Raw genomic sequence first — 115,343 nt, 5'->3', positions numbered from 1 at the left:
CAGGAGCAAGTTGCGGTCTGGCGCTGGTAGTCCGGATGGATACCCTGTTTCATGATGTGTAACCTCAGGTCGCTGTGCACCGCCACCTGATCACTTGCCAGGCACCGTACACGGGTTTTGGATTGAACCGGTCATTCCGCCGTTTCCGACGGAAGGCCACACATTTTACCAGTCATCTGCCGCAAGACCAAACTTTGTGCCGTTTATTGCGGGCAACACTCTGTAGACTGCGTGCCACGGCATATCCCCGTTTTACTGAACGCCTCATATCACCTCATATCCGGATACCTTGCGTGCCTGACACTACCGACAAGACTGCGACTCACCTGCCGGGACGTGTGCTGGGCATCGCGATTCCCGGCCCGCTGCGCGATCTGTTCGACTACCTGCCATCCCGCCAGCCGCCACGCCACGGCTGGCAGGTGGGCCTGCGCGTGCGCGTCGAATTCGGGCGTCGCCAGCTGGTCGGGGTGATCGCCGAGCTGCGCAGCGACTCAAGTTTTCCCATCGACAAGCTCAAGCCTGTCAGCGAAGTCATCGATGACGAACCACTGCCGGCCGACTGGTTGTGGATATGTCAGTTTACCGCGCGCTATTACCAGCACTCGCTCGGCGACACCTTCGCCCAGGCGATGCCCTCGCTGCTGCGTCAGGGGCGCGCCCTGGAGGCGCGTACCCGTGAGCGTTGGACGCTGACCGACAAGGGCCGCGCCACCGAGCCGGCAAGCCTGGGGCGAGCCACCCGCCAGATCGCGTTGCTGGAGCTGCTCGCTCAGCATCGTCATGGCCTGGTGCACAGCGCCATCACCGCCCAGGGCTTCACCCGCCAGCAGCTGGAGACCCTGCGCGGTCGCGGCTACATCGAATCCCGTGAGGAGCCGGTGACTGGCGCCACGCCGGAGCAGGCCAACAAGGGCGTGCTCGCCGAACCCGGCCTAGCCCTCAATGATGAGCAGGGTCGCGCCCTCTCGCGTCTGCATGAAGGCCTGAGCCGCTTCTCGCCCACGCTGCTGGAGGGCGTGACCGGTTCCGGCAAGACCGAGGTCTACCTGCAATTGATCGAGGCGGTGCTGGACCGCGGCGGCCAGGCGTTGGTGCTGGTGCCCGAGATCGGCCTGACCCCCCAGACGCTGGAGCGCTTCCGCAGACGCTTTCGCGTGCCGCAGGTGATGCTGCACTCCGGCGTCAGTGATGGTGAACGCCTCGATGGCTTCGAAGCCGCCCGCAGCGGTCGCGCGCGCATCGTGATCGGTACCCGCTCCGCCATCTTCACGCCGATGGCCAGACTCGGCGTGATCATCGTCGACGAGGAGCACGACGGCTCCTTCAAGCAACAGGACGGCCTGCGCTATCACGCCCGCGATCTGGCGCTGGTGCGCGGCAAGCAGGAAGGCATACCCGTGGTGCTCGGCAGCGCCACACCGTCTCTGGAAAGCCTGCGCCATGCCCGCGAAGGGCGCTTCACGCATCTGCACCTGCATCAACGTGCCGGTCGCAGCCAGCCGGCCCGGCTGCACCCCGTCGACCTGCGCGGCCGCATGACGCTGGGCGGCCTCTCGACCCAGAGTCTGGAGGCGATCGAGAAGCGCCTCGCCCAGGGCGATCAGGTGCTGGTGTTCATCAATCGGCGTGGCTTCGCGCCGACCCTGACCTGCCATGCCTGCGGCTGGATCGCCGAATGCGACAACTGCGATGCCCGCATGACCCTGCATCGCCATCCGCCCCAGCTGACCTGCCACCACTGCGAGCGCACCCGCCCGCTGCCGGATGCCTGCCCGGCCTGTGGCAGCGGGGATGTTCGCCCGCAGGGCGCGGGCACCGAGCGCACCGAAGAGCTGCTCGGCGAGAAATTCCCCGACGTGCCGGTGCTGCGCATCGACCGCGACAGCACCCAGCGCAAGGATGCCATGAGCGAGGCGCTGGCGGTGATCCGGCGTGGCGAGCCCTGCCTGCTGGTCGGCACCCAGATGCTGGCCAAGGGCCACCACTTCCCCCACGTCACCCTGGTGGTGGTGGTCAACGCCGACAGCGGCCTCTATGCCGCCGACTTTCGCGCACTTGAGCAGTCCGCGCAGCTGCTGGTGCAGGTCGCGGGGCGCGCCGGACGCGCCGAGCGCCCCGGTGAGGTATTGATCCAGACCCGCCACCCGGAAGACCCCAACCTGCTGACGCTGATTCAGGCCGGCTACCCGCAGCTGGCGGGGGAATTGCTCGAGGAGCGCCGCATCGCCCAGCTGCCACCGTTCAGCCATCTGGCGCTGCTGCGCGCCGAGGCCACTGACCAGCAGCAGGTCGAGCAGTGGCTGTTGAAGGTCGGTGGCGCCCTGCGCCAGCACCTCGAGGCTGCCAATCTCAAGGTGGATTGCCTCGGTCCGGTACCCGCACCGATGGAGCGCCGCCAGAATCGCTATCACGCCCAATTGCTGTTGCGCTGTGCGAAACGCGGCCCATTGCATGAAGCGGCGGCCTGGCTGGTGACGCTCTGCGAGCAGGACCGCGACGCACGCCGCCTGCGCTGGTCGCTGGATGTCGATCCCATCGGCATGGCCTGAGTGATACGCAAGCGGCGTGACAGCCCTTCACGCCGCTTGCGATGAACTGACCACTATCCCTCCAGGGCGCGGAATGCGGCGCGATTGATCACGACGGTTTATGCAAGCCGCAGGATCGGTGATAATGCCCGCCATCGTGCAGCGACATCCGCACTCCCCCATTGCCCGCAGGCCTGATGCCTGCAACCGCCTGCTGTATGGCACGCGGTGCGACCCGAGCCGTGAAGAGACCGATATTCCATGAAAGAGACGATCATCGAACTGCTGGGCCAGGCCCTGGAAACCCTCAAGGCCGACGGCACCCTGCCCGCCGACGCCAGCCCGCAGATCAAGGTCGACCCGACCAAGGACAAGAGCCACGGCGACTACGCCAGCAACCTGGCGATGATGACGTCCAAGGCTGCCGGCATGAAGCCGCGCGATCTGGCCGAGAAGCTGATCGCGGCGCTGCCGGCCTCCGATGCCGTCTCCAAGGTCGAGATCGCCGGGCCCGGCTTCCTGAACTTCTTCGCTGATACCGGTGCGGTAGCCGACATCGTGCGTCGCGTCTTCAGTGAAAGCGACAGCTTCGGTCACAGCGACGTGGGTGCCGGCGAGAAGGTGCAGGTCGAATTCGTCTCCGCCAACCCGACCGGCCCGCTGCACGTCGGTCACGGCCGCGGTGCCGCGGTCGGCGACGTGCTGTGCCGCCTGCTGGCCGCCACCGGCCACGACGTCACGCGCGAGTTCTACTACAACGACGCCGGCGCCCAGATCAACAATCTGGCGCTCTCCGTCCAGGCGCGCGCCAAGGGCCTGGGCCCGGACGATGCCAGCTGGCCGGCCGATGGCTATCGCGGTGACTACATCAGCGAACTGGCCGCCTCCTACATGGCCGGCGACACCGTCGAAGCCGATGGCAAGCAGGTGACCGGCGCCGCGAACCCCGATGACCTGGAGGCCATCCGCGTCTTCGCCGTCGCCTACCTGCGCCACGAGCAGGATCTCGATCTCAAGGCCTTCGGCGTCGAATTCGATGTCTACTTCCTCGAGTCCTCGCTCTACAGCGACGGCAAGGTCGAGGAGACCGTCAAGCGCCTGGTCGACAACGGCTACACCTATGAAGACGACGGTGCCCTGTGGCTGCGCACCACCGACTTCGGTGATGACAAGGACCGCGTGATGCGCAAGCGTGACGGCGGTTACACCTACTTCCTGCCCGACGTCGCCTACCACCTCGACAAGTGGCAGCGTGGCTTCACCCAGGTCATCAACGAGCAGGGCGCCGATCACCACTCCACCGTGACCCGCGTGCGTGCCGGTCTGCAGGCTCTGCAGGCGGACATCCCCAAGGGCTGGCCGGACTACGTGCTGCACCAGATGGTCACCGTGATGCGCTCCGGCGAGGAAGTGAAGCTGTCCAAGCGTGCCGGCAGCTACGTGACCCTGCGCGACCTGATCGAGGAAGTCGGCCGCGACGCGACCCGCTACTTCCTGGCCGCACGTCGCGCCGACTCCCAGCTGACCTTCGACATCGACCTGGCGCGCTCCCAGTCCAATGACAACCCGGTCTACTACATCCAGTACGCTCATGCCCGCGTGCACAGCGTGCTGCGCAAGGCCAGCCGCGAAGAGAAGCCCTTCGACGAAGCCCTGGCCATGGCGCAGCTCACCCTGCTGACCAGCGACCAGGAAAAGGCCGTGATGAATCGCATGGCGCAGTTCCCGGACGTCGTCGCCCACGCCGCCAAGGTGCGTGAGCCGCAGCAGGTCGCCCAGTACCTGCAGGACCTCTCCTCCGACTTCCACACCTGCTACAACGCGGTGAAAGTGATGGTCGAGGACGACGCGACCCGCAATGCGCGCATGGCGCTGGGTCTGGCGACCGCTCAGGTCATCCGCAACGGCCTGGCCCTGCTGGGTGTCAGCGCTCCCGAGGAGATGTAAGCCATGGCTGCTCGCCGCCCCGCCAACAAGAAGCCCGCCTCCCGCCAGGGGGCGAGCCCCCGTCGGCAACCCGCTGCCAGCCAGAGTCGTGGTCTGCCCGGCTGGCTATGGGGCATCATCGGTCTGATCGCCGGCTTCGCTCTCGCGCAGTACTTCGAGAAACAGGCCCCGCGTCTGCCGGTCGCGGCCATCGTGCCCAAGGCCAACACGCAGCAGAACGGACAGCAGAACGGGCAGCAGGCCGCCAAACAGGGCAACCAGCAGCAGAAGGAAGCCCCCGAAGAGTCCGCCGGCAACATGCCGACCTTCGAGTTCTACACCCTGCTGCCGGAAACCGAGGTGATCGCGCCCAAGGTGGATGAGTACAAGTCCACGCCGCGTCCGGGCAGCGCCGAGAGCACCAAGAAGTCCGAGGCCTCGCTGACCAACTACATGTTGCAGGCCGCGTCCTTCCGCGAGATGAGCGATGCCAAGAAGCTGGCCGGCAAGCTCAAGGACCTTGGCCTGCTGGCCAAGGTCAGTGACGTCAACGCCTCCGGCGGCACCGTCTGGCACCGGGTGCAGGTCGGTCCCTACAAGGACACCCGCGAGCTCAATCGCGCCCAGGACCTGATGAACACCCAGGGCATCGAGCCCTTGTTGATCAAGCTGCAGTAAGCCAGGCGTGAGCCTTGCGACAGACGGGCCCGCTCATTTTTGAGCGGGCCCGTTGCATGAGGGCACAGACCAGGGCCGATCGCAGTCAACGCTGAGTCGCCGATGACTTGAAACCCGTATCGGCGCCCCCATCTACAGCATTCCGGTGAGATATCAGGCCCGCGTGCCGCCCATCAGGCGGTGCAGGATCGCGGCAAGCAGTGGCAAGCGCCAGGCTGACGATCACCACCCGTTTTACGCGACGAGGCCACGGCCTCGTCTGCCCAGAAATGCCATGCCCGGCCCCGTTCACCTTATTCCAATCGCCGGCATGCTCTCTCAGGAGTTATCCATGACCACGATCGTCTCCGTGCGTCGCAACGGCCAGGTCGCCCTGGCTGGTGACGGCCAGGTGTCCCTTGGCAACACTGTCATGAAAGGCAACGCCGCCAAGGTGCGTCGTCTGTATCGCAATCAGGTACTGGCCGGTTTCGCCGGTGGTACCGCCGATGCCTTCACGCTGTTCGAACGCTTCGAAGCGCAGCTCGAGAAGTATCAGGGCCAGCTGGTGAAGTCCGCCGTGGAGCTTGCCAAGGAGTGGCGCTCAGACCGCGCTCTGCGCAAGCTGGAGGCCATGCTGGTGGTCGCCGACAAGCACGCCTCCTTGATCATCACCGGCAACGGTGACGTGGTCGAGCCCGAGCACGGCGTGCTGGCCATCGGCTCCGGCGGCAACTACGCCGAGGCCGCTGCCCGCGCCCTGATCGAGAATACCGAGCTTTCCGCCCGCGAGATCACCGAGAAGTCCATCTCCATCGCGGCCGATATCTGCGTCTTCACCAACCACAATGCCATCATCGAGGAGCTGTCCTGAGATGTCCCAGATGACCCCGAAGGAAATCGTCAACGCCCTCGATCAGCACATCGTCGGCCAGCCTGAAGCCAAGCGCGCCGTGGCGGTTGCCATGCGCAACCGCTGGCGCCGCATGCAGCTCGATGACGATCTGCGCCCGGAAGTCACGCCGAAGAACATCCTGATGATCGGCCCGACCGGTGTCGGCAAGACCGAGATCGCCCGTCGTCTGGCCAAGCTGGCCGGCGCGCCCTTCCTCAAGATCGAGGCGACCAAGTTCACCGAGGTCGGCTATGTCGGCCGTGACGTGGAATCCATCATCCGCGACCTGGTCGAGGTCGCGATGAAGCTGGTGCGTGAAGACGCCATGAAGGAAGTGCGCGACAAGGCCGAAGATGCCGCCGAAGAGCGCATCCTCGACGCCCTGCTGCCGCGTGTGCGTGGCGAAGAATACGACGCTGCCGCCAACAACAGCAGCACGCGCCAGATGTTCCGCAAGAAGCTGCGCGAAGGTCAGCTGGATGACAAGGAAATCGACATCGAACTGAGCCCGGCCAGCCAGAGTCTCGATTTCGCCACCCCGCCGGGGATGGAAGAGATGACCAGCCAGCTGCAGTCCATGTTCTCCAACATGGGCAAGCAGCAGAAAGAGAGCCGTCGCATCACCGTCAAGGAAGCGCTCAAGCTGGTTCACGAGGAAGAAGCGGCCAGAATGGTCAGCGATGAAGACCTCAAGAGCCGTGCCATCGAGGCCGTCGAACAGAACGGCATCGTCTTCCTCGACGAGATCGACAAGGTCGCCAAGCGCGGCGAATCCGGCAGTGGCGGCGATGTGTCCCGCGAAGGCGTGCAGCGCGATCTGCTGCCGCTGATCGAGGGTTCCACCGTGTCCACCAAGCACGGCATGGTCAAGACCGACCACATCCTGTTCATCGCCTCCGGTGCCTTCCACCTCTCCAAGCCGTCGGACATGATTCCGGAGCTGCAGGGCCGTCTGCCGATCCGTGTCGAGCTCAACGCCCTGACGCCGGAAGACTTCAAGCGCATCCTGACCGAGCCCTCCGCCGCCCTGATCCGTCAGTACAAGGCATTGCTGGCGACCGAAGGCGTCGAGCTGAGCTTCGCGGATGACGCCATCGAGCGCATCGCCCAGATCGCCTATCAGGTCAACGAAGGCACCGAGAACATCGGCGCCCGTCGTCTGCACACCGTGATGGAGCGTCTGCTGGAAGAGATCTCCTACGAGGGTGGCGATCAGCCCGGCGAACTCAAGGTCGATGCCGCCTACGTCGATGCCCGCCTGGGTGATCTGGCGCGTGATGAAGACCTGTCGCGCTACATCCTCTGACGACACGCTCACGCGCCTGACAGCCCCTCATGGAAGCCAGTCCCGTTCCTGAGGGGACTTCTGACGCCCGATCCGGCTTGGCCCGGATCGGGCGTCAGTGCATCATGCGCACAAGACACATCGACCGGCCAAGCGCCGTGCTCGACGCCTATCTGCCTTCGCCATGCCGCCCTGCGCCGCCGCGCGGCATGCAAGCCCGAGGATGCCCCGATGAGCCACGACACTCCCAAGGACGCCGCCGCGTCCCACGACGCTGATACCAGCGTCCAGCAGCGCGACTACCGCCTCAACGAGCGCCATGCCCGTGATGGCGAAGAGGCCCCGGTGCCGACGCGCGTGCACTACCACAAGTCAGAGCGCGAACTGGAACTGGGCTACGCCGATGGCCAGAGCTTCCGCCTGAGCACCGAATTCCTGCGCGTGATGTCGCCGTCGGCGGAAGTGCGTGGCCACGGTGTCGGCCAGGAAACCCTGCAGGTCGGCATGCGCTATGTCGGGCTGACCAACATCACCCAGAGCGGCCGCTACGCGCTGAAGCTGCACTTCGATGATGGCCATGACAGCGGCCTGTATACCTGGGAATACCTGTGGGAACTGGCCAATCGCCGCGACGCCATGTGGGCCTACTACCTGCGTCAGCTGGAAGAGGCCGGCGCCTCGCGCGAACCACTGGGCATTCCGCTCAACCAGCTGTAAGCCACTGATGCCACTGGGCGCGGCAAGATGTCCGAGTCGACGTCTTGCCAAAAGACAGCCCGCTGGCCAGCGGTTACAATCGAGCCACTGCGAAAGCTCACCATATTGTGCTGACGTCGCCACGGCGGCGTCACAACAGGGGAAGTCATGGACAAGCGTACGACTCACTTCGGTTATCAGGAAGTTGCCGTGGACGAGAAGGCAGGCCGCGTCGCGGATGTCTTCCACAGTGTCGCCGCCAAGTACGACGTGATGAATGACCTGATGTCGTTCGGCATCCACCGTCTGTGGAAGCGCATCACCCTGGAGCGTGCCGGCGCCCGCCCCGGCCAGTCGGTGCTGGACATCGCCGGCGGCACCGGTGACCTGACGCTGAAGTTCTCGCGTCTGGTCGGCCCGAAAGGCCGCGTGGTGCTCGCCGACATCAATGCCTCGATGCTCAACGTCGGCCGCGACAAGCTGCTCGACCGTGGCGTCGGCGGCAACGTCGAATACGTGCAGGCCAATGCCGAAGCCCTGCCCTTCCCGGACAACACCTTCGACATCATCACCATCGCCTTCGGGCTGCGCAACGTCACCGACCAGGCCAAGGCCCTGCGCTCCATGCAGCGCATCCTCAAGCCGGGTGGCCGCCTGCTGGTGCTGGAATTCTCCAAGCCGGTCAATCCGCTGCTCTCCACCGCCTATGACCAGTACAGCTTCCGGCTGCTGCCCAAGATGGGCGAGATGGTCGCCGGCGACGCCGACTCCTACCGCTACCTGGCCGAGTCCATCCGCATGCACCCCGACCAGAAGACGTTGGCCGGCATGATGGAAGAGGCCGGTCTCGAGCGCGTCGAGTACACCAACCTGACGGGCGGCATCGTCGCGTTGCACCGCGGTATCAAGCTCTGAGGCTGTCATGGCATTGCTGACCCCCCTGCTGTTGGCGACCGCTGAGCGGACGCTGAATCAGCTGCTTGCTCGCGACCCGGCCTCGACGTCGCGCCTGAATGCACTGGCAGGCCGACGCCTGCTGGTGCGTGTCGAACGCCCCGCCTTTGACCTGCTGGTGCACTTCGACCTGCAGGGCCTGCACCTGTTGCGCCTGCCCCAGGCCAACGAGAGCGATGGCGATGTGGTGGTGGAGCTCGACATGGAGACCGCCGCCGCCCTGCTGTCGGGTGAATCCATCGAGCGCCTGATGTTCGAGGGCCGCCTCGCCGTGCGTGGCCGTATCCATCTGCTGGAGAGCGCCCGTGACCTGGTGATGGACCTCGACCTGGACTGGGAAGGCGCGCTCAGTGAGTGGTTCGGCGAAGCCCCCGGCCATAGCCTGGCCAGCGGCCTGCGCAGCCTCGGGCGTTTCGGGCTGATCAGCCGCCGTGAGCTGGAGCTGGACCTGCGCGAGTACCTCACCGAGGAGGCGCGCTGGCTGCCCGGACAGGCGCAGATGCGTGTCGCCCGCGACGAGCTGACCGAGCTGACCCAGTGCCTGGATCGCACCGAAGCGCGGCTGGCGCGGCTGCGCCGTCATCTCGAGGCCGCCACCTCCCATCAACCTGCCGAGCGGGAGTGCCAGCCGTCGTGAGACTCTATCGCCTGCTGAGCATCCTGTGGGTCATCGCCCGCTACCGCCTCGACGACCTGGTGCCACCGGGACGCGTGCCGGCCCTGCTGCGCCCGCTGCTCAAGCTGTCGCCGCTGCGTCTGTTCCCCATCGGCAGACGCACGCGTGGCGAGCGTCTGCGTCTGGCGCTCGAGGCATTGGGCCCGATCTTCATCAAGTTCGGCCAGATGCTCTCGACGCGCCGCGACCTGCTGCCGCCGGACATCGCCGACGAACTCAAGCGCCTGCAGGATCAGGTACCCCCGTTCGAGAACCAGGTCGCGCGGGAGCTGGTCGAGCAGGAACTCGAGATGTCGGTCGAGGAAGCCTTCGCCGAATTCGAGGCCCAGCCTCTGGCCTCCGCCTCCATCGCCCAGGTACATGCCGCACGCCTGCACGATGGCTCGGACGTGGTGGTCAAGGTCATCCGCCCGCGCATCGAGGAAGTGATGCGCAAGGACATCGGCCTGCTCTACATGTTCGCGCGCCTGTTGATGAAGGTCTCGCCGGAAGCCCGTCGCCTGCGCCCGGTCGAGGTCGTCGCCGACTACGAGGCGACGCTGTTCGACGAGCTCGACATGCACAAGGAGGCCGCCAACACCTCCCAGCTCAAGCGCAACTTCCTCGACTCGCCGCTGCTCTACGTCCCGGCCATCCACTGGCCACTGACGCGCCGCCGCGTGATGGTGCAGGAACGCATCCGCGGCATTCCGGTCGCCGATATCGAGGAGCTGACCGCGCAGGGCACCGACCTCAGGAAGCTGGCCGAACGCGGCGTGGAGATCTTCTTCACCCAGGTATTCCGCGACAACTTCTTCCACGCCGACATGCACCCCGGCAATATCTTCGTCTCGCGCGAGAACCCGCACGACCCGCAGTTCATCGCCATCGACTGCGGCATCGTCGGCAGCCTGACCCGCGAGGACCAGGACTATCTGGCCCGCAACCTGCTGGCCTTCTTCCGCCAGGATTACTACGAGGTCGCGGCGCTGCACATCGAGTCCGGCTGGGTCGGCGAAGGCACGCGCGCCAACGAGTTTGCCGCGGCCATCCGCGCCGTCTGCGAGCCGATTCTCGAGAAGCCGCTCAAGGACATCAGCTTCGGCCAGGTCCTGCTGGGGCTGTTCCAGACCGCGCGCCGCTTCAACATGGAAGTCCAGCCGCAGCTGGTGTTGCTGCAGAAGACCCTGCTCAACATCGAGGGCCTCGGCCGCCAGCTGTATCCGGACCTGGACCTGTGGGCCACCGCCCGCCCCTATCTGGAGCGCTGGATGAAGGAGCGCGCCGGTCCCAAGGCGTTCTGGGCCGAGATGGTCAAGCAGGCACCGGAGCTGTCGCATCAGCTGCCACAGCTGCCGGCGATGGCCTTCCAGGCCATGGAGCGCATCGAGGACGAGCATCGCGCCCGTCAACGCCAGACAGAAGCCATCACCACGCTGCGCGACCGGGTCAATCACGCCTCCAGCACCAGCTGGCGGCTGCGTGCGGGCCTGCTGCTGGTGGCCGGCGCGTTCGGTTGGCAGCCCCTGATGGCCTGGGCGGAGACCCAGCCCGTGGCGGTACTGGTGGGCGCAGGACTGGGAATCGTGTTATTGCTGTGGCGCTAGCCGCAGGCAGACATGATGGCCTGACTGGCCCGGCGCGCAACGACACTTGCCGCCCCATGGGACGCAGTGCAATATGAATGACATATAACACTTGCATCCTGAGTCGCCTGCCCACGCCGTGCCGTTTGCCGTGCAAGGTGTGCCGTCAGCGCAGAACTCGATGACTTAACGCAAGACCCAAGCTTTCAGGAATGATGATTCATGAGTGATATTCTCAACCGTCTGTCAGTGGTACTGGCAGAACGGCGCGACGCTGACCCGACCTCCTCCTATGTCGCGAGCCTGCATCACAAGGGCCTCAACAAGGTACTGGAGAAGATTGGCGAAGAGGCGACCGAAACCGTACTGGCCGCCAAGGATTTCGCTCACGACGACGTGGACTCGCAGCGTGCCGTGATCGGTGAGACCGCTGACCTGTGGTTCCATTCACTGGTCATGCTGTCGCACCTGGGGCTGGATCATCAGGAAGTGCTGGATGAGCTGGCACGCCGCTTCGGTGTTTCCGGCCATGATGAAAAGGCCGCTCGCGGCCAGTGAAGGACCCGTATTCTTCCGGCGCAAGTCGGCTTTCCGGCAGCGGTGCCAGCACCCTGCAAGTCTCAAGGCCCAATGACCCGGTGTCAGCGGCCCAAATGGAGAATTTCCCATGTTAGGTGGCATCAGTATCTGGCAGCTTCTCATCGTGCTCGGCATCATCATCCTGATCTTCGGGACCAAGAAGCTGCGCAACGTCGGCTCTGATCTCGGCGGTGCCGTGAAGGGCTTCAAGGGCGCGATGAAGGAAGAAGAGAAGAAGAGCGACGAGCCGACTGCCCAGCAGAAGGTCGCGCATGAGGAAAAGCGTGGCGACACCATCGATGTCGAGGCCGAGAGCCGCGATACCGCTGACAAGCGCTCGTAACCCGCATGTTCGATATCGGCTTTTTTGAACTGGCATTGATCGCGCTGCTGGCGCTGATCGTGCTCGGCCCGGAGCGTCTGCCCCGGGCCGCCCGCACTGCGGGTCTGTGGCTGGGACGCATCAAGCGCAGTGTCTCGGGCATTCAGCAGGAAATCAGTGCCCAGCTGGAAGCCGAGGAACTGCGTCAGACGCTCAACGAGCAGAAGAAGCAGCTCGATGAGACGCTCGCTCATGCGCGCAACGAGGCACGCGATGTCGAGCGCGGCATCACCGAGTCCAGCACGTCCCGCGATGCAGGCGCCTCCGACGCCGAGACCAGCCCCCGCCCTGCCGAGAATGGTGCGCCGGCCACCGAGCCGAGCACTGCTTCCGACACCCGTGAATCACGAGAGCCACGTTCCTGATGAGTGATCCACATGCCTCACCGTCAGGTGGTCAGGGCGACGCCGCACATGCGCCGCTCATCGAGCACCTGATCGAGCTACGCTCGCGCTTGCTGCGCGCCACCCTGGTGGTGCTGGTGGTATTCGCCGCGCTGTACGGCTTCTCCAACCAGATCTACCTGTATGTCGCCGAACCGCTGATGGCATTGCTGCCACCGGGTTCGCAGATGATCGCCACCGAAGTGGCCTCGCCCTTCCTGGCGCCCTTCAAGCTGACATTGGTGGTGGCGCTGTTCCTGGCGATTCCCGCCGTGCTCTATCAGGCCTGGGCGTTCATCGCGCCGGGCCTCTATGAGAACGAGAAGGCGTTGGCCCTGCCGCTGCTGGCCTCCAGCATCCTGCTGTTCTATGCCGGTGCGGCCTTCGCCTACTACGTGGTGTTCCCGCTGCTGTTCCAGTTCTTCACCACCACGGGCCCCGAGAACGTGGCGATCATGACGGACATCAATCAGTACCTGAATTTTGTCCTCAAGCTGTTCTTCGCCTTCGGGGTCGCCTTCGAGATTCCCATCGCCACCTTCCTGCTGATCTGGACCGGCGCGACCACGGTGGAGGCACTGAGCAAGAAGCGCCCCTATATCGTGATCGCCTGCTTCGTGGTCGGCATGCTGCTGACACCGCCGGACGTGATCTCGCAGTCGCTGCTGGCGATCCCGATGTGGCTGCTGTTCGAGGTTGGCATTCTGGCCTCGCGCCTCTTCAAGCGCCGGCGTGCGGCCTCAGACGATGAGGCATCGCAGGAAGCGCCCTGAACGTGGCTGCCTGCAATCGGGCATCAGAATCAGAGCATCAAAACAGAAAGCCCCGCCGGGTCACCGGCGGGGCTTTCTGTTTCTGGGGGCTTTGTGTTTCCAGGGAACTTGCTCACACCAGCCACGCGCTATCACGCCAGACGCACAGGCGTGTCGAGATCAGTCCTGCTCGGCGGCGCGCGCCTTGTCGTCCTCGATCCAGCTATCGATGCGCTCGACCAGCTTGAAGATGCCCTGGGCCGCTTCGCTGATGCGCTCCGCCAGCAGGTAGGCCGGGGTGGTGACGACACGGTTGGCGGCGTCGACGACGATGTCCGTCACCTCACAGCTCTTGTGCAGGCCGCCCTGGGCGCTGATCGCCCCGGAGACGCTGGCGTCGTTGCCGATGGTGACCGAGATGCCTTCCCCCAGCAGCTTGGGCACCATCACCGGCGCGATGCACATCACGCCGATCGGCTTGCCGGCCGCGTGGAAGGGCTGCACCGCGTCCTGCAGGCCCGCGACGAGCTCGAGGTCCTCACCCTTGACGGCAAAGTCACACAGATTCTTGGCGGCGCCGAAGCCACCGGGCAGGATCAGTGCATCGAAGTCGTCCGCTGACAGCTCTTCCAGCGGGCGCACCTTGCCACGTGCCAGACGCGCGGACTCGACCAGCACGTTGCGGGTCTCCTCCATCTCGTCGCCAGTGCCGTGATTGATCACGTGGTGCTGCGCGACATCCGGTGCAAAGCACTCATAGGCAATGCCCAGCTGATCGAGACGCAGCAGCGTCAGGGTAGTTTCATAGATCTCGGAGCCATCAAAGACACCGCAACCGGAAAGGATCAGGGCTACCTGCTTGGTCATGGGTTACTCCATTGACGATGAGCTGTGCGCGGCGATTGCCGGACAGGTCAGAAAAGACTAATACAAGCGCGTGACTGATTCGAATGCCGAGCCTCATTTCATGCCCGGCGTCATGCCCGGCGTCATGCCAGGCGCGAGACGCTTCAGCGGCACCGAAGATGCGCGACCGCCACGCGGCAGACAGTGACAGGCGTGCAGGCGAGGCATGTCACTGCGCATCCTCTCAAGACTATGGGCGGCCCTGGCACAACTCAAGTGCTGCTCCTCGTCCACTCGTATGCCATCAAGGCTCTGGTGCCGGAGGCTTGCCGCGGTGTCCGGACTCGTCTTGCAGCCCCACACACCCGCCCCATACGGGGTGTGCATGAGGCGCGACACCGCGACACATCTCCTGCGCCTGTGGCCACAAGTCAACGCTGATATACTGGATTGACCCTGCCACAGGGACGACGGCTCCCGTCACGGGCCACCCACTTGCAGGCCGCAAGCCAGGCCTTCTCGTCGCCCGACAGACGCCTTGTCGTCATGTTCAGCCCTTGCTGGCACCTCACGTGACCGGCCTTGCCCCATGACCGCTGGCATCACTGTAATATTAATGAAATATTATAGACCTAGACTGCCTGCGACCATCACGGGAGCGGACCACCCGACCCGGAGAGCATTTCTTGAGCCAACATACCCCGCGCCAGTTTCCTGCGACTCGTATGCGCCGTATGCGCAAGGACGACTTCTCTCGCCGCCTGATGCGTGAAAATCAGCTGACGGCCGATGATCTGATCCTGCCGGTCTTCGTTCTCGAAGGCTCCCAGCGTCGTGAAGCCGTGCCCAGCATGCCGGGCGTCGAACGCCTGTCCATCGACCTCATGGTCGAAGAATGCCGCGCCGTCCACGCACTGGGCGTGCCGGCCATCGCGCTCTTCCCGGTGGTCGATGCCGAGGCCAAGACGCTGTATGCCGAAGAATCCTACAATGCCAACGGCCTGGTGCAGCGTTGCGTGCGCGCCTTGAAGGAAGCGCTGCCGGAGCTGGGCGTCATCACGGATGTCGCGCTCGACCCCTACACCGTTCACGGTCAGGACGGCATCCTCGACGAAGACGGCTACGTGCTCAACGACCGCACCGTCGAGACCTTGATCAAGCAGGCGCTGTCACACGCGGAAGCCGGTGCCGATGTCATCGCGCCCTCCGACATGATGGATGGTCGCATCGGCTCCATCCGCGCCATGCTGGAACAGGAAGGCCTGATCAACACGCGCATCATGGCCTACTCGGCCAAGTACGCCTCCAACTACTACGGCCCGTTCCGTGACGCGCTCGGTTCGAGCGGCAATCTGGGCAAGGCCGACAAGCAGACCTACCAGATGGACCCCGCCAACAGCGACGAAGCCCTGCATGAGGTGGCGATGGACATCGCCGAGGGCGCTGACATGGTGATGGTCAAGCCGGGCATGCCCTATCTTGATGTGGTAACGCGTGTGAAGCGCGAGCTGGAAGTGCCGACCTTCGCCTATCAGGTCAGCGGTGAGTACGCCATGCACATGGCGGCTTTCCAGAACGGTTGGCTGGATGCCGACAAGGTCATTCTCGAGTCGCTGATGTGCTTCAAGCGTGCGGGTGCCGACGGCATCCTCACCTATTTTGCTCGCCAGGCGGCCGAATTGCTGGCGCAGAAAAACCGCCTTTGACAACCCCGGCCATTGCGGATGCGGCTGACCGGGATCATGGAGTTGATGATGGAACAGACGCCCAAGCAAGACACCGACAACAACACGGCGACCCTGCCGGAAGTCGCTGACAGTCGCGACAAGGATGCTGCCCCCAAGGCAGCATCCACCCCACGGGAAGGCGAGATCGAGCTGGCAGCGGATGAGCCGCCGGCTCAGGAACCGCTGCCCCTGCGCGTCAACCGGACGCGTACCGGTATCCATGCCAAGGCCACCCCCTCCCCCGAGGCTGATCTCGCTGATCCGGCGCTGTACTTCAATCGCGAGCTGTCCAACCTGCAGTTCAACATCCGCGTACTCGAGCAGGCCAAGGATACCTCGCATCCGCTGCTCAACCGCTTGATGTTCCTGCTGATCTTCACGTCCAACATGGACGAGTTCTTCGAGATTCGCGTGGCGGGTCTCAAGCATCAGATCGCCTTCGATCGCACCGACCCCGGCTGTGACGGCATGCTGCCGAGCAAGGTGCTCGATGAGGTCTCCCGCATCACGCATGAGCAGGTCGAACGCCAGTACCGCATGCTCAACGAGGACCTGATCCCCGCGCTGGAAGAGCAGCACATCCGCTTCCGTCGCCGCAATCAGTGGAACGATGCCCAGAAGGCCTGGGTGCGCGATTACTTCGAGGAAGAGATCCAGCCGGTCATCAGCCCGATCGGTCTCGACCCGTCGCACCCGTTCCCGCGCCTGGTCAACAAGAGCCTCAACTTCATCGTCGAGCTGGAAGGCAAGGATGCCTTCGGTCGTGAAGGTGGCCTGGCCATCCTGCCGGCCCCGCGCTCGCTGCCGCGCCTGATCCGCATCCCGGATGGCCTCGTCGAGCCGGGGTACACCGAATACGTCTTCCTGTCCTCGATGATCCACGCTCACGCCCAGGAGCTGTTCCCGGGCATGAAGATCAAGGGCTGCTATCAGTTCCGCCTGACCCGCAACGCCGACCTCTCGGTAGATGCCGAGGATGTCTCCGACCTGGCCTCCGCGCTGCGCGGCGAGCTGCTGGCACGCCGCTACGGCGACGGGGTGCGTCTCGAGGTGGCAGACAACTGCCCGGAAGCGTTCTACACCTTCCTGCTCAAGCAGTTCGATCTGGAAACGCGTGACCTCTATCAGGTCAAGGGCCCGGTCAACCTCAACCGCCTGATGGAAGTCATCGGCGACGTCGGCCGCGAGGACCTGCTCTACGCCCCGTTCACTCCGGGCATTCCCAAGGCGCTCAAGGGCGACAACAGCCTGTTCGATGCGATCCGTCGCGAGGACATCCTGCTGCATCACCCCTTCCAGTCCTTCTCCCCGGTCGAGAACCTGCTCGCCGAGGCGGCGCGTGACCCGAACGTGCTGGCCATCAAGCAGACCCTCTATCGCACCGGCGCCGACTCCAACATCGTCTCCTCACTGGTGGAAGCCGCACGTCAGGGCAAGGAGATCACCGTGGTGATCGAGCTGCGGGCGCGCTTCGATGAGGCCGACAACCTGCAGCTGGCCTCACGCCTGCAGGAAGCCGGCGCCATCGTCATCTACGGCGTGATGGCCTACAAGACCCACGCCAAGATGCTGCATATCGTGCGACGTGAACACGGCGAGCTGCGTCACTACGCGCACCTGGGCACCGGTAACTACCATGCCAAGACGGCGCGCCTGTACACCGATTACAGCCTGCTGACCGCCAACGAGACGCTGTGCGAGGACGTCCACAAGGTCTTCCAGCAGCTGACCGGCATGGGCAAGCAGCGCAATATCGAGAAGCTGCTGCACGCGCCCTTCACGCTGCATGAGCGCATGGTGGAGATGATCGACCGTGAAGCGCGCAACGCCGAGAAAGGCAAGCGCGCCCACATCATCATCAAATGCAATTCACTGACCGAGCCCAAGCTGATTCGCGCCCTCTACCGCGCCTCGCGGGCTGGCGTGCAGTGTGACCTGATCATCCGCGGCGTCTGCTGTCTGCGCCCGGGCGTGCCGGGGATTTCCGACAACATCCGCGTGCGCTCGGTAATCGGTCGCTTCCTCGAGCACACGCGCACCTTCCACTTCCACAATGCCGGTCAGCCGGAAACCTGGTGCTCCAGCGCGGATTACATGGAGCGCAACATGTTCCACCGCGTCGAGACCTGCTTCCCGCTGCTCGACAAGAAGCTGGCCCAGCGTATCCGCAAGGACCTGGACACCTATCTGGTCGACAACTGCCAGAGCTGGCGTCTGGAAAGCGATGGCCACTACACCCAGCTGGATGCCGGCGACGCGGAACCGATCAGCGTGCAGGAAACCCTGCTGTTCGCCTACGCCGCCAAGGCCTGATCGCGCTCGACGAGGTCAGGACAGAACAAAGCTCATGAACTCTCGGCCCTCACGCTTGCGTGGGGGCCGTTGTCGTTGGCCCTCCCCACCCGCTTGATCGACCAAGCACCCTCAAGCGAAGCGGGGCCAGGTTCAGGCGCATGAAAAAGCCCCCGTATCATCGATACGGGGGCTTCGCGTTCACACCTGACGCGCGGCGGCTTACATCAGACGCCGATCTGGCCGCCATCTTCGCGCTGGATGACCACGGTCGCGGCGCGGGCACGCACGCTGCCGTCGGTCTCGGCGGTGGCATCATCGCTCTGCGGCCAGTTGGCCGGATGCTGGATGTTGATGAACATCGCGGTCTTGTCCGGGGTGGTGAAGATCCCGGTGACTTCACAACCATTCGGACCCACCGCAAAGCGCTTGAGCTGCGCCTGGTTGTCGGCACCGATCACGGCCGCGTCTCCCTCGGCCTGCTCGAGACCTGCCGGCACGACCGCCAGCAGCTGGTCATTGGTGACCTCGGTGATGCCTTCGTAGCCGTTGTCCGTCTGGATCCACAGGATGCTGTCCTGTCCTTCGCGGCCGTCGAAGTAGAGGCCATCGGGGCTGGCGAACTCGTTCATCTCGGTCAGGCCGGACAGGTTGTCGGCATCGCTGGCCGCTGCGCCGAACACGAAGATCTCCCAATCGAAGGCCTTGTGATCGCCCGCTTCACGCCAGCGGATGATCTGACCCGCCTCGTTGTTGCCACGCGGATTGGCCGCGTTGGTCGGCGCCGTCTTGTAACCGACACCCGGCTCCTCGATGGCGGTGCCATCGTTGGTGAAGGCGGCGTCAGTGCCTTCCTCGGTGCGCTTGGAGTTGTTGGTCAGCGTCATGTAGACCTCACCGGACACCGGGTCCACCGCGCCCCACTCCGGACGGTCCATCGGGGTCGCGCCCATCAGGTCAGCCGCATCGGTGGTGTGGATGATGATGCCAGCCAGGTCATCGGCCGCCAGCCCCAGTGCCTCGGCCAGGGTGCGGCCATCCTTGGTCACGGCGTCCGGGGTCAGCTTGAGCCACGTGCCGGTGCCATCGGCGGAGAACTGGGCGACATACAGCGTGCCCTTGTCCAGGTACTTGTCGCCGATCGCCAGGCGGTCCTTGAAGTCACCGGCGCCACGGGCATCAGCGGCGTCCCACTTGGCGTCTGACACGAACTTGTAGATGTACTCGTTGCGCGAATCGTGACCGGAGTAGAAGACCACCGGCTCACCCTCGACCAGCTTGCCCGGCCAGCAACCTTCGTGACGGAAGCGGCCCAGCGCGGTGCGCTTGATGGCCTGCTCGCCGGTGTAGGGGTCGATCTCGACGATATAGCCGAAGGTCCGCGGTTCGTTGCGATAATCCTTGTCGGCGCTGTCTGCCGTCGGCGTGTTGTCGAAACGCGCGAACTCGCCATCGACTTCACTGGCATCCCCGGCGGCGGTTTCCCAGCCATAGCGGCCACGCTCGGTCTCGATGCCGATGCGGTTGTCATCGAGCTGACGATCGCTGCGCTTGACGAAGTAACCCGGCCAGTTCTCTTCGCAGGTCAGGTAGGTGCCCCACGGGGTGTAGCCGTTGGCGCAGTTGTTGTTGGTACCACGGGTGCGCATGCCATCCGGCGAGAAGGCCGTCTTGACGTAATCGCTGCCCGCCACCGGGCCGCTCAGCTTCATTTCGCTGGCGCTGGTGTAGCGGCGGTTGTAGCGCGAATCGCCCACCACTTCCCACTTGCCGTTGCTGGCCTTCTTGACCTCGACGATGGTCACGCCATGGGCATTGATCTCGGTGCGCACTTCATCGGCCGGACGCTTGCCGGAATCCGCATTGGTCGCGCCGCCCTTGGGTGCCCACAGCGCATCCTGATCGATGTATTCGTTGTTCATGACCAGCAGGAAGTTGCTGGAGGCCGTGTCGTCACTCAAGGCGAAGTTGTGCATGCCATCGTGATGCATGCCGACGGTGTTGAGCTGGATCTCCGGCGTCATCGCCAGGTCCTTGCTCCACTTGGGTGCCTTGGCATTGAGCGGCGTGCCCCACGGCGCCAGCACCTGTGCGGTATACCCCTTGGGAACCACGACTGCATCCGTGCGTGAACCCTTGATCGATTCGAAGGCCAGTGCCAGAGCCGTCTTCTCGCCCGCAGCGTTGCTGGCGGCGTTGGCCGTGGTGCTCAGCCCCGCAAGACCGAAACCACCCAGCATGCTGGCAGCCGCCATGCCCAGGCCGCCCTGCAGGACACGACGACGCGAGATGTGTCGTTCGATGACGGATGAGAACGTCTCGTTGCTGCTGGGATTAAGCAGGCGATGGTCTTCGATTTCCTTGCTCATGTCGCTTCCCCGTAGTCAGGTTTCGGGTTGTTCTGTTCAGGCATGCCCCTTGAGGGCATGCCGAAGGCAACAAGAGTGATACGCGAGCCCGATGACAATTCCGTGACGAACGGGCAACAAGGACGAGAGACGACAGCGCCCAACGGCCTTTCGACCGTTGGGCGCTGGGGACTTCAGGACAAGCCGACAAATTCAGCAAACATCAGGCAAGCGCGACGTCATCCTCCCATCGAGGCGTGAGTCTGGCGCCTGATCTCAGGCCTCGCGCAGGCGCTCGGCGGCCAGGCTCAGCAGGTGCTCGGTGGTTTCCCAGCCAAGGCATGCATCGGTGACTGACACGCCATGACGCAGCTGGGAGAGCTTCTCCGCTGCCGGCAAGGCCTGCTTGCCTTCATTGAGGTGACTCTCGAGCATCACGCCGATCAAGGCATCATCCCCCGCCAGGCGCTGAGAGAGCACATCCAGCATCACTTCGCTCTGGCGGCGGTGGTCCTTGCGGGAATTCGCGTGGCTGCAATCGACCATCAGGCGCGGCGTCAGGCCAGCGCCTTCCAGCTCACGCCGGCAAGCGGCCACCGAGGCGGCGTCATGGTTGGGCTGGCCATGGCCGCCGCGCAGCACCACATGGGTATGCGGGTTGCCCGCGGTCTCGATCAGCGCCGGACGCCCGCTGTCATCCATGCCGAAGTGGCGATGCCCATGCGCCGCCGCCCCGATGGCCTGCACGGCGACCTCGACGCCTCCATCAGTGCCGTTCTTGAAGCCCACTGCACAGCCGAGGCCGGAGGCCATCTCGCGATGGATCTGCGACTCGGTGGTGCGGGCGCCGATGGCCGCCCAGCCGAGCAGGTCTTCCAGGTAGGCGGCGGTCAGCGGCTGCAGCAGCTCCGTCGCCACCGGCAGGCCCAGCTGGTTGATCTCGCGCATCAGCTCGCGTGCCTGACGCAGGCCGGTAGCCATGTCATCGCTGCCATCCAGATGCGGATCATAGGCCAGCCCCTTCCAGCCCACCGTGGTGCGCGGCTTCTCGACATAGACACGCATCACCAGCTTGAGACGATCACGCACCTGCGGCTCGATCACCGCCAGGCGCTGGGCGTACTCGCGCGCGGCCTTGAGATCATGGATGGAGCACGGCCCGACCACCACCAGCAGACGATCATCGTCGCCGGCGAGAATGGCGTTGATCTCATCGCGATGCTGGCGAATCTGGCCGGCCAGGTCGGCGTCCACCAGCAGCTGCTCGCGCAATTCGCTGGCGCTGGGCAGGGCTTCACGACTGATGCGTCCGGGTGTGGTCGGTGTCTGGGCGGCATCAGAGCGGGTCACGGTGGCGTTCTCGGCAGTCAAGGGATCAACAGTGGCGTCGGCAGTGTGCGGGTTTGCGGTCAACACGCGTTCAAGGCTGGCGTTCATGGTCTTCTCTCCTGTGATGAAGCCTCGGCTCCATCACGCAATATTCATTCTGACAGACAGGGACTTCGCGAATCGTCACCCCGGTGTTGCTCGCCCTGCCCCGCGGTGACAGCGGAAAGAGGCAGGACGCCGCTAAATCGCCAGCGCCAATAACCATGCACGACCCGAGCGGAGGCAAGAGAAAAGCGGGTAGTCAGGATAGTGGTGCGCATGGTCATTCCTCTCGTCATTCATGCTGCAATCATTGTCGGCACGTTAGGGTGACATGCCTCTCGTCATGGATTTCGCAAGGCCCGAAACGCAAGAACCCCCGGCCGTGGCTGCGACCGGGGGTTCTTCAAGGTGGTGGCAGCCCGTACGAGACAGGCGCGCCGTAACCTCAGGCGCGCCCCTGTGTAAACCAATACCAATAGCCGGCCGCACACGCCGCCGTCACGACCTGGCCCGAAGGGCAGGCAGCGACAGTGAACGGGCGGTGGCTGGTGGTCTGATTCATGGGTCGGGCCGATATCCAGTAGTGACGATGAAAAGGGTGATAGGCCTATCCTTGCACTCCAGATCGTCCTGCGCAAGCGTGAACCGGCAACAAACCGTTGCCCGCACGCATAAAGAAGGGCTATCAGCCTGAAGTGGCATCAGTATAATCTTTGGTTGTCGAGCAACATGATCGGCAACACGCATTCGTCCAGCGGTGCCTGACACCGCGCCCACAGCTTGGAATGCATGCATGCAGGATTCCCGAAATGATGCACTGATTGAGTATCTGTCGGGATGCGCCCGACAGGATGCCAAGGCACTGGATCAGCTCTATCGAGCGACCAGTGCGCATCTATACGCTCAGTTGCTGCGTATCTTGAGACATGAGGCATCCGCGCAGGATTGTCTTCAGCAGGTCTACATCCGGGTATGGGCCGCCGCCGCCCAGTATGACGCCGGCCGCGCCCGCCCGATGACCTGGCTCGGCACCATGACCCGCAACATCGCCATCGACTGGATACGTCGACAGCGACCCAGCGAGCATGACAGCGATGAATTGATCGCCGCCATGCCGGGGCGGAGTGATATCGAGGCAGATGTCGACCTGGCCCAGCACAGTGGTGAACTCCACCAGTGCCTGGCCGAGCTGAATGACGATCAACGCCGCGCCCTGGAACTGGCCTACTTCGAAGGCCTCACCCACCAGGATCTGGCCAATCAACTGGACCAGCCCTTGGGCACCGTCAAGAGCTGGGTCCGTCGTGGACTCGAGAGGTTGAAGACATGCATGAGTCATTTGATCTGAGCGACCCGGAACTGCGCGAAGCCGCAGCGGGCGAATATGCGCTCGGCACATTGACACGCGACGAGCGCGCGGCATTCGAGTCACTGCTGGCCGTCAGCCACGACCTGCAACGTGATGTGGAGCGCTGGCGCGAGCATCTCAACGTGTTCAATGAACAGCTTCCCCCCGTCACGCCACCGGCCCATGTCTGGCAAGGCATCGCCGAGGCGACGGGCACCTCCCGTCAGCCCTGGTGGCGTCGCCTGGGCCTGTGGCAGGGCATGACCGCCACGGCGTTCAGCCTGGCGCTGGCAGTCACCCTGACCTTCAGCCTGGGGCACAACGCGGGCATGGAGAGCGACTACGTGTTCGTGGTCAACAACTCTGACAGCAGCCCCGGCTGGATCGTCAACGCCTCCCATTCGGGCGAGATGATGGTGCAGGCCGTCAGGCCCGAAGCGCCGGCCCCCGGCAAGGTCTGCGAGCTGTGGCTGATGGCCAAGGATGGCAAGGAGCCGATGTCACTGGGCATCCTGCCGCACTCCGGCACCATGAAGGTCGAGGTGCCCAAGGAGTATCTGGCCGCCTTCCCCGACAGCGATCTGGTGATCACGCTGGAAAGCCCGCAGGGCGCTCCCTCCGGCAACCAGATGGGCCCGACCCTCAAGAAGGGTCAGCTGACGCCGGTCGAAGGCCGCCATATCCTGTAAGCGCTTCGCTGGTGCAGGATGTTGCGTCAACGAAAAAAGCCCCAGCTGAGAAGCGGGGGCTTTTTAGTGCGGTGCTCATATGCCCAATGTCGTGTCGCGAGCGTCAGGTCTTGGATACCAGAAGCGATGGCCTAAAGACCACTGAGGCAAGCTATCAGCGCAGGTGGCGGCCACCATCCACCGGCAGGGTCGTGCCCGTGACATAGGGACTGTCCAGCAGATAGCGCAGTGCCTGCCAGATGACGCCGGGCCCGGGCACCTGCTGCATCAACGACTTGGCACGCGCACGCTCGGCATAGTCATCATCATCGTCCGGGCGCAGCATGATCAGCGCCGGCGCGATGGTGTTGACCTGGATGCGTGGCGCGAACATCGACGCGAACGACAAGGTCAGGTTCTCGAGTCCCGCCTTGCTGGCCGCGTAGGCCGCATGCTTGCGCGAACCCTTCTGGACCACGAAGTCACTCATGTGGACGATGTCCGCCTGCGTCTCGACTCCGGCTTCCAGCAGATCGCGCAGCGCCAGATTGATCAGGTACGGCGCCTGCATGTGGACACGGAACAGGTGCTCGAACAGCTCGCCCTGCCCCTCGCCGTCGCCATCCGGCGCCCAGTCGCCGGCATTGTGCACGATGGCCCGCAATGTCGGAGTCAGCTCACGAATCGCCGCGATGAAGGCCTGGATACCTGCCTCGCTGGAGAAATCCGCCTGCACGGTGCGAATGCCCAGCGCGCGCAGGGCATCGAGCTCTTCCCGCTCGCGTCGATAACTGATGATGACCGGATGACCATCATCGATCAGTCGCTCGGCACAATAGCGCCCCAGACGCTGGGCGCCGCCCGTGATCAGTATCGGGGACTGACTCATTCACTCGACTCCTTCAGGCAATGTCAGGCAGCTTCAAGCAATGTCAGGCTGCTTCAGGCGGAGACCAGCGCCGGGTCCAGCAGCGGCTCGCGTGGCGCATAGCTGAACACATCGGAGCTCAGCGCGCTGGCCTCGACACCCAATGGCGTCAGCGCATCGACACAGGCATAGACCATGCCCGGCGAGCCGGACAGATAGACGCGCTTGCCCGCCATGCTGCCCGCGTGCTTGCGCAGTGCCTCGTCGATACGCCCCAGATGGCCATTGAAAGCGGCCTCGACACCGGCCGCTTCCAGCGCGCGATGGTGGGCATCACCGACTTCCGGCGCTTCTTCCAGCACCGGGAAATAACGGAAGTTGGGCTGACTGGCGGCCCAGTTGAGCGCCGCGCTCTCCAGATACAGATCACGCCGCTCGCGCGCCGCCCACCACAGCTCGATGGGCTGGGTCAGGCCACGCGCGAAGGCGGCCTGCAGCATGGCGTGCATCTGCGAGAACCCGGTGCCGGCACAGATCAGCACGATGGGGCTGGGGTCGTCGAGGTCCAGTACGCACTCGCCACTGGGCAGACGCAGCTCAAGTTGATTGGCCGCGACCAGCAGGCTGCGCAGACGCGCGGAATTGCTGCGCTCCGGCCAATGCTGGATATGCAGCTCGAGCACGCCATCATCACTGGCGGCATTGGCGATGGAGAACGGTACCCAGGTGGTGTCATCGAGCTTCATCTCGAGATACTGGCCCGGCGCGTGCGCCAGGGCCTCGGGACGTGCGGCGAAGCGCACACGAAACACGTCCGGGGTCAGATCTTCCACACTCTCGACATGACAGGTCAGGGTCCGCGCCGTCATCGTATCCTCTTGTTATCTGATGCCTGCCGCCAGCGCGCCGCGCAACGACAGGGTAAATGCATGGGTGTTGATGGTCTGTCGCGGAATCAGTCCAGAATGCCCAGACTGTCCCAGCGTTCATCGACACGGGATGTGATCTCTTCGCTCATCACGATGGGCTCGCCCCACTCGCGGTCCGTCTCGCCGGACCACTTGTTGGTCGCGTCCATGCCCATCTTGGAGCCAAGACCCGCCGTTGGCGAGGCGAAGTCCAGATAATCGATCGGCGTATTGTCGACCAGAACGGTATCACGGCTCGGGTCCATGCGCGTGGTGATGGCCCAGATGACATCTTCCCACTTGCGGGCATCGACATCATCATCCAGCACGATCACGAACTTGGTGTACATGAACTGACGCAGGAAGCTCCAGACCCCCATCATCACGCGCTTGGCGTGGCCGGGGTACTGCTTCTTCATCGTCACCACCGCCATGCGGTAGGAGCAGCCTTCCGGCGGCAGATAGAAGTCGACGATCTCCGGGAACTGCTTGCGCAGAATCGGCACGAAGACTTCATTGAGCGCCAGGCCGAGAATCGCCGGCTCATCCGGCGGACGCCCGGTATAGGTGGAGTGATAGATCGGGTCGCGCCGATGGGTGATGCGCTCGATGGTGAAGACGGGGAAGGTCTCCACCTCGTTGTAATAGCCGGTGTGATCGCCGTAGGGGCCTTCCGGTGCCACGTCATCCGGATACAGATAGCCTTCCAGGATGATCTCGGCGCTGGCCGGGACTTCGAGATCCGACAGACCGCATTTGACCAGCTCGGTGCGCGAGCCGCGCAGCAGGCCGGCAAAGGCATACTCGGAGAGTGAATCCGGCACCGGCGTGACAGCGCCGAGGATGGTGGCCGGATCGGCACCCAGTGCCACCGCGACCGGGAAGGGCTCGCCCGGATGGGCCTTCTGCCATTCACGGAAGTCCAGCGCGCCGCCACGGTGTGCCAGCCAGCGCATGATCAGGCGATTCTTGCCGAGTTTCTGCTGACGATAGATGCCGAGGTTCTGGCGCTCCTTGTGCGGACCACGGGTGATCACCAGCGGCCAGGTCACCAGCGGCGCGGCATCCCCGGGCCAGCAGTGCTGGATCGGAATCATGTCGAGATCGACATCATCCCCTTCCAGCACAATCTCCTGACAGGGCGCACGCTTGACCTTCTTCGGCCCCATGCTCATCACCTGCTTGAAGATCGGCAGCTTGTCCCAGGCGTCCCGGAAGCCCTTGGGCGGCTCAGGCTCCTTGAGGAAGGCCAGCAGCTCGCCGACTTCGCGCAGCGCCTCGACGGACTCCTGCCCCATGCCCAGCGCCACGCGCCGCGGCGTGCCGAACAGATTGCCCAGCACCGGCATGCTGTGGCCCTTGACGTTCTCGAACAGCAACGCCGGACCACCCGCCTTCAGGGTGCGATCGCAGATCTCGGTCATCTCCAGATAGGGGTCCACCTCGGCACGAATGCGCTTGAGTTCGCCCTTCTCTTCCAGCGCCGCGATGAAATCGCGTAAGTCTCGATACTGCATGGGAGTTTCCGCTCGGCTTGATCAAGTCCCGAGCATACCATTGCCAGCCGGCACTCGGCAGGTCAGCAACGCAAGACGCCCACTTCCCGAGCGGGAAGTGGGCGTCCTGGCAAGCACATGGCAAGCACCTGTCGAGAGCATGGCCAGCCAGCCGGCTGGGCCAGAGTCGATCAGCGGCGCTTCATGGCCTCGAAGAACTCGAGATTGGTCTTGGTATCTTTCAGGCGATCGATCAGGAACTCGGTGGCTGCCACATCTTCCATCGGGTTGAGCAGCTTGCGCAGGATCCACATGCGCTGCATTTCATCCTCGGACGCGATCAGGTCTTCACGACGCGTGCCGGAGCGACGGATGTTGAGAGCCGGGAAGACACGACGCTCGGCCAGCTTGCGGTCGAGGTGAGCTTCCATGTTACCGGTGCCCTTGAATTCCTCGAAGATGACTTCGTCCATCTTGGAACCGGTATCGACCAGCGCCGTGGCGAGGATGGTCAGGCTGCCGCCTTCTTCGATGTTACGCGCGGCACCGAAGAAGCGCTTCGGCTTCTCGAGTGCGTGAGCGTCGACACCACCGGTCAGCACCTTGCCGGAAGACGGCACCACGGTGTTGTAGGCACGCGCCAGACGGGTCACGGAATCGAGCAGGATGACGACATCCTTCTTGTGCTCGACCAGACGCTTGGCCTTCTCGATCACCATCTCGGCGACCTGGACGTGACGGGCCGGCGGCTCATCGAAGGTAGAGGCCACGACTTCGCCACGCACGGTGCGCGACATCTCGGTAACTTCCTCGGGACGCTCATCGATCAGCAGCACGATGAGGTGACATTCGGGGTTGTTGCGCGTGATGGAGGCGGCGATGTTCTGCAGCATCATCGTCTTGCCCGCCTTGGGCGGCGAGACGATCAGGCCACGCTGGCCCTTGCCGATCGGTGCGGTCAGATCAAGGATGCGCGAGGTGATGTCTTCGGTGGAACCATTGCCGATTTCCATCAGCAGGCGCGACTGCGGGAACAGCGGCGTCAGGTTCTCGAACAGGATCTTGTGCTTGGCATTCTCGGGGCGGTCAAAGTTGATCTGATTGACCTTGAGCAGCGCGAAGTAACGCTCCCCTTCCTTCGGCGGACGAATCTTGCCGGAGATGGTGTCGCCCTTGCGCAGATTGAAGCGACGGATCTGGGACGGTGAAACGTAGATGTCATCAGGGCCCGCGAGGTAGGAAGAGTCTGCACTGCGAAGGAAGCCGAAGCCGTCCTGCAGGATTTCCAGAACGCCGTCGCCGTAGATGTCCTCACCGCTTTTCGCGTGCTTCTTGAGGATGGCGAAGATGATGTCCTGCTTGCGCGAACGTGCCAGATTATCGATGCCCATCGTCTGGGCAAGTTCCAGCAGTTCGGGGACAGTATTTTGCTTGAGTTGGGTAAGATTCATCGGCTTTGTTTGAACGTGGCTCAGGTCAGCAGGGCTGATAGATAAGAAGGGAATCGAGAAGACGGGCAGAAGGCAAGGACCGGCACTGCAAAGGTGCAGACAGAACTCGACAGCATTCCCGGAGGCAAGCGCCTGAGCTGGATGAAGACAGGTGCCAAAAGTTCAGGAAAGATCACTCACCACGGCCGAACAACGAATTCAGCAACGGAGTGTCGAGCTACGGATGTCCAGCGACGACGGACCGGTCGAAGGGACACGGAGCGTCATGCTTCCTGACAGAAAAGTCTTCTCGATATGGAATCTAGCGGTATGAATCGCCTGGTGGCTGGCCGGCGTGTCGCGGGCAGCATTACCAGAGGGCTGGCTGACAACTGGGGGACCGTGGGACGGTCGACATGACGCAATCAGAGAGCGTGTAATCAGGCGAACGCCTCGATGGTAGTCAAGCCGGCCCCTGAACGCAAGCCCCGGCGGCCTGGTGGCGCACCCGGCGCTGCCTGAAGCGCTCACCACCGGCCAGCCAGTGCTGCGAGAGCCGCCGCTGACGTGGCGCTTTCACTGACGTCTCAAGGCACCCGACGGCGGCAAGGCCCGATTCACAGATTGGCATCCAGAAAGGCTGCCAGCTGCGCGCGCGGCATGGCGCCCACCTTGCTGGCTTCGACATTGCCGCCCACAAACAGCATCAATGTCGGCACACCGCGCACGCCGAAGCGGGCGGCGAGTTCAGGGGCTTCATCGACATCGACCTTGACGATCTTGAGCTGCCCTTCGTATTCCTCGGCCAGGGATTCCAGTGTCGGTGCCACGCTCTTGCACGGCCCGCACCAGGAAGCCCAGAAATCCACCAGCACCGGATGCTCGCTTTCCAGCACCACGGATTCGAAGTCCCTTTCTGCAATCGGTACCACACGTTCGCTCATCGCGACGTTATCTCCCAGACCCGTTTGGTCTTGCTGATTGTGCTGCGTGATGGCTTGCGACTCATTGAGCGTGATGATGACCCGCGACTTCGTCGTTCTGTCATATCACGCCGCTAGAATAGCATGCCCCATGCGCTGAATGTGCCGCCAGCCCCTCGTGGTGATGGCGCCGTGTGTGCCACCGGTTTGACACCTCTGGCCAGTCGCCGCAATCTTGCGAGAGTCGCCGCCGCGACCTGCTGCCAGCGTCATCTTCCCGCAGCAGGCTCGCGTCCGGTGGCCGCCCACGCTCACGACAACTTCATTGCGCCATGGTCGCTACGCAAGGAAGCCGTCGCAGGAGTTGGCGTGAAGGAGGCAGTGCATGATGCCTGCCATGAATGACCCGCCGTAAAGGACTCCGCCCTTGAGTGAATCAGCACCCTCCCAGCACCCGCAACCCGCCGCCTCTGATGAAGGCAGCGCCGGCAACGAGGCCCCGCTGCTGAAGCTGGCTGCCATCGATCTGGGTTCCAACAGCTTCCACCTGTTGCTGGCCAACCATCAGGCGGGGCAATTGCAGGTCGTGGCCAAGCAGGGTGAGAAGGTCCAGCTGGCGGCAGGGCTGGACGAAGACGGCATGCTCAGCGAGGAAGCCATGGAGCGCGCCCTCAACTGCCTCGCCCAGTTCGCGCCCTTCATCGATGGCATCGAGGCCGACCATCTGCGGGTCGTGGGCACCAACGCCCTGCGCGCCGCGCATAACAGTGAAGAACTGATCGAGCGTGCCGAGGCCCTGCTGGGGCATCCCATCGAGATCATCGCCGGGCGCGAAGAAGCCCGCCTGATCTATCTGGGCGCGGCGCATGCACTGGCCGATGTGCACGGCAAGCGCCTGATCGTCGATATCGGCGGCGGTTCCACCGAGTTCATCATCGGTGAGCAGTTCGAGCCCCAGCTGCTGGAAAGCCTGCACATGGGCTGCGTCGCCTATACCAAGGCCTTCTTCCAGGACGGCGAGATCAGCGAGAAACGCATGCGCCGCGCCGAGCTGGCCGCACGCTCGGAACTGGCCAGCATCCAGCGCACCTATCGCGAGATGGGCTGGGATGACCCGGTCGGCTCCTCCGGCACCATCAAGGCCGCGGCCAACGTGCTGGAAGCGCACGGCTGGGCCCCGCATGGCGTGGTCACACGTGAGGGGCTGCACAAGCTGCGTGCGGCGCTATTGGAGTTCAAGCGCCTCGACAAGGTCAGCCTGCCGGGCCTGAAGAGCGATCGCGCCACTGTCTTCCCGGCGGGCATCGCCATCCTGTGCGGCGTCTTCGAGGCACTGGGACTGGAGCAGATGCGCTACTCCGACGGCGCGCTGCGTGAAGGCGTGCTGTTCGATCTGATCGGGCGCAACACGCCGGAGGATTCGCGTCTGTCGGCCATCGAGTCGCTGCAGCGCCGTTACGGCATCGATACCCGCCACGCCAGCAATGTGCGCGACACCGCCCTGCAGCTGTTCGATCAGGTCGCCGGCGACTGGGCACTGGGGGCGACGTCACGTCAGCTGCTGAGCTGGGCCGCTGACCTCCACGAAGTCGGCCAGGCGATTTCCCACAGCCAGTTCCATCGCCATGGCGCCTACCTGCTCGAGCATTCCGACCTGCTCGGCTTCTCGCGTCCGGAACAGCGCGCGCTGGCCTTCCTGGTCCGCGCCCACCGTCGCAAGTTCCCCAAGAACGAACTGGCGGCGCTGCCGGAGCCGCAGCAACCGCGTCTGGCGCGTCTGTCACGCCTGCTGCGCATGGCGGTGATGCTCAACCATTCACGCTCGGAAGCGCCGGTGCTCGGCATGCATCTCAGCGCCGAAGGCGACGACCTGACGCTCAACCTGACCGAGGAATATCGCGATCACAGCCTGATCAACGATGACCTCAGTCAGGAAAGCGAGCTGCAGAAAGCCGCCGGCATGACGCTGACACTGGCCGATGCCTGAGCGAGCAGTGCGCAAGACATCGGCGAGACCGCCCGCTGGCCTCACTGCTGTGTGAGTACGGCCAGTAGCCACCAGCCCCGCGAGGGGTGCCACAGCCCCGCGACTGTCCCGTCGTGCATGCGTGCCACACGCAACTGGTCACGCTGCCACGGCGGGATTTCGGCTTCCTGCAGCAAACGCTTGAGATCGCGCCGCCCCCGCCCTGCCACTCGCAGTACATCTCCCGGCTGACGCGAGGTGAAGGCAACATGCTGCTCATCCCTTCCCAGCGCCCGCCATGCCTTGCGCGCCTCAGCATCCCACTCACAGGAAGGTATCTCGCCAGGTTGGCGACCACTTCCCGCACAGCCGGTATCGCCTTGTCGATGACGCACACCCTGCTCAATAACGGTATCTGACACCTGCCACCACAGCTGGCCGCGCCACGCGCGCACGCTGACGGTGCATTCGGCGTTGGCCCAGCACACCTCGGCCACCGAGTCGGGCGGCGTGGCGATCAACTGCTGCAGGCTCATCAAGCGACCCCGCGGCGGCACCGGCCAGCCACGCGACTGGCATAGATGGCGCAGGACCAACCGCTGACGTGACTCACTCAAGCCTGCCAGCTCCGCCAGTGACAACTGCGTCTCGTGCGCCCGTCCCTGATCCAGGCCCTGATCAAGTCCCTGCCCCTGCTCCTGTCCTTGTCTCTGAGCCAGGCGCTTTGCGCCTGACACCTGAACCTTCGCCAGCAGCTCGGCCGCCAGCTCATCAAGCAGTGACTGCTCTTCCTGCAACTGCTGCGCCGAACGCGCCAGGCTGGCCACGGCCTGCGGCCAGCGCGCCTGCAGCAGCGGCACGACACTGTGGCGCAGGTAGTTGCGATCAAACTGCTGATCGACATTGCTGGGGTCTTCGCACCAGTCGTGCCCCGCCTGCAAACCCTGCTGGCTCGCCAATGTCTGGATTTCATGGCGCGGGATGCCCAACAGCGGCCGGAGTAGTCGTGCTCGCCCATGGGCGGGCTGGCCTCGCCCGGGAGACGCTTCGCCCACGGTCAGCGCCCGCTCAGGCGGCATGGCCGCCAGCCCGCGCCCGCCGCTGCCACGCAATGCGTTGAGCAACAGCGTCTCGGCCTGATCATCCTGATGCTGCGCCAGCCACAGGCTATCCCCCGCCACCAGACAGGTGCTCAGTGCCGCCAGCCGCCCTTCGCGCGCTGCCGCCTCCAGTCCTCGCGACTTGAGTGCTGTCTCCGCCAGCGCCAGATGACGCACGCTCAGCGGCAGCCCGAGACGCGAGGCCAGCCTGCGCGCCAGCTGCTCGAAATCATCGTTGGCCGCCTGCAGGCCGTGATGCACATGCACCAGCCGCAGTCGACGCGGGCAGTCCTTGACCGCGCGAGCCGCCAGCCGCGCCAGCATCACCGAATCCAGCCCGCCCGAGAGCGCGATCCACACCGTGCGCCTGGCATCGCTGGCCTCGAGCGCCTCGCGCACAGCAACGAGTGCGCGCGACTCCGCCATCTCGCTCAGCGGTTGAGCACGCAGGCACAGCGAATCCAGTGAGGGGGACAGAGACATGTCGGGCTCCTGTCGCGAAGCGGATGAAGGAAGTGGAGGAGAAAACGCCGACCCTGAACGCAAGAACGCCCCCGGAAGAATCCGGAGGCGTCCTGGTCACGCGGGCATGAGCCGATCGCGCATCACGCGAGAGGCACCGGGATCATGCCGGGGCGCCGTAGCTCATCAGGCGCTGGTAACGACGCTCCAGCAGGGCATCGGTATCCAGGGCGCCAAGACGCTCCAGACCTTCGCCCAGCGCAGCCTTGATGCTGTCGGCAGCGGACTGCGGGTTGCGGTGCGCGCCACCCAGCGGCTCCTTGATCAGGTTGTCGACGAAGCCCAGCTCCTTGAGGCGCGAGGCAGTGATGCCCATCGCATCAGCGGCATCGGCGGCACGCTCGGCGCTCTTCCACAGGATGGAAGCGCAACCTTCCGGCGAGATCACCGAGTAGGTGGAGTACTGCAGCATGTTCAGCTCGTCACACACGCCGATGGCCAGTGCGCCGCCGGAACCACCCTCACCGATGACGGTGGAGATGATCGGCGTCTTGAGACGAGACATCACCGCGAGGTTGTAGGCGATGGCCTCGGACTGACCGCGCTCCTCGGCACCGATACCCGGATAGGCACCCGGGGTGTCGATGAAGGTCAGGATCGGCATCTTGAAACGCTCGGCCATTTCCATCAGACGGCAGGCCTTGCGGTAGCCTTCCGGACGCGGCATGCCGAAGTTGCGACGCACCTTTTCCTTCACGTCGCGGCCTTTCTGGTGACCGATCACCATCACCGGCTTGTCGTCGAGACGCGCGATACCGCCGACCAGCGCTTCGTCGTCCGCGTAGTGACGGTCGCCGTGCAGCTCATCGAAATCCGTGAACAGATTCTCGAGGTAGTCGAGGGTATACGGGCGCTGCGGGTGACGTGCCAGCTGAGATACCTGCCAGGCGCCGAGGTCCTTGAAGATGGACTCGGTGAGCTTGGTGCTCTTGTCCTGCAGACGGGCGATCTCGTCAGACAGGTTGACCTGGGAGTCGTTACCGACCAGACGGAGTTCCTCGATCTTGGCCTGCAGCTCGGCGATCGGCTGTTCAAAGTCCAGATAATTGGGATTCATAAGGCGTTTCGTTCGTCGTCTCGGGCAGCCAGGAAAGCGAGTCGGCCGGGTCACTCCCCCTGAGCACACGCTCAGGCGATCTGTGGCTCGCGGCGGTCACAGTCGGCATGGAATTGGGTACGGAAAAGATGGACAGGCATTATCGCACCCTGTTCGACAGGTGCAAACCTTGCCCGCCTGTTAGGCGTGGATTAACTCTGCGCCCACGCCACTCATCTCGGTGCTGCGCCTGCCCCGCCGCTTGGCGAGGCAGGCACCATCCTGCGGGCCAGCACCTCAGTCACGGTACTTGAGGCGCACACCGCGCTGGCCTTCCACCTCACCCAGCTGGATCAACAACTCATCACTGGGCGCAACGCGCCATTGCTCGCCCAGCTCCAGCCAGGCCTCCGCCGCGGCGTTGCGATAACGCAGGCGCATCGGCAGGCCTTCGCTGGCCAGATGCGGCGTCAGCAAGGTGGTCAGCTGCTGGGTGAAACGACCGCCGATGTCCTCGGCGGCGATGCTCATCTCGACCGCCTCACCGAAGCGCGCCCGCGCGTCGATGATCGGCGTGACATCCTTGCCGCGCAGACGCAGACCACCGGAATAGTCATCCTGGCTGACCTCGCCCTCGACGATCACCACGCTGTCAGGCACCAGCTTGTTGCGCACCTGATCATAGAGCTCACCGAACATCGAGGCCTCGATGCGTCCGGTGCGGTCATCCAGGGTCACGAAGGCCATGGTATCGCCCCGCTTGGACTTCATGGTGCGCATGGCGATCACCAGCCCGGCGATGCGCTGCGGCTCACGCGAAGGCTTGAGGTCACTGATTCGTGCATTGATGAAGCGCTTGAGCTCACCCTCGTATTCATCGATGGGGTGGCCGGTCAGATAGAGCCCCAGCGTGTCCTTCTCGCCGGTGAGGCGCTCCTTGTCGGTCCACTCGCGCGCCTTGCGATAGCCGGCGTAGACATCGGTTTCCGGCTCGCTGAAGGCATCGCCGAACATGTCGGTGATGCCGACATCGTTGTTGGCGTGATTCTGGGAGGCGGCCTTGAGCGCATCCTCCACCGCCAGCATCAGCACCGCACGCGACGGGCCGATGTTGTCCAGCGCGCCGGAGCGGATCAGCGCTTCCAGGGTGCGCTTGTTGATCTTCTTGGCGTCGATGCGCTTGCAGAAATCGAAGATGTCGCTGAACGGGCCACCCTCGGCGCGCGCGCTGACGATCGCATCGATCGGGCCCTCGCCGACGCCACGGATGGCGCCCAGGCCGTAGACGACGCGCCCTTCCAGGTCGACGGTGAACTTGTAGCCGCCGATGTTCACATCCGGCGGCGTGACCGTGAGGCCGATATGGCGGCACTCCTCGATCAGCGGCACTACCTTCTCGATGGTCTGCATCTCGGTCGAGATCACCGCGGCCATGAACGGCCCCGGGTAGTGCGCCTTCAGCCAGCCTGTCTGATAGGAGACGAGGCCATAGGCCGCCGAGTGCGACTTGTTGAAGCCGTAACCGGCGAATTTCTCCACCAGGTCGAAGATGTTGCCGGCCAGGTCCTTGTCGATGCCCTTGCCCGCACACCCTTCCATGAAGCCGGCGCGCTGCTTGGCCATCTCTTCCGGCTTCTTCTTGCCCATCGCGCGGCGCAGCATGTCGGCCTGACCCAGCGTATAGCCGGCCAGCACCTGCGCGATCTGCATGACCTGCTCCTGGTACAGGATGATGCCGTAGGTCGGCTCCAGTACCGGCTTGAGCAGCTCATGCTGGTAATCCGGGTGTGGATAAGACACTTCGGAACGGCCGTGCTTGCGGTTGATGAAGTCATCCACCATGCCGGACTGCAGCGGGCCGGGGCGGAACAGGGCCACCAGGGCGATCATGTCTTCCAGGCAGTCGGGCTTGAGCTTCTTGATCAGCTCCTTCATGCCGCGGGATTCCAGCTGGAAGACGGCCGTCGTCTCCGCCTTCTGCAGCATGTCGAAGGTCTTGGCGTCATCCAGCGGGATATCATCGATATCCAGCGGTGCCAGCCCTTCCCGCTCACGGATCTTGTCGACCATCTCGGTCGCCCAGTCGATGATGGTCAGGGTGCGCAGACCCAGGAAGTCGAACTTGACCAGCCCGGCCTCCTCGACGTCGTTCTTGTCGAACTGGACCACCAGACCGCTGCCGTCCTCATCACACAGCAGCGGCGCGAAGTCGGTCAGCTTGGTCGGCGCGATCACGACGCCGCCGGCGTGCTTGCCGGTGCCGCGCGTGGTGCCCTCGAGCTTGAGCGCCATCTCCCAGATTTCCTGGGCTTCCTCGTCGTTGTCGATGAATTCCTTGAGCTGCGGCTCCTGCTCGATGGCCTTCTCGAGCGTGATGCCGACCTCGAAGGGAATCAGCTTGGAGAGCTTGTCACCCAGCGAATAGGGCTTGCCCTGGGCACGCGCAACGTCACGCACCACGGCCTTGGCGGCCATGGTGCCGAAGGTGACGATCTGCGAGACCGCGTTGCGCCCGTAGCGCTCGGCCACGTAATCGATCACGCGGTCACGCTTCTCCATGCAGAAATCGACGTCAAAGTCGGGCATGGAGACACGTTCCGGGTTCAAGAAGCGCTCGAACAGCAGATCATATTCCAGCGGGTCCAGATCGGTGATCTTCTGGGCGTAGGCCACCAGCGAGCCGGCACCGGAACCACGCCCCGGGCCGACCGGCACGCCGTTGTCCTTGCCCCACTGGATGAAGTCCATGACGATCAGGAAGTAACCGGGGAAGCCCATCTGCAGGATGATGTCGAGCTCGAAATCCAGCCGCGTGCGGTAGCGCTGCTCGATCTCGGCCCAGGCCTCGCTGTCGCGCGGATGCCTGGCGTGCGGATACAGCTTGTCGAGGCGCTCCGTCAGGCCATCATGCGAGACCTTGCGGAAGAACTGGTCCATCGTCATGCCTTCCGGCACCGGGAACTCGGGCAGGAAGTAGGTGCCCAGCTGCACGGTCACCGAGCAGCGCGCCGCGATCAGCACACTGTTCTCGAGCGCTTCGGGAATGTCGGAGAACAGCTCGCTCATCTCCTCGGCGCTCTTCAGGTACTGCTCATCGCTGTAGCGGGTCTCGCGCCGCGGGTCATCCAGCGCCTTGCCTTCGCCGATGGAGACGCGCGTCTCGTGGGCCCAGTAGTCCTCGCGCTTGAGGAAGCGCACATCATTGGTGGCGACCACCGGCGTATCGGTGGCCTCGGCCAGCGCTACCGACAGGTGCAAGCACTCTTCCTCGTACTGACGCTGAGTGCGGGTCAGCTCCAGATAGAAGCGATCCCCGAACACCGCCTTCCACTCACCGAGCAGTGCCCGGGCGCTGTCTTCGTGGTCCGACAGCAGATGACGGCCGATCTCGCCTTCACGGCCACCGGACAGCACGATCAGGCCCTCGGCCTGCTCGAAGATCCACTGTTTCTCGAGGTAGGCGCGGTCCTGCTTCTGGCCATCGGTCCAGCCGCGCGAGATCAGCTCGGTGAGGTTGCGATAGCCGGTGTCGTTCATCGCCAGCAGCGTGAGGCGATACGGGCGCGTGGCATCCTGGGGATTGATCAGCCACATGTCGGCACCGATGATCGGCTTGATGCCGGCAGCGCGCGCATTGGAGTAGAACTTGACCAGCCCGAACAGGTTGGCCTCGTCAGTCACCGCGACAGCCGGCTGGCCCGCCGCGGCGGTCGCCTTGATCAGCGGCTTGACGCCGGGCAGACCATCGACGAGGGAGAACTCGGTGTGAACGCGCAGGTGAACAAAGGGCGTGGTCATGGAATCGGCTCGTGAAGTCGGCGTGACGGTGAAGGATTCGGTTGCGGCGGGTGCTGTCGTCGCTGCGGGTGCCGGCGGCGGCTGCGAGGCTGAAGGCTCGGGCTTCAAGGATAGCCTGTCAGCGCCATCGTCTGAAGGCATAGCATCTGAAGGCGCAGCATCCGCCCGGGCAGGCTCGACTGACGGGGATGCCGTGGTCTCACTGGCATCAGTCAGACCACGGCTGGCGGCTTTTTTGCCGTGGGCTGCTGGCTCGGCTCGCTTGCCTCGCTCAACGTCACGCTCGGCTCTGGCGTCGCTGCCTGCGGGGCCGGAAGCGCAATCAGCGCGTCCGGCGGCACGGCCTGTGGCACGTGCCCCGACATGAACAGTCGCTTGACCGGCCCGAAGCTCTTGCGATGCAAGGTGAGGATGCCATGTTCCTCGATGGCGGCCTGATGCTCGCGGGTCGGGTAGCCCTTGTGACGCGCGAAGCCATAGGCGGGGAAGTGTGAATCCAGCGCCGCCATCTGGGCGTCGCGATGCACCTTGGCCAGAATCGAGGCCGCGCCGATGGCAGCGTGGCGCAGATCACCCTTCACCACCGCCATGCCGGGAATCTCGTGCCCCGGCAGGCGATTGCCATCCACCAGCAGGTATTCCGGGCGCACGCCCAGTGCATCGATGGCGCGCCGCATGGCCAGGTGCGTGGCCTGATAGATGTTCAGCTCATCGATCTCGTCACTGGTGGCCTCGGCGATCGCCCACGCCCAGGCACGGGCCCGAATCTGCTCGTAGAGGGCCAGACGCTTCTTCTCGCTGAGCTTCTTGGAGTCCGTGATGCCCTCGATGGGGTCATTCGGGTCCAGAATCACCGCTGCCGCCACCACCGGGCCGACCAGCGGCCCACGCCCGACCTCGTCGATACCGGCCAGCAACTGCCCCTGATAGGGAATCACCAGCGGCGGAAAATCATCGGCGGGTTTACGCTTGCGCGCAGAAGGCGTAGTGGCGTGGCTGTCGGCAGAGTCGGTCATGATATCTCGAGGCGTAAGACAACAGGCAGAGCGCCAATGCGATCTGCCTGTCGAGGTGATTCAATCAAGGGTAGCGCAATGTCTGGCGGCGACACGCGGGATCAGCGTCTGGCCAGTTCACCGATGGCGATGGCGGCCGCGGCGCTGGCATCACAGGTCAGTTCACGATGCATGGCGGTGAAACGCTCACGCAGTTCTCGTTGGCGGGCGACGTCACCGGCGGCACGCGACAGCAATGGCGCGAGGCTTTCCTCGATGGACTCCGGCGTGGCGGCGTCCTGGATCAGCTCCGGCACCAGCGTCTCGCGGGCGATCAGATTAGGCAGGGAAATCCACTCGGTCTTGACCATATGCCGCGCGATGCGATGTGTCATCGGCGCCATGCGATAGGCCACCACCATCGGGCGATGGCACAGCAGACACTCGAGCGCCGCCGTGCCGGAAGCCAGCAGTACGGCATCGGCGGCGGTCATCGCTTCACGCGATTGGCCATCCACCAGATGGATGCGACTGCGATCCAGCCCTTCGCGCTCCGCCATCAGGGACTCGAGCTCGGTGCGCCGCAGCGGCGTGGCCGCCGGGATCACCACCTCAAGGCCGGGGTAACGCTGACAGAGGCGCTCGATGGCGGCCAGGAAGGTCTCGCCGAGAAAGCGGATCTCGTTGGCGCGGGAGCCCGGCAATACCGCCAGCAGCTGCACTTCCGGGTCGATCCCCAATTGCCCACGGGCAGCAGCGCGATCATCCTCGAGCGGCAACTCATCGGCCAGCGGATGGCCGACGAAGGTCACCGGCACCTGATGCTCACGATAGAAGGCGGCCTCGAAGGGCAGGAAGGTCAGCATGCGATCGACGGCGCGGCGAATGGTCTTCACGCGCCCCTGACGCCAGGCCCACACGGAGGGGCTCACGTAGTGCGCGGTGGTGATGCCCTGCTTGCGCAGGCGCAGCTCGAGCCCCAGATTGAAGTCCGGGGCATCGATGCCGATCATCACGTCGGGTTGCCACTCAAGGGCGTCGCGCAACAGATGGCGACGCACCTTGATCAGCGCCGGCAGATGCTTGAGCACCTCGACCAGCCCCATCACCGACAGCGTTTCCAGCGGGTAGAGGCTGTCGAAGCCCTCGGCCTGCATGCGCGGGCCGCCGATGCCACGAAACTCGACATCGGGATAGCGCGCCTTGAGCGCGCGCATCAGGCTGGCACCGAGGATGTCACCGGAGAGTTCCCCGGCTACCAGGTAGATGCGCATGCTCAGCGAGTCAGGCCGCGAGTGGACGCCTTGAGCGAGGCGATGAAGACATCGCGCTCGGCCAGCGGCGGCTCGGCTTCCAGCTGCTCGAGGGCCTGGGCCAGCGTCAGGCCCTGACGGAAGACCGTCTTGTAGGCCGTGTTCAGCGCGGAGATGGTCTCGCGGCTGAAGCCACGACGCTTGAGGCCGACGCTGTTGAGGCCATGCGCTTCCGCCGGGTGGCCATTGACCATCACGAAGGCCGCGATGTCCTTGGTGATGATGGAGCCACCACCCGCCATGGCATGTTCACCGATATGGCAGAACTGATGCACCGCCGACAGGCCACCCAGAATGACGTGGTTGCCGAGATGGACATGGCCACCCAGCGTCGCCTGATTGGCCATGATGCAGTCGTCACCGATGATGCAGTCATGGCCGACATGCGAGTAGGCCATGAACAGGTTGCGACTGCCGATACGCGTGAGGCTGGCATCCTGGACGGTGCCGCGATGCAGGGTCACGCCCTCGCGGATGACGTTGTCATCCCCGATTTCCAGACGCGTCGGCTCACCGGCGTACTTCTTGTCCTGACAGTCCTCGCCCACTGACGCGAACTGGAAGATACGGTTGCGCTCACCGATGACGGTGGTGCCCTTGATGACGACATGCGGCCCCACCACCGTGCCAGCGCCGATCTCGACATCAGCCCCGATCACGCAGAACGGGCCGACCTCGACATCATCGGCCAGGCGGGCGCCGGGATCGACAATGGCAGTAGGATGTATCAAGCGACCTTCCTCTCGGCACAGATGATTTCGGCCTCGCAGACCAGATCGCCGTCGACCTTGGCCTGACAGGCGAATTTCCAGATACCACGCTTCTCGCGCAGCACGCGGGCGCTGATCTCGAGCTGGTCACCCGGCATCACCGGGCGCTTGAAGCGCACATTGTCGCTTCCGACGAGATAATAGATGTAGCCATCGGCGGGACGTTTGTCGACGGTCTTGAAGCCGAGAATACCCGCCGCCTGAGCCATGGCTTCCACGATCAGAACGCCCGGCATGATCGGGTGCTCCGGGAAGTGACCATTGAAGAACGGCTCATTGATGCTGACGTTCTTGCGCGCGACGATGAACTCGCCAAGGGTCAGGTCCATGACACGATCGATCAGCAGGAAAGGATAGCGGTGCGGGAGATACTCACGGATCTCGTTGACGTCCATAACCATTGGCTTGCAACCTCTGAAATAACGAAATGCCTGCCGCTCGCGGGCAGGCATGTAATGACGGTCCGGACCGCCGTTCGGGCAATGGCGCGCATTATAGCGTCCTTGCGCGTGGCTGGCAGCCGCTCATTGCCCGACAGTGCGCCAAGCAGGTGCGAGACTCTGCTCTGGACAGGTACTACCCGGGCTTGCAGTACTACTTGTCCTTCAAACTCTTCTCGACCTGATTCAAGCGTCGCGCCAACTGATCCAACTGCTTGAAACGTACGGCATTTCTGCGCCACAGGCCGTTGTCCATCGCGCCAGTGCCGGAGGAATAGACGCCCGGCTTGGTGATGGAGTTGGTCACCAGACTCATGCCGGTCACCTGCACGCCATCGGCGATCTCCAGGTGCCCCGCCAGACCCACGCCGCCGCCCATCAGACAGTAGCGACCGACCTTGGTGGAGCCGGCGATGCCGACACAGCCCGCCAGCGCCGAGTGGTCACCGATCTGCACGTTGTGCGCGATCTGGACCTGGGAGTCGATCTTGACGTCATTGCCGATGATGGTGTCGCCGAGCGCGCCACGATCGATGCTGGTGCAGCTGCCGACTTCGACATCATCGCCGATCAGCACGCCGCCGAGCTGGGCGATCTTGTGCCAGCCCTTGCCATCGTGGGCGAAGCCGAAGCCATCGGCGCCGATCACGCAGCTGCTGTGGAGTACCGCGCGCGCCCCGATCACCACGCCATGATAGAGCGTGACATTGGGGTGCAGCAGACAGCCCTCGCCCAACACGCTGTCAGCCCCGATCACGCAACCCGCGTGAATGCGCGTGTTGTCGCCGATGCTGACGCCCGGACCGATGACGACCTGCGGGCCGACCTCGACATTGGCCCCCAGGGTTGCGGTCTCGTCGATGACGGCACTGGCGTGCACGCTCGCCTGAGGCTCGACCGCCAGCGGATCGAACAGACGCGACAGCTCAGCGTAGGCCAGATACGGATTGTCCAGCACGAGGGCATTGCCCTTGCACTCTTCAAGATGGCTTTCATGCAGCAGCACGGCAGTCGCGGCGGTTTCCCCGAGATACTTGAGGTAGGCGCGATTGGCGAGGAAGGCGATATCGCCGGGCTCAGCATCGACCAGCGTCGACAGGCCGGTGACCCGGACAGTTGGGTCACCGACGAGACGAGCGCCCAGCCGCTGAGCCAGATCCTCGAGAGTGTAAGAGAATTGTCGCTTTTTCATTCTGTCTCTGGGCGCTGAGCGCCTCTGGCTCGCATTCGCGTTGGCATGCTCGGATGCAACACATCCCGCACGCTTGCGCGCGCGGGATGCACTCAGTTGAGCGAGTTGAACACCTGAGTCACTTCATTGGTCAGGTCCATACCGTCCTTGCTGTAGACCGTCGCATTGCGGTCGACCAGCAGCTCGATGCCATGCTTGTCGACGACCTGCTGGATGGCCTTGTCGAGCTTCGGCTTGGACTGCTTGAGGAAGGTCTGCTCCGCCTGCTGCTGCTGCTGCTGGACCTGGCCACGCAGCTGCTGGAACTGGCCGCCCTTCTGGCGCAGCTGCTGCTGCACGGACTGACGCTCGGAATCGGACATCACGGCGCCGTCCTTCTGCAGCTTGGCCTGCAGGGATTCCAGTTCCTTGGCGAGTGCCTTGGCCTGGTCCTGCTTGCCGGCCAGCTGATTCTTGAGCTGGTTCATGGAAATCTTGGCCGAGTCGGAACTCAACAGCGCCTGGCGCCAGTCGAGGACCGCGACTTCGGTGGCCTGTGCCAGCATCGGAGTCGCCATGGCGGCAAGGCCACCAGCCAGACACAGGGCGCGGGTCAATTTACGCATCACACAAACTCCTTGTAGGCCTGTTGTTCAGTCACTGATGACTCAGCGACCGACGGTGCGAGGACCGGCGACGGAACAGGGACAGCGCCGCCGGTGGTCGTGACGAAGGCCGCACCGGCTCAAGCGGGTGCGGCCTCGTACGGCCTTAGAAGGTCTGGCCCAGCGAGAACTGGAAGATCTCGGTGTCATCGTCGTCATCGTCACCGATCGGCTGGGCGACACTGAAGGTCAGCGGGCCTACCGGCGTGATCCACGACAGGCCGATACCGGCACTGTAATTCAGCTCGCCCAGGTCGACACCGCTTTCACAGCTGCTGGTGTCACTGGAGCTCACGTCGTAGCACGACGTCAGATAGGTGTTACCGGCATCGACGAAGAACGACGGCTGCACCGAGCGCTTGTCCTTGATGAAGGGCATCGGGAAGATCAGGTCCACCCCACCTTCGATCAGGATGTTGCCGCCGATGGTATCGTCGTCACCATCGTTCTGCTCGGTAGTGGCCTGCCCCAGGGTATTGGAGCTGTAGCCACGCACGCTGCCCAGACCGCCGGCATAGAAGTTCTTGAAGAACGGATAGGTATCGCCGGAGAACGAGTTGGCATAGCCCAGCTCGGTACGGAACTTGAGTGACCAGTCCTGACTCAGCTCGAAGAACTTGGATCCCTTGTAGCGGAGCTTGTAGTAATCCGCATCGGAGCCCGGCACCGCCACTTCCAGCGACAGCAGCTGAGAGCTGCCCGCCGTGGGCAGGATGCCACGGTTGAGGTTGTTGCGAGACCAGCTGGCCGTCAGCTTGTAGAGGTTGAAGTCTTCGCCTTCATCCTCGATGAACTGCGTGACCTCCGCCGGGCTGTCGTCGAAGTCCTTGACGCGCACGAACTCGTAACCGCCGCCGAAGTTCAGACGTGACAGCTCGTTGATCGGGTAACCGAAGTTGATTCCGCCACCGAAGCTGTCGGTCGCGTAGCTGGCGACGTCGTCATCATCGTCGTAGTCCACCTTGCGGTAGAACATGTTGTAGCCGCGCGAGATGCCATCCAGCGTCCAGTACGGGTCGGTATAGCCGAAGCTGACGTTGGTGTAATCGTCCGACTTCTGGGCGTTGATGTTGACTTCGTTACCGGTACCCAGGAAGTTCTTCTGCGACAGGCCCACCCCGTAGATGACACCGTCACCCTGGGAGAAACCGACCGACGCCGATATCGAGCCTGACGGCTGCTCCTCGACGTTGTAGTTGACGTCCAGCTGGTCCGGCTCGCCAGCGACAGGACGCGTGTCGACATCGACCTGCTTGAAGAAGCCGAGGCGCTCAAGCTTCTGCTTGGACTGCTTGATCTTGTCGGTGGAGGCTGGTGCACCTTCCAGCTGGGTCATCTCACGACGCAGCACTTCGTCTGCGGTGGTGGTGTTGCCCTTGAAGTTGATGCGACGCACGTAGGCGCGCTTGCCGGGGTCGACCGCGAAGGTCAGATCGACGGTGTCGCTCTCTTCGTTGACCTCCGGCACCGCGTTGACCTTGGCGAAGGCGAAGCCGTCGGCACCCAGTGCCTGGCGCAGCGCCTCGCTGGAAGCGGTCACATCACGCTGGGAATAGAGGGCATCCGGGGCGAGCTTGACCAGATCGCGGGCGCGCTCTTCCTTCATCTTCAGGTCACCGGCAAAGCCGATGTTGCCGATCTTGTACGGCTTGCCTTCATCGACGTTGATGGTGACGAAGATCTCGGACTTGTCCGGCGAGATGGACACCTGGGTCGAGCGCACCTGGAAGTTGACGTAACCGCGATCGAGATACCAGGACTTGAGGGTCTCGATATCGCCGGTCAGCTTCTCACGCGAATATTCATCATCGGAGAACCAGCCGAAGAACCAGCTCGGCTTGTCTTCCAGCTCCAGCTGTTCGCGTAGGGTCTCGTCATCGAAGGCATCGTTGCCGACGATGTTGATCTGATGAATCTTGGCGATCGCGCCTTCCTTGACGTCGATGTTGACCTGTACGCGGTTGCGCTCGAGCTCCTCGACAGAGGTCTCGATACGCGCGCTGTAGCGGCCCTGAGCCTGGTAGACACGCTCGAGCTCACGCTGCATCTCTTCCAGCGTGGAGCGCTGCAGAACCTGACCCTCGGCCAGCCCTGCTTCCTTGAGGCCCTTGCGCAGGTCTTCGTCGGGAATCTGCGAGTTGCCGTCAATCTCGATCTTGGAGATCGTCGGGCGCTCGACCACATTGATGATCAGGACATCGCCATCACGCTTGAGGCGGATGTCGTCGAACAGGCCCGTATCGAACAGCTGACGCGCAGCCGAGGACAGGTCCTCTTCTTCCACATTCTGATCCGCGGAGACGGGGAAGGCGTTGAAGACGGTGCCCGCAGACACGCGCTGGAGGCCCTCTACCCGGATGTCCGAAATTTTAAAAGATGCGGCCAAGGCGCCCTGACTGGCCCCGAGCAGCGCAGCTGCCAATCCAATGGTCTTGAGTTTCATGCAGTCGCTTCGCTTCTCTGGATTCCGCCCGCTTGGGTGAACAGGCACCTTATACACAACCCCCTGCAACTGACAAGACAGCTACGAGTGAGGATCGGCAATCGGGGCCGAAGTCGTGTGGGCATGATGACGGGAGTTGATCGCATTGACCAGCCCGTGCAATGAATTGACCCCCATGGGCATCGACAGTTCAGATTCGGTTCATCCTGCAGAAGCCATCACGTGCTGATGACTCCCCGAATCCGTCACCAAAGACGCATGAGATCGAAGTAGATGGCCATCAGCATGAGGGAACCGACCAGCGCCATGCCGATCTTCAACCCTGCATTCTGGACCTCTTGCGAAAGTGGTTTTCCGCGCACGGCTTCCACCAGATAGAACAGCAGGTGACCGCCATCCAGCACCGGAATCGGCAGCAGGTTGAGGACACCCAGGCTGATGGAGAGATAGGCCATGAAGCCGAGGAAGGCCTCGAGGCCGGAGCGCGCCGTGTCGCCGGCGATACGCGCGATGGTGATCGGGCCAGACAGGTTGGACGGTGCGATCAGACCGACCAGCATCTTGCGGATCGAATCCAGCGTCAGCACCGTCATCTCGCCGGTCTTGCCGACGGCCTGGCCGACGGCCGCCAGCGGCCCGAAGCTGAGCTCGCGCTGATACTGCTCGGGCCAGCTGACGTTCTCGACGCCGGCACCGACCTGCCCCACCACACGCCCGTCATCGAGCGAATTGCTGGCGGGGGTCAGTGACAGCGTCTCTTCCTTGCCATCACGCGCCACCAGCACCGACAGCGTCTCGCCCGGCGCACCGCGCACGCGCTCGACGAAATCGATCCAGTCGACCACCAGGGTGCCATCGATGCTGACGATGCGGTCACCGGCCTGCAGGCCTGCCGCCTGAGCGGCACCACCGTCCAGCACACGCCCCAGCACCGCCGGCAACTGAGGACGCCAGGCCGTGATGCCCAGCGTCACCAGCGGACGCGGCGGATCCTGATCGACCAGGAAGCGTGTCACGTCGAGGGACTGCTCACGCGTGGCGCTGGCACCCGCGGCACGTGTGGTGAGCGTCAGGCTGTCATCGCCGATCGCACCGATCAAGCGCAGGTTGACCTCATTCCATGAGGGAGTGGCCTGACCATTGATGGCGACGATCTCGGTCTTCGGCGCAAGGCCGGCGCGGCCAGCCGGCGAGTCCGGCGCCACGGCACCGACCATCGGCACCACCGTGGTGGTACCGGCGACGAACAGCGCCCAGTAGGCGACGATGGCCAGCAGGAAGTTGGCCAGCGGCCCCGCCGAGACGACGGCGATACGCTTCCATACCGACTTGGTATTGAAGGCCAGATGACGCTCGGCCGGATCGACCGGCCCTTCGCGCTCATCCAGCATCTTGACGTAGCCACCCAGCGGGATGGCGGCGACCCCGTACTCGGTGCCGTGGCGATCGGTCCACGACCAGAAGGGTTTGCCGAAGCCGATGGAGAAGCGCAGCACCTTGATGCCGCAACGACGCGCGACCCAGAAATGACCGTACTCATGGATGGTGATCAACACCCCCAACACGACGATCACGGCAAGAATATTCTGGATCACACCCATCACGCGCTCCTGGAGATTGGTGCCCGAGATGGGCAGCCTGCCTTGCCACGCTCACGAAGAAAGTGACAAGACAGTGCAAGATAGGATTTCAGGGCCCGGCGAGGGCCAACTCGGCGGCAGCCAGCTCACGCGCCGCCGCGTCTTCGGCGAGAATCACCTCAAGGCCATCCACCACCAGTGGCGGACGCGCCTGCATGACGGCCTGCACCACTGCCGGGATTCGATCGAAGGCCAGGCGACCCTCGAGGAAGGCGGCCACTGCCACCTCATTGGCGGCATTCATCACCGCAGGCCAGGTGCCGCCCGCCGCGATGGCCTCGCGCGCCAGCCGCAGACACGGGAAGCGCGTCTCGTCAGCGGCACGGAAATCGAGGCGCGCGACCTGAAACAGGTCCAGCGGCTCGACGCCGGCATCGATACGCTCCGGCCACGCCAGCGCATAGGCGATCGGCGTGCGCATATCCGGATTGCCCATCTGGGCCAGCACCGAGCCATCGCTGTAGGCCGCCATCGAGTGAATCACGCTCTGGGGATGCACGACCACCTGAATGTCATCCGGCCCGCAGGCGAACAGCCAGCAGGCCTCGATCAGCTCCAGGCCCTTGTTCATCAGGGTGGCGCTATCGACGGAAATCTTGCGCCCCATCGACCAGTTGGGGTGCGCGCAGGCTTCGTCCGGCGTCACCGTGGCCAGCCGCTCGGCAGGCCATTCGGCATCATCGCGGAACGGGCCGCCGGAGGCGGTCAGCAACAGCTTCTCGACGCCGATCGACGCCAGGCCATCACGATGCTGGGCCGGCAGGCACTGGAAGATGGCATTGTGCTCGGAATCGATCGGCAGCAGGGTCGCCCCGTGCTGCTTCACCGCATCCATGAACAGCTGCCCGGCACACACCAGCGCTTCCTTGTTGGCCAGCAGCACGCGCTTGCCGGCCCGCACCGCCGCCAGCGTCGGCAACAGGCCAGCCGCACCGACGATGGCGGCCATCACGCTATCGACTTCAGGCGCCTCGCTGATGTCGACCAGCGCCTGCTCACCATGGCGCACCTCGATGGGCGTGCCCTGATAGCTCTCGACGCCCTTGAGCGCCTCACTGAGCCACGCAGCCGCCTCGCGCGAGGCGATCACCGCCACCTGCGGGCGATGCGTCAGGCACAGCTCCAGCAGCGCCTCGTGACGCGTGGCAGCGCTGAGCGCATGCACCCGATAGCGCTCGGGATGGCGCGCGATCACATCCAAGGTGCTGGACCCGATGGAGCCGGTCGCGCCAAGGATGGTGATGCGCTGCAGCGCAGGCGTCTCATGAGGAGTCTCGTGGTTCACGCTCACATTCGTGCTCACGCACCACCTCCCAGCACCCACGGCAACAGCAGGGCAAACAGCGGCACCGCTGCGGTCAGGCTGTCGATGCGGTCCATCACGCCACCATGACCGGGCAGCAGATGGCTTGAGTCCTTCATCTGACGCTGGCGCTTGAACATGCTCTCGAGCAGGTCACCCAGCACCGATACGGCGGTCACGCCCAGCGTGACCAGCAGCAGCGGCAGCCAGTCGGCCAGCCCCGCCAGCGCATAGCCGGTCGCCAGCAGGCCGGTGGCCACCAGACCACCATAGACGCCCTCCCAGGACTTGCCCGGGCTGACGCGCGGCGCCAGCTTGCGCTTGCCGAAGCGCTTGCCGGAGAAGTAGGCACCGATATCCGCCGCCCACACCATCAGCAGCACATACAGCAGCCACTCGCCGCCACTGGCCTTGAGCTGCACGAAGCCGAACCAGGTCGGCAGCAGTGCCAGCACGCCGACGCCCAGCCGCACGCCCGTCGCCTGCCATTCCTGACTGGCGGCCGGATAGCGCATTACCCAGCGCAGATTGACCAGCCATGCCAGTGCCGCCAGATACAGCGGCCAACGCGCAAGAGCGCCATCGAACTGCCAGACCAGCAGCATCAGCACGCTGAGCACCAGCGGGAACAGCAGACGCGCCATACCGGCACGCACGTCAGACAGGTTGGACCACTCCCAGGCGGCCAGCGCGACGACAGCCCCTGTGAAGGTGGCAAAGGCAGCACCGTCGAGGCCGAACAGCCCCCACAGCGCCAGCGGCGCGAGAATGAGTGCGGTGATGATTCGTTGTCTGAGCACTAGAGCCCCTCGGCGTCGAGTTGTTCGCTGGTCATGCCATAACGACGCTGACGCAGGGCGTAGGCGCTGAGCGCTTCATCGAAGGCCGCCGCATCGAAATCAGGCCACAGTACGGGCGAGAAATAGAACTCGGCATAGGCCAGCTGCCAGATCAGGAAATTGGAGATGCGCTGCTCACCGCTGGTGCGGATACACAGATCCACCTCCGGCAGTTCGCTCAGGCACACTTCCGCCCCGAGACGTGACTCGTCGATGTCCGCGGCCTTGAGCTCGCCGCGCTCGACCTGCTCCGCCAGACGGCGGGCGGCCTCGGCGATATCCCAACGGCCGCCATAATTGGCGCAGATCACCACGTGCATGCCGCGATTGCCGCGCGTCATGTCTTCGGCGCTCTGGATATGCTTTTGAATCGAATTGGAAAAACGGCTGCGCTCGCCGATGACCGAGAGTCGGATATCGTGGCGATGAAGCTTCTTGACCTCGCGCTTGAGCGCCAGCAGAAACAGCTCCATCAGCGCACTGACTTCATTGGCCGGGCGCTTCCAGTTCTCACTGGAGAAGGCAAACAGGGTCAGCACTTCCACGCCCTGCTCGGCAGCGCGACGGATGGTACTGCGGACGGTTTCGGCACCGGCGCGATGGCCGCGTATGCCAGCCCAGCCGCGGGACTTCGCCCAGCGGTTGTTGCCGTCCATGATGATCGCCACATGGCGTGGCGTGGAGGGGGAATTCGGTGACGTCATGGGGTCTCGCTACGAGCACCGGATGCCGCCGGCAAACGCCGGCGGCAGACCCGATCAGACCTGCATCAGGTCGGTTTCCTTGTGCTCCAGAGCACTGTCGACTTCCGCCACATACTTGTCGGTCAGCTTCTGGATCTCGTCTTCTCCGCGACGTGCATCGTCTTCGGAGATGTCCTTGTCCTTGAGCAGGCTCTTGATGTCGCCATTGGCGTCACGACGCACATTGCGGAGCGCCACGCGGGCGTTTTCCGCTTCTGCACGCGCCTGCTTGGTGTAACCGCGACGCGTCTCTTCCGTCAGCATCGGCATCGGGACGCGAATCACGTCACCGGCGGTGGACGGGTTGAGACCCAGGTCAGAAGTCATGATGGCCTTCTCGACCTTCGGCACCATGGGCTTTTCCCACGGCACGACAGTCAGGGTGCGCGCATCTTCGGTGGTGATGTTGGCCACCTGATTCAGCGGTACCTGGCTACCATAGTAATCGACCGTCACGGCATCCAGGATGCTGGGATGCGCACGACCCGTACGGATCTTGCCGAAGGCGGCACCGAGGGACTCGATGGTCTTCTTCATGCGTGATTCGGCGTCTTTCTTGATGTCGTTGATCACAGTCTTACCCTCTATCAATCAGCGTGCCTTCCTTGCCACCCACCACCAGGTTGAGCAGCGCGCCTGCCTTGTTCATGTTGAACACCCGCACCGGCATGTCATGGTCACGTACCAGGCAGATGGCGGTCAAATCCATCACGCCAAGCTTCTGGTCCAGCGCATCATCGTAGCTGAGGCTGTCGTACTTCACGGCATCCGGGAACTTGACCGGGTCCTTGTCGTAGACACCATCCACCTTGGTTGCCTTGATGACGGCATCCGCGTCGATCTCGATACCGCGCAGACAGGCAGCGGAATCGGTAGTGAAGAACGGGTTGCCGGTACCGGCGGAGAAGATGACCACATCGCCAGACGTCAGATAACGGATGGCGGTACGGCGATCATAATGCTCTACCACGCCACTCATCGGGATGGCAGACATCACGCGTGAACGGATGTTGGAGCGTTCCAGCGCATCACGCAGCGCCAGACCATTCATCACGGTCGCCAACATGCCCATATGGTCACCGGTCACACGCTCCATGCCGACTTCCTGCAGGGCTGCGCCACGGAACAGGTTGCCGCCACCGATGACGATGCCGACCTGGACGCCGATGCCCACCAGCTGACCGATTTCCAGCGCCATGCGATCCAGCACCTTGGGGTCGATGCCGAAATCGCCATCGCCCATCAGGGCCTCACCGGAAAGCTTGAGCAGTATGCGCTTGTACTTGGCATTGCGTTCAGCGGAAATGGTGGCCATGCGAATCTCTCCTGATACTGACATACGGGGAACGGGGCGGCCCGAAGGCGGGGGCCAGATACACGATGGCGTGCGACTATGCGCACGCCATCATGAGAAGCGAAAACAGTCAGCCCTTACGCGCGGCTGGCCTGCTCACGGACTTCAGCTGCGAAGTCGACTTCTTCCTTCTCGATACCTTCACCGACTTCCATGCGTACGAAGGATACCACTTCACCACCGGCTGCCTTGACGAACTCGGCGACGGTCTGGTTCGGATCCTTGACGAACGGCTGTTCGGTCAGGCTGTTCTCAGCCAGGTACTTCTTCAGACGACCCTGGGACATCTTCTCAGCGATTTCCGCCGGCTTGCCAGCCATGTCCGGCTGAGCAAGGATGATGGCCTTTTCAGCGTCCATCTGTTCCTGCGGCATGTCGGACGGACGTGCACAGACCGGGTTGACGGCTGCGACGTGCATGGAGACGTCCTTGGCTGCTTCACCAGTACCGCCGTTCAGCAGGGTCAGCGCAGCGATGCGGCCGCCGTGGACGTAGCCACCGACGACGCCGCCAGCCGGCGCTTCGACCAGCTCGGCACGACGAACGGAGATGTTCTCACCGATCTTCTGAACCAGCTGACCACGGGTGTCTTCCAGCTCGCCTTCCATCAGGGAAGCGATGTCGGTGTTCTTGGTAGCGAACACACGATCGGCGATCAGCTGGGTGAAGGCCTTGAAATTGTCATCACGAGCGACGAAGTCGGTCTCGGAGTTGATTTCGACCATCACGCCGTAGCTGGCGTCGTCGGCGACCTTGATGACGATGGCGCCTTCAGCGGCCACGCGGCCAGCTTTCTTGGCGGCCTTCAGGCCGGAGTTCTTGCGCAGGTTCTCGATCGCCAGCTCGATGTCGCCACCGGCTTCGGTAAGAGCCTTCTTGCATTCCATCATGCCGAGCGCAGTACGCTCACGCAGTTCCTTGACCATAGATGCGCTGATAGCTGCCATGGGATGAAACCTCTGTCGTGTCGACGTCTTTGAATACGGGAATTCGGTCACGACCGCTGAACGGTCGCAAATAAGGGGGCCGTGGCCCCCTCATTGCCTGACCTGACTGCCACCTGGCTAGGCCATGCCGCACTTAGTGTAGCGCAGCGTTTGTGACAGTCAGATCAAGCCGCCAGGATCACTCTGCTGCGTCTTCTTCAGAAGCAGTTTCGACGAACTCACCGGCCAGCTCTTCTTCCTTGTTCTTGCCACAGGCGCCTGCAATTGCCTGGACATAGATCTGGATGGCGCGGATGGAGTCATCGTTACCCGGGATGACGTAGTCCACGCCGTCCGGGTTGGAGTTGGTATCGACGACGCCGATGACCGGGATGCCCAGCTTGTTGGCTTCGTTGATCGCGATGCGCTCGTGGTCAACGTCGATCACGAACATTGCGTCCGGCAGGCCGCCCATGTCCTTGATACCGCCGATGGAGCGCTCGAGCTTCTCCTGCTCACGAGTGGCCATCAGAACTTCTTTCTTGGTCAGCTTCGCGAAGGTACCGTCTTCATGCATCTGCTCGATTTCGCGCAGGCGCTTGATGGACTGACGGATGGTCTTGAAATTGGTCAGCATGCCGCCCAACCAGCGATGGTTGACGTACGGCTGGCCAGCCTTGCGAGCTTCTTCCTTGATGATCTTGCCGGCAGCGCGCTTGGTGCCCACGAACATGATCTTGTTGCCATTGGCAGCCATCTTCTCGACCACTGACACGGCTTCGTTCAGTGCCGGCAGGGTGTGCTCGAGGTTGATGATGTGGATCTTGTTGCGAGCGCCGAAGATGAACTTGGACATCTTCGGGTTCCAGTACTTGGTCTGGTGACCGAAGTGTGCGCCTGCCTTGAGCAGATCGCGCATGTTGACTTGCGCCATGTGAATATCTCCTGGATATCGGGTTGGGCCTCCACGTCCCCCATGGATCCGACCGCTTGCGCGGCACCCGGGACCATGTGACGGAACGTGTGTGGATTGGGGTTATGTACGTCAGTCCTTCAATCTCGCCTCGGCCAGGCGCCCGGAGGTGGCCGATCGAGGAGAATTTGCAGGAAAGCGCGCGGCTTTATACCATAGCTCGACCACGATATGAAGTCGCCACTGCCCGACGCGGCATGCGATGCGTCGCGCCATTCCCCCGTCACGCGCGGCCTGGCGGCGTTTCATCCCTCTTATCTCCTGCCTCGAGTCCTCATGAACATTCCCATCAAGACAGCTGAAGAAATCGACAAGATGCGCGTCGCCGGCCGTCTGGCGGCTGAAGTGCTGGAGCTGCTCGACGAGCATGTCCGTCCCGGCGTCACCACGGGCGAGCTCAACCGCATCGCGCACCACCACATCACCGAGGTTCAGGGCTGCATTCCGGCGCCGCTCAACTACCACGGCTTCCCGAAATCGATCTGCACCTCGATCAATCACGTGGTCTGTCACGGCATCCCCGATGACAACAAGAAGCTCAAGAAAGGCGACATCCTCAACATCGACATCACCGTGATCAAGGACGGCTATCACGGCGACACCTCGAAGATGTACATCGTCGGCGAGCCGAGCATCCAGGCCGAGCGTCTGTGCCGCGTCACCCAGGAATGCCTCTATAAAGGCATCGAGCTGGTACGCCCGGGCGTACGCCTGTCAGAAATCGGTCGCGCGATCCAGAAGCATGCCGAAGCGGCAGGCTACAGTGTCGTGCGTGACTTCTGCGGCCACGGCATCGGCGCCGGCTTCCATGAAGACCCGCAGGTGCTGCACTATGACGGCTACGAAGCCCGTGCCGACGCCGAGCTTCTGGAAGGCATGTGCCTGACCATCGAGCCGATGGTCAATGTCGGTGGCTACAAGGTGAAGGTCCTCAAGGACGACTGGACAGCCGTCACCAAGGACAAGAGCCTCTCGGCCCAGTGGGAGCACACCCTGCTGGTCACCGCCACCGGCGTCGAGGTACTGACACGTCGCACGGAAGAGGACCTCTCCTTCCTCGAGGGTTGATCAAGATGCTCCTGCACCACTATCACTTCGTCGAGCGTGAAGCGCTCTACGATGCCGTCACCTTCGACGGCGAGCTGGCCACGACGAAGACACCCATCCCGCTGTTCAAGCGGGCTCTGGCACAGGTACAGGAGCGTCTCGAGGCTCGCTTCAAGGCGGGCGCCGACATCCGCGACCTCATCCATGGTCGTGCCCGCGCCATCGACCGCCTGCTGGCCATCGCCTGGCAGCGCCAGACCTGGCCGGATGACGGCATCGCCCTGCTCGCCGTGGGCGGCTACGGCCGCGGCGAGCTGCACCCGCATTCCGACATCGACCTGCTGCTGTTGCTGGAGCAGGACGACGACACGCCCTATCGTGAGGCGCTGTCCGACTTCATCACCTTCCTGTGGGACATCGGTCTCGAGATCGGCCAGTCCGTGCGCTCGCTGAGTGACTGCGAGCGTGAGGCACGCGCCGATGTCACCGTGATCACCAACCTGCTGGAATCCCGCGTCATCGCCGGCCCGCAGCGGCTGCGCGAGGCCATGCGCGAACGTCTGGCCACCGACCGTCTGTGGCCGGCCGAAGCCTTCTTCGAGGCCAAGTGGCAGGAGCAGATCGCTCGCCACCACAAGTTCGCCAACACCGAATATCACCTCGAACCCAACATCAAGTCGTCGCCCGGCGGCCTGCGCGATATCCAGATGATCGGCTGGGTCGCCAAGCGCCACTTCGGGGTCGAGCGCTACGACAATCTGGTCGCGCTGGGCTTCATGAATGATGCCGAACTGCGCATTCTCAGCCAGGGCCAGGCCTTCCTGTGGCAGGTGCGCTTCGCGCTGCACATGCTGGCCGGGCGCGCCGAGGACCGGCTGCTGTTCGACCACCAGCGCACCATCGCCGAACTGTTCGGCTTCCGCGACACGCCCGAGCACCTGGCGGTCGAGCAGTTCATGAAGCGCTACTACCGCCATGTCACCGCCCTGGCGGGCCTCAACGACATGCTGCTGCAGCACTTCGACGAGGCCATCCTGCGTCATGACGAGCCGGTCAACATCGTGCCGCTCAATCCGCGCTTCGAGATCCGCAGCGGCTACATCAGCCTGCGCGAGGAAGGCGTGTTCCGCCGCCGCCCCGCCGCGCTGCTGGAGCTGTTCCTGCTGATGGCGCAGCACCCGGAGATCGAGGGCGTGCGCGCCGACACCATCCGCGCGCTGCGCGATCATCGCCACCAGATCGACGACGCCTTCCGCGACGACGTGCGCCACCAGAGCCTGTTCATGGAGCTGATGCGCTGTGGCGGCAACGTGCCCCGCGTACTCAAGCGCATGGCGCGCTACGGCATCCTCGGCAAGTACCTGCCGGCCTTCGGGCGTGCCGTGGGGCTGATGCAGCACGACCTCTTCCACGTCTACACCGTCGATGCGCATACCCTGCGCCTGCTCAAGGTAGCCCAGGAATTCCGTGCCCCCGATGCCGAGGAGGAATTCCCGGTCGCCGCGACCCTGATCCGCGAGCTGCCCAAGCTGGAGCTGCTGTGGATCGCCGGGCTCTATCACGACATCGGCAAGGGCCGTGGCGGCGACCACTCCGAGATCGGTGCCGAGGAAGTCGAGGACTTCGCGCGCCGTCATGACCTCAGTCCGCGCGACACCCGCACCCTGAGCTGGCTGGTGCGCCACCACCTGCTGATGTCGATGACCGCCCAGAAGCAGGACATCGCCGACCCCGAGATCATCACGCGTTTCGCCGAGATCGTCGGTGACGAGACGCACCTCGATTATCTCTACGTGCTGACGGTGGCCGACATCAACGCCACCAACCCGTCGCTGTGGAACGGCTGGCGTGCGGCACTGCTGCGCCAGCTGCACATGGAGACGCGCCGGGCGCTGCGCCGTGGCCTCGAGCATCCGCCGGAGCGCCACGAGTGGATCACCGAGACCCGTGAGGAAGCGCTGTCCCTGCTGGCCGGCATGGGCACCACCCGCACTGACGCCGAGGCGCTGTGGGCCAGCCTCGGCGACGACTACTTCGTGCGCTATGCCCCCAGCGAGGTGGCCTGGCACACCCAGGGGATCCTCGCGCGCCAGGCGGCACCGCAGCTCGACGAGCATGGCGAGCCGCTGCCGCTGGTACTGACCAGCGCGCCCACCGAGGAGATGACCGAAGGCGGCACCAAGGTCTTCATCCACACTCGCTCGGTGGACAACCTGTTCGCGGCCACTGCCGCGGCGCTGGAGCAGCTGGGGCTCTCGATCCACGATGCACGCATCGCCACCTCCAGCCACAACTGGACGCTCAACACCTTCATCCTGCTCGACGATGACGGCGAGCCGATCCGCGACGCCGCACGTCTGGCCGATATCCGCACCCATCTGGTCGAAGAGCTGGATGACCCGGACGACTACTCGGTGATCGTCAATCGCCATACGCCGCGCCAGCTCAAGCATTTCCGCATCGCGCCGCGCATCACGCTGAGTCAGGACTACACCAACGGCCGCAGCGTGCTGGAAGTGATCGCCTCGGACCGCCCGGGCCTGCTGGCGCGCATCGGCCGCGTGTTCATGGAGCACGAGATCGCCATCGATGCCGCCAAGATCGCCACCCTCGGCGAGCGCGTCGAGGATATCTTCTTCATCACCGACCGCGCCGGTGAACCCATCACCGACCCCGAGCGCCAGACACGCCTGCGTGACGCCCTCACCGAAGTCCTCGAGGTCGGCGAGCGCGACTGAGACGCGCGACGGCGCGTGACGAGAGTACAGAGGGAAAGCGCCGGCCGGCACCCCGCGATTGAGGGGACCGGCCGGCTTCCCTATAATCGCGAGTCGACCTGCATGGCAGTCCGGTGACTCGCGGACGCCTTCCTCCCTGCTCGGCCGGCAGTCTGACTGCCACGGCCATCACCCATGGAACGTGCATGAACCCGGATCTCGACCAGCTCAAGCCCTACCCGTTTGAAACCCTGGCCAAGCTGCGCGAGGGCGTCGTGCCCAATCCCGCCCTGGACCCGATTGCACTGACCATCGGCGAGCCGCGTCACGCGCCGCCCGAGTTCGTGCTCGATACCCTGCGCGAGCACATCATGGGCGTGGCCAAGTATCCCGCCACCGGCGGTCTGGGGGAATTGCGCCAGGCGATCGCCGACTGGCTCGCGAAGCGCTTCTCGCTCAACGCCACGCCGGATATCGACCAGCAGGTCCTGCCGGTCACCGGCACCCGCGAGGCACTGTTCGCCTTCATCCAGGCCTCGCTGGACAGCACGCGTCCAGCGCGCGTACTGGTGCCGAACCCCTTCTATCAGATCTACGAAGGCGCGACGCTGCTGGCCGGCGGCGAGGTCACCTACCTGCCCTGCCCCGCCGAGAATGGCTTCCGCCCCGACTACGCGGCGGTGCCGGCCGAGGTGTGGCGTGATACCCAGATCGTCTTCGTCTGCTCGCCGGGCAATCCCACCGGCGCCGTGACACCGCTGGAGGACTTCCAGCAACTGATTCGCCTCGCCGACGAGCACGACTTCCTGATCGCCTCCGATGAGTGCTACTCGGAGCTCTATCTCGACGAGTCCACGCCGCCGCCGGGCCTGCTGCAGGCCTGTGCCGCCATGGGCCGCGATGACTACGCGCGCTGTGTGGTCTTCCACTCGCTGTCCAAGCGCTCCAACCTGCCGGGCCTGCGCTCCGGCTTCGTGGCCGGCGATGGCGAGGTGATCCGTCGCTTCCGTCACTACCGCACCTATCACGGCTGCGCGATGCCGCTGCATCACCAGTACGCCTCCATCGCCGCCTGGAATGATGAAGCCCACGTGCTGGCCAATCGCGATGCCTACCGCGAGAAGTTTGCCGCCGTGACCGAAATCCTCGCGCCGGTGATGGACTTCCCGACCCCGGAAGCCAGTTTCTACCTGTATCCCGCCGTGCCCGGCGGTGACGACGCCGCCTTCACCCGCGAACTGCTGCGTGAAGAGGCGGTCGGCGTGCTGCCGGCAAGCTACATGGCGCGCGAGGTGGACGGCGTGAACCCGGGCGCCGGACGCATTCGTCTGGCGCTGGTGGCCGAACTGGAACAGACCGTCGAAGCCGCCCAGCGCCTGCGTCGCTTCGTCGAACGCCTGCGCTGAGCGCCAGGCCTGCACGGGCTGACAGCAGCCCAACACTGGATGACAGCCCCGCCCAGCGGGGTGGATTGGCTCAAGGAGACCGCCATGCACGTGCTCTACGGCATCAAGACCTGTGATACCTGCCGCAAGGCGCGCCGCGCCCTCGACGACCGGGGCGTTCCCTATCGCTGGCATGACCTGCGTGAGGATGGCCTCTCCGCCAGCCTGCTGGAATCCTGGCTGGAGCAGACCGCCTGGAGCAGCCTGCTCAACAAGCGCAGCACCAGCTGGCGCAACCTGAGCGATGAACAACGTGACAGCCTCGATGCCAACTCGGCACGTGCATTGATGCTGGAGCACCCGACCCTGATCAAGCGTCCCATTCTCGAGCGTCATCCCGCCGACAATGAGATGGATCTGGTGATCGGCTATGACAAGGCGGTCTACGAACCGCAGGACTGAGCTACCCCTTACACCACTGGACACCCCGGAGATTGACACGATGTTGAGCCTTGCCCTCGGAATCGGCACCCAGAACACCACCGGCGACTGGCTGGAAGTCTACTATCCTGCCCCGCTGTTCAAGCCGACCGCTGCCGTTGCTGACGCCGCTCGCAAGGCACTGGACGCACCGGCTGGCACCACCGCCACCAGCTTCCTGCCGGAACACTGCGCCGCCCTGGCCAGCGCCCTGCGCGACGCCGGTGACAGCGCCCAGGCCGAACTGGCCGAGAGCCTGGCCGCCAGCCAGCGCCCGCTGGTCGCCATGTTCATCGAGGAAGACGCCGCCCCGCAGAGCGTGCCGGAGGTCTACCTCAAGCTGCACCTGCTGTCTCACCGCATGGTGCGTCCGCACGGCATCGACCTGACCGGCATGTTCGGTCTGCTCAAGAATGTCGCCTGGACCAGCGAAGGCGCCATCGACATCGAGGAGCTGCCGGCGCGTCGCCTCAAGGCCCGTCTGGAAGGTCGCACCCTGTCCGTGGACTGCGTCGACAAGTTCCCGAAGATGACCGACTACGTGGTGCCGACCGGCATTCGTATCGCCGACACCGCGCGTGTGCGCCTGGGCGCCTACCTGGGCGAAGGCACCACCGTGATGCACGAAGGCTTCTGCAACTTCAATGCCGGCACCGAAGGCCCGGGCATGATCGAAGGCCGCATCTCCGCGGGCGTCTTCGTCGGCAAGGGCTCTGATCTGGGCGGCGGCTGCTCCACCATGGGCACCCTGTCCGGTGGCGGCAACATCGTCATCAAGGTCGGTGAAGGCTGCCTGATCGGCGCCAATGCCGGTATCGGCATCCCGCTGGGCGATCGCTGCACCGTGGAAGCTGGCCTCTACATCACCGCCGGCACCAAGGTCATGGTCTTCGACAACGAAGGCCAGGAAGTCGAGACGGTCGCGGCCCGTGAGCTGGCGAGCCAGGACGACCTGCTGCTGCGTCGCAACTCCGTCACCGGCCGTGTCGAGTGCCGCACCAACAAGAGCGCCATCGCGCTCAACGATGCCCTGCACGCCCACAACTGAGGCGCGTGACGATGGCCTGTCAGATACTGCATCTCTGGCAGGCCATCGTGGCATTTCCCGGCTCGGGCAGCAGTGTCCGGGCCGGCGTGAAGACACTTCGTCTCTCCCCCCGAATTTCGCGCTGTCGCTCCTCGCGATGACGCCTGCAGCGATGGCCCATGATGACTGATTCAAACGCACCGCTTCCGCCACGCTCCGCCGATCTGTCTCCGACGCTGGAGCTGGCCTTCGAGCTCATCTCACGCCCCTCGGTCACGCCGGACGACCTGGACTGCCAGACCCTGATGATCGAACGCCTCGAGGCGCTGGGCTTCACCATCACGCGGCTGCCCTTCGGCGATGTCGACAACTTCTGGGCGGTGCGCGGCCATCATGGTCCGGTGCTGGCCTTCGCCGGCCACACCGATGTCGTGCCGACGGGCCCGGAAGCCAACTGGCAGTATCCGCCGTTCTCGCCGTGCATCGATGATGCCGGCTTCCTGTGTGGCCGTGGCGCCGCCGACATGAAGGGTTCGCTGGCCGCGATGCTGACCGCTACCGAGCGCTTCGTGACCGCCAACCCGGACCACGAAGGCCGCATCGCCTTCTTGATCACCTCCGACGAGGAAGGCCCGGCGGTTCACGGCACCCGTGCTGTGGTCGAGTATCTGCGCGAGCATCACGAGCGCCTCGACTACTGCATCGTCGGCGAGCCGTCCTCCACCGACTACGCCGGTGATGTGATCAAGAATGGCCGTCGCGGCTCGCTGGGTGCGGTCATGCACGTCAAGGGCATCCAGGGCCATGTGGCCTACCCGCATCTGGCGCGCAACCCGATCCACGAAGCCGCCCCGGCGCTGGCCGCCCTGGCCGCCGAACATTGGGACAACGGCAACGACTTCTTCCCGGCGACCAGCTTCCAGATCTCCAACATCCGTGGCGGTACCGGCGCGACCAACGTCATCCCCGGCGAGCTGGAAGTGGTCTTCAACTTCCGCTATTCCACCGAGCTGACCGCCGATGACCTCAAGCGTCGCACCTATGAGATCCTCGAGAAGCACGGTCTGGACGTCGAGATCGAGTGGAACCTGAGCGGCGAGCCCTTCCTGACGCCGGAAGGCGCACTGGTCGATGCCGCCGTGCACGGCGTGGAACGCGCGCTGGGGCGCAAGCCGGTGCTGTCCACCTCCGGCGGCACCTCCGATGGTCGCTTCATCGCCACGCTCGGCACTCAGGTCGTCGAGCTGGGGCCGGTCAACGCGACCATCCACAAGATCGATGAACGCGTCATGGCCAGCGATCTGGACCGACTCTCCAGCGCCTACGAGCACATCCTGGAATACCTGTTTGTCCCCGCGACCCAAGAGACCACGGCATGAGCGACACCCCGCACAATGACGCCGATGAGCAGTACCCGGACATCGAGATCTATCTCAAGCCCTTGAGCCTGGAAGCACTGGGCGCCTGGCTGGGCGAGCAGTTCGGTCAGGTCGTCGTCTTCCAGCCGGCCGGCAAGCTGCAGCACCGTACGCGCCTCACGCGTGATGGCGCCGAGATCGCGGTGCTGGTGGTCGAGAAGGTCGCCGATGGCTTCGCCAGCCTGTGGTTCGACAGCGCCAGCACTCCCTGGGCGCGCGATGTCGACTGCGCACGCGCCGCCGCCAGGGCCCTGCAGGTCGAGACGCGCTGCTCGCTGGGCAGCTGGCAGCCCGGTGATGAGCCGGACCGCTTCTTCCGTGTCATGGCCGACGGCAGCGAAGAGGCCTTCACCTGGCCGGACAAGGGCTGAGTGACCCGCCTCTTCTGGTGACAAGTCCATGAAACGACAACGCCCCGCAGGCTAGCCCGCGGGGCGTTGTCGTCTTTCACTGAGCGAGTCAGCGATCAGGTGATGACCGTCACGTCATCCGCCTGCAGGCCACGCTCATTGCTGATGACGTGGTAACGCACTTTCTGACCTTCGGCCAAGGTACGGTGGCCCTTGCCACGAATGGCACGGAAGTGAACGAAGACATCTTCACCACTTTCACGGGTCACGAAACCGTAGCCCTTGTTGACGTTGAACCACTTGACCTCGCCGATCTCACGATCGTCGTCCTCGACTTCAGCCAGTACTGCAGAGCGCGGAGACAGCACCGGAATGGCAAGCGTCGCGATCAACAGCAGGATGAACACGGCCGCGACGGCAGCCGCGTACGCCAGCTCGAAGCCCTCGACGCTAAGCGCCTGGCTCAGGGTGTCGGCCAGCTGGCCGCCGGTCAGGGTGATGAAGACAGCAATCAGCAACGGTGCCGGCAGTGCCAGCAACAGGCTGATGATGAAACAACGGAAGAACGTCTTGGAACTCATCAAGATAAACTCTCTAGGTAATGGGTGGAGGTGTAACGCGAGGACAGAAATGAGTGCTTCGGATGATCCCTATCAGAATGTTCTGCCCTTGATCGCAATGGACAGCACCTGACCGCACGACAGGGTTACAGCAGCTATCGTCAGTCGGGAAACTGCCTGAATGCAGCGCCTCACGGCGGTGCCCGTCACCGTCACTGATACACGCGAAGATGCCTGTGCATCGCTCTGGCGACGTCGTGGCTCGTGATGCAGGTAACTCCACATCAGTCGATGGAACCGGCCCTGTCAATGACGCGCGAAGCGCAGGCAATCGAAGGCCGTCAATGGGTGCGATATACGAAAAATAAGTCAATCGCACTGTCAACAGTCTATCACGCCTCTTCCTGATGCGTCTGAGGCAACTCAGTGACAATCCTTCAACACTTTGCGGTAATTCGACAACGATCCAGGCAACGACCGCAGCGATGATTCGGCGTGCCATCGCTTAAGAATCGTGGCATGAGTCGTCATCCAACGGCGGCCGCCTCACCCTCTTCCCCCCACTGCACACGTGGACCATTCCCTCACCCTCTGGAGCCCAGATGCATGACAACCTCGAATGATCCTAGCCTGGAAGCCCGACTGGAAGCACTGGAATCGCGCCTCGCGCATCAGGATGACTGGCTCGAGACCCTCGATCGCACCGTCATCACCCAGCAGCGTCAGATAGAGACACTCGAGCGCCTGACCGCGCTGATGGCCAGCCAGCTACGCACCCTGCGCGACCAGCAAGGCGATGCAGACTCGACAGCACCTTTCAGTGCGCAGCCACACGACGAGCTGCCGCCCCATTACTGAGCTGTCAGCAGCACTCAGCTCTCCCGGCGCAGACCAGGCAGGGCCCTGAACGCAAACCGGCCCCGCAGCGAGGCTGCGGGGCCGGTCGGGCAGTGCTGAATCAGACTTTCTCGAATCAGACACTCTCGACACAGGTCGTGTCGACATGGATCGTGTCGAAATGGACAGGGCGATCTCAGGCGATGAGGCCGTCCAGATAACGCTCGGCATCCAGCGCCGCCATGCAGCCGGTACCGGCAGAGGTGATCGCCTGACGGTAGACGTGATCCATTACATCGCCACAGGCATAGACGCCGGGGATGCTGGTCTGGGTGGCATTGCCTTCCAGGCCCGACTGGACCTTGAGATAGCCGCCCTGCATGTCGAGCTGGCCTTCGAACAGGCTGGTATTCGGACGGTGGCCGATGGCGATGAACACGCCCATCGAGCTCAACTCCTTGGTGGCGCCGCTTTCGACATGACGCAGACGCACGCCGGTGACACCGGAGTTGTCGCCCAGCACTTCGTCGAGGGTGTGGTGCCATTCGACCGCCATGTTGCCGTTCTCGACCTTGTCGAACAGCTTGTCCTGCAGGATCTTCTCGGCACGCAGGCTGTCACGGCGATGCACCAGCGTGACCTTGGAGGCGATGTTGGACAGGTACAGCGCTTCCTCGACAGCGGTGTTGCCGCCACCGACCACCACGACTTCCTGATTGCGATAGAAGAAGCCATCGCAGGTCGCACAGGCCGAGACGCCCTGGCCCATGAACTGCTGCTCACTCGGCAGGCCCAGATACTGCGCGCTGGCGCCGGTGGCGATGATCAGGGCGTCACAGCTGTAGCTGCCGTTGTCACCCTTGAGTAGGAACGGACGCTCGCCGAGGGTCACTTCGTTGATGTGGTCGAACAGGACTTCGGTCTCGAAGCGTTCGGCGTGACGGCGCATGCGCTCCATCAGCTCCGGCCCCTGCACGCCAGCATCGTCGCCGGGCCAGTTGTCGACGTCGGTGGTAGTGGTCAGCTGACCACCCATCTGCATGCCGGTGATCAGGAGCGGCTTGAGATTGGCACGTGCAGCGTAGACGGCAGCGGTGTAACCCGCCGGGCCGGAACCGAGAATGATCAGACGTTCGTGACGGACATTGCTCATGGATGACCTCAGTGACAGATGAAGGCGGAGGATTTCACCAGCAGCAATGGCGGCTGCTGGCGATCAATGTACTGAACGATACCGACAGCGCTGCAGACGGCGCATGCGATCGGCATGGTTCAGGACACGGCGTGATGATCCGGGCCGGCTGGCGCCCGTGCAGGCTTCCCGCTGGAAGCACTTTTACTCGCTGTACTCGCTGGCTCGCCGCGCTGGTTGAGGCGAACAAGGACTGCGCAGAGTAGCGCAGACGCCGCCAGCTTTCAGCACCGGACTCAGACCGGCATCGCAGAAGCTTATGCACAAGCACGAGCCCGCAGGATGGCATTGCCCAGATGCGCGGAAGCCGCCGCCAGGGGCGACGGCTTCCGGTTCGCCTACCTCTCGAGACACTCATTACCGAAGGTTCGAAAGGCAGTCGCGGGATCAGTCAGCGCGGACGCGTGAGCTGATCTCGTCCAGGCAGCGACTTACAGGCTGCTGGAGTGGCCTGCCAGGTACTTGGCAACACCTTCAGCGGTGTCCTTCATACCTTCCTGACCTTCTTCCCAGCCTGCCGGGCAGACTTCGCCGTTGGTCTGGTGGAACTGCAGGGCCTTGACCATGCGGACCATCTCGTCGACGTTACGGCCCAGCGGCAGGTTGTTGACGACCTGGTGCTGAACGACACCGTCTTCGTCGATCAGGAAGGAAGCGCGCAGAGCGACGCCAGCTTCCGGATGCTCGATGCCGTATGCCTGGGTGACTTCGTGCTTGACGTCAGCCACGATCGGGAAGCCGACTTCACCGATGCCGCCAGCGTCCGGAGAGGTCTTGCGCCATGCGTGGTGAGTGAACTGGGAATCGATGGACACACCGATGACTTCGACGCCGAGTTCCTTGAACTTCGCCAGACGGTTGTCGTGGGCGATGATTTCAGACGGGCAAACGAAGGTGAAATCCAGCGGCCAGAAGAACAGCACGCGCAGCTTGCCGTTGGAATCAGACAGCTTGTAGTTGTCGACGATGGTACCGTCGCCCAGCACTGCTGCGGCTTCGAAATCCGGGGCCTGACGTCCGACCAATACGCTCATGGTGATCTCCTGAGGAATAATGATGATAAAGGCAGCGGACCGCCTTTGTGATGAATCGCCACACAGACTAATCGCCACGTGTGGCAGATGCCAAATGTTTGCTGCAATCACCACCATAGAGATTGCCTATGGCAGCGCGATGACGCCAACAGCGGGTGTCGGGATCATAAGTGACCTTGGCTGCAGAATACAGCATCTGCCGCGCCCTGCCCCCTGCAAGCCTGTCACTTTGCGTCACTGACGCCTGCCGGCGCCGGTTCCAGCGTGCCGAGCAGGTGAGATGCCGTCACAGCACGTCGTCATCCTGGCCGATATCCAGCCCTTCGAGCTCACCACTGACCGGGTCGACCTGCTGGCGCACCTGGATCGGCTGACAGCAACGCTCGCAGTCGATGATGTTGGTCAGACTGCCCTCGTCCAGATCCAGGAACACCGTGAAAGGCGTATCGCAATAGGGGCAGTTGATTTCCGCCTCATGCAGCGCCTCATTGACCACTCCCGCCTGCTTGTCTTCCAGCAACTCATGGCCCGGCCATTCATCGGACTGCCCCGAGGAATGCTCCGCCAGCCACTGCTCGACCGCCGCATCCAGAACCTCATCATCTTCCGGCAGCTCGCCGGATTCGCTCGGCCTGCGCCCTTGCTCATTCATGACAGCCTCCGTTGTGCCTGATGGTGAACGCGACGGACGTTGCGGGTGGCACCGTCTGGAGTGCCATTGCATTGGATACCTTAGGGGCCGCATTCACGCCGCGCGAGAGTCATGGCGGCAAACTCTATGGCAGCGAACGCGACGCAGGGTTCCTTGCTTCACACTATCCTCGATGATGGTGTGCGCTTGAATTCCTGTCACATGATAACCATAGCCTTATGTAGGCAACCATCCGCGACCTGGCAGTCGCTCTCGCGACGCGTCGCATCCGGCCGAGGCACCTGACGCGCCTGTTGAACGACACTTCAGCAGTCTGGCCGGTGAAGACAACGACAAGGAGGAGAATCATGGGTTCCCAGCGCTCTCAGTCACTGGATTCGCTTGACACCCTCTCCGAGCTGGAAGTCGGAGACAAGCGCTATCACTACTACTCGCTCAAGAAGGCGGCCGACACGCTTGGCGACCTGACGCGACTGCCCTTCACGCTCAAGGTGCTGCTGGAGAACCAGCTGCGCTTCGAGGACGGTGAAACCGCGACCAAGGAAGACATCAAGGCACTGGCCGACTGGCAGAAGACCGCCTCCAGCACCCACGAGATCGGCTATCGTCCGGCGCGCGTGCTGATGCAGGATTTCACCGGCGTGCCTGGTGTGGTTGACCTGGCCTCCATGCGTGACGCCGTCAAGAAGCTCGGCGCCGACCCCGAGAAGGTCAATCCGCTGACCCCGGTGGACCTGGTCATCGACCACTCGGTGATGGTGGACCACTACGGCGATCCGAGCGCCTTCAAGGACAACGTGCGCATCGAGATGGAGCGTAACCGCGAACGTTACGAGTTCCTGCGCTGGGGCCAGCAGGCCTTCGACAACTTCTCCGTCGTCCCGCCGGGCACCGGTATCTGCCACCAGGTGAACCTGGAATACCTCGGCCGCGCCGTCTTCACCCGCGAGGAAGATGGCAAGACCTTCGCCTACCCCGACACCCTGGTCGGCACCGACTCCCACACCACCATGATCAACGGCCTCGGCGTACTCGGCTGGGGTGTCGGCGGTATCGAGGCGGAAGCCGCGATGCTCGGCCAGCCGGTCTCGATGCTGATTCCGGAAGTGGTCGGCTTCAAGCTGACCGGCAAGCTCAACGAAGGCATCACCGCGACTGACCTGGTGCTGACCGTCACCCAGATGCTGAGAAGCCGTGGCGTGGTCGGCAAGTTCGTCGAGTTCTACGGTGACGGCCTGGATGACCTGCCGCTGGCCGACCGCGCGACCATCGCCAACATGGCGCCGGAGTATGGCGCTACCTGCGGCTTCTTCCCGCTGGATGACGAGACGCTCAACTACATGCGCCTGTCCGGTCGCTCCGATGAGCAGGTCGCGCTGGTCGAGGCCTACGCCAAGGAGCAGGGTCTGTGGCGCGAGCCGGGCCACGAGCCGGTCTTCTCCGATACGCTCGAGCTGGACATGACCGAGGTCGTCGCCTCCCTCGCCGGCCCCAAACGCCCGCAGGACCGCGTCGCCCTCACCGACATCAAGCAGACCTTCGAGAAGATCCTCGGCGATCAGCTGGGTGAAGTGCCGGACATCGAGGACGGCAAGTGGCTGTCCGAAGGTGGCCAGACCGCCGTCGATGTCGAGCAGAGCTACGACAAGCAGAGCGAGGTGAAGAACGGCGATTACAGCGAGCTGAATGGCGAGACCTTCCGCCTCGATCACGGTGATGTCGTCATCGCCGCCATCACCTCCTGTACCAACACCTCCAACCCCAGCGTGATGCTGGCGGCTGGCCTGGTGGCGCGCAAGGCACGCGAGAAAGGCCTGAGCAGCAAGCCATGGGTCAAGACCTCACTGGCGCCGGGCTCCAAGGTCGTCACCGACTACCTGGCGACTGCCGGCGTACAGGATGACCTCAACGAGCTTGGCTTCAACCTGGTCGGCTATGGCTGCACCACCTGTATCGGCAACTCCGGCCCGCTGCCGGAACCGGTCGAGGACGCCATCAACACGCGTGACCTGACGGTCGCCTCGGTGCTGTCGGGCAACCGCAACTTCGAGGGTCGCGTGCATCCCAACGTGCGTACCAACTGGCTGGCGTCGCCGCCCCTGGTGGTCGCCTATGCCCTCGCCGGCACCGTGCGTGTGGATCTCTCCAAGGAGCCGCTGGGCAAGGACACCGACGGCAATGACGTCTTCCTCAAGGACATCTGGCCGAGTCAGGCCGAGATCGCCGAGGCCGTCGAGCAGGTGCGTACCGAGATGTACCGCAAGGAGTACGCCGAGGTCTTCGACGGCGACGAGACCTGGCAGGCCATCGATGTGCCACAAGCCGAAGTGTATGAGTGGAAGGACTCCACCTACATCCAGCATCCGCCGTTCTTCGAAGGCATGCAGCGTGAGCCGGAAGCCGTTCAGGATGTCGAGAATGCCCGCGTGCTGGCGATGCTCGGCGACTCGGTGACCACCGACCACATCTCTCCGGCCGGTGCCATCAAACCGGACAGCCCGGCGGGTCGCTACCTCAAGGAGAACGGAGTCGAGGTCAAGGACTTCAACTCCTACGGCTCACGTCGCGGCAACCACGAAGTGATGATGCGCGGCACCTTCGCCAACGTGCGTATCCGCAACGAGATGCTCGATGGCGTCGAGGGCGGCGAGACCCGCCACGTGCCGTCCGGCGAGCAGATGGCCATCTACGATGCCGCCATGAAGTATGCCGAGGAAGGCACGCCACTGGTGGTCGTCGCCGGCAAGGAGTACGGCACCGGCTCCTCGCGTGACTGGGCCGCCAAGGGCACCCTGCTGCTGGGCGTGCGTGCGGTGATCGCCGAGTCCTACGAGCGTATCCACCGCTCCAACCTGATCGGCATGGGCGTGGTGCCTCTGCAGTTCCCGCAAGGCGAGAGCCGCCAGTCGCTGGGGCTGACCGGTGATGAGGAAATCAGCATCAGCGGCCTGAATGACCTGACGGCCGGCGGCAAGGTCCAGGTCACCTTCAAGAGCGACAAGGGTGAGCAGAAGATCGAGGCGCTATGCCGCATCGATACCGACAACGAGCTGGAGTACTACCGTCACGGCGGCATCCTCCACTACGTGCTGCGTGGCATGCTGTAACCCGCCAGCCGCTCACCGCAGCGCTGACTGCAACACAAAAGCCCCCGCAGGCATGGCCTGCGGGGGCTTCTTCATTTACGCACTCTGTTTCATGCAACCTGTTTCATACAACCTGTTTCATGCAATCTGCTTCATGCGCTCACTGACGAGTCAGACGCAGGCGCGATCAGAACGCCTTGCGACGGTAGGCGCGGTAACGCGGCTGCCAGAAGTTCTTCTCGATGTTGGCCTGGATGATCTCGTCGCTGGAGGTCAGCGCCACGCCATCGGTCTGAGCCTGACGCGCCACGTCGAAGGCGATCTGACGGCTGATGTCCTGGATATCGCCCAGTGACGGCAGCAGCGCGCCCTCGCCCTTCAGGACGATGGGGGCGTTGTTGGCCAGCGCGTTGGCGGCGGCCATCAGCATGTTGTCGGTGATGCGCGAGGCGTTGGATGCCAGCACACCCAGACCGATACCCGGGAAGATGTAGGCGTTGTTGCACTGGGCGATCGCGTGGGTGTGGTCGTTGTGCTCGACCGGCGCGAACGGGCTGCCGGTGGCGACCAGCGCCTTGCCGTCGGTCCACTCGATGACTTCCGCCGGTGTCGCCTCGACGCGTGAGGTCGGGTTGGACAGCGGCATCACCAGCGGGCTCTCGCAGCCGGCCTGCACGGCACGGATCACGTCTTCGCTGAACAGGCCACGCTGGCCGGACACTCCGATCAGCACGCTCGGCTTGGCAGCCTTGACCACATCCAGCAGGCCGCGGTCACCGAAGTCGGCCACGCTGTCGATATCGTGGGCCAGTCGGCTCTGGAAGTCGTAGAGGCCTTCCATGTCGCTGGTCAGCAGACCGAAGCGATCGACCATGAAGACGCGCTTGCGGGCCTCTGCCTCATCCATGCCTTCCTTGACCATCGCCACCACGATCATCTCGGCGATACCGCAACCTGCGCTACCGGCACCCAGGAAGGTGACGCGCTGGTCGGAGAGCTTCTCGCCCTTGGCCTTGCAGGCCGCCATCAGGGTCGCGACCACCACGGAGGCGGTGCCCTGGATGTCGTCATTGAAGCAGCAGACTTCATCGCGGTAACGCTCGAGCAGCGGCATGGCGTTGGCCTGCGCGAAGTCCTCGAACTGGATCATGGCCTTCGGCCAGCGACGCTTCACGGCAGTGATGAACTCGGCCACGAAGGCGTTGTAGTCATCACCGGTGACGCGCTCGTGACGCCAGCCCATGTAGCGCGGGTCGTCGAGCAGCTTCTGGTTGTTGGTGCCCAGATCCAGCGAGATCGGCAGGGTGTAGGCCGGGCTGATGCCGCCACAGGCGGTGTACAGCGACAGCTTGCCGATGGGGATGCCCATGCCGCCGATGCCCTGATCGCCCAGCCCCAGGATACGCTCGCCATCAGTGACGACGATGACCTTGACGTTGTCCTTGGTCGCGGAGCGCAGGATGTCATCCATGTGCTCGCGGTCCGGGTAGGAGATGAACAGGCCGCGGTGGTTGCGGTAGATGTTGGAGAACTCCTCGCACGCCTGACCGACGGTCGGGGTGTAGATGATCGGCATCATCTCCTCGAGGTGTTCCTCGATCACGCGGAAGAACAGGGTCTCGTTGTCGTCCTGCACCGAGCGCAACAGGATGTGCTTGTCGAGGTCGGTGGCGCACTGCTGATACTGGCTGTAGACGCGCGCGACCTGCTCTTCGATGCTCTCGACATTCTGCGGCAGCAAGCCCATCAGATTGAAGCTGACACGCTCCTCGAGGCTGAAGGCGCTGCCCTTGTTGAGCAGCGGCATCTCGAGCAGGCTCGGGCCGGCGTAAGGAACGTACAGGGCGCGCTTGGAAGTATCCGTCATGGCGAGACTCTTGAATCAGTGGGGACGACCTCACGCTCGGCAAGCTTCTCGGCATGCCGGCAGACAAGCGCAGCATGCCCGCTGAAGCACCGCAGAAGACCTGCTGGCAACCGGGCGTCCGAGGGACCTTTCGACGTGCAGTTTCCACGTGCGAACAAGGCATGATGATAGCACGCGCAGTGCTATCTCCGGCAGCCTGTGCAAGGTCGGCGTGCGTTGCGCAGACAAGGGTACTGCATGACGAGAAACGCCCCGCTCCCCCCCCCCTGGCGGGGAAGGAGCGAGGCGTTCGCGGTCACGTGCGGGGAATGTCTCAGGCCAGATCGGCACGCGATGCCGGCTTGCGCGGCGCAAGGGCGAAGAAGGGACGCAGCTTCACGCCCAGCATGTTGCCGGCGAAGGCCATCACCAGCCACAGCCAGCCATGCAGGCTGCCGGAGGAGATACCGCCGAAGTAGGCGCCGATGTTGCAGCCGAAGGCCAGGCGCGCGCCGTAACCCAGCAGCAGACCACCCAGCACGGCAGCCACCAGCGAGCGCAGCGGAATGTTCCACTTCGGCGCGAACTTGCCGGCCAGCAGCGCCGCCGCCAGCGCCCCGACCACGATGCCGATGTTCATCACCGTGGTGATGTCCGTGTAGAGCGGTGCCGCCAGTGCCTTGGCATTGCCCGCCGCCTGCCAGTAACCCCAGTCACTGACATCGAAGCCCAGCGTGGTGTAGACCTTGGTGCCCCACAGCGCGAAGGCCGAGGTGATACCCCACGGACGCCCGGCCAGCGCCAGGGTGGCGAAGTTGAGCAGCGCCAGCGCCACGGCGCCCGCCAGCAGCGGCCAGGGGCCGCGCAGGAAACGCGACAGGCCACGCGGCTGACTGTCGGTCACGGCGGCCTTCTCGAGCTCACCGTGACGACGCTTCTCCAGCGTGCGCGTCACCAGCACGATGATGGCGAACAGCGCCAGGCTGACGATGATGCCGCCCAGCGCACCGAAGCTATCCACCAGCGAGACAGCAGGCAGCGACGGCAGGCTCTGCCACCAGCTGAAGTGTGCGGTGCCGATCACCGAGCCGACGCAGAAGAAGATCAGGGTGATCACCATGCGCGCATTGCCGCCGCCGACGGTGAACAGCGTGCCCGAGGCGCAACCGCCGCCCAGCTGCATGCCGAGGCCGAACAGGAAGGCGCCGACCACGACGGAGGTGCCCAGCGGCGAGACGAAGCCGGAGACGTCCTGCCCCCACAGGCTGCCCGCTGCCAATACCGGGAAGAACAGCACCACGGCAATCGCCAGCATCAGCATCTGGGCACGCAGGCCACGGCCACGACGCTCGGTGATGAACACTCGCCAGGCGGAGGTGAAGCCGAAGGCCGCGTGATAGAGCACCACGCCCAGCGCGCCGCCGATCAGCAGCAGCAGGCCCTGGCGCCAGCCGGCGACCAGGCCCAGCAGCACTGAGGCAATGACCAGCAGCCCACCCGCCCAGACGGCGCGAGGGTTGATGGTGCTAGATGGCTGGGCAGGCTCACTGGCCTTGCCCGGCATCGCGTGTTGACTCATGTCGTACCCCCTTGTGTATTCAGCATGCTTGAAGCATTGATGCGGCAAGCCTAGCGCGTCGCTTTATAGCTGTGAATGAATTTCCAGCACGCTTTTCATTCCCCGCGGGTATATGCCTGACATCACGCCCCGGGCGCCATCAGCATGACAGCCCCGAAGACGTCATCCTCTGAAACGACGGTGCCAGCAACAGAAACCCCCGCCATCCGGGAAGATGACGGGGGCCGATCGAGCAGCGTGGACGGGCGATCTAGATGAAGTTGCCCAGGCCGACGGCGCGACGCAGGCGCTCCATCATCGGTGCGGCCTCTTCGCGGGCCCGCTCGGCGCCACGCTTGAGGATCGCCTCGACATGCGCCGGGTCTTCCATCAGCTCGACGTAACGCTCGCGCGGCGCCTTGAGGTGGTCATTCAGGTATTCGAACAGCTGGTTCTTGGCGTCGCCCCAGCCGATGCCGGCCGCGTACTGCTCACGCATGGCGGCGACTTCCGCCTCGGTGGCGAAGGCCGAATAGATCTGGAACAGCGAACAGGTATCCGGGTCCTTCGGCTCGCCCGGCTCCAGCGAGTTGGTCTTGATCTTGCGCACGCTCTTGAGCAGCTGCTTCTCGGTGCCGAACAGCGGGATGGTGTTGTTGTAGCTCTTGGACATCTTGCGACCGTCGAGGCCCAGCAGCAGCTGGGATTTCTCGTCGGTCACCGCCTCGGGCATGGTGAAGTAGTTGCCCTTGAAGAGGTGGTTGAAGCGCCCGGCCATGTCGCGCGCCATCTCGATATGCTGGATCTGGTCACGCCCCACCGGCACCTTGTGCGCATTGAACATCAGGATATCCGCCGCCATCAGCACCGGATAGCTGAACAGGCCCATGCTGATGCCGCGATCGAGATCCTCGATGCCGCTCTCTTCATTCTCGGCCACGGCGCCCTTGTAGGCATGCGCGCGGTTCATCAAGCCCTTGGCGCACACGCAGTTGAGCAGCCACATCAGCTCCGGGATTTCCGGCACGTCCGACTGGCGATAGAAGATGGCGTTGTCGGTGTCCAGACCCAGGGCCAACCAGGTGGCGGCGATCTCACGACGCGACTCCTGCACGCGCTTCGGGTCCTGACACTTGATCAGGGCGTGGAAGTCGGCGAGGAAGTAGAAGGACTGGACCGTCGGGTCCTGACTGGCTTCGATGGCAGGCTTGATGGCGCCGACATAGTTGCCGAGATGAGGGGTGCCGGTGGTCGTGATGCCGGTAAGAACGCGGGTCTTGGTCATGGATGCACTTCTTGGGCGTCTGGGTCGGGAGGTCGTGCCGCGGGTCTGCACTCGCTCACAATGGATCACGACAGGTCGCGGCAGCGCCCGCTCGAATCCCTCGAACGCAGCCACCATGACCTGTCGCTATATGTCCCACATCTTACCCTGAGGCGTGCAGCCTTCGTAAGGGCCGACCTCCCCGGCTCACTCCTTGGCCAGTGCCTCGGCGAGCGCAGTGACCGGCATGTCGAAGGCCTCGCCGACTTCCGGCAGGATCAAATGCCCCGCGTGCACATTGAGGCCCGCGGCAAAGTGGCTGTCCCGGCTCAGCACCTCGCGATAGCCGCCATTGGCGAGGCGCACGATATACGGCAGCGTCGCGCTGGTCAGCGCCTGGGTCGAAGTGCGTGCCACCGCGCCGGGCATGTTGGCCACGCAGTAATGCACGATGCCATCCACCACGTAGGTCGGCTCGGCGTGAGTCGTCGCCTGGCTGGTCTCGAAGCAGCCGCCCTGATCGATGGCGACATCCACCAGCACGGCGCCCGCCGTCATCTTGCGCAGATGCTCGCGACGAATCAGCTTGGGGGCCGCCGCCCCGGGCACCAGCACGGCACCGATGATCAATGCCGATTGCCGCACCGCTTCTTCCAGCGCCTCGGAGGTCGAATAGACGGTACGAATCTGGCCCTGATAGCGATGATCCAGCGTCTCGAGGCGCGCCAGTGAGGTATCGAGAATCACCACCTCGGCGCCCAGCCCCAGCGCCATGCGCGCCGCGTTCTCCCCCACCACGCCACCGCCGATCACCGTGACCCGTGCCGGCGACACGCCGGGCACGCCGGGCAACAGCACGCCCATGCCGCCCTGCGCCTTCTCCAGTGCGTGCGCGCCGGCCTGGATCGCCATGCGGCCGGCGACGCGACTCATGGGCGCCAGCAGCGGCAGGCCTCCGTCGGCATCCGTGATGGTCTCGTAGGCGATGGCCGTCACGCCGCTCTCCAGCAGGCTCTCGGTCAGCTCACGAGCGGCGGCCAGATGCAGATAGGTGAACAGGGTCTGGCCGCTAGTGAGCCGCGCGACCTCGGCCGGCTGCGGCTCCTTGACCTTGAGAATCAGCTCGGCGTCGCGAAAGACCCGCTCGACGTCCGACTCGAGACGCGCGCCCACGCCCTGATATTCGGCATCGGGGTAGCCACTGCCCTCCCCGGCGCCAGACTCGACGATCACCTCATGGCCCTGGGCGATCAGCTCACGCACACCGGCAGGCGTGAGGGCGACGCGATACTCGTGGTTCTTGATTTCCTTCGGCACGGCAATCTGCATGGTGAACTCCTTGCACTGCTGGCGGAATGCACTGACGTCATCACGACGCCTGCTACAAGCACAGCAGACTCGTCAGCGTCTCGCCAATCAGATACCAGCAAGATTCACCAAAACACGCCAATGATGCAGTGGAATGCGAGGAATCATCGCTGACTGGCAGTTTCCTCACTCACCAGCGCCGCCGAATAGCATTCACGATAGGCGCCGGGCATGCGTCGGGCCCGTCCACTCGAGAGCTCGATGCAGACAAAGCGCGTGCGCGCCTCCAGCAGCGTCTGGCCATCCGAGCACCGGCGCAGCTGGAAGCGACGCGTCAGACTCAGGCGTCCATCGCAATCCACCAGCCAGGTCGCCAGCATCAGCGAATCGCCAAGTCGCGCACTGGCCAGATAGTCGATCTCGTGACGGTGCACCGCCATGCCGCGGTCCTGCTCACGGTAGTGCGCCAGGCCAAGCCCCAACGCTTCGGAGTGTGCCCAGCTGATGTCCTCCAGCCAGCGCACATACTCGGCATTGTTGACGTGACCATAACCATCCAGTGCCTTCTTCTTCACGCTGATCGGCAACAGGAACGGGCGTGGCAGTGCCCAGCCGGGGAAATCTTGCGTCAACGGCGGCGCGTCACTCGCCTTCGGGGTGCCTTTGCTCATGCCACGAACTCCGGGTCCTCATCGCGCGGACGCGCCTGTGGTGCGGGCTGCTGCGGCGCGCTTGCCCCACACGCCCAGCACTCGCTGAAGCTGCCCTCGAGACGTTCGCCACAGGCACACTGCCAATCCGGCAGGGCCGGCGCGGCCTCGATACTCGCCAGCAGGCGGCGGGCATGCGCAAGGTCATGCTCTGCCACCCACAGCTGGGGCTCGCAGTCGAGCACGGGCAACTCGCCCGCGGCCGAGCCGAGCAGGCGATTGCGCAGCTCACAGGGGATGCCCTCGCTTTCCAGCAGGTTGCGCCAGTGATCGAGCAGCACGAGATTGTGATGAGATGTCAGTCGTCTATACATGCCGTCAGACTATCAGAGTCCATGAGCCATGGACGATTAGCCAAAAGCGGGCCGCAGTCGATAGACAAGCCATAGCCGACACTCAAGCCACAGACGACTCACAAGCCACAGACGACTCACAAGCCACAGACGACAACGCCGCCCCGAAGGGCGGCGTTGTCGTCGATGCCGGATGGCACAGCCATCAGTCCTGGTAGCCGTCAGGCATCATCAGTCGCGATAGACGCGCACACCGAGGGCCTTGAGGTAGGACGTCTCGGGGATGGACGGGTGCACCGGGTGGTCACTGGCCTGATGGCCCTGGAAGATGACCTGACCATGGCGGTCCTGGTGACGCACGGCGCCACGCACCACATCCATCAGGCGCTCCGGCGCCAGATGCATGGAGCAGGAGCCGGACATCAGCAGACCGTCACGACCCAGCAGGCGCATGGCTTCACGGTTGAGGCGTGCATAGGCGCGCTCGCCGTTGGTGATGTCCTTGCGCTTGCGGATGAAGGCGGGCGGATCCGCGATGATGACGTCGAACTGCTCGCCTTCCGCACGCAGGGCCGAGAGGGCCTCGAAGACATCCGATTCCGCGATGGAGACGCGGTCCTCGACACCATTGAGCACGGCATTGCCCGAGACACGCTCGAGTGCCGCGCCGGAAGCATCGACACACAGCACTTCGCTGGCGCCATGCGCCGCCGCCTGCACGCCCCAGCCACCGACGTAGCTGAACAGATCCAGCACGCGCTTGCCTTCGACCTGACGGTTCAACCAGGCACGGTTGGCGCGGTGGTCGTAGAACCAGCCGGTCTTCTGGCCGTCGAGTACCGGCGCCGTGAACTGGACGCCGTTCTCTTCCAGCAGCACGCTTTCCGGCAGCTCGCCGTAGACGACTTCGACGTTGCGCTCGAGCTGTTCCTGGCGGCGACCGCTGGAATCGTTCTTGAACACGATGGCTGTCGGCTTGACGACCTTGAGCAGCGCATCGACGATCACTTCCGCCAGACGCTCCATGCCGAAGGTGTTGAGCTGACAGACCAGCACGTCGCCGAAGCGATCGACGATCAGGCCCGGCAGCAGGTCGCCTTCGCCGTGGACCAGACGATAGAACGGCTTGTCATAGAGGCTCTCGCGCAGCGACAGCGCCTGGTTGAAGCGGTGCACCAGCAGCGAGCGATCCAGACGCTGTTCCGGGTTGCGCGACACGATGCGCGCGCAGATCAGCGAGTTCGGGTTGACGTAGGCAACACCCATCGCACGACCATTGCTGGCCTCGATGATGGCCTGGGCGCCCGGCTCGAAGTTCTTGAGCGGCGTCGCGACGGTATCGACTTCATTGGAGTACAGCCACAGATGGCCGGCCTTGAGGCGGCGATCAGCATTCTTCTTCAGGCGCAGACGTTCAGTCACGGGAAATATCCAGAAAGCAGAGGAAGGGACAGGACGACGACAGGACGCGCCCGAACGGGCCTATTCTAGTCGTCATGGCGGCCCCGGTCACGGAGCCCCCGGTCAAGCAGTGGTCTGATGCGGCTCGCCGCTAGCGCTGACAACAAGGGCAGAAGCAGCTGGCGCGCTGGCCCAGCACCAGACTCATGATCTCGTGGCCGCATTCGCGGCATGGCTCGCCACCCCGCCCGTAGACGTTGAGGCTTTGCGCGAAGTAGCCCGGCTTGCCATCTCCGCCGACGAAGTCACGCAGCGTGGTACCGCCCTGGGCGATCGCCGCGGCCAGCACGCTGCTGGCGGCGTTGGCGAGGCGCTCGCACTCCTCGCGCGTCACTTCACCGGCAGGACGGCGCGGGTCGACACCCGCCATGAACAGCGCCTCGCTGGCGTAGATATTGCCCACGCCCACCACATTGGCGTTGTCCATCAGAAACGGCTTGATCGCCACGCGGCGCTTGCGTGAGCGCGCAAAGAGGTGCTCGCCATTGAAGGCATCGGACAACGGCTCCGGGCCGAGTCGCGCCAGGCGCGTATCGGCATGCGGGTCACCGCGCACGAAGTCGACGAAGCCGAAGCGACGTGGATCGTGATAGCGCAGCACATGGCCGTTGCCGAGCACGACATCGACATGATCATGCGTGCGTGGCGGCGTGCCGATGGGCACCAGTCTGAGACTACCGGACATGCCCAGGTGCCAGAGCAGATGGCCATCGGCGATCGGCAACAGCAGGTACTTGGCGCGACGCGCAAGCGTGCCGAAGCGCTGACCCACCAGCCATTCGGCGAGCTCGCCGGGCACGGGGGTGCGCAGACGCGACTGACGCACGATCACCTCGGTGACCTCCTGGCCCTCGACCAGCGGCGCGATACCGCGACGGGTCGTCTCGACTTCCGGTAATTCGGGCATGTTCTCTCCTCGACTGGCCGCCAGACGCACAACAGGGTGACGACAGAAGCCGCCACCCTGTTGCAGGATGCCCAGAACAGCGACATCCAGATACTCGAAAACCCGGTCAGGACCGGGTTTTCGAGGGTTCCGACAGCACGCTGGCGGGAGACAAGATCACTTGATCTTGGCTTCCTTGTACATCACGTGCTTGCGAACGACCGGATCGTACTTCTTGAATTCAAGCTTGTCCGGAGTGTTACGCTTGTTCTTGTCGGTGGTGTAGAAGTGGCCAGTACCGGCACTTGACACCAACTTGATCTTGTCACGCATTTTCAGTTTCCTTCCACAGTCGCATTCACCGAACGATTGAGAGCGTTGCCCTCGGCTCGGTTGCCATTGCTACAGGGGCTGTCTTCTAGTGTTTAGAAGCGCTCGCCACGTGCAGTGAGGTCCTTGAGGACTTCGTCGATACCCTTCTTGTCGATGATGCGCATGCCCTTGGTAGAGACGCGCAGCTTGACGAAGCGCTGCTGGGATTCAACCCAGAAACGGTGGGTGTGCAGGTTCGGCAGGAACCGGCGACGAGTCTTGCGCTGGGAGTGAGAAACATTGTTACCAGTCACCGGGCGCTTGCCGGTAACCTGACATACTTTGGACATTGGAGCCTCCAACCGCTGCGTTGGCTAAGTTGTTCAAAACCTGTCGGGCAAACCGGAAGTGGCAGGCGCCGCCTCATGCCCTGATTTCAAAGTGTTTACGTCCGTTCCGGAAGACAAGCTTTCGGGTGCTGGAACGTGCAGGCGCAGCATTTTACCCGAAGAGGAACGTGAAAGCACGCCCTATACGGATTTTTTTCGCCAGCACGCCCATGCCCGACGTGTCACATCGGTACAGACGCTTCTCAGCCAAACGCTTCACTCAGCCAATGTCGGCCAGAGTGGTCGCGAATTCTGTGGTGGGTGATACGGGAGGCGCAACATTACCACAACCAGTGCCCTGGTTTGCAATCCCTGCGCATTTCTCACGCCAGCGGCGACCGCATCTGGCGGGGGCTGTGCCGTCATCGGGCACTCAGTGACTCAGCCTCCTCGACGCCCCCAACTAGAGCCAGCCGCGCTCGGCAAACGAGACCACTTCGCCGTCTCCGACCACGAAGTGATCCAGCACGCGAATATCGAAAAGCCCCAGCGCCTCTTCCAGGCGCTGCGTGATGCGTCGGTCGGCCTCGCTGGGCTCCGCGACGCCGGAGGGATGGTTGTGGGCCAGAATCAGGGCGCCGGCATTGAGCGCCAGCGCCCGCTTGACCACCTCGCGCGGGTAGACGGCGGCGGCATCCAGCGTGCCGGTGAAGAGTGTCTCGAAGCGGATGACGCGATGCTGGCTGTCGAGAAACAGCGCGGCGAACACCTCATGCGGCAGGTCGCGCAGATGCGAGGACAGATAGCGCCGCACCAGCAGGGGCGACGTCAGGGCGGCCCCGCGCATCAGCAGGCTCTCCAGATGGCGACGCGACAGCTCAAGCGAGGCCTGCAGCTGCACATACTTGGCGTCACCCAGTCCGCGCGCGGCGCAGAAGTCCTGCTGGGTCGCCTCCAGCAATGGCCTGAGACCGCCGAAGGTATTCAGCAGGTCGCGCGCCAGATCCACCGCCGAGCGACCTTTTATGCCCACGCGCAGAAAGATGGCCAGCAGCTCGGCATCTGACAAGGCCCCTGCCCCTGACGACAACAGCTTCTCGCGCGGACGCTCCCCGACCGGCCACTCTCGAATCCCCATGCACTCTTCTCCCATCGCCTGTCGCCCCGAATGGCTGACAGTCCAAAGCATGAGAAGCGTGGCCAGATGCCGCCTCTTTCGCCATTGTGAGCATCAACGCTTGCCGCCCCGAGGACCTGCGTCTGGCCCCTGCATGCCACCTGATGACAGCTCCCGCCCCATGAAGCGAGCGCTCGCAGGGACCATGGCGACACTCGGCGTCGCGGGCCAGCGGCGCTACGCAAGGTTGCATCACGGTGATATGGTAGAGGGCAAACGCGCGAGCGTAGCAATCGACGCATCAGGGACGCAGGACACACCATGCATTCACTCGCCGGACGGCGCATTCTGCTGGGCATCAGTGGCGGCATCGCGGCCTACAAGGCCGCTCTGATCACTCGCCTGTTGAAAAAGGCGGGCTGTGAAGTGCGCATCGCCATGACCGAAGGGGCTCAAGCCTTCATTACACCGCTGACCTTGCAGGCGTTGTCGGGCAATCCGGTGCACACCTCCCTGCTGGACCCCGAGGCCGAGGCCGGCATGGGGCATATCGAGCTGGCACGCTGGGCGGAGGTCACCCTGATCGCGCCTGCCACCGCCGATCTGATGGCCCGCCTGGTGCATGGCCATGCCGATGATCTGCTCACTACCCTGTGCCTGGCCAACAGCGCGCGCTGGGTGATGGCCCCGGCGATGAATCAGGCCATGTGGGCGCACCCCGCCACCCAGCGCAACGCCCGCCAGCTCAGTGCCGACGGCTGGACGCTGCTCGGCCCGGCCAGCGGCGAACAGGCCTGTGGCGACGTGGGCGCGGGCCGCATGCTGGAGCCGGAAGAGATCGTCGCGGCGCTGAGCGATCTCATGAGCCAGAGCGACCTCATGAGCCAGAGCGACCTCATGAGCCAGAGCGCCCCCGGCCTCCAGAGCAATGAGATGTCATTGCCGGCCGCAGGCCTGACGGTGACCATCACCGCCGGCCCGACCCGCGAGCCGCTGGACCCGGTGCGCTATCTGAGCAATCACAGCTCCGGCAAGATGGGCTATGCGCTGGCCGCCGAGGCCGCGGCGCTGGGCGCCAGCGTGCGCCTGATCAGTGGCCCGGTGGCGCTGACGACCCCGACTGGCGTCGAGCGCATCGATGTCGAATCCGCGCTGGACATGCAGGCAGCCGCCGAGGCAGCCGCCAGCGAGAGCGACCTCTTCATCGGCTGCGCGGCAGTCGCCGACTTCCGCCCGGCCTCGGTCGCCGACCACAAGCTCAAGAAGCAGTCGGGCGAGGAGCAGATGCAGGTCACGCTGATCCGCAATCCGGACATCATCGCCGGTATCGCCGCCCAGGCGCAGGCACGCCGTGCCGCCTGTCAGCGGGCACCACTGGTGATCGGCTTCGCCGCCGAGACCCGCGATGTGCTCCGCTATGCACGCGACAAGCTCGCGCGTAAACAGCTCGACATGATCGTCGCCAATGATGTGAGCACGCCGGGCCTTGGCTTCGGCAGTGACAGCAATGCCGCCACCCTGCTGTGGCAGCCGCTCGATCAGAACACGAACACGCAACACGAACAGGCCATCGCGGCCTGTCCCAAGACGGAACTGGCGCGCGCGATTCTGAAGCGCGCCCTGGCACTCCATCAGCACAGGGTCAGCCTCGACCCTGCCATCCAGACCGTTACACCGACTGTCACCGACGATCAGGAAGCACCCTAGATGACCCGCCCCCGGCTCGAACTCAAGATTCTCGACGAGCGCGTTCGCGATTACCCGCTGCCGCATCACGCCACTCCCGGCAGCGCCGGCATGGACCTGCGCGCACTGCTCGACGCGCCGCTGACCCTGGCGCCGGGCGCCTGTGAGCTGGTGCGCACCGGGCTGGCGATCCACATCGCCGACCCCGCACTGGCCGGCATGATCCTGCCGCGCTCCGGTCTGGGGCACAAACACGGCATCGTGCTGGGCAATCTGGTCGGCCTGATCGACTCCGACTACCAGGGCGAACTGATGATCTCGGTCTGGAACCGCGGCGAGAGCGAGTTCGTGCTGGAACCCGGCGAGCGTCTGGCACAGTACGTGCTAGTGCCAGTGGTACAGGCGGAGCTGGTGGAAGTCTCTGAATTCGAGGCCAGCCAGCGCGGCGAAGGCGGCTTCGGTCACTCCGGACGCCACTGATTGACCCGTCATGCCACAGGGCAGCCGAGCGGCAGGCTTGCGCCGGCTGCCGGGCTTCCGGTCACAAGGAAGCCATGCAGATTTCCACACTGATCGTCATGCAGCGATAGCGTTCGAGACGCATGACGCCTCAAGCGACTTCACGATTGATTCAACCGACAGGGATGCACCATGAGTCAGGTACCCGCTTCAATTTTCCGCGCCTACGATATCCGTGGCATCGTGGATGAGACCCTCACCGAAGACGGCGTGCGCGCCATCGGCCAATCCATCGGCAGCGAAGCCGTGGCACGCGGTGAATCCACCGTCGTGGTCGCGCGTGACGGCCGTCTCTCCGGCCCGCGCCTGTCCAAGGCGCTGATCGCGGGCCTGCGCGATGCCGGCCGTGATGTCGTCGACATCGGCATGGTGCCGACACCAGTGCTCTACTACGCCACCAATATCCTGGAAGGCACCCGCTCCGGCGTGATGCTGACCGGCAGCCACAACCCGGCCAACTACAACGGTCTGAAGATCGTGCTGGCCGGTGAGACCCTGTCCGGCGACACCATCACCGACCTCTATCGTCGCCTGCAGGAAGGCGATCTGGCGCAAGGCGAAGGCAGCCTGCGTGAAGAGGACGTGCGTGAGCGCTATCTGGAGCAGATCACCGGTGATGTGGTCGTCAAGCGTCCGCTCAAGGCCGTGGTCGATTGCGGCAACGGCGTGGCCGGCGAGCTGGGCCCGGAGCTGATCCGTCGCCTGGGCGTCGACACCGTGCCGCTGTTCGACGAGATCGACGGCAACTTCCCGAATCACCACCCGGACCCGGGCAAGCCGGAAAACCTGCAGGACCTGATCAAGACCATGCAGGAAACCGGCGCGGACATCGGCCTGGCCTTCGATGGTGACGGCGACCGCCTCGGCGTCGTGACGCCCAAGGGCGAGATCCTCTACCCGGACCGCCTGATGATGGCGCTGTCGGAAGACCTGATCGAACGCGTGCCGGGCGCGCGCATCATCTTCGACGTCAAGTGCACCGGCAACCTGGCGACCGTGATCGAGAAAGCCGGCGGCACGCCGGAAATGTGGCGCACCGGCCACTCGCTGATCAAGGCACGCATGAAGGAAACCGGCGCAGCACTGGCCGGCGAGATGAGCGGCCACATCTTCTTCAAGGAGCGCTGGTTCGGCTTCGATGACGGCATCTACGGCGCTGCGCGCCTGCTGGAAATCCTCGCCAAGCAGGATGTCGATGCCGACACCTTCTTCGCCCGCTTCCCGCAGGACCTCGGCACCCCCGAGATCAATGTGGAAGTGACCGACGAGAACAAGTTCGCTATCGTCGAGCGACTGGCCAGTGAAGGCGACTTCGGCAGCGACGGCGTCAAGACCACGCTGGACGGCATTCGTGTCGACTACGCCGATGGCTGGGGCCTGTGCCGCGCGTCCAACACCACGCCGATGCTGGTGCTGCGCTTCGAAGGCAAGTCGGAAGCCGCACTGGAGCGCATCAAGGACAGCTTCCGCGCCGCGCTGAAGCAGGCCGAGCCGAGCATCCAGGCACCGTTCTGATCCCGCACTCGCTCGCCATCGACAGGATGGCATGAGCCGCAACGGGGGCGGCGGTCTGCCGCTTGATCGCCGCCCTCGCCTTGCCAGGCACTGCAGCCGCTCCTCCGGGCGCATCAGGTGCCTGAAGCAACCGATTTGCATGACAGCGCGCACCGCGCGCGCTGAAAGACCATTTCGAGTGACAGTGTCCGGACTCTCTTTCCGGACCATTTTCTGTGGAGTGATACGCTGATGAGCCACGCCAACCGCGACCCGCATCAGGTGGTCGAGGTCCTGTCCGAAGCCCTGCCCTATATCCAGCAGTTCTCGGGCAAGACCGTGGTGGTCAAGTACGGCGGCAACGCCATGACCGAAGAAGCCTTGATCGACTCCTTCGCTCGCGACATGGTGTTGATGAAGGAAGTCGGCATCAATCCGGTGGTCGTGCATGGCGGCGGCCCGCAGATCGGCGCGCTGCTCGAGAAGCTGAACATCGAATCGCGCTTCGTCGATGGCATGCGCGTCACGGATTCCGAAACCATGGACGTGGTCGAGATGGTGCTGGGCGGCCTGGTCAACAAGGGCATCGTCAACCTGATCAACCAGAGCGGCGGCAAGGCCATCGGCCTGACCGGCAAGGACAGCGGCCAGATTCGCGCCCGCCAGCTCAAGGTCAGCGGCCAGACGCCGGGCATGAATGCCTCTGAAATCATCGACATTGGTCATGTCGGTGAAGTCGAGCATGTCTCCACGGACCTGATCGAACTGCTGACACGCAACGATTTCATTCCCGTCATCGCACCCATCGGGGTCGATGCCGAGGGTCGCAGCTACAATATCAATGCCGACCTGGTCGCCGGCAAGGTCGCCGAGGCACTGGGCGCAGAGAAATTGATGCTGCTGACCAACGTGGCTGGCCTGATGAACGCACAAGGCGAAGTCATGACCGGCCTGACCACCGAGGCGGTGGATGGCCTGATCGAGGATGGCACCATCTACGGTGGCATGCTGCCCAAGATCAGCTGTGCACTGGACGCCGTGAAGCAAGGCGTGCGCAGTGCCCACATCATCGATGGCCGCGTGCCACATGCGACCCTGCTGGAAATCTTCACCAATGCCGGGGTCGGCACGTTGATCAGCAACGCGGAAGCGGACACTGACAAGGCGTAAGGTGACAAGCCGGGGCTCGGCCCCGGTGTTTCGCGCGAGGCAAGCGACATGCCTCAGGACACGGACCCGCCCGTAGCACACTGCTGCAGGCCGCGATAAACGACAAGATTCCATGACGCAGGCGAATCCAAAACAATCACGTCGCGAACAGATCCTCCAGGCACTCGCTCTGATGCTGGAAGAGGACAGCGGCAAACGCATCACGACTGCAGCACTGGCACGACAGGTCGGTGTCTCGGAGGCGGCGCTCTATCGTCACTTCCCCAGCAAGGCACGCATGTTCGAAGGACTGATCGAATTCATCGAGAGCACGCTGTTCGAGCGTATCGCGCTGATCATTCAGGACAACGACACCGCGCATGCCAGGGTGCATCACATCCTGAGCCTGCTGCTGGGCTTTGCCGAGAAGAACCCGGGGCTGTGTCGCCTCCTCAATGGTGATGCTCTCACCGGCGAGACGGCACGCCTGCGCACGCGCATGGCGCAGCTGTTCGAGCGTCTCGAGACGCAGATCAAGCAGGTGCTGCGCGAAGCCGAGCCTCGCGAGGGACTGCGACCGGCCATCACCGTCACGGCAGCGGCCAATCTGCTGCTGGCGTGTGCGGAAGGCCGTATCGGCCAGTACGTGCGCAGCGACTATCGCAAGCGCCCGACCGAGCACTGGGAAGACCAGTGGCAGCTGCTGAGCCGCGACCTGCTGCTGAGCAGTCAGGAGCGCATTGCCGTCTGAGGGTCTTGCCTCGCACGCATGAGCCGCACCACAAAGAACGCCCCGCCTGCAGTCATTGCAGGCGGGGCGTTCTTTGTGGGTCAGGCCTTTTCATGTCACCACCGAGTGGGGTGGGATGGGGTCGGGCTGCACGGACGGCGCCTCAGGCGTTGACGCTGAAGCGCTCCAGTATGGCCTCGGCGGACATCGGCCGCGCCAGCAGGTAGCCCTGATAGGTGTCGCAGCCCAGTCGCTTGAGCTCCTCGAACTGCACGTCCGTCTCGACTCCCTCGGCGACGATCTCATGGCCCAGCGAGTGCCCCAGGCTGATCACGGCACCGACCAGCTGGATGGCCTGCTGATTGGGACAGCGGATACCACCGTCAGAGCCGGCGACCGCATCCATCTTCATCACGAAGCTGCGGTCGACCTTGAGCACATCCAGCGGCAGGGATGACAGATAGGACAGCGACGAATAGCCCTGCCCGAAGTCATCCAGCGCCACACGCACGCCCAGCTCGCGCAGCGCGCCGAGCACCGCAAGCCCCCCTTCCATGTCCTGGATCAGCAGCGTCTCGGTCACCTCGACTTCCAGCCGCGTCGGCGACAGCTTCTGGCTTTCCAGCACGCCGAAGACTTCATTCTCGTAGCCCGATGTCAGCTGGCGCGCCGACAGATTGACCGCCATGCGCGGCATGTGAAGGCCGGCCTCCTGCCAGCGCACCATCTGGGCACAGGCTTCCTCGAGCACGAAACGCCCGAGGCGGAAGATCAAGCCGGTCTCTTCGGCCAGTGGAATGAACTGGGCCGGCGAGATCATGCCCAGCTCCGGATGCTGCCAGCGCAGCAGCGCCTCGACACCCTGCAGCTCACCGTGGCTATCCAGCTGCGGCTGGTAATGCAGATAGAGCTGCTCGCTGCCGATGGCCTGACGCAGGTCCTGCTCCAGCGTCATGCGCGAGGCGACATGCTTGTCCAGCGAGGACTCCCAGCGCAGCGCATGATCGCCGCGCGACTTGGCGTGATAGAGCGCCACATCGGCATTCAGCATCAGCGCCTGGGCATCGCCATTGGTCTCGGACAGCACGTAGCCGGCGGTCAGGCTGACGATCAGCGGGCGACCCAGAATCGTGAAGGGACGCTCAACCTTCTGCTGGATCTCTTCCACCACCTGCGCCGGATCATCATTGCCATGCGGCAGGTAGAGACCGAACTCATCGGCCCCCAGACGCGCCACCAGACCACCCGGTGGCAGCAGACGACGCAGACGCTCGCCGACCGCGACCAGCAGCTGGTCACCGGCTTCATGGCCCAGACCATCATTGACGGTCGAGAAACGATCGATATCGGCGTAGATCATCAAGCCACCCGCCGCGACGCGCTCGTCGGCCGCCGCCATGAAGGCCTTGCGGTTATAGAGCCCCGTCAGGGCGTCATGGCGCGCCAGGAAATCGAGCTGACGCTCGGATTCCTTGTGCGCACTGATGTCGAGCAGCAGGCCTTCCCAGTAGCGCACGCCATCCTCGCCCTCGATCATCACGCTGCGGTCCAGCACCCAACGCTCATGGTCAGCGATGATGCGGAAGACCTGCTCATGGCGCATCTGCGCGCACATCGCCCAGTGGCGAGCGGCGCTGACGGACTGACGGTCTTCCTGATGGATCAGCTCGGTCAGGGTGATGCCGGCGCCGACCAGTGATTCGGCCGAGCGGCCGAACAGCTCGGCCGAGCCGTTACTGATGAAGGTCAGCACACCGGTGTTGACCTCGATGCGATACACCACACCCGGCAGGTTATCCATCAGCGTCACCAGGGTGCGAGAACGCGCCGTCATCGACTCGAGCGCGCCCTCCAGCTCATCGTGACGCTCAGCGCGCTTGCGCTCGGCGCGCGCCACCACGACCACCAGCACGACCAGGAAGATGCCGCCGAGCAGCATGCCGAACCAGATACGGTTCCACCACAGCCACCACAGACTGGAGAGCGGCTGACTCACGACGCTGAACAGCTTGAGCGGTGCGATATAGCTGCCCGCCGCCATGCGCGGCTGGCCGTCGAAGCCCGGCACATGATAGCGACGCACACCACGCTCGGAGATGTACTTGCCCATGTTGGCCATCGAGGACAGCGGCAGCTTGCCGGTCACGCCCAGCGCATGCTCCTGGGGGCTCGAGAACAGCAGCAGACCGTTGGTGGAAAACAGGCGCAGGCGCTGCCCATCATCGGAATTCGGGTTGGCCAGCAGGCTGCGTGACTCGGAGAAGTCCAGGCAGCCGATCAGCAGCCAGGACATGCCTTCGATATCCATGTGACGGTAGAACGGCAAGCCCGGCTGACCGGATGCCAACGGCAGTGCGGAGCCGAACAGCAGACTGCTGCGTCCGGGCAGCGCCTGGGCTTCCGGCTGGGTCAGCTGCCAGCTGCAACTGCGCCCCACGCCGATCTGACGCAGGCTGCTGCCGCGGTAATCGGCAAACGGCACCACCATCAGCGAGACCAGAGAGGGATGACGGCCCAGCGCGCTGTCCAGCGAGCCACGCCACAGCTCCTTGCCTTCGCTGCTCAAGACGCGCTCCAGCACCATCATCTCGCGCGAGACATTGGCGATCAGCTGCTCGGTGGAGATATGCAGCTGGGTATCCAGCAGCTCCAGGCGACGCATTTCCTGTTCACGCACATCAAACCATTGGCTGGCCAGAAACAGGCCACCCAATACCACCATCAAGGCTGCATTGAGCCCAAAGATTCGCCACAGCGAATGTGTGCCATTGACGTGCGAGGAGGTCGGGTCCACGGGGTCACCAGTAGAAATGTTTCATGTCTTAGTGTGACAGAATGAAACATTGTGTTGCAGTGTTCAACCAATAACGACGGATTCCTCGGGATCCACTCTCCCTCAACGAAAATGCCCCGCCGGGAAACCCGGCGGGGCATTTTCACGTGACAGCGAGCCTGAAAATCGCGGGCTCATGTCATGGGGTCATCCAACTCAGGCAGCGAAGCCTTCGCTCATGTCACCCATCGATTCACGCAGCTTCTTCATCGCGTTCTTCTCGAGCTGACGGATACGCTCGGCAGAGACGCCATAGATGTCAGCAAGCTCGTGCAGAGTCGACTTGTTGTCGCTCAGCCAGCGCTGCTGGAGGATGTCGCGTGAGCGCTCATCCAGTGCCGCCAGCGCCTTGAGCAGACGACCGTGGGAGTCGTCTTCCAGGTCCTGCTGTTCCACCTGGGCAGCCGGATCGAGGCTGTGATCTTCCAGATAGTTGGCCGGCGCCTGATAGGCAGAGCTCTCGTCGTCGCTGGGGCCGGCGTCGAAGCCTGCATCGTGGGCGGAGAGACGGCTTTCCATCTCACGCACCACGGCAGGTTTGACGTCCAGATCGCCCGCGATGGCATCCACTTCATCGTTGTTCAACCAGGCCAGACGCTTCTTGGCGCCACGCAGGTTGAAGAACAGCTTGCGCTGAGCCTTGGTGGTCGCGACCTTCACGATGCGCCAGTTGCGCAGCACGAACTCGTGAATCTCGGCCTTGATCCAATGCACGGCAAAGGAGACGAGGCGTACGCCCTGATGCGGGTCGAAACGCTTGACCGCTTTCATCAGGCCGACGTTACCTTCCTGGATCAGGTCCGCCTGCTGCAAGCCATAGCCGCTGTAGCTGCGTGCGATATGCACGACGAAGCGCAGGTGCGACATGACGAGTCGACGGGCCGACTCCAGATGATTCTCTTCATGCAACCGCAGGGCCAGCTCATGCTCTTCTTCGGCAGTAAGCACAGCGATACGGTTCACCGACTGAATATAGCCGTTTAGATCTTGACCCGGTGACAGGTGGCCAAGTGGCTGAAGACTGGTGCTCATAGTGCAGATGTCTCCATGGTTGCCTAACACGCATGCAAGTAGTGAGACTGTGAAGGGTGGGACAGGTTCCCGTCAATAGCTGTACATGGCGTGTACAATTGTCATGACGAGTAGCACTTCGTAACGCTGTCGGGTGTGTGGTGCGTTTAACCACCCACCAGCCCCCTTCACTGACGCCCGACATGAATGTTGTCGGAACGTAACTTTTGACCTTCCTGGGCAGAAACACTGGCTGAAAACCGCGAAAAATAATCGGAATCAGCGCGGAGAAATACTCGCCAGATGACGTCCGACCGCGATCCAGGCCCCTATCCAGCCCAATATTGTACTCGAAAACAGCAGTGTGGCACCCCCTGCAACGCCCAGCGCGGGCAACACATAGTTGCCGCCATAACTTTGTACAAGGGCCGTCACGGGTGCCACCAGCCAGTTGCCGCCAAGTGCCAGGATTCCGCAGGCCAGCAGCCCTCCTCCCAGACCGTACCAGGCACCGCTGTAGAGAAAGGGACGCCGCACGAAGGCGTGGGTCGCTCCGATCAGGGTCACGACCTCGATCTCCTGGCGGCGACTCTCCACGGACAGGCGGATGGTATTGCCCACCACCAGCAACACGCCCAGCCCGAAGAGTAACGCGAGTCCCAGCGTCACTTTCTGACCCAGCTCACCCAATTGGCGCAGACGCTCGAGCCAGGCCAGATCCAGACGTGCGCTGGCGACACCCGGCTCGCCCTCGAGGCGCGTGGCCAGGGCGCGGACGGACTCCGGCGTGGTGTCCAGCGGCGTGATGACGATGCTGGCCGGCAAGGGATTGTCATCCAGCAGACTCAGCGAGCGCTTGAGGTCCAGCGCCTGGGCGAATTCCTGCATGCCCTCGGCGGCGGTGATCAGCCGCACTCCCCCGACACCGGCAGCGTCGCGCAGCGAGTCCGACAGCGTCAGCGCCTGGCTCTCGTCGACCGAGGTCTCGAGATAGAGGGTGAGCTGGGCGCTGTCATTGAGCTCATTGTCGAGCAGGCGTGCGCTGTCCAGTGCCAGCCACAGCGCCGCCGGCAACGTCAGTGCGATGGCGATGGCCAGCATGGTCAGCAGGCTGGCGATGGGCGCGACCAGCAGGCGGCGTGCGCTGTCGCGCGCCATGTCAGCGTGATGACGCAGCCAGCTGCGATAGCGGCTCTCGACCGAGACACGACTGGAGCGCGCACCCTTGCGCGCCGCACGCTCGGCGGCCTCCGATGATTCAGGCGCCTGCGCGGCGGCCTTGCGGGTACGCGTCTCGGCGCGGGGCTGGCCACGCTCGCGTGAAGAAGAGGGGGAATCGTTGCGGGAACGCGGGGGGCTCATCGGGCATCCTTGTCGGCGATCAGACGACCATCGGACAGCTCCAGCGTGCGATGGTGCAGGCGGGCGATCAGCGCCAGATCGTGACTGGCAATCATCACCGTGGTACCGATGCGATTGAAATCCTCGAACAGACGCATGATGTCGGCGGACAGTGCCGGGTCCAGATTGCCGGTCGGCTCATCGGCCAGCAGCAGCGCGGGCTTGTTGACCACGGCGCGTGCGATGCCGACGCGCTGCTGCTCACCACCGGACAGCTCGATCGGCAGCGCCTTCTCACGATGCAGAAGGCCGACCTTGTCGAGCGCCGCCCGCACTCGCCGCGCCTGTTCACGCGGCGGAACCCCCTGGATCATCAGCGGCAGGGCCACGTTGTGGAAGATGTTGCGGTCGGTCAGCAGCTGGTGGTCCTGGAAGACCACGCCGATCTGGCGGCGGTAATACGGCACCTGGGAGGTATGCAGTCGCCCGATATCGTGCCCCGCAACCAGAATGCGCCCACGCGAGGGGCGCTCGAGGAGCATGATCAGCTTGAGCAACGAGCTCTTGCCGGCACCGGAATGGCCTGTCAGGAAGACCATCTCGCCACGCTCGACCCTGAAGTCGAGCCCGGCCAGTGCATCGAAGCGCCCTCCATAGCGCTTGCCGACATGCTCGAAGGCAATCATGCCTCGCGCGACTCGGCGTTGGCCTCTTCGCTTGCCTCATCGCCAGCACGTGCAAACAGGGCACTGACGAAGTCATCAGCCGCGAAGGGACGCAGGTCATCGACACCTTCCCCGACACCGATATAGCGGATCGGCAGATTGAGCTGCTTGGCCAGCGCGAAGATGATGCCGCCCTTGGCGGTTCCATCCAGCTTGGTCAGCGTCAGGCCGGTGATGTTGACCGCTTCATGGAAGGTGGAGGCCTGTGACAGCGCGTTCTGACCGGTACCGGCATCCAGCACCAGCATCACCTCGTGGGGCGCGGACACATCCAGCTTGGCCATCACGCGCTGCACCTTCTTGAGCTCTTCCATCAGGTGGCTCTTGTTGTGCAGGCGGCCCGCGGTATCGGCGATCAGGATATCGACGTTACGCGCCTTGGCGGCTTCCAGGGCGTCATAGATGACCGAGGCACTGTCGGCGCCGGTATGCTGAGCGATGACCGGCACCTTGTTGCGCTCGCCCCACACCTTGAGCTGCTCCACCGCCGCGGCGCGGAAAGTATCGCCCGCCGCCAGCATCACGCTGCGGCCCTGGCTCTGATAGCGCTTGGCCAGCTTGCCGATGGTGGTGGTCTTGCCGACGCCATTGACGCCGATCATCAGGATCACGAAGGGACCGCTGCCCTTGGCCGGCAGCTCCAGGTCCTTGGCGACCGGCGCCAGCATCACGCGCAGCTCTTCCTGCAGCGCTTCGTAGAGCGCCTGCGGCTCCTTCAATTCCTTGCGCGAGATACGCGCGGTCAGGTTGTCGATGATCTCGGTGGTCGCCTCGATGCCCACGTCTGCCATCAGCAGCTGGGTCTCGAGGTCTTCCATCAGCTCATCATCGATCTGCTTCTTGCCGAGGAACAGGCTGGCGACGCCCTCGGTCAGATTGGCGCGTGTCTTGCCAAGACCGGCCTTGATGCGCGCGAAGAAGCCACGACGCGGCTTTTCGCGTCCGTCGCGGGCCGTGTCACGCGCAGCGTCATCCTCGACCACGGCGTCTGCGCCAGCGGCGGCAGCCTCGGCGGCACGTGCTTCTTCTTCCTGGCGAGCCTGTTCCAGCGCGGCCTGCTCTTCGGCCTCGATGGCGGCCAGTTGCGCGGCGGCCTGACGCTCTTCTTCCTCGCGAGCCGCGATACGCGCCTCTTCGGCACGCGCTTCACTGGCGGCTTCTTCCGCACGGGCCTGAGCGGCCTGTTCGGCAGCGATGCGCTCGGCCTCTGCCTGGGCGGCCTGCTCGGCAGCCAGACGTTCCGCCTCTTCACGGGCGGCCTTTTCGGCGGCGACGCGTTCTGCAGCGGCCTGCTCCTGGGCGATACGCTCGGCTTCGTCTCGGGCGGCCTGCTCCTGAGCGGCCTGCTCCTGCGCTGCGCGCTCCTGGGCGATGCGCTCGGCTTCGGCCCTGGCGGCCTGATCGGCAGCCGCCTGCTCAGAGGCGCGGCGCTCGGCTTCAGCTTCGGCCTTCTGCTCTTCGAGCTTCTGAGCCTCGGCCTGCTGCTCTTCGGCCTTCTGAGCCTCGACCCGAGCCGCCTCTTCACCGGCAAGGCGCTCTGCCTCTACCTTCTCGGCCTCGAGACGCTTCGCCTCGAGCCGCGCTGCCTGCTCGGCATCGGCTTGCTCGTGGGGCGTGGCGTCTTGTGTCTGTTCAAGAGCCTGTTGCTCGAGGGCCTGCTGCTCGGAGGCTTTCTGCTCCTGAGCCTTGTGTTTCTTGCGCTTGAAAAAACCGAACATGGCGAGACAGTCCTGAACTCGTGAAAGTGGCGTCATCCTACCATCCCTTCGGGGCTGAAGGTACGCACCGCGCAGCATCCGGCGTCGCACATGCTAGACTCGCGGCATGAAAAAACGCGCATCCTCCCAAGGCCCCGCACGGGGCAAATCCAGCGCGCCCTCGCGCGCTGACAAACAGAGCGGCAAGCGTGGCCAGGCCGCCGGCGGGCCAGGTCGCCTGCGCATCATCGGCGGGCGCTTCAAGCGCCGCCTGCTCAACGTGATCGACGCACCGGGCCTGCGCCCGACGCCCGACCGCGTGCGTGAGACGCTCTACAACTGGCTGGGCTTTCATGTCGGCGGCGCCCGCGTGCTTGACCTCTATGCCGGCAGCGGCGCGCTGGGCCTCGAGGCGCTGTCGCGTGAGGCGGCGCATGTCACCTTCGTGGAGCGCGACAGCCGCGTCGCGCGTGCGCTCGAGGCCAATCTCGCGACCCTCTCCAACGGCGACAGCCTGCCAACGCAGGTGGTGACCGGCGATGTCCTGCACTGGCTCGAGACGGCCACTCCCGCTGCAGGCGGCATGGATCTGGTGCTGCTCGATCCGCCCTTCCGGCTCGAGCTGGCCGCCGCGAGCTGCGCGCTGCTCGAAGCGCATGGCTGGCTGAGCGATGACGCCATGATCTATCTGGAAGTGGAATCCGGCCTCGACCCCGTGGTGCCCGCCAACTGGCAGCTGCACCGGGAAAGCCGTGCCGGCGACAGTCATGGCCTCCTGTATCGGCGCCATCCGCCCGCCTGAGCCACCTTCCCACTTGTGTCGACTCAGGCGGCGTCGTAGTCTGCCTGCAGGCGGGTATCGCTGCGCCATCCGGCAAGGATTCCCGACATGGCCGATATTCATCGCACCAGCATTTACCGCATACCTTTACCGCCCTCAACGAACCCCCTCGGGCCACGACCGTGACTCGACAAGGAGATAGCATGAGCACCGAACTCTTTACCCAACTTGAGCAGAAAGTCGGCCAGGCCATCGACAGCATCGAGATGCTGCAGATGGAAGTCGAAGAGCTGAAGGAAGAGAACCAGCGCCTGACCGAAGCCAAGACAGGTCAGGGCGAAGAGCTGGAGCAGCTGCGCCAGACCAACGCTCAACTGCAGGAAGAGCGTGACCAGTGGGCACAGCGTCTGGAAGCGCTGGTCGCACGCTTCAGCGAGACCGAGAGCGAAACCCAGAGCGCCTGAAGCTCCCGCGCGTCCTGCGCGCTGGGCCGCGTGAACATGCACTCTTGAACAGGAGCGCTTGAACAAGAGTTCATGAACAGGGCCTCATGAAAACGCCGCCGACAGGAGACTGTCGGCGGCGTTTTCGTGTCGGCACCAGCACCTGAGCGATGCCGGAGCCCAAGACAGAAGGGCCAGGATCACACCAACGGCAGCGACATGAGCCAGGCATCTTCTCGCCCGCCGTCCGCCAGCGGATAGTAGCCCTTGCGCACTCCATCCCGGGTGAAACCGGCTTTCGCATAGAGAGCTGCGGCGGCGGCATTGCTGGCGCGCACCTCCAGCAGCAGGCGCTCAAGCCCCGAGTCACGTTGCCAGTCACGCGCCCGCGCGATGGCGGCGGCCAAAAGGCGTGCACCTACGCCCTGCCCGCGCTGCGCGGCGTGTACGGTGATCGCCTCGATCTCGGCCTCGAAGGGCCCGCGAGCCAGCACCACGAAGCCGATCAGCTCTGCAGTCGGCGACTCGCCGGCCTGCCACCAGGCACCCAGCACGCAGCGCGCGTCATCGTTGAGCACATCGATCAGCTGTGACTGGCTCAGGCCATGTGCCTGGCTGGCCTCGATGGCCTCAAGCGCCAGCAGAGTCGCTTGCTCATCGGCCAGCTCACGCAGCTCGAGGCGCCGGGCAGCTGACTCGCTCATGAGGCGTCCGTCTGCGGCGATGCCGACTGCCACTCGCGCCCCCAGCGGATCAACAGCGGCCACAGTTTGCGCTTGGCCTCACTGGAGCGCGCCAGCGCCGGCAGTGCCAGCCCCTGCCAGACCGGCAGGTTCAGCAGACTGGAGGTCGCCTCGCCGCGCTCGGAAGCGGTGATGCCAAGCACCTCGCGCAGCGTCTCGCTGGCCTCATCGCTGCCGAAGATCAACAGCCTCTCCGGCTGCCAGCCGCGCCGCGCCGGGCCGCTCAGGAAGGCATGCAACCCTTCGCGGGCTTCTTCGAGTGGCGCACTGGCCTTGAGGTTGGGCAACAGCGGCCAGCGGAAGTGGCTGAAGGTGAGCCCTGATGCCGCCTCGATGCCGGCGGCGCGCCACAACGCCTTGAGCAAGGCTTCCCCTTCCAGATGCGGTGCCTCGTCACCGGGCAGCATGATCAACCAGCGCCCTTCCAGCGCCGCCAGCTGAACGCTGAAGCGCAGTGGCGGCTTGTCTGCCGCTGGCGGTGTCACTGCCTCATCTGCTGCCGGTGCCTCGGCCGTGACCTGCGTCGGCGGCGTGCCCCACGAGGCGGTGCTGCTGGTCTCGGCAGCGCCGGGCGTCGGCGAGGCAGCCGCAGCGGGGGCTTCGACCGCCGCCGGCGCCATGCCCAGCAAGGCGCGCGCACTCGAGGCCGGAGAAGGCCCTGCCGGGCGTGGCGTCGCGCTGCCGGCCATGCCGCCAGCCTGAGCGGAGGAGCCATGGCTGGCATCCGCCGTCTGGTGGGCAGCAGGCGGACGCGGCGCCTCATCGATCAGCGCGTGCAGGCGCGCCTGGGGCGCGACCGCCTCCGCCGCTTGCGGCTCGGGCCAGTCACACGCTTGGGTGGGCAAGGCATTGGGCAGCTGATAGCGACCGACCCAGGCGGTCAGTCCCATCGCGTCCAGATATTGCAGGCGTTGCGGTTCAGGGGTCATGGTCAGTGCTTGCCGCCGCCCAGACAGTTGGGGGAATCCGGAATCTCGCCGCCGCGTGCCGCCCACTCCTGCGCGGTGTACAGGTGCAGTGCCAGTGCATGCACCGGGCCATCCAGCTCTTCGCTGAGCAAGGCATACAGCTGCTGGTGACGCTTGACCCGCGACAGGCCGCTGAAGCGATCGCTGACCAGCGTGACCTTGAAGTGGGTCTCGGAGTTGGCCGGCACGCTATGCATATGGCTCTCGTTGACGACTTCGACCATCAACGGGTCAAGCGTAGCGAGCTTGGTGTCTATCTGGGTCTGGATGCTCATGCGCAATCTCCTTGAAGGGGGGAAGCCGCACGACGGACATGCGGAAAATTGAGGGTGACGATGCGATCGCCACAACGCAAATGGCCTCGGGCATTTTGCCCGAGGCCATTGTAGCGTCTGTCGCCATCACTGACAGTCATTGCTGACGGCACTGGCTGACAGCTCTTGCGGAAAGTACGGCGACGACGGCCATCATGCCGAAGAGTCAGTCAAGATCGGCCAGCAGCTCGTCATCGACTTCGCTGACTTCCAGCGGCGCCTCGTCGTCCAGGTCGACCGCCAGATAGCTGTGCTCGACGGTCAGGAAGCGCTCGAAGAGTGCCTTGTCCATCGGCTCCGGCCAATGGCGGGTGTCTTCTTCCCAGGCGCGCAGCTCGCTTTCCAGCACGTCCAGCCAGCGCTCGGAGACGAAGCCATCCAGCGCCTCACGCGTGTCCATCTCGGGAATCAGGTAGACGGTGCTCTCCTGATTGACATCCTCCAGCGCCAGATCCTCGCCTCCCTCGCCTTCGGATTCCAGCGAGTTGATCCAGTCGACAAACGCCTGGGTCGGCTTGACGCTCAGGGCGGAACGGTTAAGCAGCTTCATTCTGCACTCTCCAGGACATTCAGGGACAATTCCGAGACAGGACACACCGTGGATGGCAGCGCCGCTCATAAAGCAGGCACGCGATGCGGGTGAGCCTCGAGATGTCCAGCGCGCCACCCCGGCAGTACCAGGGCGCCAGCAGACTGGACGCCGACCATTATGGCCGCTCGCGGGCAACAAAGCCAAGCGCCACCTTGCCTCATCGGCACCGATCATGCCCCGCGAGGCATTCGTCGTCAGTCATTCGTGTGAGGCAGAGACCACAACGCCCCCGTCAGGGATCGGAGGCGTTGCGGGTGCCCTCAGCGTGGCCCGTCACGATGGCGCGTCATGATGCGCCATGGGGATGGGCTGGCGGCCGACTGCTCAGCCCTGCTGCGGACGCATGGCCGGGAACAGCAGCACGTCGCGGATGGAGGCGCTGTCGGTCAGCAGCATCACCAGACGGTCGATGCCGATGCCTTCACCGGCGGTCGGCGGCATGCCGTATTCCAGCGCGCGCACGTAGTCGGCGTCGTAGAACATGGCTTCGTCATCACCGGCGTCCTTCTCGGCCACCTGGGCCTGGAAGCGTTCGGCCTGATCTTCGGCGTCGTTGAGCTCCGAGAAGCCATTGGCGATCTCGCGGCCACCGACGAAGAACTCGAAGCGATCGGTCACGTGCGGGTTGGCATCGTTGCGACGCGCCAGCGGGCTGACTTCGGCCGGATATTCGGTGATGAAGGTCGGCTGGTCGAGACGGTGCTCGGCGACTTCCTCGAAGATCTCGGTCTCGAGCTTGCCCAGACCCCAGATCGGCTTGACCTGGATACCGAGACGCTCCGCCGTGGCGCGCGCGGCGTCGTAATCGGCCAGGTCGGCTTCGGTGATGCCATCGCCGTACTTGATGATCGACTCGCGCATGGTCATCTGGATGAACGGCTGGCTCAGGTCGTACTCGCTGCCCTGACAGGTGATCTGCGTGGTGCCGAGCACTTCCTGGGCCGCGGTGCGGATCATGTCCTCGGTGAGCGCGATCAGGTCACGGTAGTCCGCGTAGGCCCAGTAGAACTCGAGCATGGTGAACTCGGGGTTGTGACGCGTCGACAGCCCTTCGTTGCGGAAGTTGCGGTTGATCTCGAACACGCGCTCGAAGCCGCCCACCACCAGACGCTTGAGGTACAGCTCCGGCGCGATGCGCAGGTACATTTCCATGTCCAGCGCATTGTGGTGCGTGATGAACGGACGCGCGGTCGCGCCACCCGGAATCTGCTGCAGCATCGGCGTCTCGACTTCCATGAAGCCGCGATCGCTGAGGAAGCGACGGATGGAGGCGACGATGCCGGCACGCAGCGCGAAGGTGCGGCGTGACTGCTCGTTCATGATCAGGTCGACATAACGCTGGCGATAGCGCATTTCCTGATCGGACAGTCCGTGGAACTTGTCCGGCAGCGGACGCAGGTTCTTGGTCATCAGCTGGGCGCTTTCGATCATGACGTACAGATCGCCCTTGCCGGATTTGTGCACCGGACCACTGGCACCGACGATGTCACCGATATCCCAGCTCTTGATGTCCTCAAGCAGCGCTTCCGGCAGGCCCTTCTTGTCGACGTAGAGCTGAATCTGGCCGGAGACTTCCTGCAACACGATGAAGGGGCCACGTTTGCGCATGATACGCCCGGCGACGGCGGCCTTGCGGTCCAGCGTCTCCAGCTCGGCCTTGTCCTTCTCGCCCAGCTCTTCCATCAGGTCAGCGGCGAGGCTGTCGCGACGGAAATCATTCGGGAAGGCACTCTTGCCTTCGGCGGCGGCCTGCTCGCGGCGGGCGTTCAGCTTGGCGCGACGTTCGGCGATCAGGCGGTTCTCTTCCTGAGCCTGTTCGGCGGCCTGCTGCTCATCAATGGCGGGGGTCTGCTCTGTCGACATGGAGGGGCCTGTCTCGTGTCAAAGGGTCATGGCCTGGGCCACGACAGATCATGATCAGCCTGACGATTGTGACCATCAGTACTGACCGCGATACGGGGATTCGTGGCCTCCGCCGGCGAGACCGGCGGAGGCGAATAGGCGCTGGGCCGCGAGGGTACTCGCGCTCAGAGCCCCATCTTGAGGCTGGCGACGATGAAGTCATCGAGGTCGCCGTCGAGCACCTTGTCACAGTTGCTCGACTGGACGCTGGTCCGCAGGTCCTTGATGCGCTGGTCATCGAGGACGTAGGAGCGGATCTGGCTGCCCCAGCCGATATCGGACTTGGAGTCCTCGAGTTCCTGCTTGGCGGCGTTGCGCTTCTGCATCTCGGCTTCGTAGATACGCGCCTTCAGCATCTTCATGGCGCGGTCACGGTTGGAGTGCTGGCTACGCTCGGTCTGGCAGGCCGCCACGATGCCTGTCGGCACGTGGGTGATACGTACCGCGGAGTCGGTGGTGTTGACGTGCTGACCACCGGCGCCGGAGGAGCGATAGGTATCGGTGCGCAGGTCGGCCGGGTTGATGTCGATCTCGATGTTGTCATCGATTTCCGGCGACACGAACACGGACGCGAACGAGGTGTGACGACGGCCGCCGGAGTCGAAGGGACTCTTGCGGACCAGACGGTGCACGCCAAGCTCGGTGCGCAGCCAACCGAAGGCGTAATCACCCTCGACGTGGATGGTCGCGGACTTGATGCCGGCGACTTCACCGGCGCTCGCCTCGACGATCTCGGTCTTGAAACCGTGATGCTCGGCCCAGCGCAGGTACATGCGCAGCAACATGTTGCCCCAATCCTGCGCTTCGGTACCGCCGGAGCCTGCCTGGATGTCGAGGTAGGCGTTGTTGGCGTCCATCTCACCCGAGAACATGCGGCGGAACTCGAGCTTCTCGAGACTGGCCTTGAGCTGGTCCAGCTCGCGGACGACTTCGTCCACGGTGCCTTCGTCCTCTTCCTCGACCGCCATTTCCAGCAGGTCGGAGCAGTCGGACAGACCGTTGCTCATGTCGTCGAGGGTCTTGACGACCAGCTCCAGCGACGCACGTTCCTTGCCGAGCTTCTGCGCGTAGTCCGGGTCATTCCAGACATCCGGATTCTCGAGCTCGCGAGTGACTTCCTCTAGCCGATCCTGCTTTTCGGCATAGTCAAAGGTACCCCCTCAGGACTTCTGCCCTTTCGGACAGGTCCTTGATGAGGTTGGTGATCGGATTGATCTCTTGCATGGTCGTCCTGTCTTGAGGCGATGATGCGTGAATGGGTGCGCGGCGATCCTGTCGCAAGCGACGGGCTCCGCCACATGCCACCCGAGGGTGGATGTGCAGATCGACAGCGCGCAAAGCCCGATATTGTAGCCATTTCCCGGCGTGGCGACCATGCCCGGCCCATCATCCGTGGCCAGCGGGCAAGCGGCGGCTCTCGGCTGCCAGGCATGCCACCCATCAGCGGGCAGGCGACGAATACGACCAAAGTGATTCAAAGGTCCGTCAGCCCCGAATGGCCCGAGTTTCCACGCCTTGCATGACGTTTATCGAATGCATGCATAAGCCATCCATTTTTTAACATGGACAGCGGGCAGGAAAAGATTCGATGGTAGAAGGCGACACTCGTATTACCCCTAACAACAATAGCGAGCCTCCCTATCATGGCACGACTGTACTCCCCCTCTCGCACCCCGGTGCTCCCCGGACGCTTCATGCTCAAACGCCTGGCAGGCTCTCTGCTGCTGGCCGGGGGCATCGTTGCCTCCCAGGGCATCATGGCCGACACGCTCAAGCTGGCGATCATGGGTGAACCGGCCTCGCTGGACCCGCAGCAGATCTCCGGCACCTGGGAAAATGACGTGGTGGGCGACCTCTTCGAGGGCCTGGTCACCGAAGCCGCCGATGGCGAGCGCATCCCCGGCGCGGCCGAGTCGTGGCAGATTTCCGACGATGGCAAGACCTACACCTTCACGCTGCGCGAGAACGGCAAGTGGTCAGACGGTGAGCCGGTGACCGCCGAGGACTTCGTGTACGCGCTCAAGCGTATCATGACGCCGGAAAATGCCTCGGATTACGCCTACATCCTGTATCCGATCAAGAATGCCAAGGCCATCAACAGCGGCGAGGCCGAGCCGGACACCCTCGGCGTGCGTGCCGTGGATGATCACACCCTCGAGATCACCCTCGAGCGCCCGACGCCCTACTTCCTGGATCAGCTGTCGCACTACACCGCCTACCCGCTGCCGAAACATGTGGTGGAGAAGTACGGCAAGGACTGGACCGACCCCGGCAAGATGGTCTCCAACGGTGCCTTCGAGCTGAGCGAGTGGCAGCCGCAGACCCGCATCGTCGCGCTCAAGAATCCTGAGTTCCACGATGCCAGGGAGGTCGCGCTGGATGAGGTGATCTACTACCCCATCGAGGAGCGCAACAGCGCCCTGAAGCGCTTCCGCGCCGGCGAGATCGACATCGCGCGCGAATTCCCGACCCAGCAATACGGCTGGCTGAAGGACAATCTGCCGGACGCCACCCACGTCGCGCCCTACCTGGGCATCTACTACTACGTGCTCAACTCGCGCGATGGCCATGCCACGGCAGACCCGCGCGTGCGTGAGGCGCTCAACCTCTCCATCCGCCGCAACATCATCACCGACAAGATTCTCGGCACCGGCGAAGTGCCGGCTTACAGCTTCGTGCCTACCGGCGTGAACCATTACGACATCCAGGAGATGGCCTTCAAGGACATGTCGATGGATGAGCGCATGCAGAAGGCCCGATCCCTGATGGAAGACGCCGGCTATGGCCCGGACAACCCGCTGGAGCTGACCCTGCGCTACAACACCAGCGAAGACCACAAGAAGGTGGCCATCGCCGCCGCCGCGATGTGGAAGCCGCTGGGCGTGAAGGTCAATCTGCTGAACGCCGAGGTCGCGGTGCACTACGAGGACATGCGCCAGGGCAAGTTCGATGTCGGCCGCGCCGGCTGGATCGGCGACTACAACGACGCCCAGAACTTCCTCAACCTGCTGGAAAGCGGCGTGCCCAACAACTACGGCGCCTATTCCAACAGTGCGCTGGATGACGACATGCACAAGGCTGCCAATACGCTCGACATGGAGGATCGCGAGGCGCTGATGCAGGACGCCGAGCGCAAGGCGCTGGATGACTACGCCGTGCTGCCGATCTACTACTACGTGTCGCGCAATCTGGTGAACCCCAAGCTCAGCGGCTGGAAGAACAACATCGAGGATACTCACCGCTCGCGCTGGGTCTCGTTCTCCGAGTGAGGCGAGCCCTGTGAGCCTCTGACCCGGCTCGCCGCTCTCTAGATCGTCATGGGTCCACGCTCGTGTCCGGCAGGGCAGGAGCGTGGCATCTGCCAAGGATGGCACCAGAAGATGACGTCGCGCCCCACGGGCGTGACAAGGAGTTCATGCATGTCCCCCACCTCACCGATGCAATGCGCGGCAAGCCTCAGCGCAGGCCTGCTGCTGTCCGTTCTCCCCCTCTCCCTCGGCGCTTCCGGCAGCGCCATGGCAGCAGAATCCACGAGCCAGAGCGAGCAGATCCTGCGTATCGCCAATGGCGCCGAGCCCGGCTCGCTGGACCCGCAACAGACCAACGGCACCTGGGAGACACGCATCACGCGTGATCTGTTCGAGCCGCTGATCGCCTACTCCGCCGACGGCAAGCTGATTCCCGGGCTGGCAGAGCGCTGGGAGTCGTCCGCCGATGGGCTGAGCTGGACCTTTCATCTGCGCGAAGGGCTCGAATGGTCAGATGGCACGCCGCTGACCGCCGAGGATGCCGTCTTCGCGCTGCGCCGCCTGCTGACACCCGCCACCGCGGCCCACAACGCCACGCTCTACTACCCGATCGTCAATACCCGCGCGGTGAATACCGGTGCGCTGGCACCGGAGCAACTCGGCGTGGCCGCGCCCGACGCGCAGACGCTCACCATCACTCTCAGCCACCCTTCGGCGACGCTGGAGCAGACGCTGGCGATGAGCGAGGCCGCACCGCTGCCACGCCATGTGATCACGGCCAATGGCGCTGACTGGACCCGGCCGGCCAACATGGTCACCTCGGGTGCCTTCGTGCTCAATGAATGGACGCCGCAGTCGCACATCACGCTGACACCCAATGCTCGCTATCACGCGGCAGACACGGTCGCGCTCGACGAGGTGGTCTACCTACCCATCGAGGAGAGCCACGCAGCGCTCAATCGCTTCCGGGCAAGCGAGGTCGAGATCGCCTACGGCGTGCCCGCCAGCCATTACACCTGGATCCAGGACAATCTGGCCGCCGCCCTGCATACCTACCCGATCCTCGGCGAGTACTTCTATGTCTTCAATCTGCGCGAGGGCTCGCCGGTGGCCGACCAGCGCATTCGCCGTGCGCTGAATCTGGCCACCCGCCGTGAGGTGATCACCGAACGCATTCTCGGCATGGGCCAGATTCCCTCCTGGCACTTCGTGCCCAGGGCATTGGGTGAGCATCAGGGCGCGCGCTTCGACTTCGCTGACTGGTCGATGGACAGGCGCATGGCGAAGGCGCGTGAGCTGATGGCCGACGCGGGTTACGGCCCGGAAACCCCGCTTGAGCTGACCCTGCGCTACAACACCCTGGAAGACCACAAGAAGATCGCCGTGGCCCTGGGGGCGATGTGGAAACCGCTGGGCGTGAAGGTGACGCTGACCAACACCGAGGCCGCGGTGCATTACCGCGATCTGGCGCTGGGCGATTTCGAGGTCGGCCGTTACGGCATGATCGCCACCATCGCCGATGCCTACGACTTCCTGAACGCCTTCAGCAGCGACAACACCTCCAACGCGCCCGGGCTCAGCTCGCCGACCTACGATGCGCTGATCGAGGCGGCGGCGCGTGAAGGAGACGTCGGCACCCGCCAGCGCCAGCTCCACGACGCCGAGCAGTATCTGCTCGACAACGATGTGGTGCTGCCGCTCTACGACTATGTCACCTCCAGCCTGGTCGACCCCGCCATCAGCGGCTGGGCGCCCAATGCGCTGGACGTGCACCCGAGTCGCTATCTGCAGCTCGATACCTCGCACTGACAGACAACAGTCACCAATAACAACGACACACCCGGGCAGCGGCCCGGACGGAGCACTGGATGCTGAGCTACACCCTCAAACGGTTGCTGCAGGCGATTCCCACCCTGCTGGTCGTGATCACCCTGTCGTTCTTCCTGATGCGGGTCGCCCCGGGCGGCCCCTTCGATGGCGAGCGCCGTCTGCCCCCGGAAATCGAGCAGAACCTGCGCGCGGCCTATCACCTGGATGAGCCATTGCCGATGCAGTATCTGCGCTATCTGGGCGATCTGGTGCAGGGCGATCTCGGCCCGTCCTTCAAGTACAAGGACTTCGACGTCAGCGAGCTGATCAGCCAGGGCTTCCCGGCCAGTCTGGAGCTGGGCATGTGGGCGATTCTGGCCGCGCTGCTGATCGGAGTGCCGCTGGGGGTGATCGCGGCCATCCGGCGCAATTCGACGGCAGATTACGTGGTGATGAGTACTGCGCTGGCGGGGATCGCGGTGCCCAACTTCGTGATCGCCCCGCTGCTGGCGCTGGTGTTCGGCGTGCTGCTCGGCTGGTTGCCGGCCGGCGGCTGGAACGGTGGCGCCTGGCAGAACCTGCTGCTGCCGGTGGTGGCGCTCTCCATCCAGCAGATCGCCTACATAGCCCGCATGATGCGCGCCAGCATGATCGAGGTGCTCGGCAGTCACTACATCCGCACCGCCCGCGCCAAGGGGCTGAGCGAGTGGAAGGTGATTCTGCGCCATGCATTGCGACCGGCGATGCTGCCGGTGGTCTCGTACCTCGGCCCGGCCATCGCCGGCATCATCACCGGCTCGGTGGTGATCGAGCAGATCTTCGGCATTCCCGGCATCGGGCGCTATTTCGTGCAGGGTGCGCTCAACCGTGACTACACCCTGGTGATGGGCACGGTGGTCTTCTATGGCGCCTTGATCCTGCTGCTCAACCTGATCGTCGATCTGCTCTACAGCATGCTCGACCCGCAGATCCGCTACGACGACTGACCCGAGGCCCTGACATGTCACAGACAACCCCCGCTCCCCACGGCACCGGCGGTGCCAGCGCCTTCGACGGCCAGCCTCCTGCCGCGCCGGCAGGCGACAGCCTGACCCGCGACGCCTGGCGTCGTCTCAAGCAGAACCGCGCTGCCATGTGCAGCCTGGTGGTGATGGCCGTCATCGTGCTGGCCTGCCTGATCGGCCCGTGGCTGACGCCCTTCGAACTCGACGAAGTCGACTGGAACGCCATCGGCACCGGCCCGGACCTGGCCTCCGGCCACGTCTTCGGCACCGACGTCAACGGCCGCGACCTGCTGACCCGCACCCTGCATGGCGGCCAGATCTCGCTGTCGGTGGCGCTGGTCGCCACCTTCGTCAGCCTGGTGATCGGCGTGCTCTACGGCGCCGTCTCCGGCTATTTCGGCGGACGCACCGACAACCTGATGATGCGCTTCGTCGACATCATGTATTCGCTGCCGTTCATGTTCCTGGTGATCCTGCTGATGGTGGTGTTCGGTCGCAACATCTTCCTGATCTACGCCGCCATCGGTGCGGTGGAGTGGCTGGACATGTCGCGCATCGTGCGCGGTCAGGTGCTGGCGCTCAAGAAGCGTGAATTCGTCGAGGCGGCGCATGCACTCGGCGTGCGTGACCTGCAGGTAGTCACCCGCCACCTGATTCCCAATGCGCTGGGGCCGGTAATCGTCTACGTCACGCTGACGGTGCCCAAGGTCATCCTGCTGGAGAGCTTCCTGTCGTTCCTCGGGCTTGGCGTGCAGGAACCGCTGACCTCCTGGGGCGTGCTGATCTCCGAAGGCAAGGACATGATGGAGACCGCCCCCTGGATGCTGCTGGTGCCCTCGGCCTTCCTCGCCGCGACCCTGTTCTGCCTCAACTTCCTCGGCGATGGGCTGCGTGATGCCCTCGACCCCAAGACTCGCTGAACCGGAGCGCTGATCATGACTTCTTCACCCTCTACCTCCGGCACCTCCTCCAGCCTGCCGCCAGCACGCAACGCCGCCGACCAGGCACGCGCCGACACCCTGACTCGCCTGGGACTGGCGGCCGAGGCGCCTGGCACGCCACCGCTGATGGAGATCGATGACCTCAAGGTCGACTTCCAGTTGCCGGACGGCGCGGTACCCGCTGTCAAGGGCGTCAGCTTCACCCTCAACAAGGGCGAGACGCTGGCGCTGGTCGGCGAGTCCGGCTCCGGCAAGTCGGTCACCTCCACCGCCATCCTGCGCCTGCTGCCGGAACTGGCCGAGATCCAGGGCGCCATCCGCCTGCGCGGCGAGGACCTGCTGAGTGCCTCGACGCGGCGCATGCGCGAGCTGCGCGGCAATCGCATCGCCACCGTCTTCCAGGAGCCGATGACCTCGCTCAATCCGCTGCACCGCATCGGCCGCCAGATCATCGAGGTACTGGCGCTGCATCGTGACCTCAAGGGCCGCGCGGCTCGCCACAAGGCGCTGGAATTGCTCGAGCAGGTCGGCATCCCGGAGCCGGCGCGACGTATCGACAGCTATCCCCACGAGCTGTCCGGTGGCCAGCGTCAGCGCGTGATGATCGCCATAGCGCTGGCCTGCGAGCCGGACCTGCTGATCGCCGATGAGCCGACCACCGCGCTGGATGTCACGGTGCAGGCGCAGATCCTGCGGCTGCTCAAGTCGCTGCAGCAGCGCTACGGCATGGCGATCCTGTTCATCACCCACGACCTGAGCATCGTGCGCCACTTCGCGGACCGCGTCTGCGTGATGCGTCACGGCGAGCTGCTGGAAACCGGCGCCACCCACGACGTCTTCGAGAGCCCGCAGCACGCCTACACCCGCATGCTGATCGATGCCGAACCGGCCGGCGAGAAGGCGCCGGTGGCCGCGGATGCACCGGTGCTACTGTCGGCGCGCGATGTGCGTGTCAGCTTCACCATCAAGCGTCCGCTGTTCGGGCCCAAGATCGCCTTCGAGGCGGTGCGCGGCATCGATCTCGAGGTGCGACGCGGCCAGACCATCGGCATCGTCGGCGAGTCCGGCTCCGGCAAGTCGACGCTGGGGCGCGCCCTGCTGCGCCTGCTCAAGAGCCAGGGCCATATCAGCTTCGATGGCGTCGATATCATGCCGCTGGACAAGTCGGGCATGCGCCCCTTGCGCTCGCGCATGCAGGTCGTCTTCCAGGACCCCTTCGGCTCCCTGTCGCCGCGCCTGACCGTGGGCGAGATCATCAGCGAAGGTCTGCGCGTGCATCACCCCGAGCTCAATCGCGCCCAGCGCGATGCGCGGGTCTGCGACGCCCTGAGCGAGGTCAGCCTCGACCCCGGCATGCGCAATCGCTATCCGCATGAGTTCTCCGGCGGTCAGCGACAGCGCATCGCCATTGCGCGCGCCCTGGTGCTCAAGCCGGAATTCCTGCTGCTGGACGAGCCGACCTCGGCGCTGGACCGCTCGGTACAGGTCACGGTGATCGACCTGCTGCGCGACCTGCAGGCGCGCCACGGCCTGACGTATCTGTTCATCAGCCATGACCTGGCGGTCGTACGTGCGCTGTCAGACCACCTCATCGTGATGAAGGAAGGCGAGGTGGTGGAAAGCGGCAGTACCCATGCCATCTTCGAGGCACCCCGTGAGCGTTATACGCGTGAATTGATGCAGGCCGCGTTCGCCCCGGACCTGGGCCAGACGCACCACTGACACCCTGAAAAGACGACATGCCTGATGGGCGCTGCGGCGCCCATCAAGACCCCGCTTTGCCTGGGAAAAGGCGCAGGGCCTCATCACTGCCTGCCTGAAGGGTGGCGATGAGCGCCCGGCCTCTCCCCGGGCAAGGGCAGCCGAGTCGCTCACACGAATCGACATTGGCTGCCAACCGGGTGCTTGCACCCGACCGAGGCCGGAGCAGGACGCTCCGGCATGACCCACACCGATGGAAAGACATGCACAGGATGACGATGCAACCTACAACAACAGCCAGCATCCCCCTCCACACTCACTCACGACTGCGTCACGCGATTGGCGCAGCCCTGCTCGGCACGGGACTGCTGAGCATGAGCCCCATGGCCCAGGCCATCGAGGTCTACAAGACGGATACCGACCGCGTCGAGTTCAGTGGCCGCCTGGCGGCGTTTGCGGTGATCCAGGATGGCGCACACGACGAGATCTACAACGGCGGCTCGCGGGTGCGCCTGATCCACGAGCATCGGTTCGAGCAGGGCTGGAGCTCCATCATCCGCGCCGAATGGGGCTTCGATCCCTGGTTCAAGGACGGCACCGATGCTCACTACAAGCGCATGCTCTACGCCGGAGCGGCCCACGAGAAATGGGGCAGCTTCACGGTCGGCAAGCAGTATGGCCCCTGGTACGACATGGTGGCCGTCAACACCGACTAATGGTGGCGAGGCGTCCGGCACCTTCGAAGGCCGCAGCGGTGATGGTGGCCTGCATGGCACGGGGCGGCCGGACAACTCGCTCTACTGGAAGAAAGGCTTCGACGATGTCACTGTCGGCCTGCTCTACCAGCTCGGCCATGATGGCCAGCACAGCAACGAGACCTCACTCTTCGAGGATGGCGTCTTCACCACCGAGACCGAGTATTCGGGGTATGAGCGTGACTACAGCTATGAAGCCGCGCTCAACTGGCACCCGGACGAGGACTTCACGGTGGGCGGCGTCTTCCACCATACGGAGCTGAGCGACTACGAGAGCGGCAACAGCGAGAACGGCGATATCGATGCCTGGCTGCTCGGCGGTCACTGGTCACCGGGCAACTGGTACATCGCCCTCGTCGGCGGGGAGTATCGCAACCACATCGCCGGCAGCACCCTGGACTCCTCGGAAGATTTCGTCGACAAGGCGCGCGGCGCGGAATTCGTGGTCAACTACAAGTTCAAGGAGGTCATCTGGGGCGATGACAGTGTCGAGCTCTACGGTGGCTTGAATCACCTGGAGGACGCCGACAGCGAAGCACGCTACGCCTACCAGATTCTGGGCGCGGCCTGGCGGGTCAAGGACCTGACGCTGGCCACCGAGTATCGCTTCGACAACAGCCGCCAGTCGGACGGCAGCGAGTACAGCGCCGACCGCGACCAGTTGATGTTCCTGCCGCGTTACGACTTCTGATCGTCATGTCAGACGCTGGTGACGGTTCGCCAATGCTCGCGCTGAGGCGATAGTTTCGCCCTTGCCTGATGAACCCGGCAGGGACGACAAAAAAACGCCCGGTCATATGACCGGGCGTTTCTGTATCGGTTGTATCGGTTGTCCCGAGACCAGCTCAGCACTTCAGCCGCTTAGGTACTCAGAAGCGATAGGTCGCGCCGAGACCGAAGCCATGCGCTTCATTCTCGTAATCGGCTTCATAGGTGCCACGGTTGGGTTCGCTCAGGCTGACGGTGGCCGTCTCTTCCCACAGGTAGGTGTAGGCCATGTCGATGGTCAGCTCCGGCATCGGCGTCCAGCCGGCCCCCAGCGAGAAGATGGTGCGATCCCCGGACGGGATACGCGCGCTGCGATGCTCATCCACGGCCGGGCTGTCATCGAAGGCCATACCGGTACGCAGCACCCACTGCGGATTGAGCTGATAGCTCAGACCGACCGCGTACTGCCAGCTATCCTCGTAGCCCTGCTCCTCGACGATGTCGCTCATGTTGTCGACTTCCACCGCGATCTCGTCGAAGCGGCTCCAGTGCACCCAGGTCACGCCCGCCATCAGCGTCCAGCGATCATCCAGCTTGTGCGTCACGGAGAAGTCGATGCTTTCCGGCAAGGTCATGTCCAGCGACGCATCCTGCTCGGTATTCGCGAAGCCCGCGCCAGTGAAGACATTGTTGTACTTGGCCTCGCCGTCCAGGCTGTAATCCACCTTGGAGCGATAGGACAGACCGAGACGGGTACTTTCCACCGGCTGGAAGATGACCCCGACGTTGTAGCCCCAGGCGGCATCGTCGCCCTTGATCTTGACCTTGCCATCGCCTGCACCGACATCGAGAGTATTTGACGTCAACTCACCCTTGATACTGTTGTAGGTCACACCGGCGCCGATGGCCCACTTGTCATTGATGCGGTAGGAGATGGTCGGCTGGGCGGTGACCACCTCGACTTCACTGTAATTGGCGAAATAGCGGCCGCGGAAATCAGAACCATAATCGGTGATCACACCAAAGGGCGCGTAGACCCCGAAGCCCAGTGCTACCCGATCATTCATCGGCTGCACGTAATAGAAGGAAGGCACTGCCGCCCCCGGCACCATGTCACCGTCATCTCCGCCAGAGACTGGCCGACCGAGTGCATCATTCGCGCTGGCGACATCAATATCGGTATTGACGTCCAGATAGGTCACACCGCCGGTGATCTGGGCACGATCCAGGAAGGACATGCCGGCCGGGTTGCCGAACACGGTGGAGGCATCATTGGCATTCGAGGCGCGCCCGGCGAAGGAGGTGCCCTGGGTACTGACACTCTGCTCGTTCAGCTGGAAGGCCCCCGCGTGAACGCCACCGGCATAAGCCGTGGCTACCGTTGCCAGAGCGACCCCGAGGGTGAGTTTGTTCATCTTGTTTTTCATTATGGATGGCGTCCCATTGCAGGTGGCTGGAGAGCCGCATGTTGTTGTTATCATTCGTTGATGCATAGCTCTGTCACCTACGTTTTGGGCGAGTCGTGCGTTCAAGTCAAGGGCGAACGTTTGTTTGAATAGGGAGATTTCTAGTATTCAGGGAACTTTCATTCATGTCTGCACTGTCGCGTGCTGCTAAGCCCATGACCTGACGACGATTTAGTGCCTTGTCGCCAGCGTTTAAAACACGACAACCTCCTCTGCTCCCCTCTCTAGCCTATTGGTCGAATATCAGCTTTTTCGTATGTATCGGCTCGCTTGACCTATGTGCAACACATAAGTCTTACACTGATGATCAGTCACGGAACATTGGCTGCCGACAGACCTTCAGGGCAGCCGAATGCTCTCTCCGCCACTCTTGATCACCAGGAGATGATGCAATGAAAGTCGCTGAACTGGCCCGCGCGGGGGGCGTCACCGCCGAAACCGTTCGCCATTACACGCGCCAGGGGCTGATCACGGCCCGACGTGATCCCGTCAACAACTACCAGCGCTTCGATGAGCAGGCGCTGGTACGCCTCAAATTCATCAGTCAGGCACGCCAGCTGGGCTTCAGCCTTGCCGACATCAAACAGATTCTCGAGCAGGCGGACCAGCACGACTCGCCGTGCCCGCTGGTTCGTGACCTGCTGCGACAGCACCTGCCGAGAGTGCGCGAGCGCATTCGTGAGCTGGAAGCCCTGGCAGAGCGCATGGAGCACGCGCTGGATTGCTGGCAGGACCTGCCGGATGGCGTGCCGGACGGCAACAGCGTGTGCTGCCTGATCGAAGGCTTTCCACAGGACGTGCCCGACACCGCTTCCACTTCCAAACGCCGCGACGGGGGGCAATCATGATGACCACATCACTTCCCGAGACACGCCTTCTGCAGGCGCCAGGCATCCATTGTCAGGGCTGTGTCAGCAGGATTCGTCGTGCCCTGCAGGCGCAGGACCCGCAGGCCGAGTTGCTCGGCGCGCCTGACGCAGAGCTGTTGCTGATGCACAGCCAGCTGTCATCCACGGCACTACAGGAAGTCGCGGCAGACAGCGGCTACCCCCTCAAGGAGGAAGCTCTGCCGGAACGCGCCCATCACGATCTGTCGGTGTACGGCATGCACTGCCAGAAGTGCGTCGCCAGATTGCGCGAGGCCATCCAGCACTGGGATGGCACCGCGCAAGTCAGTGGCACGCCGAAAGAAGACACTCTCAACGTGGACACCTGTCTGCCGCGCGGGCTGCTCGAGAGAATCATCCTCGAGACGGACTATTCGCTTGAGGCCCCCGCCGAGGCGGATGAAGCTCAAGCCGCACCGGCTGCTGATTCGCCGGTCGTTGCGAGCAAGTCAGGCGCCGCGAACGCGTCAGGTACTGCAAACAAGACAGCGACTGAGAGCCAGCCAGCCGATAGCGCAAGCGCCGAGTTCTCACTGTCCGGCGTCACCTGCGCCAGCTGCGTGGCGACGATCCAGAAGGCACTGGATGGCCTGGACGGCGTTGAGCAGGCGCAGGTCAACTTCGCCTCGCGCACCGCCCAGGTCACGAGCCTCCTCACTCCCGACGAGATCGTCTCGGCCATCGAAGGTGTCGGCTACGGGGCGAGCCTGGTGGAAGACGCGCAGGCCGGTGAGCAGCAACAGCAAGAGGACGCCGATCAGGAATATCGCTCTCGTGTCCGTGACAGCGTGCTGTCACTGGGCATCGGCATCCCCCTGATGATCAGCATGTTCTTCCATCATCCCGGCTTCGAGGGGCTCGAGCGCGGGGTGTGGCTGGCGATCGGCATCGCCGTGCTGGGCGTGCTCGCCACGGCAGGACGCAGCTTCTTCACCAGCGCCTGGAAGGCCTTCACGCACCATCAGGCCAACATGGATACGCTGGTGGCGCTCGGTACCGGTGCGGCATGGATCTACTCCATGGGCGTGCTGCTGTTCCCCGACAGCGTGCCCCCGGCGGCGCGCGGGCTCTACTTTGAAGCCTCGACCATGATCATCGGCTTGATCAGCCTGGGGCAGGCGCTGGAAGTCCGCGCCCGGGGCCGTACTCAGCAGGCGCTGCGCGCACTGCTGGATCTGCAGACCCGCACGGCCCGCGTGATCCGCGACGGTGAAGAGCGCGAGATCGATATCAACGAGGTCCGCAGCGGGGACCAGGTGCGCATTCGCCCCGGTGAGCGCATTCCGGTGGACGGCAGGGTCATCGAGGGCCAGAGCCACATCGATGAATCGATGCTCAGCGGTGAGCCACTGCCCGTGTCACGCGGTATCGGCGATGAGGTAGCCGCCGGTACGCTCAATACGCGTGGCAGTCTGGTCTTCGAAGTCGAGCGAGTCGGTAGCGAGACGCGCCTGGGACGCATCATCAGCCAGGTGCGTCAGGCGCAGAATTCGCGCCCGCCGATCGGTCGGCTGGCTGACACCATCTCCGGCGTGTTCGTGCCCAGCGTGATGATCATCGCCATCGTCGCGGCGCTGGTGTGGTTCAACTTCGGGCCTGCGCCGACCGGCGTGCATATGCTGGTGGTCGCGACGGCGGTACTCGTCATCGCCTGTCCGTGTGCGCTGGGTCTGGCGACGCCGATCTCGACCATGATCGGGGTCGGCAAGGCGGCGGAACATGGCGTGCTGGTACGCAGCGGTGAGGCACTGCAGACCGCCAGTCGCTTGACCGCGCTGGTGGTCGACAAGACCGGCACCCTGACGCGCGGCAAGCCGGAGGTCACCGAGGTCTCGCTCCTCGAAGGGGAAGACGAGGAAGCCGTGCTGGATGCAGCATATGCACTGGAGCGGGGCTCAGAGCACCCGCTGGCCGCGGCACTGCTGGCACATATCGAAGCCAGACGCCCCGATGCCTCGCGCAGCAAGGCCTTCCATGATTACCAGACCATCAGCGGGCGCGGTATTCAGGCTCAGGATGATGCAGGTCGCACCTGGCGCATGGGCAACGCTGCCATGCTGGAAGAGGCAGGCATCAGCCTGGCCCCTCTCAGCGAGCAGATCACGGCGCTGGAAGACAATGCGCGCACCTTGATCCTGATGGCCCGCGACGATCAATTGCTCGCCGTCTTCGGCCTGGCCGACCCGCTGCGTGACGATAGCCGCGATGCCATCGCTCGCCTGCATACCATCGGCCTCAAGGTGATCATGCTGACCGGTGACAACCCTCACACGGCAGCAGCCGTGGCGCGCGAGACCGGTATCGATGATTACCGTGCCGGCGTCTCACCGGATGACAAGCACGACGAGATCGCGCGGCTGCAGCAGGAAGGTCATGTAGTGGGCATGGTCGGCGATGGCATCAATGATGCGCCGGCGCTGGCACTGGCCGATGTCGGCTTCGCGATGGGCGAAGGTACCGACGTTGCCATCGAGACCGCCGGTATCACGTTGATGCAGCCGTCGCTGGGCGGGGTCGCGGATGCGATCGCGATCAGCCAGGCCACCCTGCGCAACATCAAGCAGAACCTGGTGGGAGCCTTCGGCTACAACCTGATCGGCATCCCGATTGCCGCGGGCATCCTCCACCCCTTCACGGGCATGTTGCTGTCGCCGGTCATCGCGGGACTGGCCATGTCCCTGTCCTCGGTCACCGTCGTGACCAATGCCAATCGTCTGCGTCGATATACGCCCCCGAGTGCAGCTGGATCCGCAACAGGTAACCCCGAGAATACCGCCACCACCTCACAAGGAGCATCAGCATGATCTGCATGGCCATCAATCTGCTAGGGCTCGGCCTGATCGCCGCCATTGTCTGGTGGTTCTGGCTCGCCAAGTCATGAAACACACTCCAGGCCTTGCTCTGTAGTCGCTGAAATCGAGCAAGCTGATCGCACAAGACAATCACGCAAGATCATCATTTCAAAGCCCTGTCACATCCTGTGTGGCAGGGCTTTTTCGTGACTGTTTCCGGTTCAAAAGCGCTCCAGACGGCTCTCGCAAGACTCGCAACGATAGCGCTCATGGCATGCCGCCCGGCAACTCCGAGGCCTGGGTCACCCGGCAAGCCCACTGGAGGGAAAGCAGCTGTCGCGAGGTCGTGTGGATAGCTCATGCACCCCCTAATCTTGAGTTTTCCACAGCCGCTTTGCTCTTCTTTACCCCGCGTGCCTCTTCTTTATCCCGCTTGATCAAAGTGCCGTTAATGCAAAAACGCCCCTGCCACATCAGTGACAGGGGCGTTTCCTTTGACCTTCTTTCTGCACAGCGGATCTGCTGACGTCTCTATGCGCGTCTTTCCACACATGTCACACATGGCTTATCCCACGCATGACCTTCGCGCCTATGATTTTTCCTGGGCACAAAGAGAACCGCCCCTGCAGCAAGGCTGCAGGGGCGGTTCGGGATAAGTGCCTGACGATGACCTACTCTCACATGGAGAAACTCCACACTACCATCGGCGCTAAGCGGTTTCACTTCCGAGTT

General features: G+C 63.9%; 96 protein-coding genes and 1 pseudogene (1 of these 97 running past the window's edge). 43 read left to right on the top strand and 54 right to left on the bottom strand.

The window, feature by feature from the left end; all coding sequences use genetic code 11:
- On the bottom strand, window positions 1-53 hold the start of the coding sequence (rpmE, locus tag IZU87_RS02710; RefSeq protein ID WP_054556509.1) for a 50S ribosomal protein L31. The gene continues 160 nt to the left of window position 1, outside the view; the window shows 53 of its 213 coding nt (coding positions 1-53); the start codon lies at window positions 51-53; its stop codon lies beyond the left edge, outside the window.
- Window positions 54-293: 240 nt separating this feature from the next.
- Between rpmE and IZU87_RS02705 the strand changes: the two genes are divergently transcribed.
- From IZU87_RS02705 to tatC, 13 genes are all read left to right on the top strand, one after another.
- Entirely contained in the window at window positions 294-2,552 is a 2,259-nt protein-coding gene (locus tag IZU87_RS02705; protein ID WP_240548639.1) for a primosomal protein N', read from the top strand.
- A 240-nt stretch (window positions 2,553-2,792) separates the two neighbouring features.
- The gene (gene argS / locus IZU87_RS02700; protein WP_213113595.1) at window positions 2,793-4,478 is read left to right on the top strand and encodes an arginine--tRNA ligase; all 1,686 of its coding nucleotides are present in this window, start codon (window positions 2,793-2,795) and stop codon (window positions 4,476-4,478) included.
- 3 nt (window positions 4,479-4,481) lie between these two features.
- Entirely contained in the window at window positions 4,482-5,135 is a 654-nt protein-coding gene (locus tag IZU87_RS02695; protein ID WP_043332968.1) for an SPOR domain-containing protein, read from the top strand.
- A 331-nt stretch (window positions 5,136-5,466) separates the two neighbouring features.
- Window positions 5,467-5,988 (top strand): ATP-dependent protease subunit HslV, encoded by a 522-nt coding sequence (hslV, locus tag IZU87_RS02690; protein ID WP_043332970.1) that lies wholly within the window; start codon window positions 5,467-5,469, stop codon window positions 5,986-5,988.
- A gap of 1 nt (window position 5,989) precedes the next feature.
- Window positions 5,990-7,315, top strand: a complete 1,326-nt coding sequence (gene hslU, locus IZU87_RS02685) for an ATP-dependent protease ATPase subunit HslU (RefSeq protein WP_043332972.1) — start codon at window positions 5,990-5,992, stop codon at window positions 7,313-7,315.
- A 324-nt stretch (window positions 7,316-7,639) separates the two neighbouring features.
- Window positions 7,640-8,011: a gamma-butyrobetaine hydroxylase family protein gene (locus IZU87_RS02680; protein ID WP_225348182.1), complete on the top strand. Its 372-nt coding sequence runs from the start codon at window positions 7,640-7,642 to the stop codon at window positions 8,009-8,011.
- 147 nt (window positions 8,012-8,158) lie between these two features.
- Window positions 8,159-8,905, top strand: coding sequence for a bifunctional demethylmenaquinone methyltransferase/2-methoxy-6-polyprenyl-1,4-benzoquinol methylase UbiE (ubiE, locus tag IZU87_RS02675; protein WP_043332974.1), 747 nt, complete (start codon window positions 8,159-8,161; stop codon window positions 8,903-8,905).
- A gap of 7 nt (window positions 8,906-8,912) precedes the next feature.
- Window positions 8,913-9,581, top strand: coding sequence for a ubiquinone biosynthesis accessory factor UbiJ (locus IZU87_RS02670; protein ID WP_131432768.1), 669 nt, complete (start codon window positions 8,913-8,915; stop codon window positions 9,579-9,581).
- Entirely contained in the window at window positions 9,578-11,206 is a 1,629-nt protein-coding gene (ubiB, locus tag IZU87_RS02665) for a ubiquinone biosynthesis regulatory protein kinase UbiB (protein ID WP_043332979.1), read from the top strand. The genes IZU87_RS02670 and ubiB overlap by 4 nt, the downstream gene beginning before the upstream one ends.
- Window positions 11,207-11,407: 201 nt before the next feature.
- Entirely contained in the window at window positions 11,408-11,743 is a 336-nt protein-coding gene (locus tag IZU87_RS02660; protein WP_043332980.1) for a phosphoribosyl-ATP diphosphatase, read from the top strand.
- Window positions 11,744-11,852: 109 nt separating this feature from the next.
- Window positions 11,853-12,107, top strand: a complete 255-nt coding sequence (gene tatA / locus IZU87_RS02655; protein WP_043332981.1) for a Sec-independent protein translocase subunit TatA — start codon at window positions 11,853-11,855, stop codon at window positions 12,105-12,107.
- Between the two features lie 5 nt (window positions 12,108-12,112).
- Window positions 12,113-12,511, top strand: coding sequence for a Sec-independent protein translocase protein TatB (gene tatB / locus IZU87_RS02650; protein WP_213113593.1), 399 nt, complete (start codon window positions 12,113-12,115; stop codon window positions 12,509-12,511).
- A complete protein-coding gene (gene tatC, locus IZU87_RS02645) occupies window positions 12,511-13,302 on the top strand; it encodes a twin-arginine translocase subunit TatC (protein ID WP_043332983.1) in 792 nt (263 codons plus the stop codon). Before tatB ends, tatC begins: the two co-directional genes overlap by 1 nt.
- A 159-nt stretch (window positions 13,303-13,461) precedes the next feature.
- Here tatC and elbB read toward each other — a convergent pair whose 3' ends face one another.
- Window positions 13,462-14,148: an isoprenoid biosynthesis glyoxalase ElbB gene (gene elbB, locus IZU87_RS02640; RefSeq protein WP_054556514.1), complete on the bottom strand. Its 687-nt coding sequence runs from the start codon at window positions 14,146-14,148 to the stop codon at window positions 13,462-13,464.
- A gap of 665 nt (window positions 14,149-14,813) precedes the next feature.
- Between elbB and hemB the strand changes: the two genes are divergently transcribed.
- A complete protein-coding gene (gene hemB, locus IZU87_RS02635) occupies window positions 14,814-15,833 on the top strand; it encodes a porphobilinogen synthase (protein WP_213113592.1) in 1,020 nt (339 codons plus the stop codon).
- A 48-nt stretch (window positions 15,834-15,881) separates the two neighbouring features.
- Entirely contained in the window at window positions 15,882-18,167 is a 2,286-nt protein-coding gene (ppk1, locus tag IZU87_RS02630; protein WP_213113591.1) for a polyphosphate kinase 1, read from the top strand.
- Between the two features lie 206 nt (window positions 18,168-18,373).
- Here ppk1 and IZU87_RS02625 read toward each other — a convergent pair whose 3' ends face one another.
- Entirely contained in the window at window positions 18,374-20,515 is a 2,142-nt protein-coding gene (locus IZU87_RS02625; protein ID WP_213113590.1) for a PhoX family protein, read from the bottom strand.
- Window positions 20,516-20,770: 255 nt separating this feature from the next.
- Complete coding sequence (locus IZU87_RS02620) at window positions 20,771-21,931, bottom strand: 3-deoxy-7-phosphoheptulonate synthase (protein ID WP_213113589.1); 1,161 nt, start codon at window positions 21,929-21,931, stop codon at window positions 20,771-20,773.
- Between the two features lie 727 nt (window positions 21,932-22,658).
- Here IZU87_RS02620 and IZU87_RS02615 point away from each other — a divergent pair.
- Both IZU87_RS02615 and IZU87_RS02610 read left to right on the top strand, forming a co-directional pair.
- Window positions 22,659-23,213, top strand: a complete 555-nt coding sequence (locus IZU87_RS02615; RefSeq protein ID WP_043332989.1) for a sigma-70 family RNA polymerase sigma factor — start codon at window positions 22,659-22,661, stop codon at window positions 23,211-23,213.
- Window positions 23,192-23,902, top strand: coding sequence for an anti-sigma factor (locus IZU87_RS02610; protein WP_213113588.1), 711 nt, complete (start codon window positions 23,192-23,194; stop codon window positions 23,900-23,902). The genes IZU87_RS02615 and IZU87_RS02610 overlap by 22 nt, the downstream gene beginning before the upstream one ends.
- Window positions 23,903-24,056: 154 nt before the next feature.
- Here IZU87_RS02610 and folM read toward each other — a convergent pair whose 3' ends face one another.
- The 5 genes from folM to trxA form a co-directional block, all read right to left on the bottom strand.
- A complete protein-coding gene (gene folM, locus IZU87_RS02605) occupies window positions 24,057-24,770 on the bottom strand; it encodes a dihydromonapterin reductase (RefSeq protein ID WP_043332992.1) in 714 nt (237 codons plus the stop codon).
- 53 nt (window positions 24,771-24,823) lie between these two features.
- Window positions 24,824-25,618, bottom strand: coding sequence for an FAD-binding oxidoreductase (locus IZU87_RS02600; protein WP_043332993.1), 795 nt, complete (start codon window positions 25,616-25,618; stop codon window positions 24,824-24,826).
- 86 nt (window positions 25,619-25,704) lie between these two features.
- On the bottom strand, window positions 25,705-27,174 hold the full coding sequence (ubiD, locus tag IZU87_RS02595; protein ID WP_213113587.1) for a 4-hydroxy-3-polyprenylbenzoate decarboxylase: 1,470 nt from the start codon (window positions 27,172-27,174) through the stop codon (window positions 25,705-25,707).
- 170 nt (window positions 27,175-27,344) lie between these two features.
- A complete protein-coding gene (gene rho, locus IZU87_RS02590; protein WP_043332997.1) occupies window positions 27,345-28,604 on the bottom strand; it encodes a transcription termination factor Rho in 1,260 nt (419 codons plus the stop codon).
- Between the two features lie 596 nt (window positions 28,605-29,200).
- The gene (gene trxA / locus IZU87_RS02585; RefSeq protein WP_043332999.1) at window positions 29,201-29,527 is read right to left on the bottom strand and encodes a thioredoxin; all 327 of its coding nucleotides are present in this window, start codon (window positions 29,525-29,527) and stop codon (window positions 29,201-29,203) included.
- A 406-nt stretch (window positions 29,528-29,933) separates the two neighbouring features.
- On the opposite strand from trxA, the gene ppx reads away from it, so the two are divergent.
- Window positions 29,934-31,493, top strand: a complete 1,560-nt coding sequence (ppx, locus tag IZU87_RS02580) for an exopolyphosphatase (protein ID WP_502711602.1) — start codon at window positions 29,934-29,936, stop codon at window positions 31,491-31,493.
- A gap of 41 nt (window positions 31,494-31,534) precedes the next feature.
- Here the strand turns inward: ppx and tilS are convergent, their stop codons facing one another.
- The 18 genes and pseudogenes from tilS to rpsB all read right to left on the bottom strand — a co-directional run bounded on the left by tilS (window position 31,535) and on the right by rpsB (window position 53,464).
- Window positions 31,535-33,055: a tRNA lysidine(34) synthetase TilS gene (tilS, locus tag IZU87_RS02575; RefSeq protein ID WP_213113586.1), complete on the bottom strand. Its 1,521-nt coding sequence runs from the start codon at window positions 33,053-33,055 to the stop codon at window positions 31,535-31,537.
- 142 nt (window positions 33,056-33,197) lie between these two features.
- Complete coding sequence (gene accA, locus IZU87_RS02570; RefSeq protein ID WP_213113585.1) at window positions 33,198-34,151, bottom strand: acetyl-CoA carboxylase carboxyl transferase subunit alpha; 954 nt, start codon at window positions 34,149-34,151, stop codon at window positions 33,198-33,200.
- Window positions 34,152-34,427: 276 nt separating this feature from the next.
- On the bottom strand, window positions 34,428-37,928 hold the full coding sequence (gene dnaE / locus IZU87_RS02565) for a DNA polymerase III subunit alpha (RefSeq protein ID WP_054556522.1): 3,501 nt from the start codon (window positions 37,926-37,928) through the stop codon (window positions 34,428-34,430).
- A gap of 371 nt (window positions 37,929-38,299) precedes the next feature.
- Window positions 38,300-38,944 (bottom strand): annotated as a pseudogene (gene rnhB / locus IZU87_RS02560) (ribonuclease HII); the annotation flags it as partial.
- A gap of 101 nt (window positions 38,945-39,045) precedes the next feature.
- Entirely contained in the window at window positions 39,046-40,197 is a 1,152-nt protein-coding gene (gene lpxB / locus IZU87_RS02555; protein ID WP_213113583.1) for a lipid-A-disaccharide synthase, read from the bottom strand.
- Window positions 40,198-40,199: 2 nt separating this feature from the next.
- Window positions 40,200-40,967, bottom strand: a complete 768-nt coding sequence (lpxA, locus tag IZU87_RS02550; protein WP_043333008.1) for an acyl-ACP--UDP-N-acetylglucosamine O-acyltransferase — start codon at window positions 40,965-40,967, stop codon at window positions 40,200-40,202.
- Entirely contained in the window at window positions 40,964-41,407 is a 444-nt protein-coding gene (gene fabZ / locus IZU87_RS02545) for a 3-hydroxyacyl-ACP dehydratase FabZ (RefSeq protein WP_043333010.1), read from the bottom strand. Before fabZ ends, lpxA begins: the two co-directional genes overlap by 4 nt.
- Before the next feature lie 193 nt (window positions 41,408-41,600).
- Window positions 41,601-42,638 carry a UDP-3-O-(3-hydroxymyristoyl)glucosamine N-acyltransferase gene (gene lpxD / locus IZU87_RS02540; protein WP_213113582.1) on the bottom strand — a complete coding sequence of 346 codons (1,038 nt, stop codon included), beginning with the start codon at window positions 42,636-42,638 and terminating at the stop codon, window positions 41,601-41,603.
- A 92-nt stretch (window positions 42,639-42,730) separates the two neighbouring features.
- Entirely contained in the window at window positions 42,731-43,243 is a 513-nt protein-coding gene (locus IZU87_RS02535; protein ID WP_043333014.1) for an OmpH/Skp family outer membrane protein, read from the bottom strand.
- A 145-nt stretch (window positions 43,244-43,388) separates the two neighbouring features.
- On the bottom strand, window positions 43,389-45,725 hold the full coding sequence (gene bamA / locus IZU87_RS02530) for an outer membrane protein assembly factor BamA (RefSeq protein WP_213113581.1): 2,337 nt from the start codon (window positions 45,723-45,725) through the stop codon (window positions 43,389-43,391).
- A gap of 245 nt (window positions 45,726-45,970) precedes the next feature.
- Entirely contained in the window at window positions 45,971-47,326 is a 1,356-nt protein-coding gene (rseP, locus tag IZU87_RS02525; protein WP_213113580.1) for a sigma E protease regulator RseP, read from the bottom strand.
- Between the two features lie 88 nt (window positions 47,327-47,414).
- Window positions 47,415-48,668, bottom strand: a complete 1,254-nt coding sequence (gene ispC, locus IZU87_RS02520; protein ID WP_339926956.1) for a 1-deoxy-D-xylulose-5-phosphate reductoisomerase — start codon at window positions 48,666-48,668, stop codon at window positions 47,415-47,417.
- Window positions 48,665-49,468: a phosphatidate cytidylyltransferase gene (locus IZU87_RS02515; RefSeq protein WP_213113579.1), complete on the bottom strand. Its 804-nt coding sequence runs from the start codon at window positions 49,466-49,468 to the stop codon at window positions 48,665-48,667. Before IZU87_RS02515 ends, ispC begins: the two co-directional genes overlap by 4 nt.
- On the bottom strand, window positions 49,468-50,211 hold the full coding sequence (gene uppS / locus IZU87_RS02510; RefSeq protein WP_043333020.1) for a polyprenyl diphosphate synthase: 744 nt from the start codon (window positions 50,209-50,211) through the stop codon (window positions 49,468-49,470). The genes IZU87_RS02515 and uppS overlap by 1 nt, the downstream gene beginning before the upstream one ends.
- Window positions 50,212-50,265: 54 nt before the next feature.
- Window positions 50,266-50,823: a ribosome recycling factor gene (gene frr / locus IZU87_RS02505; protein WP_043333023.1), complete on the bottom strand. Its 558-nt coding sequence runs from the start codon at window positions 50,821-50,823 to the stop codon at window positions 50,266-50,268.
- 4 nt (window positions 50,824-50,827) lie between these two features.
- Window positions 50,828-51,565 (bottom strand): UMP kinase, encoded by a 738-nt coding sequence (pyrH, locus tag IZU87_RS02500; RefSeq protein WP_225347344.1) that lies wholly within the window; start codon window positions 51,563-51,565, stop codon window positions 50,828-50,830.
- 116 nt (window positions 51,566-51,681) lie between these two features.
- The gene (tsf, locus tag IZU87_RS02495; protein ID WP_043333025.1) at window positions 51,682-52,551 is read right to left on the bottom strand and encodes a translation elongation factor Ts; all 870 of its coding nucleotides are present in this window, start codon (window positions 52,549-52,551) and stop codon (window positions 51,682-51,684) included.
- 178 nt (window positions 52,552-52,729) lie between these two features.
- Window positions 52,730-53,464 carry a 30S ribosomal protein S2 gene (rpsB, locus tag IZU87_RS02490; protein WP_175089676.1) on the bottom strand — a complete coding sequence of 245 codons (735 nt, stop codon included), beginning with the start codon at window positions 53,462-53,464 and terminating at the stop codon, window positions 52,730-52,732.
- A 315-nt stretch (window positions 53,465-53,779) separates the two neighbouring features.
- Between rpsB and map the strand changes: the two genes are divergently transcribed.
- From map to IZU87_RS02455, 7 genes are all read left to right on the top strand, one after another.
- Window positions 53,780-54,571: a type I methionyl aminopeptidase gene (gene map / locus IZU87_RS02485; RefSeq protein ID WP_043333030.1), complete on the top strand. Its 792-nt coding sequence runs from the start codon at window positions 53,780-53,782 to the stop codon at window positions 54,569-54,571.
- 5 nt (window positions 54,572-54,576) lie between these two features.
- Window positions 54,577-57,288 (top strand): [protein-PII] uridylyltransferase, encoded by a 2,712-nt coding sequence (locus IZU87_RS02480; protein ID WP_213113578.1) that lies wholly within the window; start codon window positions 54,577-54,579, stop codon window positions 57,286-57,288.
- Between the two features lie 185 nt (window positions 57,289-57,473).
- Window positions 57,474-58,673, top strand: a complete 1,200-nt coding sequence (gene dapC / locus IZU87_RS02475) for a succinyldiaminopimelate transaminase (protein ID WP_213113577.1) — start codon at window positions 57,474-57,476, stop codon at window positions 58,671-58,673.
- A gap of 84 nt (window positions 58,674-58,757) precedes the next feature.
- Window positions 58,758-59,114, top strand: a complete 357-nt coding sequence (locus tag IZU87_RS02470; protein ID WP_043333033.1) for an ArsC family reductase — start codon at window positions 58,758-58,760, stop codon at window positions 59,112-59,114.
- 40 nt (window positions 59,115-59,154) lie between these two features.
- Complete coding sequence (gene dapD, locus IZU87_RS02465) at window positions 59,155-60,180, top strand: 2,3,4,5-tetrahydropyridine-2,6-dicarboxylate N-succinyltransferase (protein ID WP_077377814.1); 1,026 nt, start codon at window positions 59,155-59,157, stop codon at window positions 60,178-60,180.
- Between the two features lie 161 nt (window positions 60,181-60,341).
- A complete protein-coding gene (gene dapE / locus IZU87_RS02460; protein ID WP_213113576.1) occupies window positions 60,342-61,538 on the top strand; it encodes a succinyl-diaminopimelate desuccinylase in 1,197 nt (398 codons plus the stop codon).
- The gene (locus IZU87_RS02455; protein WP_043333036.1) at window positions 61,535-61,948 is read left to right on the top strand and encodes a hypothetical protein; all 414 of its coding nucleotides are present in this window, start codon (window positions 61,535-61,537) and stop codon (window positions 61,946-61,948) included. Before dapE ends, IZU87_RS02455 begins: the two co-directional genes overlap by 4 nt.
- A 95-nt stretch (window positions 61,949-62,043) precedes the next feature.
- Here IZU87_RS02455 and IZU87_RS17865 read toward each other — a convergent pair whose 3' ends face one another.
- Window positions 62,044-62,508: a cold-shock protein gene (locus tag IZU87_RS17865; RefSeq protein ID WP_043333039.1), complete on the bottom strand. Its 465-nt coding sequence runs from the start codon at window positions 62,506-62,508 to the stop codon at window positions 62,044-62,046.
- A gap of 585 nt (window positions 62,509-63,093) precedes the next feature.
- Between IZU87_RS17865 and IZU87_RS02445 the strand changes: the two genes are divergently transcribed.
- Window positions 63,094-63,345 (top strand): SlyX family protein, encoded by a 252-nt coding sequence (locus IZU87_RS02445; RefSeq protein ID WP_213113575.1) that lies wholly within the window; start codon window positions 63,094-63,096, stop codon window positions 63,343-63,345.
- 175 nt (window positions 63,346-63,520) lie between these two features.
- On the opposite strand, the gene trxB is transcribed toward IZU87_RS02445, so the two are convergent.
- The 3 genes from trxB to IZU87_RS02430 all read right to left on the bottom strand — a co-directional run bounded on the left by trxB (window position 63,521) and on the right by IZU87_RS02430 (window position 66,202).
- Window positions 63,521-64,477, bottom strand: a complete 957-nt coding sequence (gene trxB, locus IZU87_RS02440) for a thioredoxin-disulfide reductase (protein WP_043333042.1) — start codon at window positions 64,475-64,477, stop codon at window positions 63,521-63,523.
- Window positions 64,478-64,947: 470 nt separating this feature from the next.
- A complete protein-coding gene (locus tag IZU87_RS02435; RefSeq protein ID WP_043333044.1) occupies window positions 64,948-65,550 on the bottom strand; it encodes a peroxiredoxin in 603 nt (200 codons plus the stop codon).
- A gap of 286 nt (window positions 65,551-65,836) precedes the next feature.
- Entirely contained in the window at window positions 65,837-66,202 is a 366-nt protein-coding gene (locus tag IZU87_RS02430) for a zinc ribbon domain-containing protein (protein ID WP_192839173.1), read from the bottom strand.
- 347 nt (window positions 66,203-66,549) lie between these two features.
- On the opposite strand from IZU87_RS02430, the gene acnA reads away from it, so the two are divergent.
- A complete protein-coding gene (gene acnA / locus IZU87_RS02425; RefSeq protein ID WP_043333046.1) occupies window positions 66,550-69,309 on the top strand; it encodes an aconitate hydratase AcnA in 2,760 nt (919 codons plus the stop codon).
- Window positions 69,310-69,475: 166 nt separating this feature from the next.
- Here the strand turns inward: acnA and IZU87_RS02420 are convergent, their stop codons facing one another.
- The 11 genes from IZU87_RS02420 to radC form a co-directional block, all read right to left on the bottom strand.
- The gene (locus IZU87_RS02420) at window positions 69,476-71,155 is read right to left on the bottom strand and encodes an NAD-dependent malic enzyme (RefSeq protein ID WP_213113574.1); all 1,680 of its coding nucleotides are present in this window, start codon (window positions 71,153-71,155) and stop codon (window positions 69,476-69,478) included.
- A 313-nt stretch (window positions 71,156-71,468) separates the two neighbouring features.
- The gene (locus IZU87_RS02415) at window positions 71,469-72,713 is read right to left on the bottom strand and encodes a YeeE/YedE family protein (protein WP_249330402.1); all 1,245 of its coding nucleotides are present in this window, start codon (window positions 72,711-72,713) and stop codon (window positions 71,469-71,471) included.
- Between the two features lie 250 nt (window positions 72,714-72,963).
- Entirely contained in the window at window positions 72,964-73,977 is a 1,014-nt protein-coding gene (locus IZU87_RS02410) for a tryptophan--tRNA ligase (protein WP_107335903.1), read from the bottom strand.
- Window positions 73,978-74,163: 186 nt separating this feature from the next.
- Entirely contained in the window at window positions 74,164-75,285 is a 1,122-nt protein-coding gene (gene ald, locus IZU87_RS02405; RefSeq protein ID WP_213113573.1) for an alanine dehydrogenase, read from the bottom strand.
- 143 nt (window positions 75,286-75,428) lie between these two features.
- Entirely contained in the window at window positions 75,429-75,935 is a 507-nt protein-coding gene (locus IZU87_RS02400; RefSeq protein ID WP_213113572.1) for an acyl-CoA thioesterase, read from the bottom strand.
- Complete coding sequence (locus tag IZU87_RS02395; protein ID WP_213113571.1) at window positions 75,932-76,288, bottom strand: putative signal transducing protein; 357 nt, start codon at window positions 76,286-76,288, stop codon at window positions 75,932-75,934. The genes IZU87_RS02400 and IZU87_RS02395 overlap by 4 nt, the downstream gene beginning before the upstream one ends.
- Before the next feature lie 210 nt (window positions 76,289-76,498).
- Window positions 76,499-77,689, bottom strand: a complete 1,191-nt coding sequence (locus IZU87_RS02390; protein WP_043336266.1) for a class I SAM-dependent rRNA methyltransferase — start codon at window positions 77,687-77,689, stop codon at window positions 76,499-76,501.
- A 130-nt stretch (window positions 77,690-77,819) separates the two neighbouring features.
- Complete coding sequence (gene mutM, locus IZU87_RS02385) at window positions 77,820-78,635, bottom strand: bifunctional DNA-formamidopyrimidine glycosylase/DNA-(apurinic or apyrimidinic site) lyase (RefSeq protein ID WP_213113570.1); 816 nt, start codon at window positions 78,633-78,635, stop codon at window positions 77,820-77,822.
- 156 nt (window positions 78,636-78,791) lie between these two features.
- Entirely contained in the window at window positions 78,792-78,947 is a 156-nt protein-coding gene (gene rpmG / locus IZU87_RS02380; RefSeq protein ID WP_016417370.1) for a 50S ribosomal protein L33, read from the bottom strand.
- Window positions 78,948-79,039: 92 nt separating this feature from the next.
- Window positions 79,040-79,276, bottom strand: a complete 237-nt coding sequence (gene rpmB / locus IZU87_RS02375) for a 50S ribosomal protein L28 (RefSeq protein ID WP_043336270.1) — start codon at window positions 79,274-79,276, stop codon at window positions 79,040-79,042.
- A 442-nt stretch (window positions 79,277-79,718) separates the two neighbouring features.
- Window positions 79,719-80,393, bottom strand: coding sequence for a RadC family protein (radC, locus tag IZU87_RS02370; protein WP_043336272.1), 675 nt, complete (start codon window positions 80,391-80,393; stop codon window positions 79,719-79,721).
- A gap of 300 nt (window positions 80,394-80,693) precedes the next feature.
- On the opposite strand from radC, the gene coaBC reads away from it, so the two are divergent.
- From coaBC to slmA, 5 genes are all read left to right on the top strand, one after another.
- On the top strand, window positions 80,694-82,079 hold the full coding sequence (gene coaBC / locus IZU87_RS02365) for a bifunctional phosphopantothenoylcysteine decarboxylase/phosphopantothenate--cysteine ligase CoaBC (protein WP_213113569.1): 1,386 nt from the start codon (window positions 80,694-80,696) through the stop codon (window positions 82,077-82,079).
- The gene (dut, locus tag IZU87_RS02360) at window positions 82,080-82,538 is read left to right on the top strand and encodes a dUTP diphosphatase (RefSeq protein WP_043336274.1); all 459 of its coding nucleotides are present in this window, start codon (window positions 82,080-82,082) and stop codon (window positions 82,536-82,538) included.
- Window positions 82,539-82,709: 171 nt separating this feature from the next.
- Entirely contained in the window at window positions 82,710-84,092 is a 1,383-nt protein-coding gene (locus IZU87_RS02355; protein WP_213113568.1) for a phosphomannomutase/phosphoglucomutase, read from the top strand.
- Between the two features lie 231 nt (window positions 84,093-84,323).
- Entirely contained in the window at window positions 84,324-85,241 is a 918-nt protein-coding gene (argB, locus tag IZU87_RS02350; protein WP_043336279.1) for an acetylglutamate kinase, read from the top strand.
- A 112-nt stretch (window positions 85,242-85,353) separates the two neighbouring features.
- Window positions 85,354-85,971: a nucleoid occlusion factor SlmA gene (gene slmA, locus IZU87_RS02345; RefSeq protein WP_043336281.1), complete on the top strand. Its 618-nt coding sequence runs from the start codon at window positions 85,354-85,356 to the stop codon at window positions 85,969-85,971.
- A gap of 142 nt (window positions 85,972-86,113) precedes the next feature.
- Here the strand turns inward: slmA and IZU87_RS18025 are convergent, their stop codons facing one another.
- The 5 genes from IZU87_RS18025 to ftsY all read right to left on the bottom strand — a co-directional run bounded on the left by IZU87_RS18025 (window position 86,114) and on the right by ftsY (window position 93,056).
- The gene (locus tag IZU87_RS18025) at window positions 86,114-88,744 is read right to left on the bottom strand and encodes a putative bifunctional diguanylate cyclase/phosphodiesterase (RefSeq protein ID WP_213113567.1); all 2,631 of its coding nucleotides are present in this window, start codon (window positions 88,742-88,744) and stop codon (window positions 86,114-86,116) included.
- Between the two features lie 195 nt (window positions 88,745-88,939).
- The gene (gene rpoH, locus IZU87_RS02335; protein WP_043336284.1) at window positions 88,940-89,815 is read right to left on the bottom strand and encodes an RNA polymerase sigma factor RpoH; all 876 of its coding nucleotides are present in this window, start codon (window positions 89,813-89,815) and stop codon (window positions 88,940-88,942) included.
- Between the two features lie 258 nt (window positions 89,816-90,073).
- Window positions 90,074-91,156 carry a permease-like cell division protein FtsX gene (ftsX, locus tag IZU87_RS02330; protein ID WP_213113566.1) on the bottom strand — a complete coding sequence of 361 codons (1,083 nt, stop codon included), beginning with the start codon at window positions 91,154-91,156 and terminating at the stop codon, window positions 90,074-90,076.
- A complete protein-coding gene (gene ftsE, locus IZU87_RS02325; RefSeq protein WP_043336289.1) occupies window positions 91,153-91,821 on the bottom strand; it encodes a cell division ATP-binding protein FtsE in 669 nt (222 codons plus the stop codon). Before ftsE ends, ftsX begins: the two co-directional genes overlap by 4 nt.
- On the bottom strand, window positions 91,818-93,056 hold the full coding sequence (gene ftsY / locus IZU87_RS02320) for a signal recognition particle-docking protein FtsY (protein WP_409337976.1): 1,239 nt from the start codon (window positions 93,054-93,056) through the stop codon (window positions 91,818-91,820). The genes ftsE and ftsY overlap by 4 nt, the downstream gene beginning before the upstream one ends.
- Before the next feature lie 628 nt (window positions 93,057-93,684).
- Here ftsY and rsmD point away from each other — a divergent pair.
- Both rsmD and zapB read left to right on the top strand, forming a co-directional pair.
- On the top strand, window positions 93,685-94,359 hold the full coding sequence (gene rsmD, locus IZU87_RS02315; RefSeq protein WP_213113565.1) for a 16S rRNA (guanine(966)-N(2))-methyltransferase RsmD: 675 nt from the start codon (window positions 93,685-93,687) through the stop codon (window positions 94,357-94,359).
- A 182-nt stretch (window positions 94,360-94,541) separates the two neighbouring features.
- Window positions 94,542-94,802 (top strand): cell division protein ZapB, encoded by a 261-nt coding sequence (gene zapB / locus IZU87_RS02310; RefSeq protein WP_213113564.1) that lies wholly within the window; start codon window positions 94,542-94,544, stop codon window positions 94,800-94,802.
- 179 nt (window positions 94,803-94,981) lie between these two features.
- Here the strand turns inward: zapB and IZU87_RS02305 are convergent, their stop codons facing one another.
- From IZU87_RS02305 to prfB, 6 genes are all read right to left on the bottom strand, one after another.
- Window positions 94,982-95,485, bottom strand: coding sequence for a GNAT family N-acetyltransferase (locus IZU87_RS02305; protein WP_213113563.1), 504 nt, complete (start codon window positions 95,483-95,485; stop codon window positions 94,982-94,984).
- The gene (locus IZU87_RS02300) at window positions 95,482-96,453 is read right to left on the bottom strand and encodes a hypothetical protein (protein WP_213113562.1); all 972 of its coding nucleotides are present in this window, start codon (window positions 96,451-96,453) and stop codon (window positions 95,482-95,484) included. Before IZU87_RS02300 ends, IZU87_RS02305 begins: the two co-directional genes overlap by 4 nt.
- Before the next feature lie 2 nt (window positions 96,454-96,455).
- Window positions 96,456-96,767 (bottom strand): BolA family protein, encoded by a 312-nt coding sequence (locus tag IZU87_RS02295; protein WP_043336297.1) that lies wholly within the window; start codon window positions 96,765-96,767, stop codon window positions 96,456-96,458.
- Window positions 96,768-96,972: 205 nt separating this feature from the next.
- Entirely contained in the window at window positions 96,973-97,356 is a 384-nt protein-coding gene (locus tag IZU87_RS02290; protein WP_043336300.1) for a hypothetical protein, read from the bottom strand.
- Window positions 97,357-97,722: 366 nt separating this feature from the next.
- Entirely contained in the window at window positions 97,723-99,261 is a 1,539-nt protein-coding gene (gene lysS, locus IZU87_RS02285; protein ID WP_054556548.1) for a lysine--tRNA ligase, read from the bottom strand.
- A gap of 164 nt (window positions 99,262-99,425) precedes the next feature.
- Window positions 99,426-100,524, bottom strand: a protein-coding gene (gene prfB / locus IZU87_RS02280; protein ID WP_107335890.1) for a peptide chain release factor 2 whose coding sequence is annotated in 2 segments (ribosomal slippage) — window positions 99,426-100,448 and window positions 100,450-100,524 — 1,098 coding nt in all. Because the reading frame shifts where the segments join, the coding sequence is not laid out codon by codon here.
- A gap of 419 nt (window positions 100,525-100,943) precedes the next feature.
- Here prfB and IZU87_RS02275 point away from each other — a divergent pair.
- The 7 genes from IZU87_RS02275 (at window position 100,944) to IZU87_RS02245 (ending at window position 109,449) form a co-directional block, all read left to right on the top strand.
- A complete protein-coding gene (locus IZU87_RS02275; protein ID WP_249330400.1) occupies window positions 100,944-102,569 on the top strand; it encodes a peptide ABC transporter substrate-binding protein in 1,626 nt (541 codons plus the stop codon).
- Window positions 102,570-102,719: 150 nt separating this feature from the next.
- Window positions 102,720-104,357, top strand: coding sequence for a peptide ABC transporter substrate-binding protein (locus IZU87_RS02270; RefSeq protein WP_213113561.1), 1,638 nt, complete (start codon window positions 102,720-102,722; stop codon window positions 104,355-104,357).
- 59 nt (window positions 104,358-104,416) lie between these two features.
- The gene (gene oppB, locus IZU87_RS02265; RefSeq protein WP_213113560.1) at window positions 104,417-105,343 is read left to right on the top strand and encodes an oligopeptide ABC transporter permease OppB; all 927 of its coding nucleotides are present in this window, start codon (window positions 104,417-104,419) and stop codon (window positions 105,341-105,343) included.
- A 14-nt stretch (window positions 105,344-105,357) separates the two neighbouring features.
- Window positions 105,358-106,281, top strand: coding sequence for an ABC transporter permease (locus tag IZU87_RS02260; protein ID WP_107335886.1), 924 nt, complete (start codon window positions 105,358-105,360; stop codon window positions 106,279-106,281).
- 147 nt (window positions 106,282-106,428) lie between these two features.
- Window positions 106,429-108,024 carry an ABC transporter ATP-binding protein gene (locus IZU87_RS02255; RefSeq protein WP_213113650.1) on the top strand — a complete coding sequence of 532 codons (1,596 nt, stop codon included), beginning with the start codon at window positions 106,429-106,431 and terminating at the stop codon, window positions 108,022-108,024.
- Window positions 108,025-108,377: 353 nt separating this feature from the next.
- Window positions 108,378-108,719, top strand: a complete 342-nt coding sequence (locus IZU87_RS02250; protein ID WP_213113559.1) for a porin — start codon at window positions 108,378-108,380, stop codon at window positions 108,717-108,719.
- Window positions 108,679-109,449, top strand: coding sequence for a porin (locus IZU87_RS02245; RefSeq protein ID WP_213113558.1), 771 nt, complete (start codon window positions 108,679-108,681; stop codon window positions 109,447-109,449). Before IZU87_RS02250 ends, IZU87_RS02245 begins: the two co-directional genes overlap by 41 nt.
- A 178-nt stretch (window positions 109,450-109,627) precedes the next feature.
- On the opposite strand, the gene IZU87_RS02240 is transcribed toward IZU87_RS02245, so the two are convergent.
- Window positions 109,628-110,881 carry an OmpP1/FadL family transporter gene (locus IZU87_RS02240; RefSeq protein WP_249330399.1) on the bottom strand — a complete coding sequence of 418 codons (1,254 nt, stop codon included), beginning with the start codon at window positions 110,879-110,881 and terminating at the stop codon, window positions 109,628-109,630.
- A gap of 443 nt (window positions 110,882-111,324) precedes the next feature.
- On the opposite strand from IZU87_RS02240, the gene IZU87_RS02235 reads away from it, so the two are divergent.
- Window positions 111,325-111,780 (top strand): MerR family DNA-binding protein, encoded by a 456-nt coding sequence (locus IZU87_RS02235; protein ID WP_213113556.1) that lies wholly within the window; start codon window positions 111,325-111,327, stop codon window positions 111,778-111,780.
- Window positions 111,777-114,623: a heavy metal translocating P-type ATPase gene (locus IZU87_RS02230; protein WP_249330398.1), complete on the top strand. Its 2,847-nt coding sequence runs from the start codon at window positions 111,777-111,779 to the stop codon at window positions 114,621-114,623. The genes IZU87_RS02235 and IZU87_RS02230 overlap by 4 nt, the downstream gene beginning before the upstream one ends.
- Window positions 114,624-115,343: the final 720 nt, after the last annotated feature.

The sequence above is a fragment of the Cobetia sp. MC34 genome (assembly GCF_018340035.1).
Lineage (GTDB): Bacteria > Pseudomonadota > Gammaproteobacteria > Pseudomonadales > Halomonadaceae > Cobetia > Cobetia amphilecti.
This window is presented reverse-complemented; position numbering and strand designations above follow the sequence as displayed.

Coding starts and splice junctions, on each gene's coding strand:
- argS (WP_213113595.1), top strand. CDS start 2,793: ATGAAAGAGACGATCATCGAACTGCTGGGCCAGGCCCTGGAAACCCTC.
- IZU87_RS02695 (WP_043332968.1), top strand. CDS start 4,482: ATGGCTGCTCGCCGCCCCGCCAACAAGAAGCCCGCCTCCCGCCAGGGG.
- hslV (WP_043332970.1), top strand. CDS start 5,467: ATGACCACGATCGTCTCCGTGCGTCGCAACGGCCAGGTCGCCCTGGCT.
- hslU (WP_043332972.1), top strand. CDS start 5,990: ATGTCCCAGATGACCCCGAAGGAAATCGTCAACGCCCTCGATCAGCAC.
- ubiE (WP_043332974.1), top strand. CDS start 8,159: ATGGACAAGCGTACGACTCACTTCGGTTATCAGGAAGTTGCCGTGGAC.
- IZU87_RS02670 (WP_131432768.1), top strand. CDS start 8,913: ATGGCATTGCTGACCCCCCTGCTGTTGGCGACCGCTGAGCGGACGCTG.
- IZU87_RS02660 (WP_043332980.1), top strand. CDS start 11,408: ATGAGTGATATTCTCAACCGTCTGTCAGTGGTACTGGCAGAACGGCGC.
- tatA (WP_043332981.1), top strand. CDS start 11,853: ATGTTAGGTGGCATCAGTATCTGGCAGCTTCTCATCGTGCTCGGCATC.
- tatB (WP_213113593.1), top strand. CDS start 12,113: ATGTTCGATATCGGCTTTTTTGAACTGGCATTGATCGCGCTGCTGGCG.
- tatC (WP_043332983.1), top strand. CDS start 12,511: ATGAGTGATCCACATGCCTCACCGTCAGGTGGTCAGGGCGACGCCGCA.
- elbB (WP_054556514.1), bottom strand. CDS start 14,148: ATGACCAAGCAGGTAGCCCTGATCCTTTCCGGTTGCGGTGTCTTTGAT.
- ppk1 (WP_213113591.1), top strand. CDS start 15,882: ATGGAACAGACGCCCAAGCAAGACACCGACAACAACACGGCGACCCTG.
- IZU87_RS02625 (WP_213113590.1), bottom strand. CDS start 20,515: ATGAGCAAGGAAATCGAAGACCATCGCCTGCTTAATCCCAGCAGCAAC.
- IZU87_RS02620 (WP_213113589.1), bottom strand. CDS start 21,931: ATGAACGCCAGCCTTGAACGCGTGTTGACCGCAAACCCGCACACTGCC.
- IZU87_RS02615 (WP_043332989.1), top strand. CDS start 22,659: ATGCAGGATTCCCGAAATGATGCACTGATTGAGTATCTGTCGGGATGC.
- IZU87_RS02610 (WP_213113588.1), top strand. CDS start 23,192: ATGCATGAGTCATTTGATCTGAGCGACCCGGAACTGCGCGAAGCCGCA.
- folM (WP_043332992.1), bottom strand. CDS start 24,770: ATGAGTCAGTCCCCGATACTGATCACGGGCGGCGCCCAGCGTCTGGGG.
- IZU87_RS02600 (WP_043332993.1), bottom strand. CDS start 25,618: ATGACGGCGCGGACCCTGACCTGTCATGTCGAGAGTGTGGAAGATCTG.
- ubiD (WP_213113587.1), bottom strand. CDS start 27,174: ATGCAGTATCGAGACTTACGCGATTTCATCGCGGCGCTGGAAGAGAAG.
- rho (WP_043332997.1), bottom strand. CDS start 28,604: ATGAATCTTACCCAACTCAAGCAAAATACTGTCCCCGAACTGCTGGAA.
- trxA (WP_043332999.1), bottom strand. CDS start 29,527: ATGAGCGAACGTGTGGTACCGATTGCAGAAAGGGACTTCGAATCCGTG.
- tilS (WP_213113586.1), bottom strand. CDS start 33,055: ATGTCTCTGTCCCCCTCACTGGATTCGCTGTGCCTGCGTGCTCAACCG.
- accA (WP_213113585.1), bottom strand. CDS start 34,151: ATGAATCCCAATTATCTGGACTTTGAACAGCCGATCGCCGAGCTGCAG.
- dnaE (WP_054556522.1), bottom strand. CDS start 37,928: ATGACCACGCCCTTTGTTCACCTGCGCGTTCACACCGAGTTCTCCCTC.
- lpxB (WP_213113583.1), bottom strand. CDS start 40,197: ATGCGCATCTACCTGGTAGCCGGGGAACTCTCCGGTGACATCCTCGGT.
- fabZ (WP_043333010.1), bottom strand. CDS start 41,407: ATGGTTATGGACGTCAACGAGATCCGTGAGTATCTCCCGCACCGCTAT.
- lpxD (WP_213113582.1), bottom strand. CDS start 42,638: ATGAAAAAGCGACAATTCTCTTACACTCTCGAGGATCTGGCTCAGCGG.
- IZU87_RS02535 (WP_043333014.1), bottom strand. CDS start 43,243: ATGCGTAAATTGACCCGCGCCCTGTGTCTGGCTGGTGGCCTTGCCGCC.
- bamA (WP_213113581.1), bottom strand. CDS start 45,725: ATGAAACTCAAGACCATTGGATTGGCAGCTGCGCTGCTCGGGGCCAGT.
- rseP (WP_213113580.1), bottom strand. CDS start 47,326: ATGGGTGTGATCCAGAATATTCTTGCCGTGATCGTCGTGTTGGGGGTG.
- uppS (WP_043333020.1), bottom strand. CDS start 50,211: ATGACGTCACCGAATTCCCCCTCCACGCCACGCCATGTGGCGATCATC.
- pyrH (WP_225347344.1), bottom strand. CDS start 51,565: ATGGCCACCATTTCCGCTGAACGCAATGCCAAGTACAAGCGCATACTG.
- tsf (WP_043333025.1), bottom strand. CDS start 52,551: ATGGCAGCTATCAGCGCATCTATGGTCAAGGAACTGCGTGAGCGTACT.
- rpsB (WP_175089676.1), bottom strand. CDS start 53,464: ATGGCGCAAGTCAACATGCGCGATCTGCTCAAGGCAGGCGCACACTTC.
- map (WP_043333030.1), top strand. CDS start 53,780: ATGAACATTCCCATCAAGACAGCTGAAGAAATCGACAAGATGCGCGTC.
- IZU87_RS02480 (WP_213113578.1), top strand. CDS start 54,577: ATGCTCCTGCACCACTATCACTTCGTCGAGCGTGAAGCGCTCTACGAT.
- dapC (WP_213113577.1), top strand. CDS start 57,474: ATGAACCCGGATCTCGACCAGCTCAAGCCCTACCCGTTTGAAACCCTG.
- IZU87_RS02470 (WP_043333033.1), top strand. CDS start 58,758: ATGCACGTGCTCTACGGCATCAAGACCTGTGATACCTGCCGCAAGGCG.
- dapD (WP_077377814.1), top strand. CDS start 59,155: ATGTTGAGCCTTGCCCTCGGAATCGGCACCCAGAACACCACCGGCGAC.
- dapE (WP_213113576.1), top strand. CDS start 60,342: ATGACTGATTCAAACGCACCGCTTCCGCCACGCTCCGCCGATCTGTCT.
- IZU87_RS02455 (WP_043333036.1), top strand. CDS start 61,535: ATGAGCGACACCCCGCACAATGACGCCGATGAGCAGTACCCGGACATC.
- IZU87_RS17865 (WP_043333039.1), bottom strand. CDS start 62,508: ATGAGTTCCAAGACGTTCTTCCGTTGTTTCATCATCAGCCTGTTGCTG.
- IZU87_RS02445 (WP_213113575.1), top strand. CDS start 63,094: ATGACAACCTCGAATGATCCTAGCCTGGAAGCCCGACTGGAAGCACTG.
- trxB (WP_043333042.1), bottom strand. CDS start 64,477: ATGAGCAATGTCCGTCACGAACGTCTGATCATTCTCGGTTCCGGCCCG.
- IZU87_RS02435 (WP_043333044.1), bottom strand. CDS start 65,550: ATGAGCGTATTGGTCGGACGTCAGGCCCCGGATTTCGAAGCCGCAGCA.
- IZU87_RS02430 (WP_192839173.1), bottom strand. CDS start 66,202: ATGAATGAGCAAGGGCGCAGGCCGAGCGAATCCGGCGAGCTGCCGGAA.
- acnA (WP_043333046.1), top strand. CDS start 66,550: ATGGGTTCCCAGCGCTCTCAGTCACTGGATTCGCTTGACACCCTCTCC.
- IZU87_RS02420 (WP_213113574.1), bottom strand. CDS start 71,155: ATGACGGATACTTCCAAGCGCGCCCTGTACGTTCCTTACGCCGGCCCG.
- IZU87_RS02415 (WP_249330402.1), bottom strand. CDS start 72,713: ATGAGTCAACACGCGATGCCGGGCAAGGCCAGTGAGCCTGCCCAGCCA.
- IZU87_RS02410 (WP_107335903.1), bottom strand. CDS start 73,977: ATGACCAAGACCCGCGTTCTTACCGGCATCACGACCACCGGCACCCCT.
- ald (WP_213113573.1), bottom strand. CDS start 75,285: ATGCAGATTGCCGTGCCGAAGGAAATCAAGAACCACGAGTATCGCGTC.
- IZU87_RS02400 (WP_213113572.1), bottom strand. CDS start 75,935: ATGAGCAAAGGCACCCCGAAGGCGAGTGACGCGCCGCCGTTGACGCAA.
- IZU87_RS02395 (WP_213113571.1), bottom strand. CDS start 76,288: ATGTATAGACGACTGACATCTCATCACAATCTCGTGCTGCTCGATCAC.
- mutM (WP_213113570.1), bottom strand. CDS start 78,635: ATGCCCGAATTACCGGAAGTCGAGACGACCCGTCGCGGTATCGCGCCG.
- rpmG (WP_016417370.1), bottom strand. CDS start 78,947: ATGCGTGACAAGATCAAGTTGGTGTCAAGTGCCGGTACTGGCCACTTC.
- rpmB (WP_043336270.1), bottom strand. CDS start 79,276: ATGTCCAAAGTATGTCAGGTTACCGGCAAGCGCCCGGTGACTGGTAAC.
- radC (WP_043336272.1), bottom strand. CDS start 80,393: ATGGGGATTCGAGAGTGGCCGGTCGGGGAGCGTCCGCGCGAGAAGCTG.
- coaBC (WP_213113569.1), top strand. CDS start 80,694: ATGCATTCACTCGCCGGACGGCGCATTCTGCTGGGCATCAGTGGCGGC.
- dut (WP_043336274.1), top strand. CDS start 82,080: ATGACCCGCCCCCGGCTCGAACTCAAGATTCTCGACGAGCGCGTTCGC.
- IZU87_RS02355 (WP_213113568.1), top strand. CDS start 82,710: ATGAGTCAGGTACCCGCTTCAATTTTCCGCGCCTACGATATCCGTGGC.
- argB (WP_043336279.1), top strand. CDS start 84,324: ATGAGCCACGCCAACCGCGACCCGCATCAGGTGGTCGAGGTCCTGTCC.
- slmA (WP_043336281.1), top strand. CDS start 85,354: ATGACGCAGGCGAATCCAAAACAATCACGTCGCGAACAGATCCTCCAG.
- rpoH (WP_043336284.1), bottom strand. CDS start 89,815: ATGAGCACCAGTCTTCAGCCACTTGGCCACCTGTCACCGGGTCAAGAT.
- ftsX (WP_213113566.1), bottom strand. CDS start 91,156: ATGAGCCCCCCGCGTTCCCGCAACGATTCCCCCTCTTCTTCACGCGAG.
- ftsE (WP_043336289.1), bottom strand. CDS start 91,821: ATGATTGCCTTCGAGCATGTCGGCAAGCGCTATGGAGGGCGCTTCGAT.
- rsmD (WP_213113565.1), top strand. CDS start 93,685: ATGAAAAAACGCGCATCCTCCCAAGGCCCCGCACGGGGCAAATCCAGC.
- zapB (WP_213113564.1), top strand. CDS start 94,542: ATGAGCACCGAACTCTTTACCCAACTTGAGCAGAAAGTCGGCCAGGCC.
- IZU87_RS02305 (WP_213113563.1), bottom strand. CDS start 95,485: ATGAGCGAGTCAGCTGCCCGGCGCCTCGAGCTGCGTGAGCTGGCCGAT.
- IZU87_RS02300 (WP_213113562.1), bottom strand. CDS start 96,453: ATGACCCCTGAACCGCAACGCCTGCAATATCTGGACGCGATGGGACTG.
- IZU87_RS02295 (WP_043336297.1), bottom strand. CDS start 96,767: ATGAGCATCCAGACCCAGATAGACACCAAGCTCGCTACGCTTGACCCG.
- IZU87_RS02290 (WP_043336300.1), bottom strand. CDS start 97,356: ATGAAGCTGCTTAACCGTTCCGCCCTGAGCGTCAAGCCGACCCAGGCG.
- lysS (WP_054556548.1), bottom strand. CDS start 99,261: ATGTCGACAGAGCAGACCCCCGCCATTGATGAGCAGCAGGCCGCCGAA.
- IZU87_RS02275 (WP_249330400.1), top strand. CDS start 100,944: ATGGCACGACTGTACTCCCCCTCTCGCACCCCGGTGCTCCCCGGACGC.
- IZU87_RS02270 (WP_213113561.1), top strand. CDS start 102,720: ATGTCCCCCACCTCACCGATGCAATGCGCGGCAAGCCTCAGCGCAGGC.
- oppB (WP_213113560.1), top strand. CDS start 104,417: ATGCTGAGCTACACCCTCAAACGGTTGCTGCAGGCGATTCCCACCCTG.
- IZU87_RS02260 (WP_107335886.1), top strand. CDS start 105,358: ATGTCACAGACAACCCCCGCTCCCCACGGCACCGGCGGTGCCAGCGCC.
- IZU87_RS02255 (WP_213113650.1), top strand. CDS start 106,429: ATGGAGATCGATGACCTCAAGGTCGACTTCCAGTTGCCGGACGGCGCG.
- IZU87_RS02250 (WP_213113559.1), top strand. CDS start 108,378: ATGAGCCCCATGGCCCAGGCCATCGAGGTCTACAAGACGGATACCGAC.
- IZU87_RS02245 (WP_213113558.1), top strand. CDS start 108,679: ATGGCCCCTGGTACGACATGGTGGCCGTCAACACCGACTAATGGTGGC.
- IZU87_RS02240 (WP_249330399.1), bottom strand. CDS start 110,881: ATGAACAAACTCACCCTCGGGGTCGCTCTGGCAACGGTAGCCACGGCT.
- IZU87_RS02235 (WP_213113556.1), top strand. CDS start 111,325: ATGAAAGTCGCTGAACTGGCCCGCGCGGGGGGCGTCACCGCCGAAACC.
- IZU87_RS02230 (WP_249330398.1), top strand. CDS start 111,777: ATGATGACCACATCACTTCCCGAGACACGCCTTCTGCAGGCGCCAGGC.